The organism is Atopobium sp. (assembly GCF_034113385.1).
Classification (GTDB): Bacteria; Actinomycetota; Coriobacteriia; order Coriobacteriales; family Atopobiaceae; genus Atopobium.
The window spans coordinates 1-115,079 of record NZ_JAXEXL010000015.1; the positions used below are offsets into that span (position 1 = coordinate 1).

Here is a 115,079-nt window from a genome sequence, read left to right on the forward strand (position 1 = left end):
TGGCTCTAGCCGTATGCCAGCCGTCCAAAACTTGGTAAAGCAAATGACGGGCAAGCAGCCTAACATGTCTGTTAACCCAGATGAGGTAGTTGCAGATGGTGCAGCTGTTCAGGCTGGTGTTCTTACGGGTGATGTAGAGGGCATTCTGCTTCTGGATGTAACTCCGCTGTCTCTTGGTGTAGAGACCATGGGTGGTGTTATGACCAAGATGATTGATCGCAATACCACCATTCCTACGTCTAAGACTGAGGTATATTCCACTGCTGCAGATAATCAGACCTCTGTAGAGATTAACGTTTTGCAGGGTGAGCGTGAGCTTGCTCGTGACAACAAGAGCCTTGGTCGCTTCCAGCTTGAAGGGATTCCTGCTGCTCGTCGTGGTACGCCTCAGATTGAGGTCACTTTTGACATTGATGCAAACGGTATTGTTAAGGTAACTGCAAAAGATAAGGCTACTGGTAAGTCCCAGCAGATTACAATCTCTGGCTCTACGGCGCTTTCTGATGAGGAAGTTGACCGCATGGTTAAAGACGCAGAGGCTCACGCAGAGGAAGACAAGCGTCAAAAGGATGAGATTGAAATCCGCAACCAGACCGATTCTTTGGCATACAGCACCGAGCAGACCCTTAATGAGCTGGGCGATAAGGTAGAAGAGGGTCTTAAGAATGAGGTACAGGCTGCTGTTGATGAGGCAAAGAAGGCTCTTGAGGGCACCGATATTGAGGCAATCAAGGCTGCTTCCGAGAAGCTCCAAGAGGTTGGCCACAAACTTGCTGAGGTTGTATATTCTGCAGCCAATGAGCAGGCTACAGCGGATGCATCCACCACTTCTTCCGATGATGTAGTCGATGCAGACTACGAGGTAGTAGACGACAAAAAGAACGAGTAAGGTGACCGGATATGGCTGAGGACACTTTTAAGCCCGAGGATGCCGAGAACCCCAAAGAGCTCGAGCAAGATAGGGAAGTTCAAGATGAGGTGGCAGGCGCTGACGACTCGGCCAGCGCCGCCCCCGCTGAGCTGGATGAAGAAGCTTTAGTTGCAGAGGCAATCCGTCGCGGAGAAGAAGCAGCCGATGCCGATCTTAAAGCAGAGGCAGATACGGTTCGCCTTGAGCGTGATGAGTTGGCGGCCCAGCTTGAGAAAGCCTTAGAAGAAAAGGCAAGCGCACAAGAGCGTGCCGCCCGTATGCAGGCAGACTGGGAAAACTATCGCAAGCGTACGGCAGGTGAGCGCTTGGCAGAACGTGCACTCGCTACCGAGAAGCTCGTGTGCAATTTGCTGCCTGTTATCGATGATCTTGAACGTGCTTTAGCTCATGCCAATACGGTTTCTGAAGGCAATGAGGATTTGGTTTCTTTTGCCAGTGGCGTAGATGCAGTTCGTACAAAGTTTGTGGATGTGTTAGGACGCGAGGGTGTTGAGGTTATTAACCCCGCAGGTGAACCTTTTGATCCCTTAGCCCATCAGGCTGTTGGCCGTGTGGATGATGCGGATGATTACGCAGATACGGTTCGCGATGTCTATCAGCTTGGGTATCGCATGGGTACTAAGGTAATCCGTCCCGCTATGGTTACGGTAACCTTTAACGGGCCAACACGTCCTGATTCTGCTCAAGAAGAGCAGGTGGACGAGGCTTCTGCTCCTGATGAAGTGGCAGAAGAGACTGAGTAACAACAACTATGGCTCACGCCCGAGCAGCGCTCGGGCGTAGCTGTTTGAAAGGGGGCGAACTTCTCCATGGCAAAGCAAAAGACCTATTACGACGTTCTTGGCGTGAAGAAAAACGCCACCCAAGACGAGATTAAAAAAGCATTCCGCTCGCTCGCACGTACGTATCATCCTGATGCTGGTGGTGACGAGAAGAAATTTAAAGAGATTAGCGAAGCGTACGACATTCTTTCCGATGAGAATAAGCGACGTGAGTACGATCAAATGCTGGCTTTTGGTGGTATTGGTGGCGGTAAGTATCGTAGTTACACCCAGGGTGCGGGTACGAGCTTTAATTGGGCAGATGTGATTAACAATGCCGGCGGTATGGGCGGGTTTGATTTTTCGAGCATCTTTAATGGTGCTGCTGCCAGCCGTCCTCAAAAAGGCAGTGATTTATCTCTTGCCGTAGAGGTGAGTTTTGATGAGGCATTTGAGGGCACTACACGTAAAGTTACGTATCGCATTCCTTCTACCGGTGAGCAGCAAACGCTTACAGTAAAGGTTCCTGCGGGTGCCGTGCATGGAGGAAAACTGCGTTTTAAAGGACGTGGCGAGTATGGTCGCAATGGCGGCACGCGTGGTGATTTAGTAGTAACCACCAACATTGCCGAGCATCCTGTATTTAAGCGTGATGGTGCAGATGTACGCATAGAGCTTCCCATTAGCATGTATGAAGCTGCATTGGGTTGTGTATGTGAGGTGCCAACTCCAGAGCACTCTACGGTTTCTATTAAGATTCCTGCGGGCACGCAAGATGGCAAAAAAATGCGCCTGCGCGATTTAGGCGCGCCAAATGTTAAGCGTAAGGGCACCCGTGGTGCGCTCTATGTAGAAATTCGCGTAAAGATTCCAACGCATTTGAGCGAGAAAGAGCGCACTGAGCTCGAAGCACTTCTCAAAGACGATACGCGCGAGTATCGAAAGGATGTGAAGTAGTATGGCTCTGAGTGAAGATTCTTTTTCGGCTGGTAAAGATAAGCCCCTCTACATGATTAGTGTTGCTGCAGAACTTACAGGTATGCATCCCCAAACACTGCGCATTTATGAGCAAAAAGGCCTTGTAAATCCTGGTAGGTCTCGTGGTAATACACGCTTGTATTCTGTGCGTGATATTGAGCGTCTTAATCTTATTAATAAGCTTACGGATGAGGGCATTAATCTGGCTGGTGTTATTCGCATCTTGGATATGCGGGAGCGCTATCGCAAACAGGATGAGGAAATGACTGCGTTGCGCGCTCGTATTCGTGAGCTTGAGGATGAGGTGCATGAATTAAGGATGCGTGAGCGCATTACCTCTTTGGCGCGCTATGAGGGATCTAATCCAGAAATGGTCATGCGCGGCCTTCTTGGTGAATATCAATAAAGGCTGTATGAGGTGTATAGCTAACCTTGCAGGTACATAATCTGTTTTGGATGGTAATCGGTGGAGGTAAAATCCCACCGATTTTTCTTGCACGAAGAAACCAATGTGATATCATATCGATATATAGAGTCCGGCGCTTCCAAAGGGGAAGCTCGCAACTCGTTATAGAGAAAGAGACATCATGTCCCAGAAGAATACAAACGTAAGTGTTGAGAAAGAACTTCATGCAAAGAGTGGTTGGCTTATGCTGGTGGTAACCATTGTTCTATTCTTGGCAAGCGTCCTTCTTATCATAAGCTTTATTAGCGATATGATGCAGTTAGATGCTCTTGGTCTTGAGCCTGGTTTTATGGACTTTGGCAAAATCTTTGCAGCTGTTTTGCTTGTTATTGCTGGTGCAAACCTTGCCAATGGGTTTTTTAGTTTGCAGCCTGGTCAGGCTCGTGTATGCGTACTATTTGGTGATTATATTGGTACGGTTCGTGATACGGGCTTCCGTTGGGCCAATCCCTTCTATGCAAAAAGCTTAGGTGAGGTAGAGACGGTTGAAAACCTAGGTAGCATGGTTACTGGGATAGAGACGCCAACAACCAAGTCTCATAAGTCTATTATTTCTGTTCGTGAGCGTACGCTTAATGGTGAGCGCATCAAGGTAAATGACCGCATGGGTAACCCCATCGAGATTGCAACCGTTGTGGTATGGCATGTAGCAGACACCGCTAAAGCACTGTTTGATGTGGATGACTATGAGTCCTACGTAAGCATGCAGGCAGAGACTGCTTTGCGCCACGTTGCCAGCGTGTATGCCTATGACCACATGGAAGATGACGATAACACCGCTACGTCTATTACCTTGCGCACAAACATTGAGGAAGTTTCTGACGCATTGCAAGCAGAGTTGGAAAATAGGCTTGCTCCTGCAGGTGTTGCAGTAAGTGATGCTCGTTTGACTCACCTTGCTTATGCGTCTGAAATTGCTCAGGCAATGCTGCGTCGTCAGCAGGCAGAGGCAGTTATCGCTGCTCGTAAGAAGATTGTAGAAGGCGCAGTATCCATGGTAGATATGGCACTAAGGCAGCTTTCCCGCGACGGCATTGTAGAAATGGACGAGGAGCGTAAGGCTACCATGGCCTCCAACCTTATGGTTGTCTTGTGTGGTGAATCTGAAGCTCAGCCTGTGCTCAATACAGGTTCATTGTATTAAGCTGAAGTATTGTGGCAACGCGTAAACAATACCCGTTGAGGATTGACCCAGAAATCTGGGACGCCGTTCAACGCTGGGCAAATGATGAAATGCGCAGCTCAAATGGACAAATTGAGTGGATACTACGCGATGCGCTCAAACGCTATGGTCGGCTGCCAAAAGAAAAATCATCAAAAGATGGTGCTTAGATAATCTTATATAGATGGACTTAGATTTTTGAATAAACCTCCTCTCGCTGGGAATACTTCGTAGTGATAAAACACGCGGAGACTCCGCACAGCGAGAGGAGTAGTTGTATGAGAATTGATAAATGGGCAGTAACTGCCCAAGAAGCGCTACAGGCCTCAATTGGTATTGCCAGTGAGGCGCAGGCAGGTGCCGTGGAGCCAATTCACTTGCTTAAGGCACTTATGAGTACAGGGGAACACAATCTTAAGGCTATTGTGGAGCGCATTGGTGCAGATCCTCGCCTGATTGAGCAGCAAGTGGATGCTAAAATTGCTGGTATGCCTCAGGTGTCTGGTGGCATTGCTCAGATGGGATTATCTAACGAGTTTGGCCGCGTAGCAGATGCTGCAGAGAAGTTTGCAACAAACATGGATGATGCTTACGTTACCTCCGAGCATCTGTTGTGTGCTTTATGTCAGGTAAAAAGTGATGCCTCCACTATTTTATCGGCAGCAGGTGTTACCGATAAGCGCGTGCGTGAAGCATATGCTAACTTGCGCGGGGATGAGCGCGTGACTTCTCAAGAAAATAAGCAGCAATTTGATGCACTTGAGCAGTATGGTCGCAACGTTACAGACTTGGCGCGTCAGGGCAAGCTTGACCCGGTTATTGGTCGTGTAGAGGAAATCCGCCACACCATTCAGGTGCTGAGCCGTCGCACTAAAAATAACCCTGTTTTGATTGGTGAGCCAGGTGTTGGTAAAACTGCCATTGTGGAGGGCTTAGCTCAGCGCATTGCGTCTGGTGACGTGCCTTCAACGCTTAAGGATCACGATGTCATTGAGCTGGACATGAGTGCCTTGGTGGCAGGCGCCAAGTATCGTGGTGAGTTTGAGGATCGTCTTAAAAGTGTGCTTAAGGAAGTTAAGCAGGCAAACGGCCGCGTTGTGCTGTTTATTGATGAGCTTCATACCATCGTAGGTGCAGGCGCAACGGAAGGCACCATGGATGCGGGCAACATTCTTAAACCTGCCCTTGCTCGTGGAGAACTTCATGCCATTGGTGCTACCACATTGGATGAATATCGCAAATACATCGAGAAGGACGCGGCGCTGGCACGTCGTTTCCAAACCGTATTGGTGTCCGAGCCTTCTGTTGAAGATACCATTTCTATCTTGCGCGGCCTTAAAGAAAAGTATGAGCTGCATCATGGCGTACGTATTACCGATGCCGCTTTGGTAAGTGCGGCAGATTTGTCCAACCGCTACATTGCAGATCGTTTCTTGCCAGATAAAGCAATTGACCTGGTAGATGAAGCAGCTAGTCGCTTGCGTATGGAGCTGGACTCCATGCCGTCAGAGATTGATGCGGTGGATCGCCAGCTTACTCAGATGCAAATTGAAGAGCAAGCACTGCTTAAAGAAGAAGATGCTGCAAGTAAGGAGCGTCTGGACACCCTGCAGGCAGAGATGGCAAGTGTGCGTGAGAAACTCGACGCCATGAAGGCAAATTGGCAAAACGAAAAACGTGCCATTAATCGCGTGCAGGAACTTAAGCAGCAGTTGGATGATGCTCGAGGTGAGGAGGAGCGCGCAACGCGTTCTGGTGATTTAGCCCGTGCGTCTGAGCTTCGCTACTCTACGATTCCAACGCTTCAGCGCCAGTATGACGAGGCAGAGCAAACCTTGGCTTCTAAGCAAGAGAGCGGCGCTTTGCTCAAAGAGGAAGTTACCAATGAGGAAATTGCCACCGTGGTATCTGCATGGACGGGTGTGCCAGTTTCCAAGATGATGCAAGGAGAGATTGAGAAGCTCAAAAACCTTGAGGCACAGCTTCACGAGCGCGTCATTGGCCAAGATGAAGCAGTATCTGCGGTGGCTGCCGCGGTGCGTCGTAGTCGTGCCGGTTTGTCTGATCCCCATCGTCCCATTGGCAGTTTCTTCTTCCTTGGACCTACGGGCGTGGGCAAGACCGAGCTTGCAAAAGCGCTGGCAGAGTGCCTGTTTGATGATGAGCGTGCGCTCGTGCGTATTGATATGTCTGAGTACATGGAGAAGTTTAGCGTACAGCGTCTGATTGGTGCTCCTCCAGGATACGTAGGGTATGACGAGGGCGGCCAGTTAACAGAAGCAGTTCGTCGTCGGCCTTATGCCGTTATCCTTCTTGATGAGATGGAAAAAGCTCACCCTGACGTCTTTAATGTGCTGCTCCAGGTGTTGGATGATGGTCACCTTACCGATGGACAAGGTCGGGTGGTCAATTTCAAGAACACCATTATCATCATGACAAGCAACATTGGTTCACAGTTTATTGCTGGTGCTCATAGTGCAGGCAACCCTGAAGACGTGTCCAAGAAGATTGATGAAGCCATGCGTCAGGCCTTCCGCCCCGAATTTCTCAACCGCATTGATGACGTAGTAACCTTTACGCCGCTTGGCCTTTCTGATATCGAGAAAATCGTGGACATTCAACTGGCAGCTGTACGCAAACGTCTTGCTCACGAGCGCATTACGCTTGAACTTTCACCTGCAGCGTTGCAATCTTTGGCACTTGATGGCTTGGACCCCGTGTACGGAGCTCGCCCACTTAAGCGCTTGATTCAGCGACAGGTAGTAGACAATGTGGCTAACCTCATCATTGAGGGAGCACTTTGCGAAGGTGACACCGTTCGTATGGATGTTGGAGACGATGGCAAGTTAGTGGCAGCACGCGTGTAAGCGGGCTTCTCGGCAATGTGTATAGAGTAAGTTTTACCAGAAAAATTACGCTGTATGCCAAATTGGGATATGGCGTAATTTTGCGTTTGGATGATTTTCGGGTAAGGTTATTCGTTGATACATACCACCGGGGGTTGTTATGAAATGTCCTGACTGCGGTACAGAAATCCCCGAGGGGATGGCGTACTGCCCATCATGTAGCCAAAAGGTGATTAAGCACCTATCCGAAGAAGCTTCCCATGAGGTGCTTCCTCAATATGACGAAGATAGTGTGGTGGTTCGCCCAGTAGAAGAGCGTGAGCCAATCTTAGCTCCTTCTGATGCACGTCCCAAAACGCGTGAAGAAAAGCGTGCCATGCGTGCGCGTTTGCGTACCATGCGCATCGCCCTTGCGCGTGGCATCGAGCAGCGCGGCGACCCACATTTACACGTGCATGACAATGATTTGTCTGCTAAAGCAGCTCCAGTACAGCCCATTTCTAAGGTTAAAGAAGTACATTTGTTTCGTCGCCAAATTAGCATGGGAATCGTATTTGCCTTAATAATCTTGGCCATGTTAGGCGGTCTCTATGGTGCATGGAGTACGGGCCTTATAGGCGGTGTTACCGTGCCCGATGTACGTGGACGCAGCGCCGCGGACGCAACGGCCGTACTTACCGATGCAGGTTTTAACGTTAGCTTAAATACTACGTATGTGGATGGTTCTGCAGGTCTTGTTGTGGCTATGGATCCAGAACCTGGTGAGCGACAGCCGCGTGGCCAGCTCATTACAGTCCAGGTAAACGAGCCACGTGTTATTCCAAACGTGGTTGGTAAAACGTACCGTGAAGCTCTTGCGGAGTTGCGCGCGCGTGGCTACGCTGATGTAACCGTTTTAGGTGTGGATACCGTTCAAGATTCTGACATTGTGGACGCGCTTTCTCCCGAGCAAGGCACTGCCGCGCCTGTTTCTCAATCCATTACCCTTACCGTCCATCGTGCGGAGTAGCATATGCCTTGCGATAAACCCCTCAAGGATGTAGCTGATACCGTGCAAGCTGCGCAGTCCTCACATGCGCAAAACGCTTCTACCAAACAACAGATACGTCCCGTAAAAAAGAAAGCTGCGGTAGACCGCAGCTTTGCACGAGCAGCAAATGAAGATGACGACGGCTATGACCCTTGGTCAGATAGACCTGCCAAGCGTGAACCCTTGTTCCAAGCTGATCCCTGGAACTAACTATTTGGAACTAGCCATGCGTTAGACTGCTAGGCGTTTGTACCAGACATATGAGCAACCTCATCAGAGGAAGCATTGGGCAAAATAGATGTGCAGTGAGGGCAACGAGTTGCTTCTTGTGCAATCTCTGTCTTGCAATAGGGGCAGGTACGTGCGGGAGTCTCTTCTGCAGCGGCTTCTTCCTTCTTAAACATTTTTGCAGCTTCTTGAGCAGACTTAATGGCGCGTAGCAGCAAAAATACAACAAAAGCAGTAATAAGGAAGTTAATAACCGCACCAATAAAGGCGCCAAAATCAATGGCTTGCTCGCTGCCAGGAATGGTAATAGCAAGACCAGAAACATTGCCGGTACCGTGTGTTGCGGCAGTAATGAGGGGGTTAATGATGTAGTTGATAAGAGCGGTTACAATTGCAGTAAAACCGCCACCAATAATGACACCAACGGCCATATCCATCATATTGCCGCGGTTAATAAACTCGCCAAATTCCTTTAAAAACTTCTTCATGGGGTGACCTCTCCTTGGTGTTGCTCCATGTTGCATGACAAATGGTTACATGCTAGCTAAAAATATCTTATGCGCCAGCACGACTAATAAAATGCCAAAGAACCGCTACAAGTACTGCCAAAGCAGCTAGTATGAGCACTACTAGTATGGCAGAAGTAATTCTAGAACGTCGTTCACGTGCCGAGAAAATGGCACGCTGTCCTTTAGGGATAGATAAATACTGACCATATGGTAAATCATGGTGAAGCCGAGGCATTTCATTGCGAGACTTACGATATGCGCGACCAGAAACAGGATTGTTGGCATGAGCTGTGTAGTTGGAATCATGAGCAGCGTGCGCATATGCGTCGTCCACTGCTAAATCATCTACAGGGTCAACTGTTCTGTGAGGATTGGCGGGTCGTACGTAATTGCGGCGTCGAGTGGCACCATCATCGGCGTGGTCAACTCGCTCGGTATCAGAAGTATCCTGCGACATTGCGCTCCCTGCTACGCTCCTGCTATATAGATATATGGATACTATTTTATAGTAAGAGGGGCATCTTGTGCTGCGCAAACAATATGCAGTAATCCGTCGGATGTGCCTGCACGTGTGCCCATGTCATTTTGTGGGATTGCATCAACGGCACAAGAAAGCGCCTGAACAGCCAATCTGGGACGATTATTTTCTTGAGATAGGTGCATGCCTATTACCTGTTCAGTCTTTTGAGTCACCAAGGCAGCAAGTGCATCACAAGCCTGCTCATTAGATAAATGCCCGCGCTCACCACCAATACGCTCTCGTAAAAACAGCGGATAGTGGCTTTGTGCCAGGAGCTTGGGGTCATGGTTAGTCTCGAGGGCAAGTATACGCACATTGCTCAGAAGTTCTATGGCAGCTTGCGTAAGCATGCCAGAGTCAGTGCAATAGCCTATAGAGTCTCCGTGTGATTCAAACCTAAAGCCAATAGGGTCAACCACATCATGAGACGTGGAAAAACAGCCCACGCGAATATCTCCAATTTCAAAATCCGCGTCATGGTCAATATACTCAAAAGGCAATGCAGCTAGATGTTTGCGCGCAGTGGCAGTGCCCTTAGTTGCCAAAAGAGAGCCATCAAAGTGTTTGCACCACACGCTTAATCCGGCTGTGTGGTCAGAATGCTCATGGGTTACTACAGTGGCAGCAACATCAGATATATCGAGCTTAAGCGCAGCTGCTCGGCGCGTGAGTTCCCTATATGAAATACCGCAATCAAGCAATATTTTAGTGGAGACAGACTCCACAATACAGGCATTTCCCTTGGAGCCGCTTGCTAAAATATGTATCTTAAGCTGCGATTTTGCATCAGCAGAAGGTGCGTGTGTCATGTAAACCTCTCTTACTTTCTTAGGTGTAGCTTAGCAGCAAGCTTGGACATATACGGTATAAAGCTGCAAAACGGCGGTACAATCACGATTTAAGAAGAGAGTTTTTAGAGCATTTTAGATGGCTGGCTTGTGTATGGTGCGAGTTTTTCTGCTTGCCAGCGCATCATCCGTTTTAGTTGCCGTAGCTTCTCAAGGAGACTTATGACAAGCGTTGCTCGTCGATATGCCCAACATACCAGTACGTTTGCTCGTCCTTCAGGCCATGGTGCGGCAGAGGAGCATGCACCTGTGGTTCTTATGGTGTCAGGAGGTGCAGACTCAACAGCACTTCTTGTGTTGGCAGCAACTTCTACGCTCGATATTGCAGATGGCCGTGGGTTGGCACGTATTGCAAAAGAACGCCTTCATGTGCTCCACGTCAACCATGGGCTGCGCGGAAAAGAAGCAGATCAAGATGAGGCTTTTGTCAGCCAGCTTTGTGAACAGTTTGGCATCCCGTGTGAAATCGTGCGTGCTCATGTGGCTGATTTAGCAGCCCAGTATGGCGGCAATGTAGAAAACGCTGGTCGAGAAGTGCGTTACGCTGCAGCTCATAAGCTTGCCAATACGCTTGCTAGCCAGCTGGGTATCTCGCGCTCTGCTGCGCGGATTCTTACCGCCCATACTGCGAATGACCGAGCAGAAACATTCTTGGCTAACGTGCTTAAGGGTACGGGGACTGCCGGACTTTCTTCTATCCCATGCAGGCGTAATCGTATTGTGCGCCCCTTATTGGACTATACGCACGAAGATTTATGCAATTTGTTGCTTGTTCGGGGAATTGCGTGGCGTGAAGATGCTACTAATTCAGACACGCATTATCAACGAGCGTTTATCCGTCATAAGGTGCTGCCACAGCTTAAACAACGCAATGCGCATGTGGTGCAAAGTATTGGAACTACCTGCGAGATTTTATCGGATGAAGACATATATCTGTCTCAGCTTGCTGCCCAAGCATTACGTACGATACAAACACGCAGTCAAGATGGGCTGCTTGCTGTAAGTGCAGCAAAGCTAGCAGCTATGGATGTGGCTATTGCGCGTCGCGTGGTACGCAGAGCAGTGCAGGTGGTGGAGCCTGAGTGTCGTATAGAGGCGCAGCATGTCAATCGGGTGCTTGGCATTGTGGCGCAGGGAACGGGCTCAGTTACGCTTCCCATGGATATAGATTGCCGTGTGGAGTTTGGTATTTTGTTTGTACGGTCACATACCAACAGCCAACAATGCACACCTCAGTGGTTGGCTATTCCTCAAACAGTAGCCCTTACCAAGAAACTCTGTGTATCAGCGTGTCTTGTATCAGTACAGCCAGGTACAAACCCTGAACAAATTGCTCGCGCACATGGTAAAGAGTGGGAAAACAACTCCGTGCTACTTGATGCTCAGCTTGTAGGGGTTATTGGTGCGGGAGCTCAGTTGTGGCTCGAGAGTCCACAACCAGGAGATGTGATGTGTCCTTTGGGTATGCATGGGCAATCCAAAAAACTCTCTGATCTTCTTAATGAGGCAAAAATCCCCGTATCTGAGCGTAGTAATCTTGTGGTAGTTCGCACTCAGCCAGCAGGACCAATTGTGTGGGTTGCGGGCGTTCGCGCCGACGAGCGCTTCCGTTGTACAGACCAAACAAAAGTGCTGTTAGAATTAAAGGTTCATACTAACTAGGTGTACAGTGAGTTGTAGTGCGCTTGCAGCGTAGCACTAAGAAAGGGAAGGTCATGGAGCAAATTCATCCCGATATCAAAGATGTTCTTCTGAGTGAAGACGATATTAAGGAGATCGTTTCATGCATTGGTAATCAAATTACTGCTGATTATGAGGGTAAAAATCCCCTGGTTATTGCTGTGCTGCGTGGCGCTTTTCTTTTTACTGCAGACCTTATGCGCGCCATTAAAACAGACTGCGAAGTAGACTTTATGGCAGTTTCTAGTTATGGTGACGGCGTAAAAAGCTCTGGTGTTGTCCGTATTATTAAAGACTTGGACACCAAGATTGAGGGTCGAGATGTCATTATTGCGGAGGACATTTTAGACTCTGGTCTTACGCTTTCGTATCTTATTAAGGCTTTGGGTGCACGCCATCCTAAGTCCATAGAGATAGCTGCATTTCTCGAGAAGGACATTGAAGGCAAGAAGCCTGCGGTTACGCCTCGCTATGTTGGGGCACATGTACCTAATGCATTTGTTGTTGGCTATGGTCTGGATTATGCTGAGCGCTATCGTAACTTGCCTTACATTGGCGTGCTTAAGCCAGAAGTATATAGCTAAGGTATAGAGGAGTTTTATTCGTGAGTTTGAAGGACGAGAAGGGCACGCCACGCGATCCTCGTGATCCACGGGACCCCCTCAATGGGGAGCGTCAGATTCGCATCCCTCTTGCATACGTGCTTATTGGCGTTGCATGTATTGCATATTTAGTGTTTGCCTTACAAAACGGTCTGCCTTTTCAGAAGCAGCCAGATAAGCTTGCTACCAGCGAGCTTATTACCGCAATTACTGAGGATCGTGTATCCGAAGTAAGTTATCGTGATGCAGATGGCTATGTTAAAGGCAAATATTGGAAAACCTCTGACACTAAAGGCAATACTGATGCTTTAAGTGACTTTACCAGTACCTATGTTGGTGCTGATTCTTTAGCAGAGCAGATGGCTAAGCATCCCAAGGTCAAGTATGTAGTGGATACATCCAAACCAAATGCTTTAGGCGATATGCTACTGCAACTTATCCCAAGCATACTTATGGTTGGTGCGGTTCTGTACTTCCTTAACCAGATGATGGCACAAAATAGCCAAGCTATGCAGTTTGGTAAAGCTAAGGCTCGTGTCAGTGAGCGCACTCGTCCCAAGGTTAAGTTCAAGGATGTTGCTGGTATTGATGAGGCTGTCGAGGAACTTAAGGAAGTTCGCGATTTTCTCGCCGAGCCTCAGCGCTTCTTGGATATGGGTGCTCGCATTCCTCGCGGTGTGCTGTTGGTGGGCCCTCCAGGAACGGGCAAGACACTGTTGGCAAAGGCTGTTGCTGGCGAGGCAGGCGTTCCGTTCTTCTCTATTTCAGGTTCTGACTTTGTAGAGATGTATGTGGGCGTTGGTGCAAGCCGTGTGCGTGATTTGTTTAAGGAAGCCAAAGCAGCTGCTCCTTGCATCATTTTTATTGACGAGATTGATGCAGTAGGCCGTCAGCGTGGTGCCGGCTTAGGTGGCGGACATGATGAGCGCGAGCAGACGCTTAATCAGTTGCTAGTAGAAATGGACGGCTTTGAGAAAAACGAGGCTGTTATCTTAATTGCGGCTACAAACCGTCCCGACATTCTTGACCCAGCGCTGTTGCGTCCTGGTCGCTTTGATCGCCAAGTAACGGTTGACCGCCCTGACGTGCGGGGTCGCGAGCAGATCTTGAAGGTGCACTCGGAAGGTAAACCGCTGGAGGGCAGCATTGATTTTGCCAATATGGCAAAGCTGACTCCTGGGTTTACGGGAGCAGATTTGTCCAACCTTATGAACGAGTCTGCTTTATTGGCAGCTCGTCGCAACAAGAAGGCTATTAGCCAGGCCGAGGTTGAAGAGGCAATGGAGCGCATTATTGCTGGTCCTGAGCGTAAGAGTCGTGTTATTACGCAAAAGGAGCGCAAGACCATTGCCTATCACGAAAGTGGCCATGCGCTTATTGGGCACTTGCTGGATAACTCTGATCCAGTGCACAAGATTTCAATCATTAGCCGTGGTCAGGCATTAGGATATACCCTGCAACTTCCTGACGAGGATCGTTTCTTACAATCCCGTAGTGAGATGCTCGATGAAATTGTTGTATTGCTCGGTGGACGCACTGCAGAGGAGCTCTTCTGCGGCGATATTACTACTGGCGCAAGTAATGACCTTGAGCGCGCAACTAAGCTTGCACGCAATATGGTTACGCGCTACGGCATGAGTGACGCTTTGGGGACGCGCGTATTTGGCGAGCCTCAACATCAGGTATTTTTAGGCCGAGACTATGCAGATAAGCAAGATTATTCATCCGAGACGGCAAAGCGCATTGATGACGAGGTAGAGCGCATTATGCGTGAGGCACATGACCGCGCAGCTCAGATTTTAAGCAGCCGCCGTGAACAAATGGATACGATGGCTGCGGTCTTGCTTGAGCGTGAAACCGTAGAGGGCGATGCTATGATGGCGCTTCTCAATAACACATGGGACGAATATCAGACGGGGGATGCTCCACACGATGAGGATTAATCAGAAGTCGTACGACCTAGGTGCCGCAAAGTCTTCTATCCGTGAAATCGCAGCATATGCAGCAAAACGACGTGAAGAAATTGGCGCCCAGAACGTTTTTGACTTCTCGATTGGTAATCCTTCGGTACCAGCCCCTGATGCAGTATATGATTCCATCAAGCAAACCATTGCGTTGCCACCAACGCAGGTGCATGGCTATACACCTGCAGCAGGCTTGCCTGCAGTAAAAGAAGCACTGGCTGCGTCATTGCGTCGTCGTTTTGGTGAGCAGGCGGCTCGTGCGCAAGATTTGTATATAACCTGCGGCGCTGCAGCGTCAATTTCTATTACGCTGCACGCCGTTATTAATCCTGGCGATGAAGTAGTGGTTATTACACCCTATTTTCCTGAATATCGCGTGTGGATTGAGCATGCAGGCGCCACGTGCGTAGAGGTGCCATCTTGCAAAGATGACTTTCAAATTGATGCCGTGGCTTTGCGTAATGCTCTTACCGAGCGTACCAAGGTTGTTATTGTTAATTCGCCCAATAACCCTGTGGGCATTATTTACTCTCAAGAAAACCTTGCAAAGGCCGCTGCCGTTTTGCAAGAAGGCTCCAAGCATTTTGGTACAGACATTGTTTTGCTGGCAGATGAGCCATATCGTGAGATTAGCTATGGTACAGACGTGCCATGGATTCCTTCTTTGTATGCCAATACCGTGGTGTGCTACTCATACTCTAAGTCGTTGTCGTTACCGGGTGAGCGCGTGGGATGGGTGTTGGTTCCTCCCACTAATCCCTTTAATGAGCAGCTGGTTTTTGCTATAGCAGGCTCTGGGCGTGCACTGGGTTTTGTATGTGCACCTGCATTATTTCAGCGGGTTATTGCAGACTGCGTAGACGAGCCTTCCAATGTAGCAGCATATGATTGCAATAGGCATGCTCTTATGGATGGACTGCAAAGTTTGGGCTATACCTTTGTAGAACCGCAGGGCGCGTTTTACTTATGGCTTAAGGCTCTTGAACCAGATGCAGAGGCATTTTTTGAGCGGTGCCGTGCGCATGAAGTGCTGCCCGTGCCCTCCAATAGTTTTGGTTGTACGGGTTGGGTTCGCTTGGGATATTGCGTTTCGTATCAGACCATAGTTACTTCTATGGACGCCTGGGCTGCTATTATGCGGGAGTATCAACATGAACAACTATAGCCGCTGCGATATACACACGCATACGCTGTACTCCAGACATGCGTATTCCACACTTGCAGAAAATATAACCGAGGCTGCCGATAAAGGCCTGGAGCTGCTTGGCAGTGCTGACCATTTTAGTTCCATGCTGTATGGTGAGCCTTACGATGTAAGGGACTATCAGTACTTCCTTAACTGCAGTATTTGGCCGCGTGTCTGGAAGGGCGTTGTGCTGCTTCGTGGCGCAGAGGCAGATATTGTAGACCTTGAAGGCAACCTCTTTGGTCACAACATAGGTCTTGAATCGGGCATTACTGGTGCTTCTTATGATGACCCGCTTACGCTTAAAGATTTAGTTTTTGGTGAGTTGGATTATGTGGTGGCAAGTATCCATAATCGCAGCTTTGCACGGGATGCATCATTAGCTCAAACCACACAGATGTATATCAATGTGCTGCATGACCCTCGAGTGCATGTACTTGGGCATGTGGGGCGTGCCAATGTTCCTTTTGAGGTAGACGAGGTTCTTACCTGCGCAAAGGAACTTGGAAAGCTGGTAGAAATTAACGAGCATACCCTAGCTCATCAGCAGCGCTTTAGTAAATCTTGCCAGCACATTGCAGAGCGTGCGGCAGAGATTGGTACGCAGATTGCTGTTTCTAGTGATGCTCACTTCTGCGCAGCTATTGGTGGGTTTAACAACGTGCATACGTTGTTAAGTACGATTCATTTTCCAGAAGAATTGGTTGCAACACGCAGTGCTCGGGCATTTTTGGGCTCGCTTGAGCAAAGCGGTGTTATGCCAAAGGCGCTGCAGTTGCTATAACCAGCTGTTATAAGGTAAGCGTGAGTTCAACAGGGCAATGGTCGCTGCCAAATACCTCTGGCAAAATGGAGGCACTGGTAATCTTTTTAGCAAGCGGCTCAGAAACCAAAAAATAATCAATACGCCAGCCAACATTACGCTCACGAGCGCGCATGCGATAGCTCCACCAGCTATATGCATCACGGACATCGGGGTGGCGATAGCGGAAACTATCCACAAAGCCTGCGTCCAGCAGCTTAGTAAAACTTTCTCGTTCCTCGTCAGAAAAGCCAGGATTCATGCGGTTAGCAGCTGGGTTTTTAAGATCAATTTCTTGATGGGCAACATTGTAGTCACCGCAGGTTACTACGGGTTTATCTTGAGCTAAATCTGCTAAGAAGTTGCGGTATGACTCATCCCAAGCAAGGCGCACATCCAAACGTTTGAGTTCGCTTTGAGCATTGGGAGTGTACACGTCTACAAACCAAAATTGATCAAACTCTAGTGCACAAACACGGCCTTCATCATCTGCTTCTTTTGCGCCAATGGTGCGAATAACCTGCAGAGGCGCTTCTTTAGAAAAGACTGCGGTGCCAGAGTAGCCTTTGCGCTGCGCATAGCTCCACGTTTGCGTGTAGCCAGGTATATCTAAATCAATCTGACCTTCTTGTAATTTGGTTTCTTGAATGGCAAAAATGTCCGCCTGAAAGGTATCCAGGATGGCATCGAAGGCAGGGTCCTTTTTCATAACAGCACGTAGGCCATTTACATTCCAAGATACAAAACGGTATTCACGACTATTAGTTGTGGCATGTGTAGTAGCGGTAGTGATTGGGGTGCTCACAGTACAAATCCTTCCACGCAGTATGTGTTACATGCTGTGTTTTCTCATGTTAGGAGTTGTACCCCAAAAACTAAGGCGGGTACAATCGATATACAAGAACTAAAAAGGAGCATGTATGTTACGAGACAACACGATGGTGTGGCGCTGTGGTTCACATGAGCTTTCCTTATCGCGACCTCGCATTATGGGCGTGCTTAATGTGACACCTGATTCATTTTCTGATGGCGGAGCCTATATAGATACCGATGCTGCTATTGCCCGCGGTATGCAGATGCTAGATGAAGGTGCAGACATCATTGATGTAGGTGGCGAGTCCACGCGTCCCGGCTTTACGGCTGTTTCCCCCGAAGAGGAGGCCACGCGTATAGTCCCTGTAGTTCGCGCCCTCGTAGCAGCCGGCGCGATTGTCTCGGTAGATACACGTCACGCCGAGGTAGCGCGCATGTGTGTGCGCCTGGGAGCTTCTATCATTAATGATGTGACAGGCTTTACTGACCCTGCCATGGTACAAGTGGCCGCTAACAGCAATGCAGGCGTAATAGTTATGCACGCGGGTGAAGTTGCCGAGCACGCACCTCGTCAAACCGTCGTGCTTGACAGCGCCCCTGGTGCAAAGCCATCTTCTGCCTCCGCTTCTGTCGAGAAACCCATCGAGGCTGCTTCATCTGATGTGAGCGCATCTGATGGTGCTTCCGAAGGCACAACAGAGCAGCAATCCACCACAGCGGGTAATGAGCGCTCGCTTGACTTGCTTATGCAGCGTGCTACTGGCGCCAGCACCACAAGTGCTGCAACGGTACGCCTTTCGGGGACTCGCAGGTTTGCTACGCCTGACTCTGCTCCCATCATGAGAAACGTTATGGGCTTTTTGGGTGACCAAGCTCGCACGCTTGTTCGTGCTGGTGTGGATCGTAGTCGTATTGTGATTGATCCTGGCCCTGGCTTTGGTAAGTTTGCAGATGAAGACGTGGTCATCCAGCGCGCTACAGCAAAGATGGTTTCTATGGGGTACCCTGTGCTCTGTGCCGTTTCTCGCAAACGCTTTGTGGGTGCCGTTTCTGGTGTAACCAAAGCACCTGCTCGTGATGCTGCAACTGTTGGCGTGGTTATTGCGGCAGTAGAGGCAGGTGCGCGTATTGTACGCGTACACGATGTGGCGGCAGCATATGAGGCTTTAACCAGCTATTGGACGGTTGCTCATCCAGATGAGCGCCGCGCGTTTGTGGCGCTTGGCTCTAATGTGGGAGATCGAATTGGTTATCTTGCTAAGGCATGCGCTCTTATTAACGCTATTCCGCTTACTTGTGTAGTGACGGTCAGTCATGCCTATGAGACTGAGCCTGCCTATGGTATTGCAACACCTGTTGCAAATGCCGTTGCAGAAATTAAAACAGAGCTTGCTCCTCTGGTTCTTCTCGAGCAACTCCTTGAGGTAGAAAACCAACTCCATCGTCAGCGTCCTGCAGGACAGGAAGGGCATGGACCTCGTACCATCGACTGCGATCTTGTGTGGATGGAAGGGGAGACCCATGCAGGAAAACGCCTGACTTTGCCTCACTCTGGGTTAGGTGAGCGTGATTATGTGTTGGTTCCTATGGAAGATATTATGCGTGACCCCGATCGTTTCTTTGCGCATGCTGGGATAACCATCTTGCCTGAGGAGCAGCGTGTTGGCTTGGTTAAAGCTGATTTAGGCGCACTTGCATGGGACGAGTGTGAATAGGGCTTTATAACATATAGAGGAGTATCCATGCAGCCAGCACATAAGCAACAAGCGCCCTTTACACAGATGCCTTCCTGCCAAAATATTACTGATGCAGCCAAAGATCTTGCCCGAGAAGGTGTTATCTGTGCAACAACGCTTTATAGCACCGTTCAGACAGAAGGCCGAGCGCGCATGGGGCGCATATGGCATTCGGTGGATGGCTGTTTGCATCTAGCAATTATTCTGCGCCCGCAAGTTGGTATGGCCTATCTTAATGGTTTGGGTACGGTGTGTTCTTTAGCGGCGCTTGATGCCTTGCGCAAGCTTGGCGCTACGGATGTGTTGCCCAAATGGCCTAATGACATCATGTATAACGGCAACAAGCTCGCGAGCATTTTCGTTGAGGCAGGCTATGGTGAGGGCGTGTTTGCTATTTGCACCATTCATCTTAACGTTTGCCAAAATCCTCAGCTTGAGCAGCGTATTTCCAGCTCCTTTGATGGATCTCCTCGTCCTGCTGCACCAGCTTTTTTGGCAGATAATCTTGGTAAAAACTCCACTCAGGAACCTGTGGCAGCCCTTACCAACGAGCACATTGCAGCCACACTGCGTGATGCAGTGCTTGCCCGCGTGAGCGCTTGGGAGCATGACATTAACTCTGGCGTGGCGGTTGCGGGCCCCTTGGCTTCAGTGCTTAATGAGTATTATGACCAGATGGAGCTTCTTGCTCAGCAGGTAGATGCCGTATTGCCCGATGGCCGTGTGGTGGTAACGGGTATGCTCGCCGGCATGGATATTTGGGGGCGCATAACACTACTTGATGCAGATGGGCGCGAGCATGAGTTTGCTCCAGAGCAGGTATCGTTGCGCCCAGCACGTTAGTGTTGCTGGTGTTGCTTCCATATCTGGTATATACCATAAATGGTTAGGTCAGCGTCTACAAAATCAAATAGCGTTGTGGTCTGAGCTATAGTTTTTGCAAGTCCGCCCGTGGCTACAACAGTTGCGCGTGGTGCGCCAGGGTTGCGCTCAGAGAGTTCTGTTTGGATGCGTCCAACCAAGCCTTCTACCATAGCTGTGCAACCAAGTATCAAACCAGATTGTACAGCGGCTTCCGTATTTGAACCCAAAGCCTGCCGAGGTGCAATAAGAGGTACGCTGGACAGCTTGGCTGCTCGCGAGAAAAGCGCTTGAGCAGAAAGCATAAGACCAGGCATAATGGCGCCACCAACAAAAGTCCCCGTAGCGTCTACCACGTCAATATTGGTTGCCGTACCAAAATCCACCACAATAACGGGTGCACCATAGCGAGTTTTTGCTGCTACAGCATTAGCAATACGATCCGCCCCAAGCTCACGAGGATTATCTAAAGCAATAGTAAGTCCGCCGCACGCCTGGGTGTCTATGAGTAATGGTTCAGTGTCTAACACACTGCGCATAAGAGCTTGCCATTCTTGGGAGAGTACGGGCACTACACTGGCAATGGCTGCATGGGTAATCTCAGATAGATTCATGCCAAACATAGTAAAGTAGCTGTATAAACGACTATGCAGTTGGTCTTTTGTGTCCGTGGCATTGGTTGCCATGCGCCATTGGTGAATAATGGCACCTTGATCGCCCAACATTCCAACGGTTGTTTGAGTATTGCCGCAATCTACTGCTAATAGCATACGATGCTCCTGCACGTGTAACCGCATAGATAATGCGGAAGAGGTGTTACAAGTCTGCTGCAATTGTACGCATCTCAAGGACTTTTGCGCAATACATGCATAGCGCGTGCAATATCCATGAACTCGCTGCAAGAAGCGGGTAGATGTGTTACTATTCCAATCCTGTATGTTCCGGACGGAAACCGGAATACATCCGCTCTGGTCGGAAACCAGAGCCGTTAAAAGGAGTCCTGTATGAAGACTGGTATCCATCCAGAGTATGTAGAGTGCACCGTTCGCTGCACCTGCGGTAACACCTGGAAGACACGCGCTACTAAGAGTGAGATGACGGTGGATTTGTGTGACAAATGTCACCCATTCTACACGGGTCAGCAGAAGCTCGTAGACACCGGTGGTCGTGTTCAGCGCTTTGCTGATAAGTTTGGTGGCGCAGCTGCACAGCAGCTCAAGAAGGCTGAGGAGGCCAAGGCTGCCAAGGCTGCTAAGGCTGCAGAGGAAGCTGCTGCAAAGAAGGCCGCTGCAGAGGCTAAGGCTGCCGAGAAGGCCAAGCGTGCTGCTGAGTTTGAGAAGAAGGCTGCCGAGAAGGCAGTTGCAGAGCCTGTAGAGGACGCTCCTGCAGAGCAGGCAGCTGAAGAGAACGTAGCCGAGTAACGGTAGTTTTCACACATATAGAGTTTTAAAAGCCAAGAAGCATGTTCTTCTTGGCTTCTTTTTTGCCTGTTGCGTAGAGTGTTTTCAAAAAATACAAGTGCAAGCAAAAAATACATGTTTTTAGCTTATCTTAAGCTTATGTATTGGTATTATTGAGAGAATATGTATATCATTTGGTAAGTTGTCATTCAGGAACATATATGATTACTACAAAACGTTTTATCTCAGCAGTACTGACGGCGTTGCTCGTCTGGCAAGCAGCTTTTCCTGCAGGCATTGCGGTGGCAGAAGAGTTGCCAGCAACTACCGCGCCATCGTTAGAGCAGCCAACAGGGGGGGGCAATAGTTCCCCAGCAGCCTCTCCTTCCGGTGAGGCAACATCGAGCGCGCAAGAGGCGGCATCTGGCACACAAGAGGTAGCGTCTACTGCTCGCAGCTCTGCTGCCCCTACGGCAGAGAGTCGTGCTGCAGCTCCTGCGCGTCAGGCTGTTATTGAAGCAAGCCTGGTATCCGAAGATGATAAAACCACCTATGGGACACTTACTGACCCTAAAGCGAGTATGTCTTTTGCAAAAGGTCAGAAGTTCAATTTGCGCATCCATGCTGTCTTTCCATCTGCTTCCAATAAGTCTATTGAGGTAGCCCTTCCTTATGGTATGCAGTGGAATACAGATTTTAAATTTGATAAAACAGCTGGCTGGGTTGGTGAGCTTCAAAAAGACGGCATTATTACTCCTGATAAACAGACTGACGCTTCCAAAAAACCTGTTACGGTATACGGTTGGAACTCCGCAGGCACTCTTACCTTATCGTTCCAAGATACCACTCAAGAAGTTACGTTTAATTTGCCCATGGGCCTTGCCTTTTCCCGTGATACAGGTCTTGCAAACATTTCTGATGCAATTACCGTAACGCAACAGTACACCAAGGCAGGGGAGGCTCCCACTACTGCCAAACTCGGTACTGATATCGCAGTTACCAAGAGGCCTGGGCTGAGCGTTATTGGCTTTCATGAAGATTACTTCACGATGCTAAATAAAAACGGCAACATTGAAGTTGGCCTGGATTCTCCTATAGGCACCGGACACGATGTGGCTTGGCGTGCAACTTTAGAGGGCAACGATGAGGCCCGCATGCTGGAAGATTATTTCTATGCCATGCTTGTTCCCGAAAAAGCAGTATATCTTGGACGCTATTCTGCATCTGGTGGAAAAGGGGTAGAAGAAAAAGACCTCAAGATTCTTAATCCCGGCGAGAAGTTTACTTTGAGCACGGGCACAGAATACACTGTTCCCGCTGGCAAGAAGCTCTATGTTTGGCAGCGAACAAAAAACCAAACCATTCCTATTGCTGGCCAAAACGTAAGCTTTAATCCTATGTGGCGTTTTCCAAAAGAAGACTTCCCTGTGGGTAGTATTGCAGAAATAAGCCAGCTAGATGTAGGCGTAAAGTACTACAACCCTACGAGTTCTAGCTCATATATGTCTTACGACGCAAGCAAGCTCAAAACTATGCGGTATGAGATTGTTGCCCCTCAGGAAGACGTGTATGTTAACACCACCATGTACGGCAAAGGTAAGGATTGGCCTTTGTGGGAAGGCTATATTGCCGATAGTGAAGTGTACCTAGGAGCTCCCGGCTTTGAGCACACGCAAGAACGCGGTCTCGGTTACTTTACGGTGGGCAATCGCGGTACGGCAAATAGTCGCAACAAGACTATCAGTATTGATTACGATGTAAATAACACCAAAATTGCTGGTATAACAGCACAGGCGCTTCCTCTTATTTCTCGTCAGAAAGCAGATGGTACGCAGCCTACGCATGTGAGTGATTTTAAAGTTACGCTTTGGAATAGCAAGACTGGCGAGCTCTCAAATTACAACTTAGATGCCTCTAAGGTTAAGCAGCGCTTCCGCGTGGAAGATGTGTTGGGTAAACACGTGGAGGGTATGTACCTTAAGCATATTGAATATAAGATTGATACCATTCCTGCTAAAACCGAATTTACTACTTGGTATAATAATTCTCAGGACGGAAGTGAGAATGGATCTGAGACTGCCGTTTTTATATTCTTCGGCAATGTGCTGACCAATGACGTGCGTATAAAAGGTCAGTGGGGAAATGATTCTTCTCTCTTTAAAACCCGCATTCGCATAGAGAATACGGGTGCAGAAGAACCAAATTGGCATCACCGTAATCAAGACAAATGGGACTTTAATGATGGCAAGGGAGAAGTCCTTCTTAAATATCCTGGTCGCTCGGCTGATCATGTGACTATTGGCGATACGTTTACGGCATTTACTGGTAAAAGTTTCATACAAGGTCATGGCCCTGTTTGGGGCTGGCATAGCGGTAATCCGCTTAATTTTATAGTTGGTGACCAGCTACGTGATTCAAGATTTGATTACTTTACTCCCGTTTGGGATAGTGCAAAACAGGGCGCGGAAACTTATAAAGCAATTTATTACATCAGTCCTTTGGGAGATGATCTAAGCTTCCAAATGAGATATCGTTCCGTTTACGCTAAGGATGTCTGGAAACAACAGGGCGCGAGCAGCGATAATACTAGTCTTAAACAGCCCGATGTGTCGGTGGTACCAACATCTGATGCTTTGAAGCAGGTATATCCCCAGGCAAAAGTATATAAACTTGATTTTTCAAAGCTTACCTCTGATCAAGACATATATGATACGCGCACCTTTGGTCCCTCTGTGTACTGGAGGGAATCTGCGCAGGCAGTCCCCTATGCTGTTAACTCCGCATACTGGGCGTATACAGGTAATCCCATTTTGTGCGTGAGCTTTAACTCAGATCCTGAGAAGGACGTACCTGGAACCTACGAAGAACTGATGTGGGTTGAGTACGATACAGATACCAAAGAAGAGCTTGCATATGGCGAGGGCATGACCAAAGACGTATGGGATCTTAACGGCGATGGCAGCACTGAAGATATGATTGGCAAACCTGTGGGAAAGTGGGTCATTAAGGCTCCCACAGACCTTGTAGTGAAATCTGCCGCCAAGATGGCAACCCAACCAGATTCCTTATATATCACTTACGATGGTTTGGCTAAGACTTTGATTGGTGCCAACAGTACCGTTGATTATCGTCTTATTGCCAACAATCCTACACAGATGGATGCTAAGGGCGTTACTATCTATTGGCCGGTACCAAAGAAGGGCCAGGATTGGGGTAAAGCCATCCAGCCCAATGGGGCATTCCAGTTTGATACCTTCCTCAATGGTGGGCTTAAGAGCAAGCTTCCCGAGGGTTATACCATTTCTTACGCAAAACACGCCACGCCTACATCACAGGCGCTTGATTGGGATGGTTTTAATTGGACAAACGAGAGCGATACTACCGCTTGGAAGCAGGCGGATTGGGATGCTGTCAACTTCGTTCGTGTCTCTTCTCCCGAGAGCCACGCGTTTACTGCTGGCACTCGTGAGGAATTCAAGTTTAATTTGACGTTACGTGACATTTCTCAGGAAGACCTTGAGAAGAAGCTTGTTGATGTATATACACCAACATATCTGCGTGATCTTAATACAGGCAAGGGCTATCGTTATGGTCAACCAGTAGCCATAACCCCTACTCCCGGCGTGCTTAAAGGCGTTGCTTGGGTGGATGCGGACTTTGATGGCACGATGGATGACAGTGAGAAATCCAAGGTAATTCCTGGCATGAAGCTTGAGCTTTACGATGCCGCTGGCACGTTGGTAGATACCGCTACAACGGGTAAGAATGGTGTTTACGAGTTTAAGGGTCTTAAGAATTGGTCTTCTAATTCTTCAGGTAAACTTGATGCCTACACTGTTAAGGCATATAACCCAACAGATCCAACATCTTCGGCTGCAGGTACGTTTGTGCGTTTCTCTCCTTTAAAGGGTGACATGGTCATGGGTGCTTCTGCAGACCAAACCACTGCTTCCATACAGGGAGTAACTGTAGCGGATGATAATGCCTTGAGTTTAAATATTGGTTTAACGCAAGTTACTAAGGTTGAGGTCAATAAGGTTTGGGTTGAAGGCAAGAATGCGGACGGCTCTGAAGGCACAGCTATTGAGCATGAACCCTTGGCTGTAGAGTTGCTGGCAGATGGCGCAGCTGCTAAAGACATTGATAATGCAGCAGTTCCTGCAGCCAACCTGTCGAGCACAAGCGCAACTCCTTGGGCCGCTACCTTTACCAACCTACTTGCTCATAACGCTGCCACAAGCGCTGCTGCTCACTACACCGTTAGGGAAACGTCTGTTCCCGAGGGATACGTTGCATCGTATGCATACACAACAAAGCCTTATGAAGGTGCTCAGAACGGCGCGGGTGCTACCTATACCGTTGCAATCGTTACCAATACGCGCATTCATGGCAGCATTGAAGTTTCTAAGGTAGCCAAGGAAGACGGCAACAAACTTCTGCCTAATACAGGGTTTGAGCTAAGAAAAGATGGCGTTGCAGTACGTAAGGGCGTTACCAACGATAAAGGCATCCTTACCTTTACTGATGTCCCTTACGGCGAGTATGAGGTAGTAGAAACTGCCGCACCCAAAGGATACGTACTTGATCAAACACCGTATCCCGTAAAGATTGCTACGCAGGGGCAGGTTGTCTCTTTGACCGTTGGTGATGAGCAAATCAAGGGCTCTGTTGTGGTGGCTAAGGCCGACGCCGAGGATGAAGCCAAATTGCTCCCCGGTGCTGAGTTCTCGCTCATGAAGGACGATACGGTGGTAGCACAGGGCACCACCGATGATGAGGGTACGCTAAGCTTTACGGACGTCGCTTTTGGCGACTATACCTTGGTAGAGACCAAGGCACCCGAAGGATATGTTTTGGATGCGACGCCCATGCCTGTTCAAATTCGCGAGCATGGTGCAGAGGTAAAGATTACGGTCAAGGATCAGAAGATCAAGGGCACGGTCCTCATAACAAAGGTCGATGCACAACATCAGGGCAAAACGCTTTCTGGTGCTGAGTTTGAGCTTAAGCAGGGCGATAAGGTCGTGGCGCAGGGCAAAACCGGTGCTGATGGCACGTTGGTCTTTACCGATGTCGTTTACGGTAACTATGAGCTTGTGGAAACTAAGGCGCCAGAGGGCTATGAGCTTGATCAGAAACCAGTTGCCGTTAAGGTTGAGGAAAACGGCACTGTGATTAAGCTTGAGGTGAAAAACACGCCAAAACCAACTGTGGTAACGCCTCCGATTAGCATTCTTCCTAAGACGGGCGATACAGCTGGCAGTGTTGTTTCCATACTGTGCACATCTGCAGTGCTTACTGCTCTTGCTTGGGTGCTTCGTAAAAAGAGAGAACAGATGTAGTGATTGCTTGGTAGAGTAAGCCCGCTTAATCTCTGTGATTTACTAGGTTGTGATAAGCCGCTGGATTAACTCCAGCGGCTTGTTTTTTACCGTTACGCTTTTATCCCGTGGGGGGTGGAAGCTTATTTTTTTGTCCTTACCTACCGTGAGCAGCAAGCAGCGTTTGCATGGCTTCGCACCAGCCATCGGTGGATGGATACCGCGATACGTAAGCATTTGGATGCTTGGCAAGTTCAACGGCGGCATCATTGTGTTCAAAGCCATTTTTCATAAAGAGGAATGTGCCAACATAGTCTGCCATTTCGCAGTCTGCAGGCGAATCACCTGCTGCAAGCATCTGGTCCTTCTCGATATGCATGAGTTTGGCAAATTGCGCAATGCCCGAGCCTTTGGTAAGGCCGCGAGGCATGATGTGGTAGGTGTGGATGCCCTGGGGGTGTATCATGTCTACGTTTTGTAGTGTAGTGGTGCCGTTCATGCGTTTGACCAGCCCATTGTCGGCAAGATAGAGAGGAAGTGGACAGGTATCAAGCAATGCTTGGACCGTAGCCGCCTCCACGCTTCCGCGCAAAGCAACACTGACTTCGCGGTATTCAAAGCCCACGTAGTTGTCGTGGTAGGTTTCGAGCTGGCCGGGATAGCGAGCAATAAGTTCATCTACAATGCCCGTCTCACAAATAAAATCATGCGGCGTCTTGAGGGACTCATGGTTGTAGGGCATGTCTCCGGTAAAGTAAGCCCATTCAGGTTGGCTGCCGCTTTTGGTGCAGATAAGACCACCCATCTCGGCAATCCAGGCATTAAAACTTAGCAGCCGTGCATCCTCAAAGGTCATGGCACGATTGCGACCAGAAACGGGAACCACTTCAATATCAGCATTGCGCAGGTCAATCAGGGTTTGAATGAGCTGTGCGCTGGGAAGCTTGGAGCTGTTTTGTACAGCCGAGGCACCCGTAAGCATAGTGCCGTCGAGGTCTGTCATAACGTAGCGAATCTTAGCCAACCGAGCCTTGTCCTGTGCGCTCAAAGGCAGGGTGGGGAAAGTCGCTGCGGACGCTGCGGACGTCGCGTCCGCAGCGGCAGCCATGGGCGCCGCGTGCACCGCGGGAATCAATGGAGCGCTCAATTAAACCTCCGGATGCAAGCCGCCATAGTGTAGGCCACCATATTGCAGTCCGTCATACGCGGCCATGGCCTGCGCAAACACATCACCGTCGGGGGTCATGGGAACAAACTCATTGCCCAGGTGCATCTCTACTTCATCGCCCTTGGCAAGCAGGCAGACAATGCTGTCTTGCTCAAAGGACTGCGCCACTTCAACAGCGCGACAAATGGCCGCCGTGCGATCGGTAATAACTTCGTAGGCAGCGCCAGCCGGTGTATGAGCCGCCATTTCTGCACAGATTTTCTCGGTAGGTTCATTCCAAGGGTCTTCGGAGGTGTAAATCATAAGGTCGCACCATTTGGCGGCTTCCTTTGGTAACTCCTGACGACGCTCATAGGCCTTACCACCAGCACAGCCAAAGACGGCAATAATTTTGCGGCCAGCAAACTCTTTCTTAACGGACGAGAAAAACTTCTGGAATGAGAGGCGGTTGTGAGCGTAGTCAACCAAACCCACAACATGGCTGGTAGAAGCGGGAGAAATCTCCATGCGGCCGGGCACATGACAGTTGGCTAAGCCATCGCAAATCTCTTGTTTGTTGTAGCCCATTTGCTGTGCCATACCAATGGCGCATAAGGCGTTGTCTACGTTAAACAGACCTGCCATGCTAAGCAGCACCGTGTCGGTCCATTGGGGGGTGTGGCACACAAACCTCAATGAGCCAAAGCCAGGTTCTATCTTTTCTGCCCACAGGTTAGGCACTATGGTGCGCGTGGTTCCATCAGATGTTTGATACGTATGCGCAGCGCAACCAGCGGCGCTATAGGTGGTTTGTGTCTTTACACTGGATGCGGCTGCAAGCACTCGATCAAGCTGGTCTGTTTCTAGATTAATAACAGCCTTGTTGGTAAGCGAGAAAAGCTTGAGCTTGCTAAGAAAATAGTCCTCAAAGTTGACATGCTCATTAGGAGAGATGTGATCACGGCCAATATTAAGCCAACCAGCTACGCCTATATGCAAGCCGAGCACACGGTCGTACTTAAGGGCCTGGCTAGAAACTTCCATAATCATGGGACTATGGTCAGAGGCTTGAGCATGGGCAAGATGACGCCATAAATCAGGAGCTTCGGGGGTTGTATTGTGGCTTTCTTCACGCTCAATACCATCGTAGGTTTCAATAGAGCCTATAACAGAGGCGTGTGCGTAAGCAGTGCCCTTATCGCAAATGCTGCGTAGCATATACGCCACAGTGGATTTGCCTTTGGTGCCCGTAATGCCCGCAATGGTGATGTTTTGGTCGGGGAATCCCCATGCTGCAGCAGAGAGATATGCCATGGCACGGCGTATGTCACTTACCACCAAAGCGGGGGTGTGGGGGGCAAGCGCTGCAAGCTCAGGGTACTTCTCGGCAGTACATGCGTAGGCAACGGCACCAGCAGTAAGGGCCGCTTGCAAAAACTGTTGTTTAAAAGCAGCGCCTTTGCAAATAAATAGATTGCCTTTGCGGACGGCGCGGGAGTCGCACGCAGTACCAAAAATGGGCAGTGGTGTGGTGGGGGAGCTTGGCGTGGCTTGTACGAGCAGCTTGTGCTGCGCAAGGAGGTTGGCCAGCTCTGTAAACGTTGTTGTATTCATAGCTGTAAGTATACGAATTGTTTGCCTGGGCTGGATGAGCGCATGAAGAGTTTAACGGGACTTCAACAAAATTGTGGAGGAATGTAAAATCATTTTGCATACGGGTTAGAGTTTATGGTAAGATTCTCTCCGCATTCGGGCGATTGGCGCAGCGGCTAGCGCAGGTGCCTTACACGCACAAGGTCGGGGGTTCAAATCCCTCATCGCCCACCATGTATATCTTCGAGCCCGGTAGCTATGCTATTGGGCTCGTTTGCTATTGGGGGTGCTGGTATGTTACAGCCTAGTTTGCCCATTGGTGTGTTTGATTCAGGCCTTGGCGGCTTGACGGTTGCTCGTGCTTTGTCGGATCATTTGCCTAACGAGTCTATTTGGTATGTGGGAGACACCAAGCGCTGTCCTTATGGTCCGCGTAAGCAAGTAGAGGTTCGCAGCTTTGCTCGGCAAGTAGGCAAATGGCTTGCTAAGCATGATATTAAGCTCATGGTTATTGCCTGTAACACTGCTACGGCAGCGGCATTTTATACCTTGCAAAAAGAGCTTCCCGTTCCCGTTATTGGTGTGATTGAGCCTGGTGCACGTGCAGCTTGTATGGCTTCTCGCTCACGCAAAATTGGTGTGTTGGCTACGCAAGGCACGGTTGCGTCCAACTCATACGCGCAGGCACTGCATTTTTTGGATGCCAGCGTAGAGGTCACCCAGTGTGCGGCTCCGCGGTTTGTCCAGACCGTAGAGGAAGAACTTGCTCACGGTGGACATATGCATCAAGACTGGAAGCACAACCCAGAGATTTTTGATACGCCTGAGGTCTACGCTATGGTACGTGAGGATTGCGCGCCCCTACTCAATAAAGGTATTGATACCGTTGTATTAGGGTGTACGCATTTTCCGCTGTTGTCGGCCCAGATTAAGGCGGTGCTGGGGGATGACGTGTGCATTGTAGACCCTGCAGAAGAAACCGCACGTGAGGTAAAGGAAACCCTTAAGCGTCGCGGTATCTTGGCAGCTTCTTCAGATGCAGTTCGTGGGGTGCATGCAGAGCCAACATATCGTTTTGCTACCACATCGGATGACATCACGTCTTTTGCGGTGGCTGGCAAGTTTGTTTTTGGCCACGATTTAGATTCCATTGAACATATTGAGCTTTCCGAGCTCGAAACCTTATAGGAGGACGTTTTGGCAGATGTTCCTGCGGCTAAGAACAGCGCTCATGACAAGGTAACCACAAGGGCGCTTGAACGCTCTTTTGGACGTGCGGCACATCAAATGCGCCCTGTTACCCTTACGCGTGACGTTATGAAACATGCTTTGGGTTCCTGCATGGTTGAGTTTGGCGATACGCGCGTGCTATGCAGCGCCACCATTGAGGAGTCGGTTCCCAAATGGCGCCTGTCTTCTCGAGCTGGATGGGTAACGGCTGAATACGCTATGTTGCCTGCCTCCACTAATAGGCGTACTGCTCGCGAGTATAAGGGCCGTAAAGGTCGCTCTATGGAAATAGAGCGTCTTATTGGGCGTAGCTTACGCACCGTGGTAGACCTGCGAGCTATGGGAGAGATTACGGTCACGGTTGACTGTGATGTTATTCAGGCAGATGGTGGTACTCGGACTGCTTCTATCACAGGCGCTTGGGTTGCCTTGCACGATGCGCTTATGGCGTGGGTCGAGAAAGGCGCTCTAGCCCGCTTACCTCTTACAAGTCAGGTAGCTGCAATCTCTATGGGCAAGGTTAATGGCCAGCTTTTGTTGGACCTTGACTATGCTGAGGACTCCCACGCTCAGGTAGATATGAATCTTGTTGGTACCAGCACGGGCGGCATTATTGAACTCCAAGGTACGGGAGAGCAGATGTCGTTTAATCGTGAGGAGCTTAACAAGCTCTTGGATATGGGGCAGAACGGCATTGCTCAGCTGCTGGAACTGCAAAATAGCGTGACTAACTTTAAGGAGTAAGGAACTGGTATGGCAGTAGATGGCTCAACACTCGATCCCAATAAAACTGTTGTGGTAGCAACGGGCAATGCGCATAAAGTGGTGGAAATCGAGGCTATTTTACGTGAAGTTTTGCCTGATGTGCGCTTTATTGCCTTGGGTGAGCTTGGCGAGTTTCCCGATCCAGTAGAGGATGGAGACAGTTTTGTGGCTAACGCACTTATTAAGGCTCGTGCCGCTTTTGAGCAAACGGGTTTTATGGCCATTGCAGATGACTCCGGTTTGGTAGTAGATGCCCTGGATGGTGCACCAGGCATCTATAGTGCTCGCTATGCAGGTGAGCATGGTAATGATGAAGCAAACAATAATAAGCTGCTGAGTGAGCTTACATTTGTAGATGACGATAAACGCAACGCTCATTTCCATTCCAGCGTAGTGTTTATAAAGAAAGACGGCACGGTTGTAGTAGGCGAAGGCATTTGCCCTGGCAAGATTGGATACGCGCCTCAGGGTACTAACGGCTTTGGCTATGACCCCTTGTTTTTGCCAGATGCTGTGGAGGGGCTGACCATGGCACAGCTCACGCCCGAGCAAAAGAACAGCATTTCTCATCGTTTTTACGCACTGAAGGATCTGGCTTCTCAACTTTAGGTGTTGTATGTACGCGCGTTATGTCATGATGTGAGCATATGGTTTTTGAAAAGGAGTGTGCAATGAAGATTATTCCTGCTAAGGACTACCAGGATTTGAGCCGTAAGGCAGCCAATATTATTTCCGCTCAGGTAATCCTTAAACCTGAGTCAGTTATCGGTCTTGCTACGGGGACTACGCCAATTGGCGCCTATAGCCAGCTCATTGAATGGTACAAAAAGGGTGATGTAGATTTTTCCCAGATGCGTACCTATAACTTGGATGAGTATCGCGGTCTTGAGCATGATGATCCTCAGAGCTATCACTACTTTATGAATGATAAGTTCTTCAATCACATCAATATTGATCCCAACAACGTTCATGTTCCCGATGGTGCTAACCCCAACATCGAAGAGGCATGCACTACCTACGATGATATGATTGAAGAGGCAGGTTTTTGCGACTTGCAACTGTTGGGCATTGGCAACAATGGACACATTGGCTTTAATGAGCCTGATACAGCCTTTTCTAAGGGCACGCATTGTGTAGATCTTACCGAGTCCACTATTCAGGCTAACGCTCGTCTGTTTGAGAAGGCTGAGGATGTACCTCGCCAGGCATACACGATGGGTGTTCAAACCATTATGATGGCTCGCTCTATTTTGGTTGTTGCCAGTGGCGCTGCTAAGGCAGATGCTGTGTATGACATGTGTTTTGGCCCAGTTACACCCCAAGTGCCTGCTTCCATTTTGCAACTCCATACCAACTGTGTTGTTGTTGCAGATGGGGAAGCTTTGGCACGTTGCTCTTACTAAAGCTTGCGCAAAGAAGCAGAGGAAGCAGCCGTGACTAAAAAAGTAGCCACCCAAGAAGCAGACATACAAGACGTGTCCGTCCCAACGATACCTGTACAAGAGTTGTCTCAGGTAGATAACACGTCGCTGGGGGTTGTCCTCACTCGTATTGCCTTTGTTTTTCTTATTGGTGGGTTTGCTGGGTGGCTGTATGAAGTATGTATCTGTGCGCCACTTAATGGGGTGCCCATAGATTTTGGTCATGGAGGCTTGGGCATACCCTTTTTGATGATATATGCTATTGGCTCCGTTGCCATTGAACTTGCTTTTGGTTTGGGCCGCCAGCAATTCCATCCTGCTATACAACTGATAGAGTCAGCTGTGTTGGCAACGGCTTTGGAATATGCTTCAGGTCTTACTATGCTTCATGTGTTACAGGTGCAAACATGGGACTATAGAATCCCTGGCTGGGATTTCTTGGTTACTCCTGATGGTCTTATTTGCTTGCGAGCTTCTTTAACGTTTGGTCTGATGGGATTATTGCAGTTGCGCGGTGTGGGCAAACTCTATGAGTGGCTTGTTGCTAAACACTATCGAGTGCTTGTGGTAATCATTTGGGTGCTTGTTGGCGTGGTAGTTTTAGCTATGCTTAATGCGTTCTTATTCCACGCAATAGATACGGGCGGTACCTGGCATTAAGGCTCATGATGTCTTGCGCAAAATAGTCTTATGCCAAGCAGCTCATACAAAATAGTGTTGTGTTAAACCGTCTAGTGCAAAACAGTAAACTCCTTAGGGTATGAGTTGAGGACCTCACAGCCATCTTCGGTAACAATCAGCAGGTCTTCAATGCGTACGCCCACTTTACCGGGAATGTATATGCCAGGCTCTATCGAGAAAACCTGGCCAACTTGCACAGGTTCAGTATGTGTAGAAGAGACATCGCCCGGCTCGTGGTCTTCCAGACCAATCTGGTGACCTAATCGGTGAGTAAAGTACTCACCCCAGCCTTCAGCAGCAATAATGTCACGAGCTGTTTTGTCAATTTCAGCAAAGGTAACACCAGGGCGAACTATAGCCTCAGCAGCTTCATTTGCCTTGCGGACCGTCTCATACACGCGGTATGACAAGCTATCAGGCTCAATGTTTTTTTCGCCAGCAAACCAAAAGGTGCGGGTCATGTCAGAGCAGTAGTCATCCTGCTTGCACCCTACGTCAAACAATACAATCTGTCCGTCTTCCAAAATGGTATTGTCGGGCTCGTGGTGGGGGTCGGCGGCATTGGCGCCAAAACTTACAATGGGATCAAACGAGTGGTCTTGGGCACCCAAACGACGATACTCAGCCAGAAGGCGCTCAGCAATGCTTAGCTCCGTTACACCAGCCCTGACCTGCGAACGAAGCCATTCCATGGCCTTATCGTTGGTGACAGAAGCCGTGCGCATGGCCTGCTGTTCTGCCTCATCTTTAATGGAGCGCGCATCGTCCACTGCCTCAGAAGCCAGCAGGTAGCTGTGCGCTGCCCCTGATTCCATAAGCGGAAGAAGCCACTTGGCAGCCAGTACTTTATCTATACCGAGCGCCTGGTCATGCAGACAGTGCTTTGCAACGAGCGGAATGGGATTGTCCGTGTCATCAAACAGAACAATACGGTCGCATGAGCCAGAAGCATCCGGGAAGAGGCGATTGCAAAACATGACGGGTTTCTCGCCAGCTACCAAGAGCAAGCCAAAAAAGCGTTCAAACGGCATGGTGTAGTATCCCGTAAGCCATTTGATGGACAGAGGGTCACAAATAAAAAGCTGCTTGAGGCCACGTGCTTCTAAATTAGTCATAACGCGCGCTACGCGAGTATTGTTCATAGGAGTCCTTTCGCCATGGTAATTATGGCAATCTTACCCGTTTATCCAAAATGCGTGCCGTTAGAAGGTCTGTTTAATTAGTGGGCGGGTTGAGGTCTGGTATCCAGCCTAGTATCATTCATCTTTGGCTCATTATGATTATTCTCACAAATCCGCAGTTAGGCGGACTGGAGGTTCCTATGGAAAACGAGATGCCCCCCGCAAACAGGGTAGACCTGATTCGCGAGAAGCTCGAGGAGCTGCAGGGTCAACGCTTGCGCGTGCGTGCAAATATGGGTCGCAGCCGCATTGTCGAGCGTGCGGGTGTGCTTGTGGGCGCTCACCCCTCTTTGTTTATCGTTGAGGTTGAGGAGCGCCGTGGTCGTACGGCACGTCAGTCGTATCAGTATGTAGATGTCCTTACTGGCACGGTCGAGCTTTATAATAGTGACACGGGCGAGAAAATCTTTGATTTTGTAATCGAAGAATAGAGCAGGTTTACGAGCATACAATCTATCGAACATACCTCGCATGACAGACGACACACAGCTAATGCAGCTGTCCTACAGGGCACCTGCAAAAATCAATCTCTATTTGGGCGTCCACGAAGGACGCGATGCGCGCGGCTACCACAAGGTAGATTCCGTTATGGCAGCCATAGACTTTTGGGATACGGTAACCGTTGCTCCTGCGCGTGAGCTTTCTGTTACCTGCATGCCCGACGTGGGTTGTGCAGACTCGTCCAATACCTGCTGGCGTGCCGCCGTTGCCATAGGCAAAGCGTTTGGATTTGAGCCAGCCTACTCCATTTACGTGCACAAACACATCCCTTCACAAGCTGGCTTGGGTGGTTCGTCCTCTGATGCTGTTGCCACTATTTTGGCTCTCTGCGAGTTTAACCACCTTGATCCAACTGCAAAGAAGGTCGTGGAGGTTGCACGTAGTATTGGCGCAGACGTACCCTTCTTTTTGCGAGGCATACCCTGCTATCTTGATGGCGCGGGCGACACCCTGCGCGAAGAATTTGCCGCTCTAGATGGCATGCCTGTGGCGTTAGTGCGTCCTGCGGGCTCGGTGGGGGTCTCGACCCCTGAAGCGTATGCGGCTTTTGACGACGCTCCGGTTCCCACGGGGGATTTGCAAGCGGTTCTTGCGGCTTTGCGTGCCAACAAACGTGATGCTTTGTGTGCAAGCATGGCAAACAATCTTGGCCCCATTGCGTGTCAGTTGTCTTCTGAGGTGGCACACAGCGCACAGTGGCTTAAGGAGCAAAAAGGAGTGCTTGCAACGCTGGTAACGGGTTCGGGAAGTAGTTCTTTTGCGCTCTGTGAATCCCATGAGGCGGCACATCGCATTGCGCAAGACGCGCAAGCTTGTGGCCTCGATGGGCTTGCTACGCGCATTATCAATCATGGTCCGCAAAGGATATAATTTTCTGTTAGGATAACTTCGCTATACATCGGGTTGTGGCTCAGCTTGGTAGAGCGCTCGGTTCGGGACCGAGAGGTCGTGCGTTCAAATCGCATCAACCCGACCATGACCGGTTCAAGCCATCGCATACGCGGTGGCTTTTTGTTGTCTCTGTGTTCCGTCGTGTCATTATTAAAATTAATAATGACACGACGGATTAAGAACTAGAGAAGACCTCTAAAGCATGCCTAATGCTTTATATAGTTGGAGGCAGTATGAAAATCGCTGTTGTTGGAACCGGGCTTATTGCAACGTATGCGCTGCCCAACCTTGCACATTGGGGCTGGGATGTGGTTGCCATTGTGGGGACTGAGCGGTCTGCCCAGAAAACTCGTGAGCTGGCAGCAAGCTACCACGCACAAGCGTTTACGAGCTACGATGATTTTCTCGCTACTGTTACCGCTGCATCTACCGCTGCGGACGCTCCAGTAGCAGCCGCCACCTCCGCCTCCGCCACCGCTGCAACCTTGTCTTGCGACGCCGTCTATATTGCGGTGCCAAACCACCTGCATTACCAGCTTACGCTGCAGGCAATACGCGCGGGCCTTAACGTTATTTTGGAGAAGCCCTTTGCAAGCAACGCGACTGAGGCATTTGAGCTTGCTTGTGCTGCGCGCAATGCGGGCGTGTTTTTGCTAGAGGCTATTACAACGTTGTATCAGCCTAACTATCGTAAGCTGCAAGAATGGCTGGGACGCATTGGCCAGGTGCATATTGCATCAACAAATTACAGCCAATACAGCAGCCGCTATGATGCGTTTTGTGCGGGCACTATTTTGCCAGCGTTTGACCCTGCCAAAGCTGGTGGTGCGCTTATGGATTTGGGCACGTACTGCATCTCGTGGCTGGTGGGTCTTTTTGGTAAACCCGCATCTGTGCACTATGAAGCCAACATTGAGCGCGCTATTGACACCTCAGGTATTACTACGTTGGACTATGGAGATTTCAAAGCGGTTGCCATTGCTGCCAAAGACTGTGGTGCGCCAACCAGTAACCTTATTCAAGGCACTAAGGGATATCTTATTCAAGAGCTGTCTCCTAGCGTAGGAGGTGCCGTTACGCTGCATCTTAATGATGGTACGGAAGAGCACTTTGATGCTGCCTTGTCTAATCGTATGGAAGCGGAGTTTTGTGAGTTTGCTCGGATTATACGTCAGAATGACTACGCTGCGTGTGAGCATCGTCTGGAGCAAAGCTTGGTTATTGCTCAGGTTCTTACTGAGGCGCGTGCGAGTGCTGGAATTGTGTTTCCTGCGGATGAGCGTAGCAACTAGTATCTGAGGTTTGTATCGTAGAGGGTATGAGTTCACTTAAAGCAGCGTTTGACAAAAAGGCGCATCAAACAACTGAAGAGAAGTTTCATGAGATGATTGAGCGCCCCATTGCACCACTCATTACTTCTCTTGCAATTCCATCCATTATGGCCAATTTAGTTACTGCTCTCTATAACCTAGTAGACATGTATTTTGTAGGCCATATTAGTACGGCTGCTTCTGGTGCTATTGGCATTTCTTTTGTTGCTATGACAGCAATTCAAGCAACGGGGTTTTATTTTGGGCAAGGTACTGGCAACGCTATTTCACGCTATTTGGGAGCGCAGCAGCAAGAAAAAGCCAACGTTATGGCATCCACAGGTCTTGTCTGCACGCTAATTTTTGGCCTGCTCATTGCTGTGGTGGGCAACCTATTCATTGAGCCGCTCTGTATGGTAGCTGGTGCAACGCCCACTATTTTGCCGTATGCCAAAACGTTTATTAGCATCATTTTGTGTGGAGCTCCTTGGATGGCAAGCTCCATTTTGCTTAATATGCAGTTACGTTTTGAGGGAGAATCGCTCTTCTCCATGCTGGCTATCACTACGGGTGCGGTACTCAATGCACTTCTTACACCGGTGCTTATTTTTGGTTTTCATCTAGGTATTGCTGGCAGTGCTATTTCTACCATTGTGTGTGAGTTTATTGGCTTTATCTTACTTCTTTTTGAAGCTCAAAAGATTGGACTTACGCCCCTATCTCTTTCGTGGGTTCGTCCGAGTAAAGAGCTGTTTTATGAGATAAACAATGGCGGTGCACCCTCCTTTGTTCGTCAAGTCATGTTAGGTATTGCAACAACGCTGCTTAATAATGCAGCTGCACCTTTTGGAGATGCCGCTGTTGCCGCTATGGCTATTGTTCAGCGCATTACGGGCTTTGCCAACTATATTCAAATTGGCATTGGCCAAGGGTATCAGCCTGTATTGGGCTATAACATTGGCGCTCGTCATCATGAGCGAGTGTTAGCAGGTTATACCTTTGCGTTGCGCGCATCAACTGTTTTAGTACTTGCTATTGGAGTAATTACCTGCGTTTTTGCACCTCAACTTATTTGGATTTTTAGGCAAGATCCACAGGTGGTCACTATTGGCACGCTTACGCTGCGCGTGGCAAGTTTTTCTGCGGCGCTGACGGGTGTTGCTATGATTACGAACTTTATGTTGCAGACTTCAGGCCATGTGTGGGGCGCATCCATTCTTGGGGCGTGTCGCTTAGGCTTGGTGCTTGGGCCAACAGTGCTGGTGCTATCTCACTTTTTTGGTTTGCTAGGCGTGCAACTTGCACAACCAGTTGCAGATCTGATCACATTTTTTGTGGCAATCCCCTATGCCAGAATTACGCTTTCGCAATTTACTACGACGGCTCAGGTGGAAGAGAGCATCAGGGCAATTCAAATGTGGATTTGGGAATAACGCATACAACGTAGCCGCATAAGAAGCATGCGGAGTAAGAAAAGCTAATCCTTATAAAAAGCAAAGCGTCCACTTAATCTGTTGCTAAAAATATAATACCAGTAGCTGTAAATAATCTTAAAAATAATGATACAAATAGCTTGTAGCATCACACAATGACATCGCATTAGCTCCCGCATAAATTGTGTAAAAGAGAGCAATATTCAGAAGTGGTATGTATTAGAAAATACCAGTAACTGCACGTAATCGATGTGAATGGTAGGTTTCTCTCGGTAAGCGTTAGCTTAAGAGAAAACTTCACAAGAATGATAGGGATACCTAAAAGAATCGGTAAAATAAATGGCAAGTGGTATGTGGTAGTAACCACTTATATGAAAAGTAATGCCGTACGTGGTATGAGCGTTTATCAAGTGGCTTGCATTCGAGTGGATTACATAACAGCGCGTTAACCTACCTACGCGCTTTGAGTGGCATAACGTATCTGGGAGGCTTGCATGATTGGTTTTATCATTACGGGGCATGGTGATTTTGCAACAGGACTGTATAGCGCATTTACTATGATTGCTGGTCCACAAGATGGTGTTGTTGCAGTTACCTTCCAAGAGGATGAGGCCGCAAGCTTTGGTAATAAACTTGCTGATGCCATTAAGGATTTGCGTACCGCAACCGATGGTGTTGCCGTATTTTGTGATCTTATCGGTGGCACACCCTTTAATCAGGCTATGATGGCTGCTCAGTCTATGGATAACGTAGAGGTCGTGGCGGGCGTTAATCTTCCCATGCTGCTTGAGTGTGGTATGGAGCGCGCATTGAGCACAAGCGCCCATGAGATTTGTGTTAATGCCGTAGCAGCTGATGCGCTTGGTATTGCGCACATGTCAATCGATGTCGTTGAGCAAGACAATAATTCAGATACTGAGCTTGATGAGGAAGAGGGCATCTAATGACAACAGAATCATTTATACAGTCTGTTTTAGGTGCTTCAGTTGCTCTTCTTATTTTGTTTGCGCTCATTGGCGTAGTGCTGTTTATCGTGACGTTTACACGCACGCGCAACAAGAAAAATACCTATGCCAATGTGCATAAAAACATGGCAGTTGGCCAGCGCGTGTTATTTGCAGGAGGCATATACGGCACGCTTATGCGCGTGGGCAAAGAGACTTGTGACGTAAAGATTAAATCAGGCGAAGTTATGGAAGTGTCTCGCTACGCTATCCAAGAATTGGACGAGCGCGCCTAGCAGGCATGGGCAGCACACGTTCAGTATGGACGAGCACCACGTTACGCAACTAAACAAGCTACGTGACTAAAGGTAATTACACGGCTGTAAGGTCGTTAGAGGAAAGGAGCAACGCATGGCGGAGCCAAATATCGTTCTTGTGAGGATTGATAACCGTTTGCTACATGGTCAGGTTGCCACTCAGTGGGCAAAAAGCGTTGACTGCAATCTGATTTTGGTTGCCAATGATGATATTGCAACCAATACAATGCGTCAGAACCTGTGCAATATGGCAGCTCCTCAAGGCATGGCTACCAGGTATTTCTCTATTCAAAAGACCATCGATATTATTCATAAAGCAGCACCTCGTCAGCACATCTTTATTGTTATCGAGACCCCTCAGGATGCACTCAAGCTTGTTGAGGGCGGTGTGCCCATCAAAAAGATTAACATCGGCAACATGCACATGTCTGGCGATAAGCGCCAGGTAGCCACCTCTGTTGCCGTTGATGATGACGATGTTGCCACCTTTAAAAAGCTCCAAGAGCTAGGCGTTGAGCTGTCTATCCAGCGTGTTCCCACAACGCCCGTTGAGCCTACCGAGAAGCTCTTTAAGTAGCTGCTCAGTAGATATGCAGCTATGAGCTGCACTAAGCCCCCTTTGTGGGCGTCATACCAGGGCGCCCACCCCCCCAAGGTCATGAACGTACGTCGTAAGTGAAGGCGACGCGCGTTTGACAAAAGCACTTCACTAGTCAGAAGCATGTATATCTATGAAAGGAGGTTCAAGGATGGACTATTCGATTCTTCAAGTTATTCTGGTATTTCTCGTAACGTTTGTTGCTGCAATCGACCAGTTTAGCTTCCTCGAGTCCTTGTATCAGCCACTTGTCACCGGTATGGTGATTGGCCTCATCCTTGGCGACCTACCCACTGGCCTTATCGTTGGTGGTACCTATCAGCTTATGACGATTGGCAATATGCCTATCGGCGGAGCTCAGCCACCTAACGCTGTTGTTGGTGGCATTATGGCAACCGTTTTGGCGATTTCGCTTAAGCTTGAGCCTAACGCAGCCGTTGCCCTCGCAATTCCTTTCTCTTTGCTTGGTCAGTATGGCGTAACCCTTATCTTTACTTTGATGTCTCCTCTTATGAGCAAGGCAGATCAATTTGCAGCTGATGCTAATCCTAAGGGCATTGAGCGCATTAACTATCTGTCCATGTGCATGCTTGGTGGCATTTTTGGCATCGTTGTAACCCTGTTCTTCATCGGTGGTTCCACCATGGGCCAGGCTGTTGTGGATTCTCTTCCCAAATGGCTCACCGATGGACTTTCTGCTGCTGGTGGCATGATGCGCTTTGTTGGCTTTGCTGTTCTTCTTAAGTTCATGATGAACAAGGACATGTGGGGCTTCTACTTCATGGGCTTTGGTCTTGCACTAATCGTTTCGGGCATTAGCTCTCTTGCTACGCCAGCCCTTCTCATCCTCGCCCTTATCGGCTTTGGCATTGCATACTGGGATTATCAGCAAAACACCCAGCTTAAGGGCGCTGTTTCCGGTTCTACTTTTGACGGAGGTGAAGAGGATGGCATCTAAGGAGGAACTCACGCACTACAGCAATCTGGAGCCCACCGCCGACCTTGACCAAAAGACTCTTAACAAGATGGCATGGCGCTCCTGCTTCTTGCAGGCATCGTTTAACTACGAGCGTATGCAGGCTTCTGGCTGGTTGTACTCCATCCTTCCTGGTCTTGAGAAGATTCACACTGACAAGGAAGACCTTGCTACTTCCATGACCCATAACATGGAGTTCTTTAATATTCATCCCTTCTTGGTAACCTTTGCTATGGGTCTTATCTTGTCCATGGAGCAAAAGAAGGTTGATATTCCCACCATTCGCGCCGTCCGCGTTTCTTTGATGGGCCCCCTTGGTGGTATTGGCGATGCTCTGTTTTGGATGACGCTGGTTCCCATTACTGCAGGCATTTGCTCTAACATGGCCATTAGTGGCAACATTTTTGGACCCATTCTGTTTTTGCTCATCTTTAACGCAGTTCAATTTGCTTTGCGTTTTGGCTTGATGAACTGGTCCTACAAGCTTGGTATGAATGCTCTTGATTCTCTTATGGAGCACATGCAGGCCTTTACACGCGCCGCTTCTATCTTGGGCGTTTTCATTGTAGGTTGCTTGACGGTAACCATGGGTGGCACGCAAATTAAGGCAGTCATTCCTAATGGCACCACGCAAGCATACGTTGCTCATGTCGCAACAGTTCCTACCGATAAGGTAGACAGCTTCAAGGTTATTTCCAAGGGCGATAAGGACGTTACGCTTTCTGGTATGGTTGATGCAAACGGTGAGCCACTTGTTGGTACCGATGCTAGTGGTCAGCCTGCTACTGCTGGTGTTAAGGATCTGGGTAATGGCACCAGTGAGGTTACCTACATGGAGATGGTTGAGTCTCCTGTAAACATTGATATTGCCAACATTTTGGACAGCATTTGCCCTAAGTTGGTACCCCTGTCAATCGTAATGCTTCTGTACTTCCTCTTTGCTAAAAAGAACTTCACTCCTATCAAGGCTATTTGTCTTATCCTGCTTATTGGTATCTTGGGCGCTGGTCCCTTTGGCCTCTGGCCTAGTATCTGGGGTTAAGCTCTAACCTTTAGATGTATGGGTAAGTTTGGAGGCGTATGGGCAATGCCGTCCATGCGCCTCCATTTACATATATGAGGAAGGCACTACTTATGGCTATGGCATCACGAAAACAACCGCTGTACGACCAACTCGTGGATGTACTTCGTGAAAAGATAGAAAATGACATGGTTGCTCATGACCCTCTACCATCTGAGCGTGAGCTCTCTGAGCAGTATGGCCTTTCTCGGACCACGGTACGCCTTGCTTTGCAAGAGCTAGAATCTCTAGGATTGGTAACCCGACAGCATGGGCGAGGCACCTTTGTGGCCGATAGCACCAATCGAGTTACCGATCTTTCTCAGGCGTATAGCTTTACTGAAGAAATGCATCGTCTTGGTCGAAATCCACAAACCAAAGTGCTCGAGTTTGGGCTTGTCCCCGCAGCAAAGCATGCCAGTAGTATGCTCCGTCTGCACCTGGGCACTAAGGTGTTTAAACTCAGGCGCTTACGTCTTGCTGACGGCATTCCCATGATGATTGAACGAAGCTATCTTCCGGCGAGTGAGTTTGTCTCATTGTCAGAACATGAGGTGGCAACAAAGCCTTTGTATGACATTGTCGAGAAGGACTATCACCAGAAGATACGCTTCGCCGATGAAGAGTTTCGTGCAAGTACTGCCCGCCGCGAAGAGGCTGAGCTTTTAGGCATTCCTGAGGGCTCGCCCGTGCTCAAGCTTTCCCGTATTACCTTTAACGATAAAAACGTGGCAATTGAGTATACGCATAGCGTCGCCAGAGCCGACCAATTTAAATACAAAATCGTACATCGCAGGGGATAGTCCTGCAGCATAAGATAGGAGTGTATCCATGTTTAGTAAAGACACAGTTGAACTCAAGGCTTTGGGTGCAGACATTACAACACGGGAAATTGCACAACAGCCTGATTTATGGTTGGATACGCTTGAGATTTACTTGACTCATAAAGAAAAGATTCAGGCCTTTCTCGCACGTGCTCAAAATCTAGGGGGAGAAGGCATAACTGACGTTGTCTTTACCGGTGCTGGTACCTCAGCCTATGTGGGCGATACGCTTGTGCCTTATTTGCGTCGCACGGGCAATGCCAGCGCGTTTGATTTTAAGGCTATTCCTACCACCGATATTGTTTCGGCTCCGTACAATTTCTTGCGTCCCGAGCGTCCTTGCGTCCTTGTGTCATTTGCACGCAGTGGTAACAGCCCCGAGAGTCTTGCAGCTGTTGCTCGTGCACGAAGCGTTGTGGACAATATCCTGTTTCTCAATATTACCTGTGCTCCAGACGGTAAACTGGCTGTTCAGTCTGAGGGCGCTGACGATGCGCTTACCCTGCTTATTCCAGGAGCAAATGATCAGGGCTTTGCTATGACTGGCAGCTATAGTTGTATGGAACTGCTGAGTGCTTTAATTTTTGATACCGCTGATGATGCTCAAAAGACTGCATGGGTTACCCAGGCAGCACGTATGGGCCGTTTGGTTGTGGCGCGTGAGGACGAAATTACCTCGTGGCTTACGGATGATTTTGAGCGCATTACCTATTTGGGTTCGAGCTCATTGGGAGCTATGGCGCGTGAGGCTCAACTCAAGATTTTGGAGCTTACTGCAGGTAAAATTGCTACTTCCTTTGATACGCCCATGGGATATCGCCATGGGCCCAAGTCCTTTGTTAACAATCGGACGCTGGTGTTTGTGTTTGTAGGCAATGACCCCTATACCCGTCAGTATGATTTGGATATTTTGCACGAGATTGCAGCTGACAATATTGCCCTGCATACGGTTGCTATTCAGCAGCAGGCAGAGACAATCTTTGAGGGTGATGCCATAACGTTTGCAGAAGAAGCGCTGCTGCCCGAGGCATATGTGGCCTTGCCCTTTATTATGGTTGCTCAAACTATTTCACTGTTTACCTCGCTTAAGGTGGGCAATACTCCCGATACACCATCGCCTACTGGTACGGTAAATCGTGTTGTTAAAGGCGTTACCATTCACGAGCTTGAGGCGTAATGATTACAACAGTCACACTTAACGCGTCTATTGATAAGGCCTACCACATGGATCAGCCAGTTGTTGGTGGGACAGTTATGCGCGTTCATGCAGTAAAAAATAGCGCGGGTGGCAAGGGGCTTAATGTTGCCCGTGTTGCAAAAATCTGCGGGTCAACCGTACAGGCAACAGGCCTTGTTGGTGGCTTTAATGGCAGCTACCTTGAGTATCTTACCCAGCAAGATGGTATTGTGAGCAATTTTGGCCACATTGCTGGTGAGACTCGCAGCTGCATTAACATTTTAGATGAGCGTTTCTCATCAACAGAGTTTTTGGAGCCGGGCTGTGAGGTAAGCGCGCAGGAGCTCGAGGAGTATCTGGCAGATTTTCCACGTATCATTGCACAATCAGATGTGGTAACTATTTCAGGTAGCTTGCCTAAGGGTGTTCCTACGCATACGTATCAAACACTTGTTGATCTCTGTAAACAGGCTAACAAACCAGTTATTTTAGATACATCGGGCGAGGCGTTGCGCCTAGGTATTGCAGCGCAGCCTACCATGATAAAACCAAACCAAGATGAGATTGAGGCGCTGTTTAACATTTCAGTGCAGTCGCGCGCTGACGTTATAGCTGCCGCGCAACGTTTACACCAAGAAGGTATTGCTCAGGTAGTTATTTCATTGGGTGGTGACGGCGCACTGCTCGTATGCGAGCAAGGAACGTATCAGGCAATTCCTCCTGCAATTGAAGTTGCCAATACGGTTGGTTGCGGCGACTCGATGGTTGCTGCGTTTGCAGTTGGTTTTGAACGCGCTATGAGTGCTCCCGATGCGTTGGTCTATGCCGTTGCAGTTGCCAGTGCTGCTGCCCTGTCTTCTTGCACGGGACAATATGATCCAGCTCATCGTGATGAGATTTTGCCCAAGGTTGAGCTGCGCAAAATAGCCTAAGGCCGAAAAGACGCAAAGGCTGCATGGAGTGTAGGGCAGATAAGGGCGTGAGACCCAAGAGCAAATGCTTTGTTTTTAGACCTCACGTCCATGAGCAAAGATGCTTATGTCTAACGCTATGTCGCAAGCAATCATGACATTGTTGGCGCGGCGTTTTGGTTCATGTGCATCTTCGGGCAGAAGGTATACGTGCGCAAACTCCTGCTTAAAGGTTTCAAGCGTGCGGTACAGATGGTTGGATTTTTTTCCTTCAAGTGGTGCAATCACATTTGCAAGGTACAGCCCTTTTGTGCTGAGGTGCTCGTGAATAATGCGGGCACCTTCGGCAGTCCCCATCGGACCCAGTGGTTTAGCGCCAGAAAAAGCATCGTTTACCACTATGTTGAAGTGGCGCTCGCTTTTTTGCAGCCACTGCCAGCCGTCATCGCACACCAATTCCAGTCGGTTGGTTTTCTTGGTAGCAAAATCGCGGATAAGGTCGTCCAAAAAGAAATGTTCACGTGCAAGTGTGGTGATAAGAGGGTCAATCTCTATAGCGGTTACTTGCATAGTGGGGTAGTGGGCAATGAGGTATTTGGGGAAAGAATATCCGCCACCGCCAATAACAACGCATGAATCTTGCGGCGTGCTTTTCTCGGTAAGAATGAGGGCGCGGGCAAAGCTTCGATGATACTCACAGACCAACTCATTGCGCAGTTCGGGGTCGGTGTAGCTAATAGACTGGAAGGTGTTGCGGACGTTTAAAAGGCGAATGGGGGTGCCATCTTGATCTTCGGAGTCAAAAATAAGCGCACGACCAAACATGGTTTTAGGAATGAAGGTAATTCCCCGCTTTTTAAGACCCCAAATAAGTACGCGTTTGAATATGAGTGCCATGACAATCCAAAGGACCAGATTGACGCCCCAAAATACCAATGTGGATGTGTTTAAACCCATAAGTTTCCACTCTTACGTTAATAGTGAGCAAATTTTAAAACGCTACGTGGTAGGATAACCGAATACGTAAGTAAAGTTTGTGTACTTACGCATCTACCTTTTATACTGAAGGGTGCGAAATTACGCGCAACGGATCGTTAGGTCCATTTATACGGAGGTAATTATGATTCTTGGAATGGGTCCTTTGGAGCTTGTCATCGTTTTGGGAATTGTTCTGCTCATCTTTGGGCCTAAGAATCTTCCCAAGCTTGGTAGCACCGTTGGTAAGACCGTCAAGAACATTCGCGAGGGCATGGAAGAGGATACCAAATCCACCAAGGACGAGGTAACAGATGCCGAGGTTGTTAATAAAGACGCTGAGTAGTCTTGTCGTCTTGTTGCCTGTGCCGTGTACATATCTAAGGCATATGCTACAAAGGCGTCCAGGCACACCAGAGCCACTATCGTAAGGCACCCATTAGTTATTTTCGATTAGAGAGCAGAGCATGGATAAAGAAATCATCCTTACTCCCGAAGGCCGCCAGAAGCTTGTAGACGAGCTTGAGTGGCGTGAGGGCGAGAAGCACACCGAGATTATCGCTGCCATTAAGGAAGCACGTGAGCAGGGCGACCTCTCAGAAAACGCTGAGTATGATGCCGCCAAGGAAGAAGAAGCTCAAAATGCAGCTCGCGTTGCCGAGATTCGCAAGATTTTGTCTACTGCTAAGCTTGCTGAGGCAAGTACTGGTCGCAAGGCCATTGTATCCATTGGCTCTACCGTTGAGGTTTCTAACGAGAAGGGCAAGAAGTTCTCGTACACCATTGTAGGTACCACAGAGACTGACTCGCTGTCCAACCGCATTTCTAATGAGTCTCCCGTTGGCGCTGCTCTTATCGGTGCCAAGATTGGTGAGACCGTAGAGTATGTAACCCCATCTGGTAAGACTCGCAGCCTTAAGGTCGAGAAAATCTCGAGGTAATGAGCCGCTTACTGTAAGCTTTGCGCGTTTTGGGTAGACGGCTTGTGTCGCTCCCAAGGCGCGCTTTTTTTGACGCGCTACCATTTCATTGTATGCATGACCATAGCAACCACTGCCTAATCACTGCCGAGCGAAAGGAATCTCATGGCAGCAACAGATCAAGAGACCACGGTAAATATTAACGACGAGCGTGCGATTCGTCGTTCCAAGCGCCAGGCTCTTATCGATGCCGGTATTGACCCCTATCCTCCTCGCTCTAAGGTAACTGCTCATGCAGCAGATATCATTGCCCAGTATGCACATCTTGCAGATGGTGAGGATACGGATGATGTTCAGTCTTTGACGGGCCGCATTCGTGCATTTCGTCGTCAGGGCAAACTGGCTTTTATTGTGTTGCAGGATGTAAGCGACTCCATTCAGTTGTTTTGTCGTCGCGACTTGCTGGGTGATGCTGCATGGGAGTTGCTTAAGCAGTTTGATGTAGGAGACATCATTGGGGTTACCGGTCCTGTGGTGCGCACGCAGCGCGGCGAGCTTTCCATCTTGGCGCAAGAGATTCAGATGTTGGCCAAGTCGTGTCGTCCGTTGCCCAATAAATGGAGCGGCCTGACCGACAAAGAGACTCGGTATCGTCAGCGTTACGCGGATCTTATCGTTAATCCTGACGTTATGACTACGTTCCGCAATCGTTCACGCATTATTTCTGCCATCCGTCGTTATATGGAGGAAAGTCAAGGTTACCTCGAGGTCGAGACCCCCATTTTGCAAGAGACCTTGGGTGGCGCTAATGCACGTCCGTTTATGACGCACTTTAACGCGCTCGATCAAGAGTGCTACCTGCGCATTGCCACTGAGCTTCACCTTAAGCGCTGTATTGTTGGTGGCATGGAGCGCGTATTTGAGATTGGCCGTCAATTCCGCAATGAAGGCATGGATCAAACGCATAACCCCGAGTTTACCTCTATGGAAGCGTACTGCGCATACTCCGACCTTGAAGGCATGAAGCGCCTCACCGAAGGCCTGTTCCAGGCGGTGGCTGCTGCTGTGGGCAAGGGCGATGTCATTACGTATCAAGGTAAAGAGATTAGCCTTAAGGCACCGTTCCGTTCTGCTCCCATGAGCGAGCTTGTTAGTGAAGTTGTGGGCGAACAGGTCTCTATGGAAACCTCCGTTGAGCACCTCCGCGAGCTTCTCGATGCGCGTAATGTGCCTTACGAGAAGGAATGGGGTGTTGGTAGGCTTATCTTTACGCTCTATGACGAGTTGGTAGAGCAGACTTTAATCAACCCTACCTTTGTTTGTGATTATCCCGTTGAGGTTTCTCCCTTGGCTAAGCGCAAGCCCGAGGACCCCCGTCTGACCGAGCGCTTTGAGATGGTAATTGCTGGCCATGAATACGCCAATGCCTTTACCGAGCTTAATGACCCCGTTGATCAGGAGTCTCGTTTCCAGGATCAGGTGGATGCCAAGGCTGCTGGCGATGATGAGGCCATGGAGTATGACTATGACTACGTCCGCGCCCTTGAGTATGGCATGCCTCCAACAGGCGGTATTGGTTACGGTATTGACCGTATGGTTATGCTGTTTTGCGATGAGCCTTCCATTCGTGATGTGTTGCTCTTCCCTCATATGCGTCCTGAAGATTTTGGTGGCGCTCACAAGAAGCAAGAGAAGAGCACAACAAAGAGCACGGCAGAAGTTTTGGACGCGGGCATTTCTCGCGAGAAGGCCCTGGAGCTGCTTAAACAGCACAATAAGGATGAATATCACATCTTGCATGGCTTGCAGGTAGAGGCTCTTATGCGTTACTTTGCAAAGCAGTATGACCCTGCAAATGAAGAGTTTTGGGGACTTGTTGGCCTTTTGCATGATCTTGACTGGGAAACATGCGATGATGACCCATCGCATACCATTAAAGCTGCAGAACTGCTGGCAGAAGCTGGCGCCAACCCTGCATTAGCCCATTCCATTCAGACGCATAATTACGACGTCAATCCAGAATTGCCCACACCTACTCACAAGATGGAATGCGTCTTGTTTGCTGTGGATGAACTTTCTGGACTTATTAACGCATGTGTGCTTATGCGCCCCAGCCACTCAGTCATGGACTTTGAGCTTAAGAGCCTCAAAAAGAAGTTCAAGACTAAGAGTTTTGCGGCTGGTTGTGACCGTGCTGTTATACGTCATGGTGCCGAGCTTGTGGGCATGGAGCTTGATGAACTCTTTACCGCAGTTATCGAAGCCGAGAAGTCACTGGTGCCTACGACGGAGTGCTTTGAGTAACGCTAAAGCATAAGAGTCCCTGCATACGTGTGGGTATGACAAAGCAACATACGGGGTACACAACAAAGCAGAAAATCAGGTCATTGCATGCAATGGCAGGAAGGGGTTATCCCATATGTTCGAGAAGTTTACTGATAAAGCCAAGAAAGTCATGTCGCTGGCACAAGATGAGGCGCGTGGTCTGGGGCAGATGTATGTAGGTACCGAGCATTTGCTCTTGGCTCTTATCAAAGAGGGTGACGGAATTGCTGCTCAGGCTCTGGATAAGCTTGAGATTACGTATGAGGAAGCGTTAGCAACCATCAAGGAACTATCTAAGTCGGAAGAAAAAGAAGTTCCAGGTGGCCACATTCCCTTTACGCCGCGCACAAAGCGTGTGTTAGAAAACGCCTACCGCGAGACCATGCTGCATGGTCAAACGTATATTTCTACCGAGCACTTGCTGCTTGGTATTGTGCGCGAGGGCAACGGGAGCGCTATGACTGCGCTGGCTCGATTGGGTGTCTCGGCAGATGCTGTTCGCAATGCCGTTAATGACCTCATCGATAAAAGCCCGGAGTCAACTCGTCCTACGGCGCAAGTGCGCATGGGCAGTGATTCCATGATGATGGGCTCTCAGCCTGGTGAGGGTTCCATGCTGGAAGAGTATGGCCGCAACCTTACGCAGTATGCGCGTGACGGTAAGCTTGACCCTGTGGTTGGTCGCGATCGCGAGATTGAGCGCGTTATGCAAATCTTGGCACGTCGTCAGAAAAACAACCCGCTTATCCTGGGGGACCCCGGCGTGGGCAAGACGGCTATTGCAGAGGGCTTAGCACAGCTTATTGCTAACAATGAGGTACCTGATGTGTTGCGCGATAAGCAAATTTGGACCTTAGATGTAGCTGCGCTTGTAGCTGGCTCTAAGTATCGCGGCGAGTTTGAAGAGCGCCTCAAAAAGGTTGTTTCTGAGGTCAGCGAGTCTGGCAATGATATTTTGTTTATAGATGAGATGCATACCATTATTGGTGCTGGTTCTGCCGAGGGTTCCATCGACGCGGCATCCATCCTTAAGCCCCCGCTGTCTCGCGGTGAAATCCAAGTTATTGGTGCAACAACAGCAGAAGAGTATCGCAAGCATATCGAGAAAGACTCTGCGCTTGAACGTCGTTTCCAGCCCGTTATGGTGGGTGAGCCTTCTATTGAGGATGCCATTGAGATTATCCGTGGTCTGCAAGACCGGTATGAGAAGCACCATCATGTGCGCTTCTCGGACGGCGCTATTGCCGCTGCAGTTACGTTAGCAGATCGCTATATTCAAGACCGCTTCTTGCCAGATAAAGCCATCGATGTTATTGATGAGGCGGGCGCTCGCACGCGCATCCATACCATCAAGACACCAGATTCTATTGTAGAAGCGCAAAACCAGCTCAAAGAGGTTACTGCCAAAAAATCTGAGGCTGCCTCTGCTCAGGAGTTTGAGGAGGCGGCTCGCTTGCGCGATCAAGAGCGTGAACTTACGGCTCATCTTGAGGACTTAGAAAAAGCGTGGCGAGAAGAGCTCGATGCAACGATTGTAGATATTACCGAGGATGATATTGCCGATGTTGTAAGCAGCATTTCTCATGTGCCCGTTTCTACACTTACCGAGACTGAAGCTTCTAAGCTGCTCCGCTCTGAAGAGGTACTCCATCAGCGCGTTATTGGTCAAGATGAGGCGGTAACTGCGGTATCTAAGGCAATTCGTCGCAGTCGTTCGCCGCTTAAAGACCCACGCAGACCTGGTGGTTCATTTATCTTCTTGGGCCCTTCAGGTGTGGGCAAGACCGAGCTTGCAAAGTCGCTTGCAGAGTTTTTGTTTGGCAGCCAAGATGCGCTTATCAGCTTTGATATGTCTGAGTTTATGGAAAAGCACAGTGTGTCTAAGTTGGTTGGTGCTCCTCCAGGATATGTTGGGTATGACGAGGCGGGCGAGCTTACTAAGGCAGTGCGTCGTCGTCCGTATTCTGTCATCCTTTTTGATGAGATTGAGAAGGCCCATCCCGACGTGTTCAACGTCTTGTTACAGATTTTGGATGAAGGACGTCTGACTGATGGACAGGGTCGTAAGGTAGATTTTTCCAACACGGTAGTTATTATGACGTCCAACATTGGTGCCCGTGAGATTGCCACCACCACAACTATGGGCTTTAGCGCCGCTGGTTCCAATGGTCTGTCCGACAAGGAAATCAATTCCCGCGTGATGAGCGAGCTTAAAAAGCTCTTCCGTCCCGAGTTCCTTAATCGTGTGGATGAGATTGTGGTGTTTAAATCTCTTACGACCGAGCAGCTGCGTGGCATCGTGGATCTTATGGTCATTGACTTGCGCGACCGCATGATTAAAAACGGTATGTCTATTGAGCTGACCGATGCCGCTCGTGATCTTATTGCTAAGGAAGGAACGGACCCCATTTATGGCGCACGTCCTTTGCGCCGTGCTATTCAAACCATGATTGAGGACCAACTGGCAGAAGAATTGCTCCAAGCTAAGTGGAAACCAGGTGATGTTATCTTAGTAGACTCTGATGGCGAGAAGCTCACGTTTACCCGCACGGAAGGTACTATTCCACAGCTTTCTAAGCGTGTGCATATGGAGCTTCCGAGTGCGCGTAACAGCTGGTCTGCTAGTGCACCTGCGGCCTCTAAGCCAGCAGGCTCTGGCACAAGTGGTTCGGGTTTATCGGCAGCCAGCGAGTAGTATAGGTGCAACTATCTGTCACAATTGACAGTTGTATACAGTTTGATAGCGGTAAAGTGAAGGAGCGATTATGGATACACCTTTGGATTCTGCAGCTGAAGTTTCCCTAGATGAGGCAATTCGCCTTACTGCTCCTGGAACAGCACTGCGGCATTCATTAGACATGATAATTGCAGCTAACTTAGGTGCTCTTATCTGTGTGGGTGATTCTGATCGCGTATTGGCTGCGGGCAATGATGGCTTTCCGCTTAATATTTCTTTTACAGCTAACCGTCTGTTTGAGCTATCTAAAATGGACGGTGCCATTGTTATTGACCGTGACCTTACGCAAATCATGCGCGCTAACTTTCACTTGAACCCAGATTCCTCGTTGCCTACAACAGAGACGGGTATGCGCCACCGTACGGCTGCCCGCATGAGCTTGCTTACCGATGCCATGGTTATCTCGGTGTCTGAACGCCGTCAGGTGGTTAATATTTACGTTAACGGTCAGTCGTATCAAATTCGTACCGTAGCTGAGCTTATGACGCGCGTCAGCCAACTTTTGGCCACGCTGCAAACCACGCGCCAAACACTTGATCGCAGTCTTTTGCGCTTGACCTCACTTGAGCTGGATAACTATGTAACATTGGGCGATATTGCCAGCATTTATAGCCAGTTTGAGCTTTTAAGTGCTACAGATCAAAATCTGCAAGACATTATTGCGCAGCTTGGTGTGGAAGGACGTACGGTAGAAATGCAGCGCATGCAGCTTGTGGGTGACATGGACCATGAATACAGCCTCATGATTCGTGATTATGCCAGTCGCTCCACCGTGGAAGAGGCGCAAAACATTCGTGCGCAATTCCAAGCTCTGGCAGCCAAAAACGAGCTGGATATCAAAAACATTGCATCTGTGTTGGGGTATGAGGACCGCAAGGAAGATAGCGTTATGGTTCCGCTGGGCTTGCGTACTCTGTCTCGTATTTCCGTGGTGCGTGAAGGCATGGCCGATAAAATCGTGGATGAGTATGGTTCACTTCAGGAGTTGTTGGATGACATTCAACAAAATCCTGAGCGTTTGGATGAGATTGGCATTCGTAACTCGGTTATCTTGGCAGATAGCCTTCTTAAAATGCATGGAAGGCGATAAGGGTGAAGTGCACTTTGGAAAAGCAAGCGACAGACTTGCTGTTTGCCTCCACCACGCAAGTACAACCTGAGTTTCTTGATGAGCTTCATACTGCTCCAGACACCTGTGCCATTATTGCTGCCGGTGGTTCTGGGGTTCGTTTTGGGGATCCGCGCGGAAAACAGTTTGTAAATCTTTGTGGCTTGCCTCTTATTAGCTGGTCTATTCTTGCTTTTGATGAGGCGCCTTCTATCTCTTCCATTGTTATCGTATGTGCAACAGACCGTATGGATGAGATGCGCTCACAGACGGTGGATATTCTCACCTTGCATAAGCCTGTATACTTTGCCGCCGCGGGTGCAACGCGCCAAGAATCATGCTATGCAGGTTTGCTGCGTGCTCCACAAACAGCACGCTATGTAGCCATTCATGATTCTGCGCGTCCTCTTATTACGCCTGAGGGCATAGAGGATACGATTGCTCGTGTGAGGGCTGGTGCAGATGGAGCATTGCTGGCACATCCTGCAACAGACACGCTTAAAATTGTTGCAAAGGGTATGGTTGAGCAAACACCTGATCGCTCTTGCTATTGGTATGCGCAAACACCGCAGGTATTTGGTCGTGAGGCAATTCTTGCGGCACACAAGCACGCGCGTATGCATGCTGTTGTGGCTACGGACGATGCTTCGCTCATGGAGCAGCTTGGAGCACGGGTGGAAGTAGTGTCTACGCCAGCTGCTAACATAAAAGTCACGGTTCCCGAGGATCTTATTCTTGCAGAAGCCGTACTCCTTGATCGTTTTGCTCAAGCTGCAACAGGTGGTGAAGTATAGTGCTGCGTATCGGCCACGGTTATGATGTGCACCAACTTGTTTCCGACCGCGCCCTTGTTTTGGGTGGGGTAACTGTTCCACACTCCATGGGGCTTCTCGGCCATTCAGATGCAGATGTGCTTACCCATGCGTTGGCAGATGCCATTTTGGGTGCGTTGCGTGAGGGAGATATTGGTAAGCTGTTTCCAGACACTAATCCTGCCTACAAAGGAGTCAGTTCGTTGGAGTTGTTGCGCAAAGTGGTAACGCTCATGCGTTCGCATGGATTTGAGCTGGTAGATTGTGACTGTACGATTGTGGCTCAGGCACCAAAATTGGCACCGCATAGGGAGGAAATGCGATGTAACTTGGCCAGCGCAATGGATGTTCCTGTGGATTGTGTAGGCATTAAGGCAACCACTACCGAGAAGCTCGGATTTGTTGGACAGGAGCAGGGCATTGCAGCATGGGCCGTTGCACTTTTGCAAAAGCAGTAAAAGCAGTAGCTCACAATCAGGTCAGCCAGCAACAAACAACGTGTCCAACGTAGTAAGCACAGCATAACCAAGGAGAAGGCATGCTTGTATATAACAGTCAGCATCATAAAAAAGAAGAGCTTATCCCCATTGAGCCTGGAAAAATCCGTATGTATGTGTGCGGCCCAACCGTGTATGACCACATACATATTGGCAATGCACGCACGTTTTTGTCGTTTGATGTTATTCGTCGTTACCTACAGTACAAAGGCTTTGACGTAACCATGGCTCAAAACCTTACGGATGTGGACGATAAAATCATCAATCGTGCTCATGAGGAAGGTCGCAGTTCCGCAGAGGTAGCAGAAGAATATTCCAATGCCTTTATTGACATCATGCATAGGTTTGGTGTAGAAGACCCCGATATTCGTCCTCGCGCAACGCAAGAAATTGAAGCTATGCAAGACATGATTCTTACGCTTATACAGAAGGGTCATGCATATGTGGCTGCTAACGGTGATGTGTATTTCTCTGTGCGCTCTGACAAAAACTATGGTGTTCTTTCCGGTCGTGAATTAGACCAGCTTCGTGCAGGCGAGCGTGTGGAGGTTAACGAGGATAAACGCGATCCCTTTGACTTTGCGCTGTGGAAATCTGCAAAGCCTGGTGAGCCGAGCTGGCCAAGCCCTTGGGGAGAAGGTCGTCCTGGTTGGCATACTGAGTGCTGCGCTATGATTCATCGCTATTTAGGCACGCCTATTGATATTCACGGTGGCGGGCAAGACTTGGTATTTCCTCACCACGAGAATGAAACCGCTCAGGCCATGTGTGCGTGGGATGCGCCGCTGGCACATGCGTGGATGCATACGGGTATGTTGCGTGTGGATGGCGAGAAGATGTCTAAGTCTTTGGGTAACTTTTACACGCTTAAGGAAGTGTTAGACAAGTATCCTGCAGATGCTGTGCGTCTGCTTATGTTGCAAACTCACTATCGTGCTCCTTTGGATTTCTCGTTTAGCCGCCTTGATGGAACGCTGGGCACGCTTGAGCGTTTACGTGGCTGCGTGCGCAACCTTATGTGGGCAGCTCAAAACTCTGCCCAACCCACGCGTGAGCTTACAAACTCGGATACTAGTTTGGCAGCGGCTGTGGCACAGGCTCGGACAGACTTTGTAGCTCAGATGGATGATGACTTCAACACCGCTGGTGGCTTAGCTGCAATCTTTACGCTTACTACTGCGGCAAATACGTATCTAGATCAACATATGGGCAGCGTTGTGGCTTCTGTGGCTACCGATGCAGCAAATACGCTGGTAGAGCTGCTTGATGTACTGGGCATTAACCTATCTGAGTCCATACACAATGAGCTACCAGCAGAACTTATTACACTGTCCGCTTCGCTTGCTAACTATGCTGGCACATCTACGGACGAGGCAGCGCAAGCTCTTCTTAACGCCCGCCAGCAGGCTCGTGCCGAGAAAAACTGGGCGCTTGCAGACTCCATCCGCGATGCCATTGCCGAGCTTGGACTCACCATCGAGGATACCGCTGCAGGTCCTCGCCTTACGGTAAAAGGACGTGCTGCTCGTGGCTAAACCAAATTCGTCCAAGCGCACCAGCGCCTCTCGCGCTGGCGCTAGCGCTCGTCCCAGCTCGCGCTTAGGCAATCCTGCGCGCGGCAAGGGTCGTAGCAGTAAGTTCTTGCAAGACCAAGCTCACCACCAGCAACAATCCCAGCGTGCTAGGCGCTCCAACACCACGGGGCGTGCTCAGCGTTCTGCTCGTGGCGTAGCACATGATACATCTCAACTTTACGACCTTATCGAGGGTCGACGCGCCTGTGTAGAAGCATTGGATACGGGCTTGCCCATTGCAAAGGCTTTGGTTGTATCTGGGGCCAGCTCTCGCAATGCTACACAAGATGCTTCCCTTAAAGAGCTGGTAGACCGCTTATCTGCTGCTGGTATTCCCATAGAAGAGGTGCCTCGTGCAGTTTTGGATAGCATGTCTTCCCACGGCGCTCACCAAGGAATTATGCTGCGTACGCGTCCGTTTCAGTATGCGGAGCTTGGCGCCCTTATTGAGCGAGCAAGTAGCAGCAATGAGCTTATTGTGGTACTCGATCACGTAACCGATGAAGGTAACTTTGGTGCCATTGTCCGGAGTGCAGAAGTTGTTGGCGCTGCAGGTGTGGTTATTGCAAAGGCACGCGCTGCTCGCGTAAGTACTGCTGCTTATAAAACGTCTGCTGGTGCGGTGCTTCATGTACCTATTGCACAAGTTTCCAATTTGGCTTCTGCGCTTGATGAGCTTAAAAAGGCTGGTTTTTGGGTTGTTGGTTCTACGGAGCATGCTCAACAAAGTGTCTGGGAGTCTCCTATGAGCGGTCGCTTGGCTCTTGTTATGGGTTCAGAAGGCAAAGGCATTTCCCAGCTAGTGCTCAAAAAGTGTGATTTTATGTGCAAGTTACCTCAACGTGGTCTCGTTGAGTCTCTTAACGTTGCTCAGGCAACAACAGTTATGTGCTACGAGTGGCTGCGCCAAACTACTGCAACTGAGCCTCAAATAACCAAGACTCATGGTGGGGCACATGAGTAACAAGCGCCTTGAACTTTTGGTGGTAGATGGCTATAACGTCATCTTTAAAACACCGCGCTACACTGACCTTATAGACACGCCACCTACAAAATCGCTCTCGGCAGATCCCTTTGACCGCGCGCGTGAGCTGCTCATTTCTGATGTTGCTGCGTACGCTCAACGCCGTTTTACGCCGGTCATTGTATTTGATGGCTCTGGTAATGTGAACCCGGATCGTCCCAACCTTGTGCGTGCGGGAGTGCAGCTCATTTTTTCCAAGACAGGGGAGAGTGCAGATACCGTTATTGAGCGCTTGGTGGTGCAGTGCCGCCTTGAGCAACGTGATGTAACCGTGGTAACTTCCGATAGCACCATTAGGGCTACGGTTGGTGGTATTCCCGTTACCCGCATTTCCAGCACCGCTCTTATTAGTGATGTACATACAAATGAGGCAGACTCACGCCAAGCCATGGCTGACCAAGGACATACGCGCTTGACCGTTGCGGATCGTCTTGACCAAGCAACTATCGAGAAGCTCAATAAGCTGCTGGGGAAATAAAGGCCACGCAAGCAGCTCAAAAACAGTTCTTTAAAACTTCCTATAAAGATTCCGCGGCATACAAAGGAAGGTTTTTCATCCATCCTTGGTCTTTGTAATGAGCAAGAGAAAAGCGTATGCAGTGAGTAAGACCATACTTTTTTGCAAAGTATGCAAGGCTCTTGCTGGTAACATTAGCTGCAGACTTTACTTCAAGAGGAACAACCTCTCCGTTACACTCACAAATAAAATCAACTTCAGCTTTGTTTTGCTTTCCGTCCGCCGACCAATAGGCAGGCCGTTTTTTTGAGGCTGTGAGTTGCTGGCAGACAAATTGTTCACTGTATACACCCTTAGCATGGGTGAAAAGTGCGTCTCCATCAAAAAGAGTTTTTTCATTAAGGTGTAATGCTGCACCCAAAAGACCAATATCAAGAAGATAGAGCTTAAAATTGCTGGAGTCTTCATAGGCGGATAAGGGAATCCCTGGCTTTGTAATTTTATTAACCTTTGTTACAAGGCCAGCATCCGTAAGCCAGCTAATGGCATCTTTATAATCACGCCCGCGACCACCAGGACGCACTTGAGAATACATAAACTTGTTACTGCCATTCTCTCGAGCAATTTGTAGAGGAACCGAGCGCCAAGTTTCTCGTATGTGCTCTGTCTCAAGCGGCGAAGATACATGCTTTGAAAAGTCATGCTCATAGTCAATAAGCAGGGCATCTTGGATTTGACGTGCTTCGCTCAATAACCCTGTGGAGATATAGGCTTGTACTGCTGCCGGCATGCCTCCCACATATAAATAGCTACGAAGCGCATCTTCAAAAGATTCGCTCATGGCATGCATAAGTTCATAATCCTTCTGAATAATCAAATCTGCCAAGCTATCCTTACCTAAGGCTCGAAGAAACTCCGAGAAAGTCATAGGGAAAAGGTCAAGATAGTTTACTTTTCCAACAGGCCATGAAATACGAGTAGCGCTGTCTGCATTGTTTTCTCTGTTAAGAGCTACTCCTAACAATGATCCTGCGGCAATAACAGGTATCTGAGGCGTTTGCTCACAAAGCATCTTGAGTGATGTGATGGCGCGTGGGCATTCTTGTATTTCATCAAGAAAAAGAAGAGTTTCTCCGTCAAAGAGGTTTGTGTTGGTATAGGCGCCTAAGGCAGTAAGAATACGCTTTGGCTCTAACGATCCCGAGAAAAGCTGTTGGATTGTCTGGTTATCAAGAAAGTTAATGGAAGCAAAATGCTTAAAATCCTGCCGAGCAAACTCCTCTACAAGCCATGTTTTTCCAACCTGGCGCGCGCCTCTAATGATTAGTGGCTTGCGATGTGCCGAAGCACGCCAGGTTTTAAGCTTTTTAAGTGCGTATCTTTGCACGAGAGAGCTCCATCCATAAGTGATTTCTTGCCTATCTAGTATAGCAAAACCTTCGGAATCAGCCAAAATTGGTTACTTCCGACATCGGAATCAGCCAAAAATGGCTATTTCCGACATCGGAAATAGCCAATACAGGAACGAAAAAAGCCATTGTCTACACCGTAGGCGAACTTGAGGCGCCGCAAGACTCTGTTCAGATGACGTTAGTAAGAACTTGGCAAACAACCTAGTAAGCAATCACATAGAGCTGTTTTTAAAGGCAAACGTGGAAATATAGAAGTTCTTCTCGCCAGACGAATAAAGATACGCTATTATTACTCACGCACAGTTTGTGCAAGCAGTTTGCTGGTGTAGCTCAATGGTAGAGCCCTGGTTTTGTAAACCAGTTGTTGTAGGTTCGATCCCTATCACCAGCTCCAGGCAAAACACAGAGCCTTTAGCATAGTTCTAAAGGCTCTGTTTTTATGTCTGCCACGCACGCATTTTATCTGCAATTGTGCAGGAAACGTGACAAGGTAACGCCCGGCTGGGTGGTATGTATTGACAACCCCTCTATTCGGTCGTAATATTGCCTCCGCTTGCAAGGTTTATTTTTAAGCAAGTAGCTTGAAAATATATGGGGATATGGCACAGCGGCAACTGCGGCGGACTGTAAATCCGCTCCCTCTGGGTTCCTTGGTTCGAGTCCAAGTATCCCCACCATGCCCGTGTAGCTCAGTAGGTAGAGCACTTCGTTGGTAACGAAGAGGTCACCGGTTCAAATCCGGTCGCGGGCTCCATCTTTTCAAGCAACCGCCATGCCGGCGTAGCTCAGCTGGTTAGAGCACACGGCTCATACCCGTGATGTCACTGGTTCGAATCCAGTCGCCGGTACCATGAATTCTTGCGGCCCTCCTGGGCCGTTTGGAATATATAAGCAAGTTATTCGCTGGATAGCCCATAAAGCTAGTTCCAAGAGGAGGATGGCAATGGCCAAGGAGAAGTTTGATCGTTCCAAGCCACACGTAAACATTGGTACCATTGGTCACGTAGACCACGGTAAGACCACTCTTACCGCAGCAATCACCAAGGTTCTCTCCGAGACCGAGGGTTGCCATGCAGACTACACTGCTTTCGAGAACATCGATAAGGCTCCCGAAGAGCGTCAGCGTGGTATTACCATTTCTGTAGCTCACGTAGAGTATGAAACCTGGGAGCGCCATTACGCTCACGTAGACTGCCCTGGTCACGCTGACTACGTAAAGAACATGATTTCCGGTGCTGCACAGATGGACGGTGCTATTCTGGTAATCGCTGCTACCGATGGTCCTATGGCTCAGACCCGCGAGCACATTCTTCTTGCTCGTCAGGTAGGCGTACCTTACATCATCGTCTTCCTTAACAAGTGCGACATGGTAGACGACGAGGAGCTTATTGACCTCGTAGAGATGGAGACTCGTGACCTTCTCTCTGAGTATGACTTCCCCGGTGATGATCTTCCTATCGTTCGTGGTTCCGCTCTTGGCGCCCTCAACGGTGAGGAGAAGTGGGTTGAGTCTGTCGTAGAGCTTATGCGTCAGGTAGATTCTTACATCCCCACCCCAGCTCGTGATAACGAGAAGCCCTTCTTGATGGCTATTGAGGATGTTATGACCATTTCTGGTCGTGGTACCGTTGCTACTGGTCGTGTAGAGCGCGGTCAGCTTAAGCTGAACGAGCCCGTCGAGATTGTTGGCATCAAGGATACCCAGAGCTCCGTCTGCACTGGCATCGAGATGTTCCGTAAGACTATGGACTTCTGCGAGGCTGGCGACAACGTAGGTCTGTTGCTCCGCGGCATTAAGCGCGAGGATGTTGAGCGCGGTCAGGTACTCTGCAAGCCCGGTTCTGTAACTCCTCACAAGAAGTTCACCGGTGAGATTTACGTACTGACCAAGGAAGAGGGCGGCCGTCACACCCCATTCTTCAATGGCTATCGTCCTCAGTTCTACTTCCGCACCACTGACGTAACCGGCTCCATCGAGCTCCCCGAGGGCGTAGAGATGGCTATGCCTGGTGACCACGTTACCATTAACGCTGAGCTTCTTTACCCCATCGCTATGGAGGAGGGCCTGCGCTTCGCTATCCGCGAGGGTGGCCACACCGTAGGTGATGGTCGTGTAGCTACCATCGTTGAGTAAACGACTGAGCTGACGTAATCTGACCCGGCGTCTTCGCAAGAGGGCGTCGGGTTTCTTTTCTCTATTGGCTTTACCACTTGTTTTGATTGTTTTGTCAAGGATACGTACAAGATGTCTTATGGCTTGACAAGATGGGAAGCAAGATGGTAACGTATCCCACCGCGTATAACTGAGAAACACTCTCAGTTATTTGGGTAACTGGGAGGTTTCATGCGTACTATGGTCACCCTCGCATGCACCGAGTGCAAGCGTAGGAATTACACCACAGATAAGAACAAGAGCAACAACCCCGAGCGTATGGAGTTGAAGAAGTATTGCCCTTGGTGCCACAAGCACACTGTTCATAAGGAAACCCGCTAGGTTTTTCTAATACGCCAGTAGTTCAATTGGTAGAGCATCGGTCTCCAAAACCGAGTGTTGAGGGTTCGAGTCCTTCCTGGCGTGCCAGCTAATACACCGGCCCGTCCCTTACCGGGCGGGCTGGTTTTATGAGATAGGGTCATATACCCGAAGGGATGAGTTCATGGCGAACAAGGAGCGCAATAAGAGGAGTGCCCGTAAGGCTCGTGCACAAGAGCGTGCCGAGCGTGAGGCTATCCAGGCTGATGCCGCTTCCGATTCCCAAACCAAGGTAGCTGCTAAGGCTGAGGTAACGAAGGCAGAATCAAAGGCCAAGGCAAACAAGCGCCCTGGCTTTATCAGGCGTTCGCTTGGTTGGTTTGGTGATGTCCGTACGGAGATGCACAGGGTTACATGGCCTACTAAGCCAGAGCTTAAGAATTACACCGTTGGTGTATTTGCAATGCTGATTGTATTTGGTATCGCAATTTGGGCAGTTGACTTAGGCATTGTTGCACTTCTCTCCGCATACGCAGGTTTGGGGGCATAGTAATGGCTAAGCGTTGGTATGTTATTCATACCTATTCTGGTTACGAGAATAAGGTTAAGGCAGATCTTGAGCATCGTATTGAGACCTTTGGTTTGGAAAATGTTGTTGTAGACATTCAAATTCCTACCGAGGAAGTAACCGAGCTCAAAGAGGGCGGCAAGCGTGAAACCAAGGAAACCAAGGTATTCCCTGGCTATGTGCTTGTTCGCATGGAGATTGATGATAACTCCTGGGCTGTTGTCCGTAACACGCCTGGCGTAACGGGTTTTGTAGGCATAGATGGTAAGCCTACGCCTCTTTCTCGTGATGAGTTTAACAAGATTATGCGTCGCTCCAATAAGAGTGCAGATGCTCCTCGTCCTACCTCTACCGATCTTGAGGTTGGGCAGTCCATCCGCGTTGTTTCTGGCGCACTTGCAGACTTTGATGGCACCATTTCTGAGATTATGCTCGCATCGGGTAAAGTCAAGGTTATGCTTGCAATCTTTGGTCGTGAGACACCAGTTGAGCTTGATATAGATAAGGTAGCGGCAATTAACTAGCTATTCCACCTCTTGCTTCTTTCGGTGAGGAATGCTTCTGAAGCAAGGGCGTATATAGAATTATGTACAGGTAACTAAGGTAACTAACGGTATACAGGAGAACACTATGGCTGAGAAGAACGTAGTTAAGTTCATTAAGCTTCAGATTCCTGCTGGTCAAGCAAACCCTGCTCCTCCAGTAGGTCCTGCTCTGGGTGCTGCACAAGTAAACATTATGCAGTTCTGCCAGGCATTTAACGCAGAGACTAAAGATCAGGCTGGCGACATTATCCCCGTTGAGATTTCCGTATACGAGGATCGTAGCTTCAGCTTTGTTTGCAAGACTCCTCCCGCAGCTAAGCTCATCATTAAGGAGCTTGGCATTAAGGGTGGTTCTGGTGTTCCTCAGCGTGATAAGGTTGGTCAGCTTTCTCAGGACCAGCTTCGCAAGATTGCTGAGATTAAGATGCCTGACCTCAATGCTAACGATATTGATGCCGCAATGAAGATTGTTGCCGGCACCGCTCGTTCCATGGGTGTCACCATCGCTGAGTAACTCACGCAATTCATTGTTTTTATGCTTGCCTCACAAGGAGTGTGAGCTTTACGTGGGAGGGCATGCCGCCCGTATGCACCACACAAGGAGGATTTATGGCAAAGCACGGTAAGAACTATCGTAACGCTTCCGAGAAGGTCTCTGCAGACCTCTACAGCCCTAAGGCTGCTCTTGAGCTTGTAAAGGAGCTCGCAAGCGCTAAGTTTGACGAGACCATTGATGTTTCTATCCGCTTAGGCGTAGATACCCGTAAGGCAGATCAGAACGTTCGTGGTTCCATTTCCCTTCCTCATGGCACTGGCAAGACTGTTCGCGTTGCAGTATTTGCAGAGGGCGAGAAGGCCCGTGAGGCAGAGGCTGCTGGCGCAGACATTGTAGGCGCAGATGACTTGGTTGCTTCCATTCAGGCTGGCAACTTTGACTTTGATGCCGCTATTGCAACTCCTAACATGATGGCTAAGGTTGGCCGCATTGGTAAGCTTCTTGGACCTCGTGGTTTGATGCCTAACCCCAAGCTTGGCACCGTAACCATGGATGTTGCAAAGATGGTTGGTGAGCTCAAGGCTGGTCGTGTAGAGTATCGCGCTGATCGTTACGGCATCTGCCACGTACCTCTGGGCAAGGCTTCCTTTGAGCTTGTTGCATTGGTAGAGAACTACCAGGCACTTATCACCGAGATTTTGCGTGTTAAGCCTGCAGCTGCCAAGGGTCGTTACATTAAGTCTGTTGTAGTTTCTTCCACTATGGGACCTGGTGTTAAGGTAGACGGCACCAAGGTTCGTGCCCTTATGGAGGACTAGTACCACTTAGGCATACCTGTTTATTCCTAAAGCACCTCATCTCGCCGATGGGGTGCTTTTTTGTATGAGAAGCTGCATCCTATAAAAGCAATACTTAGTTATGATTGACAGTAAATCGGGGGGTATATTCAACAAGCTTTTATTTATTAAACGATAAGAGGTAAAAATGGCTGAGACAAGATTCGCGCTTCTCATTGATGCAGAAAACATTCCTGCAAAGTATGCTCAAAACATACTTGCAGAAATAGAAAAGCATGGCACATGCCTGTATAAGAGGGTGTATGGAAATATTAATGATATTACCAAGAATAAATGGCAAGACGCAGTTAAAGAGTATTCGCTTACGCCAAGGATTCAAATAAATAATACTCGTGGTAAAAACGCATCTGATTCAGCACTCATCATAGACGCAATGGATATTTTGCACACAGGTAATGTTACTGGCTTTTGTATCGTCTCGTCTGATAGCGATTATACGTATTTGGCAAGAAGGATTAGCGAGTCTGGTTGCAAAGTATGGGGTATGGGCGAATCAAAGAAGACACCCGACGCATTAAAAAATGCCTACAATAAGTATATTCCCATACAAGGTTCGACTTCAAAGCAGGCTAAGGAAGATAAACATACTGCTAAAGCTACAAAGAACACAAAAGCCGAAAATAATCAGCAGAAACAAAAGACTGCAAACCAAGATGAAAAAACGACAAATAATAACCTCAGGAAGGAGAACATTCAAAAATATATTCGAAAGTTTGTTGAGAAATGTGTTAGTGAAGGGAAGCCAGCAAGCCTATCATTTATCGGTAAAGAGCTTAAGAAAAAATATGGAGATTCTATAGTAAAATCTTATAAAAAAGGAAATGGAACTTCCTACAAGTCCCTTAAAGAGTTTATTAACGACTGCAGTTATCTTAAAGTGGATAAAAACAATAATGACGTATCTATCGCATAGATATTTATAAACAAGTCTGCTGTGGATACATACGGAGACGAGGCTGTAGCTAACTACCTTTACAGTTTAATAGCCGAGCCAAGCGCCTAAACTCCGTGGCAATCCTGTGAATCGTAGCTTACGCTTGACGAGAAACCCTTCTCGTTGCACAATAATCAATTGCTAGAGCACAAGCTTTAGCAGACGTTTAGCACGTCCACTGCCAGAGACAGCTGGTGCCCGTTTGGGCCTAAAGGGAGCAGATGCGCCCGCCCGCCGAGGTGGTCTAAAGAGTTTTGTATCTTCTGACCCCGTCTGGCATAAGCTGGCGGGGTCTTTGCATGCAAGGGCCCACCGTGCAGGTGGTTCGTGCCTGAAGACATGCATAAAGGAGGTGTCATATGCCAGCACAGTCTAAGTTCGATATGCTCGAGAAGGTATCTGCCTCGCTCGAGAATGCCGCAGGCCTTTTTGTAATCGACTACCGTGGTCTTTCCGTAAAGGAGGCACAGCAGCTTCGTCGTGATTTGCGTGAATCTCACGCAGAGATGAAGGTCTACAAGAACAATATCGTAAAGATTGCTCTCGAGAAGGCCGGTTTGCCCGCTATCGATGATGTCCTCATCGGTACATGTGCATACGTTTTTTACGAGAACGATCCTGTAGATGCAGCTAAGGTAATCAAGGCAGCAAGCAAATCTCTTAAGAAGATTGAGTTCCTTGGCGGCATTGCAGATGGTAAGGCAGTTAACGCAGCAGAGGCAAACGCTATTGCAGATCTTCCTTCTCGCGAGGAGCTCATTGCCAAGTTCGTTGGTTGCATTTCCAATCCTCTTTCTGGGGTTGTCCGTGTACTCAATGGTCCTGCACAGGGCCTTCATACGGTTCTTTCCGCAGTGGAGGAGCAGAAGAACGCTGCATAACGCAGTGGGATTCACCCAAACTTTTACATGTAGCTAAGGACATCAAAAACGATGTCCCTCACAAAGGAGAATTGACATGGCTGTCACCAAGGATGAAATTATTGAGGCTCTTAAAGAGATGCCAGCACTCGAGCTTTCTGAGCTTGTGCACGAGCTTGAGGACGTATTCGGCGTATCCGCTGCTGCTCCTGTAGCAGTTGCTGCTGCTCCTGCTGCTGCTGAGGCTGCTGAGGAGAAGACCAACTTTGACGTAGTTCTCGAGGGTTTTGGCGAGAACAAGATTGCTGTTATTAAGGTAGTTCGTGAGCTCACCTCTGCTGGCCTGAAGGAGGCCAAGGAGATGGTTGAGGGTGCTCCTAAGGCAATCCTCGAGGGCGCAAAGAAGGATGACGCTGAGGCTGCTAAGGCTAAGCTTGAAGAGGCTGGTGCTGCTGTAACCCTTAAGTAAATCCTCTTTTGCGGGAATTACTTACGCGTTTCTCACCCCTGTTTAAAACAGCAAGGACCCTTGGTTATAGGCCGAGGGTCCTTTAGTTTTCACTGCAATTTTGCTCACAAACCCTTTTGTTAGACAGTACATTTGTTGTACACTAATAGGTCCACATGTTCCCCACATATTTTCTTTTTTGTTTGAGCAGGTAAATAGGGCTTGTGGCTTTCTTTACTGTAAAAAACAGCTAAAGTCAAGCATTTTAATTGACCAAACCTCCTTCCTTAGGTAGATTATTAGATTGCGATATTTGTCGCATTATGTCGTTCCGAAGGAGGAAACACCTGGTGCCTACCACAAAGATTTCCACTACTACCTCCGCAAATGCACGTGAGCGCGTGAGCTTTAGCAAGATTCGCTCTAACGTCGAGCCACCCAACCTCATTGAAGTTCAGAAGGAGTCTTTCCATCGTTTTATGACGACTGGTTTGGACGAAGCCTTCGCAGAGGCATCTCCTATCGAGAATGCCGCTGGAACCATGGAGGTTTCGTTTGGCGAGCATCAGTTTGGAGATCCTGCACACACCATTGCTGAGTGCCGTGCTAAGGACATTTCTTATCAGGCTCCTATGCTCGTAGAGGTCCGCTTTGTCAATAAAGAGACGGGCGAGATTAAGGAGCAGCTCGTATTCATGGGTGACTTCCCACTTATGACCGAGCGCGGTACGTTTATCATCAACGGCTCTGAGCGCGTTGTTGTTTCCCAGCTTGTTCGTTCTCCAGGCGTCTACTTCTCTGAAGAGACGGATAGTGGCGTGTTAGTACACCGCGTCCAGTTCATTCCCGCTCGTGGTGCATGGTTGGAGTTTGAGGTCGATAAGCGCGGTCAGCTTGTTGTATCTATTGATCGCAAGCGCCGTCAATCTGCTACCCTGCTGCTTCGTGCATTGGGCATTGCGGAGTCTGATGACGAGATTCTTAACCTGTTGGGCGATTCTGACGTTGTCCGCTCCACCATTGAGCGTGACTCCGTACAGACCCGTCAAGCTGCTTTGGAAGAGATTTACCGTCGTCAGCGCCCCGGCGAGCCTGTTACTGCAGACTCAGCTCGTTCTTTGCTCGATGGTTTGTTCTTCAATCCAGTACGCTATGACCTTGCTAAGGTTGGTCGCTACAAGATTAACAAGAAGCTCGAGCTCGATACTGAGGCAGATATCGTTACCCTTACCGAGGAAGATATTGTTGTTGCCCTCCGTTACTTGCTTGCACTTCACGCTGGCGATACAACCAAGAAGGTTGATGACATTGACCACTTTGGTAATCGCCGCGTCCGCACGGTAGGCGAGCTGGTACAAAATCAATTCCGCATTGGTATGAGCCGCATGGAGCGTGTCATCCGTGAGCGCATGGCGTCCCAGGATGCTGATGACATCACTCCACAGTCTCTTATTAACATTCGTCCTATTGTGGCAGCAATCAAGGAGTTTTACGGTTCTTCTCAGCTGTCTCAATTCATGGATCAGTCCAACCCACTTGCTGGTCTTACTAACAAGCGTCGTCTTTCTGCTTTGGGACCTGGCGGTCTTGCTGGCCATAAGTCTGGTTCCAGCCGTCGTACCAATGTACCTACGGCAGTTCGTGACGTTCACAACTCTCACTATGCACGTATGTGCCCTATCGAGACTCCAGAAGGACCAAATATTGGTCTTATCGGCTCTTTGGCACTGTATGCGCACGTAAATGAGTATGGCTTTATTGAGTCTCCGTATCGTCGTGTTAAGGACGGTACGCTGACGGATGAGATTGTATGGATGACAGCAGATGAGGAGGAGCAGCACAATATTGCTCCCGCCAACACACCTGTTGATTCCAAGACTGGTGAGTTTATTGAGCTCGATCCTGCAACTGGCAAGCTTGTCAAGCCTACTCGTGTAGTAGCTCGTACGCGTGACTTTGACGGTTCCTTTGGTGCGCCTGCACAGGTTCCCGTAGAGGACATTGACCTCATGGATGTTTCTGCTCGTCAGCTTTTGTCGGTAGCAGCAACGCTCATTCCATTCCTCGAGCATGATGACGCTAAGCGTACGCTCATGGGTGCAAACATGCAGCGTCAGGCAGTGCCTCTGATTAAGGCTTGTGCACCTTTGGTAGGCACTGGTATGGAAGCTCGTGCAGCTTTGGACTCTGGTGAGATGGTATGTGCTACTGAGGACGGCCGTGTTGTAGAGGTAGATGCTCTTCACGCAGTTGTTAAGGGCGCAAGTGGCGAGATTACCTACGAGTTCCCCAAGTTTGAGCGCTCCAATCAGTCTACTTGCATCAACCATCGTCCCGTTATTAAGGTTGGTGACGATGTAGTAGCTGGTCAGCCTTTGGCAGACGGTACTTCTATCGATAAGGGCGAGCTTGCTTTAGGCAAGAACTTGCTCGTAGCCTACATGCCATGGGAGGGCTTCAACTACGAGGACGGTATCGTTGTTTCTGAGCGTGTGGTAGAGGAAGACCTGCTTACCTCCATCAATATTTCTCGCCATGAGATTGATGCTCGTGATACCAAGCTCGGCGCAGAGGAAATTACGCGCGAGATTCCTAACATGTCTGAGGACATGATTGCCAACCTCGATGAAGACGGCATTATTCGTGTAGGTGCAGAAGTTGGCCCTGGTGACATCTTGGTTGGTAAGGTCACTCCTAAGGGTGAGACTGCCCTTACCGCAGAGGAGCGTTTGCTGCGTGCCATCTTTGGTGCTAAGGCTCATGATGTTCGTGACACGTCCCTTAAGATGCCTCACGGTTCCTATGGTCGTGTTGTAGAGGTAGTTCGCTTTAGTCGCGAAGCAGGCGATGATCTGCCTCCAGGAGTAAATGACCTAGTACGCGTCTTTGTTGCACAGCGCCGTAAGATTCAGCAGGGCGATAAGATTTCTGGTCGTCACGGCAACAAGGGTGTTGTCTGTCGTGTACTTCCTGTTGAGGATATGCCTTATATGGCGGATGGTACGCCAATTGACGTACTTCTCGATCCCTTGGGCGTACCTTCTCGTATGAACGTTGGTCAGCTGCTTGAGTGTCATCTTGGCTGGGCTGCAAGCCACGGTTGGGATACCACAACGGACAAGTCCGACACCTATGTACCAGGCCCCATGTTTGTCTCGACGCCCGTTTTTGATGGCGCCAATGACGAGGAAGTAGCAGACGTATTACGTCGTGCTAACGTAAACCTCGTTAACAAGGCAAAGCAGGAGTACGGCGAGCATATACATGAGGCATTCATTCCTCAGCTCAACGATATGGGCAAGACCACGTTGTATGACGGACGTACGGGCGAGCCTTTCCGTGATCAGATTACCGTTGGTACCAGCTATATCCTGAAGCTTGGTCACATGGTTGACGATAAGATTCACGCTCGTTCTACTGGTCCTTACAGTCTGGTAACCCAGCAGCCTTTGGGCGGTAAGGCTCAGTTTGGTGGTCAGCGCTTTGGTGAGATGGAAGTTTGGGCACTGTACGCTTATGGTGCTGCTAACGTCCTCCAGGAGATTTTGACTGTTAAGTCTGATGACACCATTGGTCGCGTTAAGACCTACGAGTCCATTGTTAAGGATGAGAACGTACCTGCTGCAGGCACGCCTGAGTCCTTTAAGGTTCTCGTTAAGGAAATGCGCTCCCTTGCTCTTTCCATTGAACCTATCAACTACAAGAAGGTTTCTAGGAACACGGCAGCTCCCGCTGCATCTAACCATTCCGTCGACGACGTATTTTCTGCAGTAGATGAGGCAACCAACTTGGTGGATGACCTGTCTGATGTTGCAGACGTCGAAGTTCTTGTCGGCGACGTCCAGGACGATAAGGAGTAACGAACGTGGCAGATTTCGATAGCACCGACTTCGACGCCATTAAGATCTCGCTTGCTTCTGCCGATCAGATCCGTAGCTGGTCTTTTGGCGAGGTAAAGAAGCCCGAGACGATTAACTACCGTACGCTCAAGCCAGAAAAGGACGGCTTGTTCTGCGAGAAGATTTTTGGACCTGTAAAGGACTGGGAGTGCTCTTGCGGTAAGTACAAGGGAATTCGTTTCAAGGGTATTGTCTGCGAGCGCTGTGGCGTAGAGGTAACCAGTGCCAAGGTTCGTCGTGACCGCATGGGTCATATCGAGCTTGCTGCTCCTGTGAGTCATATCTGGTACTTCAAATCCCCCAACAGCTTCCCTCTGGCTCGCTTGCTTGATGTTAAGGGCAAGGACCTCGAGAAAATCTTGTACTTTGCAAGCTATGTCATTACTGAGGTAGATACTGAGGCTCGTGAGGCTGACAAGGATGACCTGCGCGAGGAGCTTGCAGCAGATATTGAGGAGCTCGATGCAGAGCGCGATGAGCAGATTGCTCGTGTACGTGAGCAGGGTGAGGACTCTGGCAACAGCTTTGATGATGTAGAGCCTCTTACCGCTGATGAGGTTCGTGCAGAGGTTGCAGACATCGAGGAAGAGTACGAGGAAGAGAAGACGCTTCGCCGTGAGGCTTACGAGCGTTTTATGCAGCTCAGCAAGCGTGATCTTATCTCTGATGAGTCTTTGTTCCGCGAGATGAAGCGCTATTACTCCATCTACTTCAAGGGTGGCATGGGTGCCGAGGCCGTACGTGAGCTTCTTCGTTCCGTTGACTTGGAGAAGGAATCCAAGGAACTGCGCGAGATTGTAGCAGACGTAGACGGTCAAAAGGCTAAGCGTGAGAAGGCAGTTAAGCGCCTTGAGATTGTGGATGCCTTCCTTGAGGGTCATAACGATCCTGCGGACATGATTTTGGATGTAATCCCTGTTATTCCACCAGATCTTCGTCCTATGGTTCAGCTTGATGGTGGTCGCTTTGCCGCATCTGACCTCAACGATTTGTATCGTCGTGTTATCAACCGTAACAACCGTCTTAAGCGCTTGCTTGACCTTGATGCTCCCGCAATCATTGTTAATAACGAGAAGCGCATGCTGCAGGAAGCCGTAGACGCACTGTTTGATAACGGTCGTCGTGGCCGTCCTGTCACCGGTCGTGGTGGTCGTCCTTTGAAGTCTCTTGCAGAGGCACTCAAGGGCAAGCAGGGTCGTTTCCGTCAAAACCTTCTTGGTAAGCGTGTAGACTACTCTGGCCGTTCGGTAATTGTAGTAGACCCCCAGCTTAAACTGCATCAGTGTGGCCTTCCTAAGGCAATGGCATTGGAGCTGTTTAAGCCATTCGTCATGCGTCGTCTTGTTGAGCTTAACAAGGTCGAGAACATCAAGGGCGCCAAGCGCGCCATCGATCGCGCTATCCCTGCGGTATGGGATGTTTTGGAGGAGGTCATTCAAGATCGCCTCGTACTTCTCAACCGCGCTCCAACGCTGCATCGTTTGTCTATCCAGGCATTTGAGCCCGTTTTAGTAGAGGGTAAGGCTATCCACCTGCATCCTTTGGTTTGCGCACCCTTCAACGCAGACTTTGACGGCGACCAAATGTCGGTACACGTACCTCTTTCTACGCAGGCTCAGACTGAAGCTCGCGTTCTTATGCTTTCGTCCAACAACGTTCGAAGCCCAGCCTCTGGTAAGGTTCTTACCGTTCCTTCTCAGGACATGGTCTTTGGCGTGTATTTCCTTACCACCTCTAAGGATGACGTAGCTGGTCAGGGTCGTGTATTCTCCAACTTTGACGATGCTATGAGTGCCTATGACTCTCGTAGTGATTTGGACATCCAGGCAAAGATTACCGTTCGCGTCTCTGCCACCGACGCTAATGTCGAGAAGGACGGCAAGAAGTTCTTCCGCGTTCGCAATGGTCGCGATGACATCGTCGATTACGACGTAACCGAAGGCGCCGCTCGCTTTGAGACTACGGTTGGTCGCATTATCTTTAACCGTCAGTGCTTGCCAGCAGATTATCCCTTTATCAACTACAAGATGGTAAAGAGCGATATGGGCAAGCTCGTTAATGATTGCTGTGACCGCTACTCGCTTACGCAGGTAGAGGATATTCTCGATAGCATCAAGTACGCTGGTTTCCACTTTGCTACCCGCGCCGGTCTGACCGTTTCTGTATGGGACGCTGTCATCCCCGATGACAAGGAGCAGATGCTTGAAGAGGCACAGGCTGCCGTTAACGAGATTAACGAGAACTATGAGGACGGTCTTCTGTCCGAGCGCGAGCGTCACGCCGAGGTAATTCAGGCTTGGACCTCTTGCACCGAAGAGCTGGGCTCCAAGATGCTTGATGGCTTTGCTGAGGATAATCCCATTTACATGATGGCTGACTCCGGTGCTCGTGGTTCTAAGACGCAGTTGCGCCAGCTCGCTGGTATGCGTGGTCTGATGGCAGACATGTCTGGTGATACCATCGACCTTCCCATTAAGGCAAACTTCCGCGAGGGTCTTGAGCCTCTGGAGTACTTCATCTCTACCTATGGCGCTCGTAAGGGTCTGGTAGATACCGCATCCCACACCTCTGACTCTGGTTACTTGACTCGTCGTTTGGTAGACGTAGCTCAGGACGTTATTGTTCGCGAGGAGGACTGTGGAACTGATGAGGGAGTAACGTATAACCTCATCAAACCTGGTACCACTGAACTCAACACTGATCTTATCGGTCGTTGTGCACTCAATGACATCATGGATGAGAAGGGCAGTGTTCTTCTTGCCAAGGATGAGTATATTGAGTCCGCAGATGATATCCAGAAGCTTGTGGATGCTGGCCTGAAGAAGGTTGAGCTTCGTGCACTGCTTACCTGCCGCTCTAAGTACGGCGTATGCCAGAAGTGCTACGGCTGGGATCTTTCCACACGTCGCCCCGTCAACATTGGTACGGCAGTTGGTATTATTGCAGCTCAGTCCATTGGTGAGCCCGGTACCCAGCTTACGATGCGTACCATTCACTCCGGTGGTGTAGCAGGTGCAGACGATATTACGCAGGGTCTTCCTACCGTTGCTCGTATGTTTGACGTTGTAGGCAACGTTAACGAGAAGATCTTGGGTCGTGAAGCAGACCTGGCCGAGAACTCCGGTGTTCTTAAGATTATTCCTGAGACCACTGACTACATCCTACAGATTGTGGATCCTGAGGATACGACGCGCGTTATTGTCGAGAAGAAGGTTCCCGTATCCGTTCGCTTTATGCCTGGCATTGAAGATGGTTGTACGGTTCGTGCTGGTGATCAGATTACCAAGGGCTTTGTAAACTTCCGTCGTTTGCGTACGCTTACGGATATTGAATCTACCATGCACATCTTTGTAGAGTCCGTTAAGGACGTCTACACCAGCCAAGGTGTAGATTTGGACGATAAGCACATCGAGGTAATTGCTCGTCAGATGTTGCGTCGCGTTCAGATTACTAACCCCGGCTCTTCTCGTTACTTGCTTAACCAGTACGTTGATCGTTATGAGTTTGCTGATACCGTCAAGGAGATTCAGCTTGCTGGCGGTACGCCTCCTGAGGCAACTCCCGTTATCTTGGGTACCTTGCGTGTTGCAAGCTCTATTGATTCTTGGCTGTCCAGTGCATCGTTTATCCGTACTGCTGGCGTACTTACCGACGGTGCCATTAGGGGCGAGGTTGACAACCTGCTTGACCTTAAGTCTAACGTTATTGTTGGTAAGCAGATTCCTGCAGGTACTGGTCTTTCTGCTTACAGTGATGTTGAGCTTACGTATCATGGCACACCTATTACCAAGGTGGCTAACGAGAAGACCTTGCCTGAGTGGGCACCCGATATGCTCAAGGACATTGAGGAGAAGCTTCCTCAACAGCTTGATTGGGTTGGCGATGAGTACCCCATGGGCGGCGTCTACTCCAAGAATGGCCGTACGCTTTCCAGTGAGGAAGCCAAGCTGTACTTGTTTGATGACCTGGGAGTATCTCAGCGTTGGACCAACAAGTTTAGTGAGGTTGGTATCGAGACCGTTGGTGACCTTATCGGTAAAACTGAGGATGACCTGCTGCGCATTGATGGTATTGGTGCAAAGGCCATTGAGGAGCTCCGCGATGGTCTTGAGGCTCGTAACCTGTTGTATATTCTTGAGCCAGATGATGACGTTGCCGATGACGAGGACTTAGCTCAGCTTCTTAATATGGTGTTTAGCCCCGATGATGACGGCGACATCATGCTGGGTACTGCAGCCCCCGCAACTCACCGATATACTGATGAGTTGATTGGTGCTCCTTCTACAGGCGCTTCTTCTGGTCTTGAGGCAATTAACGAGGATCTTGATTCTCTTGATGATCTTCTCAGCCAGGTGGTTCGTCAGGAGGATGCAGCTGCCGCAGCTGACGATGACGAAGAGTAATTGTTGTAACGCTTGTAGCTGTTGTTGGTTATAAAACGTTCATGGCCTGTCCGATTTATTTCGGGCAGGCCATTTTTTGTGCGCTTAGGAAGTAGTAGACAAGTGCTTGCTGTTACATAGTTCGTGACTCGTCGTGCCATTATTAATATTAATAATGGCACGACGCAAAAGAAACGATGCCAAAGATACGACGCCAAAATATGGTAAGCCTGTGAAATAAGGATACGCCCGGTGCCGTGGTGTGTTGACGCTCAAGCTTGAGCGTTGTATCGTTCCACATTGCGACAATTCTAGGTGATGGTGCTGCGTCGCCTTTGAGGGTTAGCATATTTGTTTATCAATAGGTAAGAAGGAGAAAGCTTTGCCTACAATTAATCAGCTCGTTCGCCAGGGCCGTGTGAGCGTTAAGGCCAAGTCCAAGAACGCTGCTCTCCAGCACAACCCACAAAAGCGTGGCGTGTGCACTCGTGTATTTACTACCACCCCTAAGAAGCCTAACTCGGCTCTTCGTAAGGTTGCTCGTGTACGCCTGGTAAATGGCATCGAGGTAACCGCCTACATTCCTGGTGAGGGCCACAACCTTCAGGAGCACTCCATCGTTCTTATCCGCGGTGGCCGTGTTCGTGACCTTCCTGGTGTTCGTTACAAGATTGTCCGTGGTGCTTTCGACTGCGCAGCAGTTCAGAACCGTAAGCAGGGTCGTTCCCGCTACGGTGCTAAGCGTGGCTAATTAACCAAGGATTAAACGTTCGTTCCCTAAAGTTCTGAGGAGAAAATAATGCCGCGTCGTGCAGCAGCAGTTCGTCGTGAGGTTCAGCCTGACGCCGTTTACAACAACAGGCTCGTAACCCAGCTTATTAACAAGATTTTGCTTGACGGTAAGAAGTCTACCGCTGAGCGTATTGTATACACCGCTTTTGACCTCGTAGCTTCCAAAACCGGCGAGGATGCACTTGCCGTATTCAAGAAGGCTATGGACAACGTACGTCCTACCCTTGAGGTTAAGCCCAAGCGTGTTGGTGGCGCTACCTATCAGGTACCTATGGAGGTTAACTCCCGTCGTGCTACCACCCTTGCAATCCGTTGGCTCGTTGGTTTTTCTCGCACTCGTAAAGAGAAGAGCATGGCAGAGCGTCTTGCAAACGAGATTGTAGATGCTTCCAATGGCGTTGGCGCCTCTATCAAGAAGCGCGAAGATGTATTCAAGATGGCAGAGGCTAACCGCGCCTTCTCCCACTACCGCTTCTAATTGGAAGGTCTGGAGTAATTTATGGCAAAGGTTAAGTATAAACTCGAAGATCTTCGTAACATCGGCATCATGGCTCACATTGATGCAGGTAAAACGACGACTACCGAGCGCATTCTTTACTACACGGGTAAGACCCACAAAATTGGTGAGGTTCATGATGGCGCAGCTACCATGGACTGGATGGTTCAGGAGCAGGAGCGCGGTGTAACCATTACCTCCGCTGCAACTACGTGCTTTTGGAAAGATCACGTCATTCAGATTATTGACACCCCTGGTCACGTAGACTTTACCGCTGAGGTAGAGCGCTGCTTGCGTGTTCTTGATGGTGCTGTAGCAGTATTTGACGCTGTTGCAGGTGTACAGCCTCAGTCCGAGACCGCTTGGCGTCAGGCTTCTAACTACAACGTTCCTCGTATTGCGTTTATCAATAAGTTTGACCGTATTGGTGCAGACTTCTTCCACGCTATCGAGACCATGAAAGAGCGCCTATCTGCTAACGCAGTTGCCATCCAGGTTCCTATGGGCGCTGAGGATCAATTCTGGGGTCTTATTGACCTTGTCACCTTGGAAGCATGGGACTTCAAAGAGGATGCCAAGGGCATGATTTTCCCCGAGAAGATGGATTCCATTCCTGAGGAGTTTGCAGACATCGTAGCCGAGAAGCGCGAGGAGCTTCTTGAGGCAGCTGCCGCCTATGATGACGAGCTCATGGAAATGATCCTTGAGGATCAGGAAATTCCTGCCGAGAAGCTCAAGGATGCTATCCGTGCTGGTGTTCTTGCCAACGATTTGAACCCTGTATGTGTTGGTTCTGCTTATAAGAACAAGGGTGTTCAAGAGTTGCTTGACGCAGTTATTGATTACCTGCCCAGCCCTCTGGATATTCCTGATGTTGAAGGCACCGATCCTAAGACTGGCAATACGCTTACTCGTAAGGCAGACACCAAGGAGCCTTTCTCGGCTCTTGCCTTTAAGGTTATGACCGACCCCTTCGTAGGTAAGCTTACTTACTTCCGTGTTTATTCGGGTCAGGCAGAGGCTGGTAGCTACGTCTACAACTCCGTTAAGGATGGTCGCGAGCGCCTTGGTCGCATTCTCGAGATGAACGCTAATGATCGAGTAGACCGTGAAGAGTGCTCTGCAGGTGACATCGTTGCTGCTGTTGGTCTGAAGAACACCACCACTGGTGACACGCTGTGTGATGAGCATAACAAGATTATTCTTGAGTCCATTGAGTTCTCTGATCCTGTAATTGACGTTGCAGTAGAGCCTAAGACCAAGGCAGAGCAGGACAAGATGAGCGTTGGTCTTGCCAAGCTTGCTGAGGAGGATCCAACCTTCCAGGTTCACACTGATCATGAGACCGGCCAGACCATCATTGCTGGTATGGGCGAGCTCCATCTGGAGATTATTGTTGACCGTCTGCGTCGTGAGTTTAAGGTAGACGCAAACGTTGGTAAGCCCCAGGTTGCATACCGTGAGACCGCTGGTCATGCAGTTCAGCATGCAGAAGGTAAGTTTGTACGTCAGTCTGGTGGTCGTGGTCAGTATGGCCATGCCATTATCGACATGGAGCCAGCAGAGCCCGGTACCGGCTATGAGTTTGTTAACGCAATCGTTGGTGGCGTTATTCCTAAGGAGTACATTCCTTCTATCGATAAGGGCATTCAGGAAGCTCTGGATAGCGGCGTAGTAGCTGGATATCCTGTAGTAGACATTAAGGTAACCCTGGTCGATGGTTCTTACCACGAGGTAGACTCCTCTGAAGCCGCATTCAAGATTGCTGGTTCTATGGCAATTAAGGATGCTCTTAAGAAGTCCGATCCTGTCCTGCTTGAGCCTATCGAGGACGTAGTTGTCGAGACCCCCGAGCAGTACATGGGCGACGTAATGGGCAATCTGTCCAGCCGCCGTGGCAAGATTGAGGGCATGGAAGATCGTAAGGATACCAAGATTATCCGCGCCAAGGTTCCTCTGGGCGAGATGTTTGGCTATGCAACTGATCTTCGCTCCCAGACGCAGGGCCGCGCGAGCTACACCATGCAGTTCGGCTCTTATGAGGCAGTCCCCAAAGCTGTTGCCGAGGAGATTGTAAGCAAAGCCGGCGGTAACGCCTAAGAGACAAACCCTTACGAGCTCATAGCTCAATGATGGAGGTACTTAAAGTGTCAAGCCAGAAGATTAGGATTCGCCTCAAGGGCTACGATCACGAGGTAGTCGATCAGTCCTCGAAGCTTATCGTTGATACCGCACAGAAGACTGGCGCTCGTGTTTCCGGGCCCATTCCTCTGCCTACCGAGCGCAATCTCTATACGGTGATTCGCTCGCCTCACAAGGATAAGGATAGTCGCGAGCAGTTTGAGATGCGTACGCACAAGCGTCTTATCGACATCCTTGAGCCTACATCCTCTACAGTTGATTCGCTCATGCGTCTTGACTTGCCTGCAGGTGTAGATATTCAGATTAAGCTTTAATCAATCTGTTTAGCACGTGGTAATCGTTCAGAAGCCCTTGGGAAACCGGGGGCTTCTGTTGTATAAACAGCGCTATAAGGAGTGCGTATGTTTTGTTCTCAATGTGGTGTCAAGAATTCTGATGAAGCAAAATTCTGTACCAGCTGCGGAGCATCGCTTCACTCAGCTACAGTACATACCTCAGCAGCCGAACCAAGCGATTCGACGGTAGAAACTAATCCGGTAGCAGAAAACAAGCAAGATACAAAGACTTCTGTAGATCGGATTTTAGATTCTGCCGAAAATGGCGCTCGTCAGATTACGGAAAGTCTTGCAAAGAAGCACTATCGTTCACTTCAGGAGCGTACTTCAAAGGAAAATATCTGCGTTCTTGCGGGTTTTCTCGGGAGCATTCTTGGGTGCATAACTCCGTTTTGCACATTTAGCATACCAGGTGCTTCACATAGCGTAAATCTTATTAAAAACGAAAATGGAATACTGATTGTTGGCGGAGCAGTTGCCGCTCTTGTTTTTTATAATATGTACGCAGATAAGCGCGCGGCGATTTTTAGTGGTATTACGGCATTTTTGGGGTTTAATGCTGTCTTTACTGCGGGCGATGCCATCTATAGGTCAAGAGTGGGTGTTTTCTTTACGTATGAGATTGGCTACTATCTGTTATTTGCTGCATCAGTGGCATTTGCAGTTGCAGCGTACCTTATCTATAAAGATCTCAAAAAGAGTAAATAAATCTTATGGATACGCCCGAATACGTGGATGCTTAAGTCCCAGCTAGACGGCAAACTTTTTATGCGTAGACATTGTGAAGCAGAGAAAATCCGTCTACAATAGATGGGCTGCATCACTGGGACACGTGTGTCTCGAAGGTGCAATCACACAAGTTGTGGTCCGCTGGGGAAGAGCGTAGGGTGCGCTCTATAGGTCCTATGACCACCGAAGGTAAGGATTAGTATGGTCAGCACGATTCTCGGCCGCAAGCTTGGGATGACGCAGGTATTTGACGAGAATGATAACGTCGTACCTGTAACCGTAATCCAGGCAGGCCCCTGCGTAATTTCGCAGGTAAAGACGAAGGCAACTGACGGCTATGATGCCGTACAGATTGGCTTTGGTGACATCAGGTCCAAGCTCGTAAACAAGCCTATGGCAGGTCATTTTGCCAAGGCCGGCGTTGAGCCTATGCGCACGCTGCGCGAGGTTCGCGTTGAGGACGGCTCTCAGTTCAATACAGGTGACGTAGTTTCTGTTGCCGATTTTGCTGAGGTTGCTTCTGTAGACGTTACCGGCACTTCTAAGGGTAAGGGCTTCCAGGGCACCATCAAGCGTTGGAACTTCCACCGTGGACCTATGACTCACGGTTCTCGTAACCAGCGCAAGCCAGGTTCTATTGGCCAGTGTGCATATCCTGCACGCGTCCGTAAGGGCCTCCACATGGCAGGTCACATGGGCGACGAGCGCGTAACCGTTAAGAACCTCAAGCTGGTTCAGGTTGACGCCGAGCAGAACATCATGCTCGTAAAGGGTGCTGTCCCTGGCGGTAAGAACGCTATCGTCTCTATCCGCATGGCCTAAGGCCACACAGTACCAAGTCTTTAGGCTAACAAGGAGAACATGATGTCCAAGATTGAAATCAAAAACGCTGAGGGGAAGGCTGTAGATACAGTCGAGCTCTCCTCTGACGTTTACGGCATTGAGCCAAACATCTCTGTAGTACACCAGGTTGTTGTATGCCAGGCCGCTTCCATGCGCCAGGGCACTCACGCAACCAAGAATCGTTCTGCTGTTTCTGGCGGCGGCGTTAAGCCTTGGCGTCAGAAGGGCACCGGTCGTGCTCGTCAGGGTACCATCCGTGCTCCACAGTGGGCAGGCGGTGGCGTAGTCTTCGGACCTACCCCTCGCTCTCATGCACGTCGCACTAACGCTAAGGAAGTAAAGCTTGCACTTCGTTCGGTACTTTCTGGCAAGCTTGCAGATGCTGAGCTGGTAGTAGTAGACAGCCTCAATTTTGATGCTCCTTCTACCAAGCAGGCAGTCGCTCTTCTCAAGAACCTTGAGCTTACGGGCAAGCGTGTTACCGTTGTTGTTTCTGACGAGGACGTAAACACCTTCTTGTCCTTCCGCAATGTAGAGAAGGTCACGGTAATTGGCGCTTCTGAGGCAACGGCTGCATCCCTCATCGACAACAAGGCACTTATCATGAGTGCTGATGTTGCTAAGCACTTCGAGGAGGTGCTCGCATAATGAACTCTGTTTATAACGTAATCATTCGCCCGGTAGTTTCTGAGCGTTCTTTTGATCTTATGAGCCAGCGTAAGTACACCTTTGAGGTGGCACAAAATGCTGCTAAGGAAGAGATTGCTGCTGCAGTGGAGAAGCTTTTCAACGTTCATGTTGTAAAGGTAAACACCATGTCGGTAAAGCCTAAGAACAAGCGTGTTCGCTACGTTACTGGCAAGACTCGCAGCTGGAAAAAGGCAATCGTTACCCTCGCTGAGGGCGATTCCATCGAGATTTTCGGCAACCAGCAGGTAGCCGAAGCTTAAACGTGGTACTAAAGCCCCCACATTCGTGGGGGCGTACAAAATGTGTCGTGCGTTATATGGATACGCTCGGCACCGTGGTAGTCCGGTGTTACTTCGCTCGAGGCATATGCCTCAATCCCTTAAACGAAGTGGCTAACGGATAAAGAAAGGGAAAGATTTATGGGAGTTAAGCACCTTAAGCCCACGAGCGCGGGCCGTCGCTTCCAGACGATTTCGGACTTTGCCGAGATTACGACGGACAAGCCAGAGAAGTCTCTTCTCGCCCCGCTTTCTAAGCATGCAGGTCGCAACAACAACGGTCGCATTACTACCCGTCACCAGGGCGGCGGCCACAAGCGTCAGTACCGTATCATTGATTTTAAGCGCAAGAAGGATGGCATTCCCGCTAAGGTTGCCACCATCGAGTATGATCCTAACCGTTCTGCTCGCATTGCACTTCTCCACTATGTGGATGGTGCTAAGGCATACATTCTTGCACCTAAGGGCCTTAATGTAGGCGATACCGTAGTTTCTGGTACCGATGCAGACATTAAGCCTGGCAACTGCCTTCCTTTGGCTGACATTCCAGTAGGTACCTTGGTACACGCTGTAGAGTTCCAGCCTGGTAAGGGCGCTGCAATTGCACGTTCTGCTGGTACCTCCATTCAGCTCATGGGCAAGGATAACGGCTATGCAGTTCTCCGTATGCCATCTTCCGAGCTTCGTCGTGTTCTTCTCACTTGCCGTGCAACCATCGGTGAGGTTGGCAATGCTGATCACTCCAACATTACGGGCGGCAAGGCTGGCCGTAGTCGTTGGCGCGGCATTCGTCCCACCGTTCGTGGTACGGTCATGAACCCTGTTGACCACCCCCACGGCGGCGGCGAGGGCAAGAATCATACTTCTGGTCGTCCTTCTGTATCTCCTTGGGGTAAGCCATCCAAGGGTGCTAAGACGCGTGACCCGAAGAAGGCTTCTAACCGTCTGATTATTCGTCGTCGTAAGACGAAGTAAACACGAGTAGTAGGAGATATTACATGAGCAGAAGTCTCAAGAAGGGCCCGTTTGTGGAGACTCGCCTCCTTGCGCGTGTTGCTGCACAAAACGAGGCTGGCACCAAGGACGTAATCAAGACTTGGTCGCGTTCCTCCACCATCTTCCCCGAGATGGTTGGTCATACCATTGCTGTTCACGATGGTCGTAAGCATGTACCCGTATACGTGACTGAATCTATGGTTGGTCACAAGTTGGGTGAGTTTGCACCAAGCCGCACATTCCGCGGCCACAAGGTTAAGTAGGGGAGGTAACGACAAATGGCAAACAACACCGCCTCTCAGGAGGTTCGCGCAACCGCCAAGTACGTCCGCGTCGCCCCTCGCAAGGCTCGTCTCGTAGTAGGCACCATTCGTAACCTGTCTGTTGATCAGGCTCTCGAGAAGCTTGCTTTTACCGAGCGTGCTGTTTCTGTCGATGTAGAGAAGGTACTGCGCTCTGCTATCGCTAACGCCGAGAATAACAGCGGTCTTCGTCGCGAGAACCTTGTTATTAAGGCAGCATTTGTAGACGAGGGTCCAACGCTTAAGCGTATTCGTCCTCGCGCTAAGGGCTCCGCTTCGCGCATTAACAAGCGCACGAGCCACATTACTGTAGTTGTTGCTCCACGAAAGGAGGCATAAGAGCATGGGTCAGAAAGTTCAACCTACTGGCTTCCGTCTTGGTATTACCGAGAACTGGCGTTCCCGCTGGTTTGCAGGGAACAAGAACTATGCCCAGAACCTTGGTAACGACCTCGAGATTCGTCGTTTTCTCGAGAAGCGCCTCGCTCGTGCTGCTCTCTCCCGCGTGGAGGTCGAGCGTGCCGGCGATAAGGTAAAGGTAATCATCTTTACCGCACGTCCTGGTATTGTTATCGGCAAAAAGGGCTCCGAGATTGACGTTCTTCGCGCTGATCTTGAGAAGCTTTGCAAAGCCGAGAAGGGCCAGGTTACCGTTGACGTTGTAGAGGTAAAGCGTCCTGAGCTTGACGCAAACCTCGTTGCTCAGTCCATTGCCGAGCAGCTTGAGCAGCGTATTGCTTTCCGTCGCGCTATGCGCAAGGCTGTTCAGTCTGCACGTAAGGCCGGCGCAAAGGGCATTCGTATTCAGTGCTCTGGTCGTCTTGGTGGCGCCGAGATGGGTCGTCGTGAGTGGTACCGCGAGGGTCGCGTACCTCTGCACACCCTTCGCGCAAAGATTGACTATGGCACCAGCACTGCTCGCACCACCATGGGTGCTTGTGGTGTAAAGGTTTGGATTTATCTTGGCGAGAAGCTCCCTGGTCAGCCTGCACCTAACCCTGCACTTGAAGGCACCAGCCGTCCTCGCCGCCGTGGCGAAAGGAGGAGCAAATAATGCTAGCTCCTAAGCGCGTACTGCACCGTAAGGTTCAGCGTGGCTCCATGAAGGGTGCTGCCAAGGGGCACACCAAGCTCAACTTCGGTACCTATGGTATCCGTGCTGAGGAAGCCCACTGGATCACTAACCGTCAGATTGAGGCTGCCCGTATTGCTATCACCCGTCGCATGCGCCGTGGTGGTAAGGTATGGATTACCATCTTCCCTGACAAGCCTATTTCTAAGAAGCCTGCCGAGACCCGCATGGGTAAGGGTAAGGGTAATCCCGAGGAGTGGGTAGCCGTAGTAAAGCCCGGTCGTATCATGTTTGAGATTACCGGCGTTGCTGACGACGTTGCTCGTGAGGCTCTTCGCCTTGCGCAGCACAAACTTCCTATTAAGACCAAGATTGTTACCCGCGCCGATCAGGACGGGGAGGATAAGTAACCATGAAGTCGACTGAACTCCGCGAGCTCTCTGATGAGGAGCTTGCTCAAAAGCTTGAGGACGGCCGTGCCGAGCTGTTTAACCTCCGCTTCCAGATGGCTACAAGCCAGTTGGATAACACAGCGCGTGTAACTACCGTCAAGCGTGACATTGCCCGCGTCCAAACAGAGATGCGTGCTCGTCAAATCGCAGCACAGTCTAAGTAGATCGCAGGAGATAAAACATGAGCGATATCGAATCCAGGAATTCGCGCAAGCTCCGCACTGGCGTTGTTACGTCTATCTCTGGCGAGAAGACCGTGACCATCCAGATTGTGGATCGCAAGCGTCATCCTAAGTACGGCAAGATGATGACCATCACCAAGAAGCTTCACTGCCATGACGAGAACGGCGTTGCCGGTTTAGGCGATACCATTCGCGTAATGGAGACCCGCCCTCTGTCTAAGACCAAGAGGTGGCGTGTCGTTGAGGTCGTTGAGAAGGCCAAGTAAGCACGATCTTTAAGTATTCCACTCCATGCCATGTGTGCCGCTCGATGGGCACACCTCTGGCAGGATATGTTCGGAGGATCTGATGATTCAAATGGAGACCATGCTCGCAGTTGCCGATAACTCCGGCGCGCGACGCGTGAAATGCATCAAGATTCTGGGTGGTTCCAAGCGCCGTTATGCCGGTATTGGCGACGTCGTCATTGGTGCTGTCCAGGAGGCCACCCCTGGTGGTAACGTAAAGAAGGGCGATATCGTACGTTGCGTTATCGTTCGTACCGTTAAGGAGACCCGTCGTAAAGACGGTAGCTACATCCGCTTTGATCAAAACGCTTGCGTTGTAATCAACAAGGATGGCAATCCTATCGGTACCCGCATCTTCGGACCAGTAGCCCGTGAGTTGCGTGACCGCAAGTACATGAAGATCGTCTCTCTCGCACCTGAGACGCTGTAGGCAAGGGAGCGAACATGAAAATTAAGAAGGACGACCTCGTAGTAGTTCTCTCTGGTAAGGACAAGGGTAAGCAGGGCAAGGTTCTGCGCGCACTTCCTTCCAAGAACAAGGTTGTTGTAGAGGGCGTTGCCATCGTCAAGAAGGCTATGCGTCCTACCCAAGCTAACCAACAGGGCGGCATTGTATCTATGGAGGCTCCTATTGATGCTTCCAACGTTGCTCTTATCGATCCTAAGGATGGCAAGCCCACGCGCGTAGGCTATCGCGTATCCGAGGATGGCACTAAGGTTCGCTATGCAAAGCGTTCCGGTGAAGAGATCTAAGCAAACGCGTAGACTTCTTTATAATGCGCACAAGACCTCATCGTTTGATGGGGTCTTTTTTGTATCTGCAGGTCCTTGTATGGTTCGCAAATGTGCAGGCAACGTGTGAAAATATCAAGATAATCCACGAAATAGTGGCATTGTGCCAATCAAATCACTAAACTGTATCGATGCATGTCTATGCGTAATGGGCGTGCTATGGCCCTTTGCATGCCAAACAAAGGGGCGCGAGGTGGTCCCCGCGCATAAGCCACCATGAGTTAAGGAGACAACATGGCAGATCAGAAGGACAAGGTAGTCCCTCGCCTTAAGGAGCAGTATTTCGCCACCGTGCGTGACGAGCTCCAAAAGCAGTTTGGCTACACCAATGTACACATGATTCCCAAGTTCGAGAAAATCGTGGTTAACATGGGTGTTGGTGAAGCTGCAACCGATGCTAAGGCAATTGATGGTGCTGTAGCAGACCTTCGTGTTATTACTGGTCAGCAGCCTATTATTACCCGTGCTCGTAAGTCTATTGCAACCTTCCACCTGCGTGCTGGCATGCCTATTGGCGCCAAGGTTACGCTTCGCGGTGACCGCATGTGGGAGTTTCTCGATCGTTTGATTTCCGTTGCAATTCCTCGTATCCGTGACTTCCGCGGTATTTCCGATAAGAGCTTTGATGGCCGTGGTAACTTCTCCATGGGCGTAACCGAGCAGCTTATCTTCCCCGAGATTGACTTTGACAAGATGGATCATACGCGTGGTATGGATATTACTATCGTTACCACCGCTCACACTAACGAGGAGGGCAAGGCACTTCTCACCGCCTTTAACTTCCCCTTTAAGAAGAACTAAGGCATTTATTATTTTGGTAAGTCGCGGCTTGGTAGACACCAAGACGACTTTATGAAGGAGGATTTGTGGCTAAGACATCGATGATCGTCAAGGCTTTGCGTGAGCCGAAGTACTCTACGCGCACTCAGAACCGTTGCCAGCGTTGTGGGCGCCCCCACTCCGTATATCGCAAGTTTGGTCTGTGCCGCGTGTGCTTCCGTGAGCTTGCAAGCAAGGGCGAGCTTCCTGGCGTAAAGAAGGCAAGCTGGTAAGCAGCATCCGCTTGGGAAGCAGCCATGTAAAGGCGCTTTTACCACGGGTTTAAGCGAACCAGACATGGAAATTCATCTCTAACAAAGGAGAAAACTACATGAACGTTACCGATCCTATTGCTGATATGCTTACGCGCATCCGCAATGCGAACTCTGCTGGTAAGGCAACTGTATCCATGCCTTCCACTAAGGTTCTCGTTGAGGTCGCTCGCGTTATTAGCGAAGAGGGCTACGTAGAGGGCTATGTTGTAGAGGATACCAAGCCCCAGAAGACCTTGACCCTTACGCTTAAGTATGGTCAGCGTCGCGCAAAGGCCATTAAGGGCATTCGCCGTATCTCTAAGCCTGGCCTGCGCATTTACTCTGCAGCAGAGGACCTGCCTCGTGTACTTGGCGGTCTTGGTACTGCAGTTATTTCCACTTCTAAGGGCATGATGTGTGACCGCGATGCACGTAAGAAGGGCGTCGGCGGCGAGGTCATCGCTTATATTTGGTAAGACTCTAAGGGATTAGGAAAGGAGACACCGTGTCTCGTATCGGTAAGAAGCCTGTCCAGATTCCTTCTGGAGTCACCGTGACAGTAGATGGTTCTAAGGTAAGCGTAAAGGGCTCCAAGGGTGAGCTTTCACGCACCTTCTCTGAGCTGGTTAGCATTGCTCAGGAAGGTGAAGAAATCCTGGTTTCTCGCGTAGATGACTCCACCGAGTCTAACGCGCAGCAGGGCCTTGTACGCACGCTCATTAACAATATGGTTATTGGCGTTTCTGCTGGTTTTGAGAAGCAGCTTGAGCTTACGGGCGTTGGTTACCGTGCAGCTCTTAAGGGCAAGGACCTTGAGCTTTCTCTTGGTTATTCTCATCCAGTACCTTATGCAGCACCCGAAGGCATTACCTTCGAGGTACCCGATAACACTCACATTAACGTAAAGGGCATCTCCAAGGAGCAAGTTGGCCAAGTTGCAGCTGAGATTCGTGCCAAGCGTGCTCCAGAGCCTTATAAGGGCAAGGGTATCCACTACGTTGGTGAGCACATCCGTCGTAAGCTTGGTAAGGCTGCTAAGTAACCTCGCCTTGCGAATATACAAGACCGTCACCCCGTTAGGTGTCGGCATAAAAAGGAGTGTTAATGAACAAGTTTAAGGCAAAGTTGCTCGGACTTAAGCGCCGTCAGCGCCGTGTCCGTGCCAAGATTTCGGGTACCCCTGAGCGTCCTCGCTTGAGTGTACACCGCACCAACGCCAACATTTATGCACAGGTAATCGACGATGTCGCTGCCAAGACCATTTGCGCCGCCTCCACGCTCGACCCTGAGTTCAAGGCAACTGGCAAGGTAGCTTCCAATAAGGACGCTGCCGCGTTCGTAGGCGAGCTCGTTGCAAAGCGCGCTGTCGAGAAGGGCGTAACTGAGGTTACGTTCGATCGTGGTGGCCGTGTTTACCATGGCCGTATCCAGGCACTCGCAGATGGCGCCCGCAACGCGGGCCTGAAGTTCTAGGAGGAATTTAGATGGCACGTGATCGTAAGCGCCAGCAAGAGACTGATCTTCAGGAGCGCGTAGTATTCATCCGCCGCGTTTCCAAGACCGTTAAGGGCGGCCGTCGTATGTCTCTTGTCGCACTCGTAGTAGTTGGTGACGGCAAAGGTAACGTAGGTCTTGGTTCTGGTCGTTCTGCTGAGGTGCCTCTGGCAATTCAGAAGGCAGTTGACGACGCCAAGAAGAACATGTTTAAGGTGCCTATTACTGAGTCTGGTTCCGTACCTCACTCAGTAGAGGGTCATTATGGTGCAGGCCGCGTTCTTATCCAGCCTGCAGTAGAGGGTACCGGTGTTATTGCTGGTGGTCCAGTACGTCCTCTCTTTGAGCTTGCTGGTATTACTAACGTACTTGCAAACTCTCTTGGTACCGATAATGCACTTAACATGATTAAGGCAGCTGCAGAGGGTCTTAAGGAGCTTGAGAGCCCTGAGCAGACTGCTGAGCGCCGTGGCCTGACCGTCGGTGAGATGTTCGTCGGTAAGGAGAACTAATAATGGCAGACAAGACCCTTAAGGTTACGCTCGTACGCAGCGCTGTAGCTTCTGTAAAGAAGGATCAGACGGCAACCTGCCGTGCAATGGGCCTTCGTAAGATTAACGACGTAGCCGTACTTCCCGATAATCCCAGTGTCCGAGGCATGATCTTTAAGGTCAAGCACCTCGTGACGGTAGAAGAGAACTAGGAGTTAGCCACTATGCAACTCAACGATCTTCGTCCTGCAGAGGGTGCAAAGAAGGCCCGCAAGCGTGTGGGTCGCGGTAACTCCTCTGGTCATGGCACAACCGCTGGCCGCGGACAAAACGGTCAGCTTTCCCGCGCCGGTGGTGGCAAGGGTTCAGGTTTCGAGGGTGGTCAGCAGCCTTTGGCTATGCGCCTTCCTAAGCTTCCTGGCTTCCGCAACATCAATCGTGTCGAGTACGCTCCCGTAAACGTTGCTCGTCTCGATGGTCTTTTCGCTGATGGTGACATCGTAGACGGTGCCGCATTGGTAGAGAAGGGCGTTATTAAGTCCGAGCTTGTTCCTGTTAAGGTCCTCGGCGACGGTGAACTTACTAAGAAGCTCACTGTCAAGGTGGATAAGGTTTCCGCTTCTGCTAAGGCTAAGATTGAGGCGGCCGGAGGAAAGGTTGATCTCCCGTGCTAAAGGGAATCGCCAACGCATTTCGCATTAAAGAGCTCCGTAACAAGATTTTGCTTACGCTGGGTATTTTGCTCCTGTACAGGATTGGTTCACACATTCCTGTACCGGGCATCCCATTTGCTGGCATGCTTGCTGCTTATAAGAGCGCATCTTCTAATGCAAGCTTCATCTCGGTGCTCGACCTGTTCTCAGGCGGTGCACTTTCTCGTGTTTCGTTGTTCAGCTTAGGCATTATGCCCTACATTACTGCAGAAATTATCATGCAGATGATGCAAACAGTAGTTCCGTCTTTGAGTGAACTTGCTAAAGAGGGCGAGGCTGGTCAGCGCAAGATTACACAGTACAACCGCTACATCACGATTGTTCTTGCGTTTATCAGCGCTGTTGGTTATCTCTTCTTGTTTAAGAGTCCAGCTTTTGGCATTAGCTTTGCAAATAGCGGAGCACCCGAGCTCCTTATGGATGCTGTAGTTGTTGTAACTATGGTTACAGGCGCCATTATGATTATGTGGCTCGGTGAGGTTATCACTCAACGTGGTGTTGGTAATGGTATGTCGCTCATTATCTTTACCAATATCATGAGTGGTCTTCCTTCGGCAATTCAGGGCACCATTCAGTCGTCCGATAAGGGCGTCTTGTACGCAGCCCTTACTGTTTTGGTTATTGCGATTGTCATTCCGTTCATTGTGTACATTGAGCGTGGACAGCGTCGTATTCCAATTCAGTACGCAAAGCGTGTTGTAGGCCGCAGGATTATGGGTGGTCAATCCACATATTTGCCTATTAAGGTAAATACTGCTGGTGTAGTGCCCATCATTTTTGCTTCTGCAATTCTGTACTTCCCTGCACAAATTGCAGTTTTCTTCCCTGGCGTAGCTTGGATTAACAACGTAGCCAATGCGGTATCCGCCGGATGGGTAAACTGGACGCTTTCTGTTTTGCTAATTGTCTTCTTTGCATACTTCTATACCTCTATGGTATTTAACCCAGAGGAGACAGCAGATAACCTCAAGAAGCAGGGTGGCTTTATTCCTGGTGTACGTCCAGGCTCTGCAACCGCTGCGTATATCAAGAGTACGCTCGATCATATTACGCTGCCCGGCGCCATTTTTATGGCACTTATCGCAGTAGTTCCTTCTATTGCATTTACCTTTACGTCCAATGCGCTTATTAGGACGTTTGGTGGCACCTCTATTCTGATTATGGTTGGTGTTGCAATGGATACTATCTCTCAGCTTGAGGCACAGTTGAAGATGCACAACTACGAGGGTTTCTTTAAGTAGGAGAAGAGTGACGCACATGAACATTGTATTGCTCGGCGCTCCTGGCGCAGGAAAGGGAACTCAAGCACAGAAGCTTGTAGCTGAATTTGGAGTAGCACACATCTCTACCGGTGACATGCTTCGTGCAGCTGTTAAAGCTCAAAGTCCTTTGGGTGTAAAGGCTAAGTCTTTTATGGATGCGGGTACCTTAGTGCCTGACGAGCTCATTATTGATTTGGTTAAAGAGCGCCTTAGTGCCCAAGATGCACAAAAGGGTTTTATTTTGGATGGTTTCCCCCGCAATACAGCTCAAGCAATTGCTCTTGATACAGCGTTAGAAACTATGGGCAAGGCCATTGATTCTGCCTTATTGGTAGATGTGGCATCCGATGTTATTGTTGCACGCTTAAGTGGACGTCGCACCTGCAAAGCATGCGGTTATACCGGCACTGCTGCAGATGAGGCTTGTCCAAGGTGTGACGGAGAAATGTATCAGCGTGATGACGATAAGCCAGAGACCATTAAGCATCGTCTTGATGTCTATGAGCAGCAAACCGCGCCGCTTATTGGTTACTACCAAGAGCGTGGTCTTCTCAACAAGGTTGATGGTGATCGTCCTGTTGACGTTGTGTACTCAGATGTAAAGGGTCAGCTCGGTCTATGATTATTATCAAAACACCGCAGCAGATCGAAGAAATGAAAGTCTCTGGAGCGCTGTCTAAGATGGCGCTCCGCCGCGTTGGTGCTGCGATTAAGCCCGGGGTAAGCACCCTTGAGCTTGATCAGATTGCCGAAAGTGTCATTCGTATGCACGGCGGAACCCCCACGTTTAAGGGATACGGCGGCTTTCCGGGGTCTATTTGCGCAAGCATCAACGAGCAAGTAGTTCATGGTATTCCTTCTGCTGACGTTCGCCTTTCAGAAGGTGACATCATTTCTATTGATACGGGGGCTACAGTCAATGGTTGGGCAGGCGACAACGCTTGGACCTTCTTTGTTGGCGAGCCATCCCGTGAGGCAAAGGCATTGTGCGAGGTAACGCGCGATTGCCTTAAGGCAGCAATTGCTCAAGCTCTTCCCGGCAATCATCTGGGTGATATTGGCAATGCTTGCCAAGAGCTTGCCGAGAAGAACGGCTTTGGTGTACTTCGCGAGTATGTAGGTCATGGCGTTGGTCATGATTTGCATGAAGAGCCAAATGTTCCTAATTATGGTAAGCGTGGTCGTGGTGTTCGTTTGCAAGTTGGTATGGTCATTGCAATTGAACCCATGATTACGTTTGGTAGTCCTACGGTTGACGTAGCTCCCAATGGCTGGACAGTTTCTACGATTGACCACTCATTAGCAGCGCACTATGAGAACACCGTGGCGATTACAGAAGATGGTCCCGTTATTGTTTCCGCCGATGACAAGGGCGCATGGTGCTCCTTGTATGGTGGGCAACTTTAAAATCTATGTTCAATTGATGACGTTTAGACAAAATGCTTGTAGTTTAGGTATGATGTCTAATCGCCGATATTGTGCGAGGAGAGGTATACACCAGTGAGCAAACAGGACGCAATTGAGCTTGAGGGTAAAGTACTCGAGCCCCTGCCAAATGCGATGTTCAAGGTTGAGCTCGAAAATGGTAGCACCATTCTGTGCACCATCTCGGGCAAGATTCGAATGAACTACATTCGTATTCTTCCTGGTGACAAGGTTGTAGTGGAGATTTCTCCCTACGATTTGACTCGTGGACGCATTACGTACCGTTACAAGTAAGTAATCGTCTTGTTCTTCTTAAGGACGGCAAACGGTTATTCACGCCTGCGGCTGGGCGAGTAGATAGCGCATGATCAGCTCCACCTGATCGGCCACCATAGCACGAGGGTTCGTAATAGAACTATCGAGAGGAATTAAAATGAAGGTACGTCCTTCCGTTAAAAAGATGTGCGATAAGTGCAAAGTCATTCGCCGTCACGGTAAGGTATACGTGATTTGCGAGAACCCGCGCCATAAGCAGCGCCAGGGCTAAGAGAGGAGCACGAAGTTGGCCCGTATTAACGGTGTCGACCTCCCACGCGAAAAGCGTGTCGAGATCGGTCTAACTTATATCTACGGCATTGGCCGCACCAGCGCTTCCAAGGTCTGTGAAGCAGCTGGAGTAAATCCAGACACTCATGTACGTGACCTCACTGAGGACGAAGTAACTAGGCTTCGTGATGCTATCGACGCTAACTATACCGTCGAGGGCGATTTGCGTCGTGAAGTTCGTCAAAACGTAGCCCGTTTGATGGAGATTGGTTGCTACCGCGGCCTTCGTCATCGTAAGGGTCTTCCTGTCCGTGGTCAGCGCACCCACACGAACGCTCGTACCCGTAAGGGTAAGCGTCGTCAGGTCGGCGGCAAGAAGAAGTAGGGAGACTAGACAATGGCTACACAGAAGAAGAACGCTCGCGCACGCGTAAAGCGCTCTGAGCGTAAAAACATTGCTGTTGGACAGGCTCACATTAAGAGCACCTTTAACAACACAATTATTTCGATTACTGATCCCCAAGGCAACGTAATCGCATGGCAGTCTGCCGGTACCGTTGGTTTCAAGGGTTCTCGTAAGTCCACTCCTTTTGCTGCACAAATGGCAGCAGAGGCATGCGCCAAGGCAGCTATGGAGCACGGCCTGCATAAGGTTTCCGTGTTCGTAAAGGGCCCCGGCTCTGGTCGTGAGACCGCTATTCGTTCCCTCCAGGCTGCTGGCCTTGAGGTTTCGAGCATTCAGGACAAGACCCCCATTCCGCACAACGGTTGCCGTCCGTGCAAGCGTCGTCGCGTGTAGTAAGGAAGGATCACTAACATGGCAGTGGATAGGACGCCTGTTCTGAAGAGGTGCAGGTCTCTTGACATTGATCCCATCGTTATGGGCATCAATAAGAAGTCCAATCGTACGCCTAAGCGTACGCGCCGCAACGAGTCCGAGTACGGTCGTCAGCTGCGCGAGAAGCAAAAGGCTAAGTTTATTTACGGTGTTCTCGAGAAGCAATTCCGTGGCTACTATGCCAAGGCAATTAAGATTGAGGGCATTACTGGTGACAACCTGATGACGATTCTTGAGACTCGTCTTGATAACGTTGTCTTCCGTCTTGGTTTTGCACGTACCCGTAAAGAGGCACGTCAGACGGTACGTCATGGTCATATTACCGTGAACGGTCACCGTGTTGATATTCCTTCTTATCGTGTAAAGGCTGGCGACGTTGTTGCCGTAGCTGCTAAGGCTAAGGATTTGCTTCCCATTAAGGAAGCCTTGATTTCCACCGAGCACATGGCTGTACCCGCCTGGCTTGAGGTTGATATTGAGAAGCTCCAGGGCTCTGTCTTGCAGCTTCCCACTCGTGATCAGATTGATCTCGACATCGACGCTCAGCTCATCGTCGAGCTCTACTCCAAGTAGTCCAGCTCTGGTTGGAGGTATACATGTCCGAATTCATCCGCCCTACCGTCTCTGTTGAGGAGATTAGCGACACCCTTTCTCGCGTCATTGTTGAGCCTTTAGAGCGTGGCTATGGCGATACCTTGGGTAATTCCCTACGTCGCGTCCTTCTTTCCTCACTGGAAGGTGCGGCTGTTGAGGCAATCAGGATTGATGGTGTCCAGCATGAGTTCACTTCGGTAGAGGGCGTCTATGAAGACGTTACCGATATCGTTTTGAACGTTAAGGAGCTTGTATTCCAGGCAATGGGTACAGGTGACGAGGCTGAGGCAACCATCAACATCGATGGTCCTGCAACGGTTACCGGTGGCGATTTCTCTGTACCAGCAGAGTTCAATCTTATTAACCCCGAGCACGTAATTTGCCACCTTGGCGAGGGTGCTCACCTGTCAATGTCTTTGCGCATTGGCACTGGCCGTGGTTACGTGAGCGGCGAGGACAACAAGCGTGATTCTGATCCTATCGGAATCATTCACATTGATTCTCGTTTCTCTCCTGTGCGCCGCTGCGCTAAGGTCGTAGAGCCTTGCCGTGTTGGTCAGCACACTGACTACGATCGTTTAATCCTCGAGGTAGAGACTGATGGCTCCATCGCACCTCGCGATGCTGTTGTTGAGGCCTCTAACATCATCAATCAGCACATGGGTGCATTTATGACTCTTGCTGAGCAGACCGAGGAGCCCGAAGAGCAGTCCATCTTTGCAGCTGAAGAGACGGACGATAACAGCGATCTTGATAAGCAGATTGAGGACTTGGATCTTTCCGTACGTTCTTACAACTGCCTCAAGCGTGCAGCAATTCACTCTGTACGTCAGCTGGTTGAGTTCTCCGAGAACGATCTTCTCAACATCCGTAACTTCGGCGTCAAGTCCATCGAAGAGGTTAAGGATAAGCTCGAATCGATGGGTCTTGGCCTTAAAGCTTAAACCCCGCCACTTACACGCTTAGAGGAGTAGTAAGAATGAGGCACAACAAAAAGCGCGGCATGAAGCTTGGTACCGACGCAAGCCACACCAAGGCCATTAAGAAGAGCCTGGTTTGCGCTTTGCTGGCTAATGACCGCATTAAGACTACACAGGAGCGCGCCAAGGCTATTCGCCCTGATGTTGATCGTGTAATTACTTGGGCTAAGAGGGGCGACCTTGCTGCTCGCCGCAATGCTATTGCCAAGCTTGGCGATGCAGCTCTTGTTGCTGAGGTCTTTGACAAGGCAGCCCAGGGTCTGTGGGCAGACCGCAACGGTGGTTATACCCGCATTATGAAGTTGGGTGCTCGTAAGGGTGATAACGCTGAGGTTGTTATCATCGAGCTTGTAAACGAGCCCGTAGCTTCCAAGAAGGCAGCTAAGTCTACCGCAACGGTAAAGAAGGTTGCCGATCCTGCGAAGAAGGTAGAGGAGCCTGCAGCAGAGGCTGAGGCTACCGAGCCTGAGTCTGCTGAGGTTGCTGAGGCAACTGAGGCTACTGAGACCACCGAGGCTTCTAAGGCTGAGTAGTTTTTACTCCATAATGTATGGTAAGAGGTTCGCTGAGGCGGACCTCTTTTCTTGTATAGAGACGTTATGTTTGTTGTAGTAGCATGGAGCGGTGCAGTTTTCCAACTATACGAAGGGAGGGGCGAGTGCTTGAGTTTAAGTCAGTAGCATATGCATACAGCAAGAGTGATGCACGTTCTGTTGCTTTGCATGAACTATCAATATGTTTTGCTGCAGGTAAGCATGTTTGTATTGTGGGAGCAAACGGTTCTGGTAAATCCACCTTATTGCGCCTTGCAAACACAACGTTGCTGCCATCGTCGGGCAAGATTTTGCTTGATGGTCAGGCGATGGCAGAACTAACCTCTCATGAAGTACACAGACGTGTTGGCATAGTTAAACAAGACCCTTGTGTGCAAATCGTCTCTTCCCTTGTGCTTGATGAAGTCTCATTTGGCCCTCAAAATCTGGGACTTACTGCGGATGAAATTGAGCAACGCAGCAAACAAGCATTGGACTGTGTTGGTCTTGCTGGTTTTGAGCAAAGAAGCACGCACAGCCTTTCTGGAGGCGAGCAACAGCGGCTTGCACTGGCCGGTGTGCTTGCAATGAAGCCAGATTACGTGCTTCTTGATGAAATTACTTCTCACCTTGATGTGGCTTCTCGGCAGCGCATACGAAGCATTGTAGATGGCCTGGCAGATGCTGGTGTAGGTGTGATTGAAGTATCTCATTATGCGCAGGATGTACAAGAAGCAGATGCGGTTATTCTTCTGGAACAGGGGCGCATTACCTGGCAAGGTTTACCGGGGGAGCTTTTAGAATCTCCAGAGCTGCTCAAGCGCTCCTGTTTGGTGGGAGCGTCTGGCTGTCATGCAGGTCACTTTGTTGATGCAAACAGGGCTGTTAAGCGTACAAAAGGTGAGGCGACGGCGTTGTGTGCCTCGCAAGTTGGTGTGGATGATATTTTGCATGAGGTTTCGCTTGAAATTAGTGCGGGCGATCTGCATATTATTGCTGGCAAATCAGGGGCAGGAAAATCGACGTTTGCGCAGGTACTTGCAGGACTGATTGTTCCTGATGCTGGAAAAGTTACATGTGCAGACCTTCAAGTGCAGCCTGGAGCTGTGGGTCTTGCTTTTCAACGAGTGGCTGAACAGCTGTTTTGCGATACCGTATTAGACGATGTTATGTTTGGGCCACAACAAGGTGGTATGTCAGAGGCGCAAGCGCGCGTGCAGGCCACGCAAGCACTGCAGCTACTGGGCATAGGGGAAGAACTATATGAGCGCAATCCTCTTGACTTATCTGGTGGGCAAGCGCGTCGTGTTGCGCTTGCGGGAATTATTGCGCTTAAGACAGGTGTGTGCATCTTTGATGAGCCAACAGCGGGACTTGATGCAGTCGGTCGAGAAGAACTACATGCTGTGGTGGCTACGCTGTGCAAGGAAGGTCGTGCTGTGATCGTGGTAACGCATGACATCGAAGAGTGGTTGGCGCAGGCACAAACGCTAACAGTGTTGGATACAGGTCGTGTTGTATGGTCGGGTGCTGCAAAAAAAGCAAAGCCCGTACTGGTGCGTACCGGGCTTATCAATAGTAGTAAGAGTAGTGAGGAGCAAGGGTTTCTGGCGGAGGACTACCAATGAGGCCTGCCGTGATTTTAGGGGCATACAGCTCCAAACAAACCTGGCTACATAGTGTTGATGCTCGGGTAAAGCTGTTTGCCTTGGGCATATTGTTGGTGGCAACGTTTACGGTTCATTCCATACAAGGCCTGGGTCTTATTGTGGGATTATTAGTTGTTGCCTTGGTGGTTTCTCGTACAAATCCACGTGCTTTAAAGCAGATAGTTAAACCATTGGCTGGTATCACCATTGCAAGCTTGATTGTAAATGGTCTTGTATTGGACGGAACAGGTACGCTTGCATTGATAGGGCCGGTTGGTCTTGCGGCCTCAGGTCTGGTACGAAGTGCTCAGGCTTTGGCACGCGTGTATGTACTGCTTGGCTTTTTCTTGGTGGTATCTTCTACCACAACTGCTCCGCAACTTGCGGAAGCCTGTGGGAGATATTTACAGCCGCTCGTGCGGTTTGGTGTACCCGTAGGAGATATTTCTATGGTGCTTTCACTAGCGTTGCGTTTTGTGCCGCTTTGCGGTGAAGCATTTGATCGAATTGTAATGGCACAAAAAGTGCGTGGTGTAAGATTTGATGTGGGCAGCATACGGCAACGTCTCAAAAAATGGCTTTCCGTATTAGTGCCTGTGGTGACTGGCCTCTTTAGTCAGGCGGATGAGCTTGCCATTTCTATGCAAGATCGCTGCTATTCAAGTGAAGGCAGAAGGTACAATCCAAGGCCCTTAGATAGGCGCGATGGCGTACTGTTTGTGATGGTTGCATTGGTAAGCATACTTGCTTGTATGATGTAGTAAATGCAAAAAAGGATGCACAATGCAAACTACTCAGGACATACAAGCTATTGATACACCCATTCATACGCCCACTGAGGCAGCAACTATGGTGCTTAAACTGGGGTATCGCGGTGCAGACTTTTCTGGTTTTGCGGCACAGCCAGGTGGCGTGCGTACCGTTGCCGGAGAGTTATACCATGCGCTATCCGTATTTTTGCACAGGCCTGTAGAGATTACCTGTGCTGGTCGTACAGATGCAGGTGTGCATGCGTTGGCGCAACATGTGAGCTTACCTGTATACAAAAACGAATTAGGGCTGAGCGGCTCTACCGTTAAGCGAGCACTTAATGCGCTGGTAGGCGATGATATTTCTGTTTCAGAAGTGTATAGGGCTCCTGCGGGTTTCTCGGCACGGTTTGACGCAGAGGCACGCAGCTATCGATATCGTATTGTGGAGGGGTGGACTCGTCCTATTATGGCGTGGAACCATGCCTGGTGGCTGCGTGCTCAGCTAGACGTTGAGGCCATGGATCGAGCGGCTCAGGCGCTGGTAGGCGAGCATGATTTTAAGAGCTTTTGCAAGGCAGCCTCTGCGATAGACAAGCCAACGCATCGTAATGTGATGTCGGTGCAGGTTGCGCGTATCGAGGAGGCGGGCGAGCAACTTATTGCAGTAGATATTACAGGCAACGCTTTTTTGCATTCTATGGTACGCACCATTGTTGGCAGCCTTGTTGAGGTGGGCACAGGTCGCCGAGAAGAGCAGTGGATTTCCCAGGTGTTGGCGGCATGTAATCGTCGGGCTGCTGGTCAGTGTGCTCCGGCAAAAGGTTTGGTGTTTGCCGCTGTACAGTACCCAGAAGGCTCATTTGAACCGTGGCTTTAGGCTTTAGCATGGTAGCACGCGGTAGTGCTCTGTAGTGGCACGTGGTAGTGTAATGTGGCGGTGCCATTTGGGCACACAGCAACACGCATCGTGCAGGTAACAAGAGGATGATTTGGCATGAAGCAGCGTAAACGATATGAGCGGAGTGACGTTTTGGCACTTGGTGCGCATAAGACACGCAATGCGTTGCTTGCTTTGGCAGTGGTGGTGACCGTAGTGGTTACGGGCGTTTCTGTGCTTTGGAATCTTGCACAGGCCAATTCAAACTTGGGCGACACGGGTTTATCGGCATCTATTAAAAAGGATGGCGGCAAAAACACCGCTACGGTAAATACGCAGCTTTCAGACCATGTGGTTACTACAGTGCTCGTGTTTATTCATGCGGACAAAAACGAGTCAGTGCTCAGTTCAGCCAAACTGTTGAGCCTTGATCAAAGTGCAGGTAAAGGCTGCATTGTAAATCTTCCCGCCGATATGACGGTTACCTTGGACAATACACAAACCACGCTCTCTGAGGTATTTGGCAAGCAGCAATCTAAGGGCAGTATTGGTGTGGTATCCACCGCTACAGGCGTCAAGATTTCTCATGTTATGGTGGTGGATTCGTATGGCTGGAAAAAGGTGCTGGAGCTTTCCAACGTTGGTGCCACACAGCTGGCACGTCAAGCAACAGAGCTTCTTGGTTTGCTGCATACGGATATGTCGGCACCAGATTTGCTTAACCTTGCAGAGACTGCGCATGGCATTGGTAAAAAGAACGTGGCTGTGATAGATGCTCCTTGTACAAGTGTTGCGGGTACCGATGGTGCTACACAAACGCTTATTGATTCTGAACAGTTGGGATTAGCCATTGGAACGCTGGTGGCAAAGTAGCAACTCATGCTTTTCTCATTGTGCATCTGTTGGGTTCTCGTGATATGCCGTGGTCTGGGTAAAATAGTGCAATAGTGTTGTGGTAACGCGCTTGTAAAAGATGTCACAGAAACCGGGGGGTTTATGGCGCGCAACAATCCAAAAGTCTCGGTAATTATGCCGGTATATAACGTTGCTGCTTACGTGGGTCGCGCAATTGAGAGCTTGCAAGCGCAGACCATGGGTGACTTTGAGCTGCTGGTTGTTGACGATGGATCTAAAGACCGCTCCGGCGATATATGCGATCGTATGGCCGAGAAGGACATTCGTATTGACGTATTTCATACGCCTAACGGCGGAGCTCCCGCTGCACGCAATTTAGCGCTTGACCACGCGTGCGGTCAGTACGTGTACTTTATGGATGCGGATGACTGGGCAGAGCCGCACATGCTTGAGGACATGGTAGCTTTGGCGGACCAGAATAACGCAGAGCTCATAGTTGCTGGTTTTTATATTGATACGTTTTATGCTAAAAACAGCAATGAACATCTTAGTGAGCTTAAGTCTCGGCCTTCTCGGGTGTATGAAACTCAGGCAGATTTTAGAGCAGACGCCTATAAGCTCTTTGACGAGAATCTGCTGTATACGCCGTGGAACAAACTTTTTTTGCGTGCGCGCATTGAGGAGCTTAACCTGCGTTTTCGCCCTACTTTTTGGGATGACTTCCCCTATGTGTTGGACTTTATTCGTGACGTAAACAAGGTAGTTGTAACAGAAGAAGCCTACTATCACTTTATTCGCTCACGTGCAGAGTCAGAGACCGCTCGTTGGCGTCCTCAAATGTACGAGAAGCGCGAAGAGGAGCACGGCTGGATGCTTGATTTGCTTGAGCACTGGGGCTTGTCACAGGATGCTTCCAGCAAAGAGATGGTCATGCGTCGTTACGTTGAGCGGCTTATTGGCTGCATAGAAAACGTATGCAATCCTGCGGCACAGCTAACGCGCGCACAAAAGATAGCAGCCATTCGTCAGATGATTAGCACACCACAGGCGCAGGAGGCAGTACGTATAGCACGTCCGCGCTCACGGGTTATGCGCACACTCGTCAAGCCCATTGCGAAAAAAAATGCCGTGCAGGCATATCTTGAAGGTTCGTTCATTTCGTTTGTAAAGCGGCGCAATACGCGTATCTTTGCAACGCTTAAGGCTCGTAGGTAGCTATGGCTCGCGTTTTTGTTGTTGAGGATGATGCATCCGTCCGTGAGCAACTTTGTGTGTTGCTCAAAAATGCAGGACACCAGGTTGTGCTGCCAAATAGTTTTGAAAGTATCGTTACTGAAGTGCGTGCTGCTTCGCCCGATATTGTCTTGCTCGATTTAAGTCTTCCAGGCACCGATGGGCAATACGTGTTACGTGAGTTGCGTCAAAAATCTAACGTGCCTGCTATGGTGCTTACCAGCAGAACATCGGAGCTTGATGAGCTTATGAGCATGAGCTTGGGAGCAGATGATTTTCTCGCTAAGCCCTATAACGGGCAAATTTTGTTGGCACATATAGACGCCATCATGCGCCGTACGCAATCTGCAGCTCATAATTCTCGTACGCTCAATTTTGGTGCTATGACATTGGATCTTTCGCGGTCGTTTGTGTCCGTGGGCGAGAAAAGCGTGGAGCTCACAAAGAATGAGTTGCGCATTTTAGAAACATTACTGCAGGGTAAGGGTGCTATTGTATCGCGAGAAAGCATTATGGAAGCACTTTGGAACTCCGATGAGTTTGTGGATGATAATACCTTGACAGTCAATATGAATCGCCTGCGCCGCACGCTTGGCAGAATTGATGCGGGAGATTTGATTGTTACTCACCGTGGCCAAGGCTACTCTATAGCAATGCATTCGTAGGCTATAGAGGTAGTGCCATGTTTTTCTCGTATTGCAAATCCCACATAGTATCGATGGTTTGCTGTTTGTTAGCGGCTGCTATACCTGCAACTTTATCGCGTATTGCGGGCATGAGTTTGGATTTTTGTCTCTTGTGCTTCTTGCTCGTGCTCATGCCGTTGGTAATTGCTGGAACAATACAGTATCTACGTGCCTCACGGTTTTTACGTTCGCTTGAGGGTATTGCCCACAACAAAGATGGCGTTTTAGCAGCACATGCCGTAGTTGATTTGCTGGAAAGACCCGTGTTTTATGAGGGAGAACTTTCTTATGCGGCGCTTCGTAAGATTGCCCTAGAATCGCAGCGCCAAACCGTAGATGCTCAAGCACAAATGAATCAATATCGTGATTACATAGAGACCTGGGTGCATGAGATTAAAACGCCGCTTGCCGCTGCACGACTTATGCTACAAAATGAGCCAACAACCAATGCACACCGCTTGCAAGCAGAACTTTCGCGTACTGAGGAGCTTGCCGAGCAGGCGTTGTATCTGGCGCGTAGCACTTCTGTCGAGAAGGACTATGTTATTCGCCGGACTTCATTAACCAATCTGATAAACACCGCCATTAAATCACGTGCTCACATACTGATTGCCGTAGGTATGCACGTGGATACCTCTGATGTGGTGGAGCAAGACTTGCGGGTAGCTTGTGATTCTAAGTGGCTTGTATTTATTCTCGGTCAGCTCATTGATAATGCCATTCGGTACCGCGTCAATTCGCAGCAGCGTGAAGATCATCAAGCTCCAACCGTGCGTTTCTCGGCACGTGTTCAAAATGCTCATACGGCACATGAGCGTGTAGATTTGCACGTATGGGATAATGGCTGCGGCATTGCGCCAGAGGACCTGAACCGCGTGTTTGATCGGGGCTTTACGGGTCAAAATGGTCGAACACATGCGCGTAGCACAGGTATTGGTTTGTATTTGGTGGCTCAGCTGTGTCATAAAATGGGTCAGACCGTAACCGCTGCCAGCCTGCAGGGCGAGTGGACCGATATATGCATCGGTTTGCCAAACTTACAAAAGTGAAAGCAAAGCGTAAGCTAATTCGATGGCATCATGCGCGGCAACATCCGATGATAGTAGTGTCAGTCAAGCCATGTGGCGCAATCTATTGTTGGAGGACGCTTTATGAATATGAATGTGAGCACTGCCCCAAAAAGTTACACCACTACCCAGCCTGCATTGGTGGTTTCTCAGGTAGAAAAGATCTATGGTGGGTCTGATACTACTACCCGTGCTTTAGCTGGTGTAAATCTTACCGTGCAGCCAGGTGAGATGGTTGCCATCATGGGCCCTTCTGGCTCTGGTAAATCCACACTGCTCAATTGCGTTGCTACTATTGATGCGCCAACGGCAGGCTCCGTTGTTATTGGTGGGCAGGATACCTCATCGCTCTCTCAAAAGCAGTTGGCAGCATTTCGTCGTGAAAGCTTGGGCTTTGTGTTCCAAGATTCAAACCTGTTGGATACGCTTACCGCTCGAGAAAATATTGCCTTGCCACTTTCTATTGGTCGTGTAAATGTAAACCAGATTCAAGAGCGTGTTACTCGCGTTGCTACGATGCTTGGCGTAACGGAAGTATTGGATAAATATCCTCATCAGATGAGTGGCGGCCAGCGCCAGCGAGTTGCCGCTGCGCGCGCTATTGTAACCAATCCCACACTTATCCTGGCAGACGAGCCAACTGGTGCGTTAGACTCCAAAAATGCCCGCATTCTGCTTGAGTGCTTTGAGCGGCTTAATACCACTCAGCAAGCAACGGTACTCATGGTTACCCACGATGAGTATGCAGCTAGCTGGTGCCAGCGCGTCATCTTTATTCGCGATGGCAAACTGTTTACCGAGCTTGTTCGTGGCGATAAATCCCGTCGTGAGTTCTTTGATCGCATCATTGAGGTTGTGGCTGCGATTGGCGGTGACGTAGATGCTCGCTAAGCTTGCGCTTCGTAATGTGCGCCGCTCTGCTCGCGACTATTTGGTGTACTTCTTTACGCTTACCATTGGTGTTGCTGTATTTTATGCCTTTAACACCATTGCAGTACAGGCGGATTTTCTTAAATCTGACGTGCGCGAAATGGTAAAGGCAATCTATGGAATCATCACTGGATTAACGATATTTTTGGCAGCTATTACGGGCTTTTTGATGGTGTATGCGAATAACTTCTTGATGCGTCACCGCAAGAAGGAAATGGGCCTATACCAGGTGCTGGGTATGCCTCGTTCCATGGTTGCTCGTACTATTACCTTGGAAACTCTGTTTGTTGCAATTGCAGCGCTGGCGATAGGGTTTGCTATTGGCGCACTTCTCTCTCAGGTTTTACTGTTTGTAACGGCTGCACTTTTTGCCTCTAAAGTTGAGGAGTTTAAATTTTTCTTCTCGATTCCTGCGTTCCTTACCACATTTATCTGCTTTGCCGTTATCTTTTTTATCATGATGCTTTTTAACTTGCGCTCTTTGCGTAAAGTTCAGCTTGTAGAGCTTATGAGCGCTCAAAAGAAGTCCGAGAAAACCCACGTAAAGAGCTTGTTTTTTTCTAGCGTACTGTTTGTTATTGGCGCGGTGTGCGTGGGTGTTGCCTACTGGCGTCTTATTAAACTCGGTTTTCCTGGATTTGGTGGTTCCGGAACTCAAGTGGACTTTCTTATTACTACAGTGCTTGTGTCGCTTGGCACACTCGTTTTGTTTTATGGTTTAGCAGGTGCTTTAACTGCGCTTGCAAGGCGTTCTAAGAAGTACTATTTTTCCGGATTGCATAGTTTTAGCGTGCGTGAAGTATCCAGTCAAATCAATACCAATGCCATCTCTATGGGATTTGTATCGTTGATTTTGTTTTTGGCTATCACCTCGGTTACCACTGGTATGAGTATTACCAATGCTCTGCAAGCTGCCCAGCGTATAGCATTGCCTTACAGTGCAAGCATTCTTGCCTATGGTGGTCCAAAAGATCGTGCAGCAGACCTTGCTGCCGCTCCTGAGCGTCTTAAGGCAGCTGGCTATGATTTATCAAAGCTGGGCAAGGTATCTACCATGGTGTTGCGCCTGCCTCAAAATTGGGATGCGCAAGGCTTCCAAGCTCCTTCTTTGACCCTTGGTGATTTTTGTAAGACAGCCAATATGAAGTTGCCTCTTGGCTATGAAAATGCAGATGTAACCAGGGCTTCTCTTGAGGTTATAAGCCTCAATGAGTATAACGAGCAACGTAACATGATGAATATGCAGCCTGTTGCTCTGGCGCCTGACGAGTATCTTGTTACGTCCAACATGGAAGTTGTTAACCCAATCTATGCAGCAGCTGTAAAAAATGGACATACCATTGATGTTGCTGGTACTAAACTTAAACCTTCTAGTCTGGGTGCCATTTCTGATAACTCTGCCAACCTCATGAATTTCTCGGTGGCAAGCAATGCTGGCACATTGGTTGTTCCCAACGAGCTGATTGATAACTTTATTCCTCGTAGGTTGGTTATTAATGTGGCATACGCTTCTACCGCTGCTGCAGACATCGCCAAGAATGATGCTGTTCTTAAGCAAATTTCCAACCTCGATGGGCAGGCATTGTCACAGGCTATCTATAACACGCCAGAGTACAGCTCAAACGGTGTTTTGGTACTGTCTCGTACCGAGATGATTGCACAGGGTTTTGGTTTGCGCGGCGTGGTAACCTACCTTGCACTTTACATAGGCTTTGTTTTGATTGTTATTTGTGCTGCAATTTTAGCTATTCAACGCTTGAGCGCAACGTCTGAGTCTGCAGCACGTTTCCGCATTCTGAATGATTTAGGTGCTTCCGAGAAGGACATGCTCAATTCGCTTAAGTTCCAAACAAGCTTGTCTTTTATTGCTCCGTTGCTGGTGGGTTTGGCTCACTCAGTCTGCGCCATGAGCGTGCTTATGGAGATTATCCGTGTCTTGGGCGGAGTTAATATTGCTACTAACTCGTTCCTTATTGTGGGTATTTTTATAGTGGTCTATGGCAGTTACCTTGCTCTTACCTATGGCATGTCTCGCCACATGATTCTGAATGCAACACATGCCAAGCGTCATAGTTTGTAAGAGAGTTGCTACGTGAGTGCTTGTTGCGGTGGTGTTTGTCGTTATGGTATGCGCAAGCGCGTGTGACTAAGGGCTATGTTTCTTAAACGTTCCCCCAACAAAGCAGCTTCTGCCTCATATGGGGTAGAAGCTGCTTGTTTTGTTGTTTATTGAGCAATAATGCAGCTACGGTTATCTGCATGTAGGCAGGTATGAGTAAGAATGGTGCCTCCGAGGTACTTCTCGATAAGCTCGGCGAGCTCAGAGAGCGCTTCTGCCAGTTCTTGAGTGCGTTGAGGGTCTATGCATTCGGTGACGATAAAGGCATTACGGGTTGTATCGGTAATGGCGGTGCGTTGACCATCGCGCCAATTAAAGCAGCGACACACCGCGCCTGCGTCGTCTAAGTACGCCAACTCACCAGGAAGCGTGGGATCTGAGCCTTCTCCCAAAGGATCAAACTCATCCCCGCCATCGGTTACTTTGAGCACAAGATTGCCAACAAAGCAATCCACATCCTCAGCTCCAAATGGCAGAGCATAGCGTAAAGAGAGGGCGTTGTAGATATCTACCAGCGGTGCAATATCGCCTACGGGATTACCTTTGGATGCACGCTTAAGAAGGTTCTCTATAGAGACGCGCGCACCTTTCTTGGTTTTAAACTTCTGATAGGCATCGCGCCAAACAGCAATAACGGCATTCTTGGAAAGCTGAGGTTCTTCTAGCCATTTGTCAGCCGCAAGATTGGCATGAGCAAGCAAGTTGTGTATGGCCTTCTTGTCTTCATTGGTTACTTCATGAGGAGTTTTAAGCCCTGTTGCCACAATAACGCCAAGCTGAGCATGGGGGAAGAGTTGCCAAAATGATTCATCCGCAATGAACTTTTGCATGGTTTTCTCCTTAATGAGATAAAGCTTGCGTGTACTGTGGTGATATGCCATAGCGTGCAGCCGTTTAGGTACATTGCTACCCCTATGCCCGAATAAGAAACACAAGTTGGTCTTTTGTGCACAAACTCATAGTACTATTGGTATACATGTGAGAAAAGATAGGTTTATACAGGAGCAGCTATGTCCATCCCACGTCGTTGCAATGAGCGTGATCGCGCTAAAGTTTTGGAATATATTGCCAAAGACCCCGAGGTGACTACCTTTATTACGGGTGATATTGAGCAGTTTGGCATGAGTGATCCCGTCAGTGTGTTTGCCTGCGTTAATGATGACGGCAGCTGGGATAGTATCGTGCTTAAGTTCTACGCTAATTTTGTATGCTATAGCCAAAATCAGCTGTTTGATGCGTTGAGCATGGCTCAGCTCATTAAAGAAGAAGCAAACGAGATGTTTTACGGCAGCATCAATGGGCCCTATGAAGTAATTTCTGCGCTTGCTCCCTTCTTCGATGACCTTTCAATAACATCTTCCAATCTTGCCCGTCTAACTGCGCTTGCTACCGATAAAATCGCGCCAGCTCCAGATGGCACTATCATCCGTCCGCTTACGGCAGAGGATTATGATGATTTGTTTGCGCTTCTGGGCAGTACCGATGAGTATCATGAGTTGTATCGCGATGCCCGTTCGGTTGCAATGGCAAAGCAACAAAAAGCAGCAGATGCAGCCCATGGATGCCTTACCTATGGAGCATTCTACGAGGGCAAGCTTGTCTCGACAGCTTCTACCAGCGCCAATAATTCTCAATCATCCATGATTGTTGGCGTGTGCACTCGTAAAGATATGCGTAATTACGGCTTAGCGACGGCCGTAGTAGCACAGGTGTGTGCAGATGAATTGGCGGCAGGTAAGAAGTTTTTGACGTTGTTTTATGATAATCCCACGGCAGGCCACATTTACAAGCGCATGGGCTTTGAAGAGGTGGCACAATACGCTATGTTGCGTTAAGTGAAGCTCTCTATAGGTGAGGCCCGCCTGACGCGCATAAAAGTATTGGCTTAACGTATCACAAGTATATGAGTGGGCAATGGCAAAGATTAAAGCTGCATTTTTTGACGTAGATGGTACGCTGTTTTCCTTTAAAGAACATGCAGAGCCTGAGTCTACGCGTGAAGCTGTGCGTAAGTTACGCGCAGCAGGTATTATGCCTATTTTGGCAACGGGTCGTCCGACCTATCAATTTGATGGTCTGGATCTTAATCCCTTTGAGACGTTTATTACGCTTAATGGTCAACTCTGTTTTTCGCCTGCTGGTGTATATCGCAATGTAACGATAAGCTCTGAAGATGTGCGCATTATTGTGGAGCGTTCTTGCGCTGGCTTACATCCCACGCTGTTCATGGAGCGTGAGAGATTTTATACCTCTGAGCACACCGACCGTGTCGGTGCGGTGGAAGAGCTGGTGGGAATTAAGTTTCCTACTGGTGAGGCTAGCTGGGCGTTAGGCAACGATATTTATCAGTTCAATATTTACCAAGATCCATCGCGTGATCAGGAGATTTTGGATTGTACTTCCAGTGTTACTATCACGCGGTGGACAGACTTATTTGCCGACGTGTTTCCTAAAGGAGGCGGCAAAGCATCGGCTGTGTCTGAGACACTGGAGCATTTGGGCATTACGCCTGAAGAGGCTATTGCGTTTGGTGACGGCGGTAATGATATATCCATGTTTGATCTGGTAGGAACTGCTGTGGCAATGGGCAACGCGTCTGATGAGGTAAAGGCTGCTGCAAATGTGGTAACTGATGACGTTGACCATGATGGCATCTATAATGCCTGCGTTCAACTTGGTCTTATCGACGTATAGCGGGGTTTCATGGTTATCTTGGGAGCACTCGTTAATGGCATTGCTGCTATTGTAGGCGGTATGCTGGGCATGCTGTTGGGTACAAAGCTCAGGCAGGATATGGGCGATTTTCTCATGGTGGGCATGGGACTATGTGTTGTTCTGGCTGGCGTGCAAGGCATGGCTTCCGGCGGCTCTGTGTTGCTGGTGACGCTTGCTATTATGCTGGGTGGTGGTATGGGCCATCTCATTAACTTAGATGGCATCATTCATCATTTTGGTGACCGCATTCAAGACCGCTTGCACGCTTTTACCGAGGGTAACCCTGCGTTTGCTAATATCTCTGCTGGTTTTGTTAACGCAACATTGGTTGTTTGCATTGGCTCAATGGCTATTGTGGGTTCACTGCAAAGCGGGTTAACGCTCAATCACTCCACGCTGTTTGCTAAGTCACTCATGGATTTGGTTATTAACATGCTATTGGCCACTACCATGGGCGCTGGCGTCATGCTTTCTGGCATTGTGGTCTTTGTTTATGAGGCGTTACTGAGTTTGGGAGCAAGTGGTATTGCTCCCTATTTAACGCAAGCAGTTATTACGCACATGTTGGCTACGGGCTCCTTGCTTTTGTTTGCTGTAGGTCTTAACCTGGCGAAGATTACCAATATTAAAGTGGCTAATTTCCTTCCGGCCTGCTTTTTGCCTATTGTATTGGTGCCGTTGCTCACTGCATGTGGATTGATGTAGTGTCCATAAGAGGAATAACAGTCAAATCAAGTTTAGAGGCATTAAGTAAAGCCTTGCTGCCAAAAACACAGATGCCACGCCGCGTTTGCAAGTTGGCAAGCGCGCTACCGCGCTTACGAATCTGGTCAACCGTGGCATGAAGTGCCTCCTCACGACGGAGTAAGCGTGTCTGAGGGTCTTGCCCGTTCAAGCGCATAAGGTCTTGTCTGCGGGCCAGAGCGCGAGGTTTAGTAGGAGCATCAAAACTAGAGACTGTGCTTACTACATAGCCGGTAAACTCATCATCACTAGGGTTCCAGTTGTTGAGCCATTCAGCAGTCTGTTCAAAGCGCTGGATTGTGGCGTCCACATTAGGGTCACGATACGAGTAGAAGCGTGCAATGCCTGTATCAGTAGTGCCAAAACCACAGCCATAAGCACCACCACGTACCCGTACCTCATTCCACAGGTAATCGAGTGAAATTGCGCGGCTGGCAACGTTCCAGATGCCATCAGAGGCACAGTTATCCGCCTGGCCGTCCATACCTTCAACTACAAATACCACGTTACCAGGAACAATAAAGGCTTCGTTCTTGATGGTTGGTTCGGGAATACATAGCTTAGGCGTAGTATTAACACTCGCGTTTGAGCCGGGGTTATCGTTGCTGCAGGCAGAGCTGAGAGCAAGGTCGCCAGCAGTCTTCCACCAAAGATCTAGTTCCTCGTCGGAGCCAGTAAAACTTAGCTCCATGTTGCCAGCAGAAAACACTTCGCAAGAAACGCGTTCAAGAATGGTAATGAGTTCGTCTGCGCGCTCATCAAAATGGTCGATAAGATCACAGAGGAAGAGATAAAAATCAACACCACTGAGTTTCTCGGCAACCAATGCGGTTTTACGGAAATAGGACAGCATTCGATTGATGGCACAAGAATGGCCTGCGCCAATAAAGGCTTGTTCCATGCTAATGCGACGCTGCTGAAGGGCGTTGAGGATACGTGGTTTGTCGTTAAATTGGGTGGAAGACCAGATTTCTATGGGAATGCATGCGGCGTAGGGGAGTTGTTGGCTCAGAGAAGCCGTGCTTACAACAAGCTTGGGATGGGCAGCGTTTGCGTCATTTACCATGCCGGTAGTTTCTACGAAGAATGAAAGCCTGCCTAAGTTGGTTTCTATGAGGGTGTCGAGTTCGGCGGCACTGTGCTCAGTGGTATCTAGCTTGCCCAATAGGTCTGTAAGGATGGTTACATAGGGAAGGTCATCCCATGCAATATTGTGCAGGTCAAAATAGCTGTAGATGTAGTTAATGTGCTTGGTGGGTACCTCATGTACATAGCTGGGGGCACCATAGTTGTCCACACGATGCATGCCAGGGTCTGGTATAGCAGCACCAATATCATCCACGCCAAGCATAGGTAGGCTCGCTAACGCTTCAGGACTGTCTGGCGCATCTTGCTCTGCACGCAACGCGTCTGCTTCGTAAGAGATGTGGGCAAGCTGCTCATTGGTGAGTGTAGCTGCGTAGTCTGCTAATTCTTTGGCTTCTGCATCTGCATCGCCCTTCTCGGTAGGAATGAGTTCAACCTGGGCAGAATGGACAGAAGAACAAATGAGCTCGTCCAGCAGGGTCTCGTACCACGTGGTTTCCAGTGCCTTATGAAGGAAGGCAAGCGCATCTTCGTAATGCAGATAGCTGGTGGGATCATTAGCATCATAAAGCCAACTGTTGAGGGACTGCATTGCTAAAGCAACTCCGTCAGGATAGTAGCCCCATTCACTTTCTCGTAGGTTAAACTCTGTCTGCGCCAAGGAGGCACGCATAAGCTGCCTGCCAATGCCCGTGTTGACAAGATTGCGGCAGGTGGAGCATACCAGTTCACGGAAGGTGTCTGCCACACCTGGCTTGGCGCCTTTGAGCTCAATGAGGATAAAGGGCTGGGCTACACTGTCCATAAGATAGCTCACCACGTCATTACCAAGATGCGCATCAAGGATTGCGCGCTTGAGTGGCGCTTCATTGGAGCCCATGAGTGCATCCATGAGGATGTCTGCACCGAGCACACGCGTGCGATCTTTTGCGCCACCAATAACAAATCCTAGTGCGACGCTGGCGTTGTCTGGTGTGGTTGCCATAGATATGCGTGCGGGAGCTGCTACGATGGGTTGCTGCAGGGGCAATTCGTTAGGCGCGCCAGCAGTACGTGTGGGTGCCGCACAGTAACGTTTATCCAAAAATGCAAGCGTACGCTTGATGTCTAAGTTACCGTAAAGCACTGTGTAGCTGTTGGGGAGTGAATAATGGCGTGCATGAGTATCGATAAACTCGTCGTAAGACAGCTGGGGAATAGCCCGAGGATTGCCGCCAGACTCAAAACGATAAGGTGTGTTGGGGAAAAGCTGACGATTGAGCTCGCCCAAGATGATTTCTTCAGGGTCAGAAAGAGCGCCCTTCATCTCGTTAAAGACGACGCCATTATATATAAGGGTCTTGCCGTCTTCTGCAAGTTCGTAGTGCCAGCCCTCCTGCTCTAAAATGCGTGGACGCTGGTAGATAGCAGGATGCAAGACAGCGTCAATATATACATCCATGAGATTAAAGAGGTCTTGCTCATTAGTGGATGCTACGGGGTACATGGTTTTATCGGGAAAGGTCATGGCGTTAAGAAATGTCTGCATAGAGGTCTTAAGCAGATTGGTAAATGGTTCCTTTACGGGGAACTTGTCTGAACCACACAGTACTGAGTGCTCCAAAATATGGAAGACACCCGTGTCATTTGCTGGTGGAGTTTTGAATGCAATACTAAACGCTTTGTTGTTGTCTGCGGTTGCCAGCCACAGGGTGCGGGCGCCCGTAGGATTATGGCGCATAATATAGGCACCACCTGCGATTTCTTCAATTTTCTCAAAGCGTTCAACGGTAAAGTTGGCAATGGTTGTGCCGTTTGCAAGTTCAGGGAATTGGGTTGTATAGTCTTGATTTGCGGCTGCATCAACTGACGTATGTAAAAGTGTGTTGGTATCCATGCGGTCCTTTCATACGTGGCAAAGATATGCCACGTGCGTGTTTGAGCACGTTGACGCTTATTTTTGTCTGGCTAGATGGTACCCTCTTTTGGGTATTAAAATCATTCCATTGGACTGGTGATAGTGTGACCAACAAGCTACCACAAGATTATATAGATGCACACGCTGCTCATACACCCAATGAGACGGGCGTGCAGCACAGAGCTTCTGAGGCCTCTGCCGCGCCTGAGGCTCTTGAGACTGCTCAGGCTGTCGAGAAAAGCCTTGATGACAGTGAAGTAAAACTCGAATCTGGCAAGACGGTAGAAAAGCGTCTGTTACGAGGCGTTCTTATTTCACTTGCGGGTGGTGCTTGTTGGGGAATTAACGGTACCTTTGTAAAGATTTTGCTTGAGACATACAACATCCCTGAGCTGTGGCTTGTGTGCGTGCGTGAGCTGTTTGCCAGCGTGTTGTTTTTGGTCACTGCTTATTGTATTAACCGTAGTGGCTTGACGGGCATTCTTAAAAATAAGAAAGACATGCTTAATCTTGCATGGATTTCTGTTGTGTCCATTTTGATGTCTAACATTTCGTATGTCATGACTATTAGTTACACCAACTCAGCTACTGCTACCGTGTTGCAGATTTTAAGCGTTGTGCTGGTGCTTTTTTATGTGTGCGTGCATAATAGGCGTCGTCCACGTGGTCGTGAGCTTGTGGGCATTATGCTGGCAATTGGTGGTACCTACTTATTGGCAACAGGAGGCAACCCCTCCGAGCTTAATGTGCCTGTTTTAGGACTAGTATGGGGTGGCATCTGTGCACTTTCCGCTGCTGCCCTTGCAATTCTTCCCAATGATCTTCTTAATAAGTGGGGAAGCTTTGTGGTCAACGGGTATGCCATGCTTATTTCTGGTCTGATGCTTGCGGTGTACGTGCAACCATGGAACTACATTCCCGCTATTGATGCAGTTGGCTGGACCTTAATTGTTTTTGCAGTTGTTGTGGGCACCTATGGTGCGTATGCCTTGTTCTTGCAGGGGCTACATGAAGTGGGAGCGGTGCGTGCCAGTATGCTTACTACTTCCGAGCCTTTAGTTGCTATGCTTTCGTCCGTCTTATTGATGGGCACAACCTTCTCTATTACTGATCTTATAGCCTTTGCCATGATTATTGTGATGGTGTATTTGACGGCGTAGGTTGTGTCTTGTGAGCTGCGCTTGTTGCTTGTGTGAACATTGTCCATAAGCCGTCTATGGGCCCACGTGACTGCATAACGCTCAAATTAGGCAGTTATGGGGGTGTTTATGCTCAAATCTGCAATGAATACCCCCATAACTCAAAGATTTTGCTATAATTTCCTTATGTAAGAAGTAGATAAGGAGCCTGAGCATGAAACTTTTTAAGCGCGAAGATTACCTTAAAAGGATTCGTGGCTTTTATCATGATGATGGCATGATTAAGGTTCTTACGGGAGTCCGTCGTTGCGGCAAATCATGTCTTATGCAAACCATTGTTCAGGAGTTGCGTGCATCGGGCATACAAGATGACCATATTGCGTATTTTGATCTTGATGCATACGGATTTCGCAAGGTAACAAGCCCAGATAATCTAGAGAAGCTCATTGAGCCGTATTTGCAACTTGATGGCATGAAGTATCTCTTTATTGACGAGATTCAAAATGTCAATAATTTTGAGGAGGTCATAAATGAGTTTCGTAACGAAGGTGGGTTTTCCATTTTTATTACGGGCTCTAATTCTTATCTTTTATCCGGTGAACTTGCAACAAAATTGACGGGCCGCTATATAGACTTTGAAATCCAAACCCTGAGCTTCAAAGAGTTTTGTGACATGAAACGCTTTTTGGGCCAGAGTGTAAACACGAATGTTGCGTTTGAGCTCGATGATTACATTATGTGTGGTGGGTTTCCTAAAGCTTTGGATTATCTCACTATGGAGGATAAGCGAGTCTATACTCGCGCGCTTATACAAGAGATTTTTGAGAAGGATATTCGCAGCAGGGTTAAGGTGAAGAACTTCCTAACTTTTACGCAAGTTCGTGATTACTTGATAAACAATTTTGGCGCTACTACGTCAATTAATAACATAGTGCGTGCTTTGAAGACTCAACAAAACATTGTGGTGAAGCGAGAGACCGTTGCCCGCTATATACAAATTCTTGAGGACGCAAAAATTATTACCAAATGCTCGCGTTTTGATGTCAAATCAAAGAAGGTTTTGCGTGGTGAGCAAAAGTATTACCTATCTGATTTAAGTTTTTACTTTGCTCTTAATACAGATAATCGCATTAACTACGGTCCTGTGCTGGAAAACATTGTGTATAGCTATGCAAAAAGCAAGGGGTATAGCATCAGTGTAGGCAAGATTGGTACGTTTGAATGTGATTTTATCCTGCGTGATAGTCAGATGGCGTATGCATACGTTCAGGTGGCAATGACCATTATGAATGACCTTGCAACAGAAGATAGAGAATATCGTCCGTTTGAGATTAGTAGGGACAATTACCCTAAGTACCTGCTCACACGTAACGACCCTATTCAAAAGCGCAACGGGGTTATACATGCAAACATTCCAGAGTTTATGCTTGAGGATGGGTTGTTTAACTAGGTGCATCTATTGAGCTGGCTTGGGTTTAAGCTCTTATATACTGTTAAAAATTAGGTAGTTATGGGGGTATATATGCTCAAATCTGCAATGAATACCCCCATAACTCAAGCATTTATTTAACAACCAAAATGTCGCAGGGGGCAGCGCGTAGCAAGAAGGTAGAGATGGATCCCAACAGCGCATATTTAATGGGAGACAAACCACGCGCACCACAAATAACTATGTCAGGCTCAATGTGGTCAAGCAGCTCTTCCTTAAGTGTTTCACGTACGCGACCATACTTTACAACAACTTCAACGCCGTTCACATCAGGGTCTTGTTGTGCTGCCTCGACGGTTTTCTCTATAGACTTGCGGAAGAGGGCTTCAAGCTTAGGAATGAGGTCAACAGGATAGGTACCTGCGGTTTCTAGCGCGGTAGAATCCATAACGTGGCCAATGTATAGCTTGGCATGATTGTTTTTTGCTACAGCAATGGCACGGTCCAGTACGGCATCCTGTTCCTCGGTACCATCCAGTGCAACAAAAACTTTTTTATAGCCTAGATTCTCATAGCGTGCCATAATGCCTCCTCCATCCGTGGAGTTGTTGTTATAGATATCCTACCCCTGTTGCGCTGTTGGTATTTAGGATTTTT

The 115,079-nt window shown here is 49.3% G+C and carries 118 protein-coding genes and 7 tRNA genes; 112 read left to right on the plus strand and 13 right to left on the minus strand.

Features of this window, described 5'->3' with window-relative positions; all coding sequences use genetic code 11:
- The 9 genes from SPD80_RS04995 to SPD80_RS05035 form a co-directional block, all read left to right on the plus strand.
- The coding region (locus tag SPD80_RS04995; protein WP_320828772.1) for an Hsp70 family protein at nt 1-889 on the plus strand (889 nt) is incomplete at its 5' end.
- A gap of 11 nt (nt 890-900) precedes the next feature.
- Complete coding sequence (gene grpE, locus SPD80_RS05000) at nt 901-1,674, plus strand: nucleotide exchange factor GrpE (protein WP_320604396.1); 774 nt, start codon at nt 901-903, stop codon at nt 1,672-1,674.
- A 66-nt stretch (nt 1,675-1,740) separates the two neighbouring features.
- Complete coding sequence (locus SPD80_RS05005) at nt 1,741-2,649, plus strand: DnaJ C-terminal domain-containing protein (RefSeq protein ID WP_320604398.1); 909 nt, start codon at nt 1,741-1,743, stop codon at nt 2,647-2,649.
- Between the two features lies 1 nt (nt 2,650).
- On the plus strand, nt 2,651-3,076 hold the full coding sequence (locus tag SPD80_RS05010) for a heat shock protein transcriptional repressor HspR (protein ID WP_320604401.1): 426 nt from the start codon (nt 2,651-2,653) through the stop codon (nt 3,074-3,076).
- A gap of 181 nt (nt 3,077-3,257) precedes the next feature.
- A complete protein-coding gene (locus SPD80_RS05015; RefSeq protein ID WP_320828773.1) occupies nt 3,258-4,280 on the plus strand; it encodes an SPFH domain-containing protein in 1,023 nt (340 codons plus the stop codon).
- Nucleotides 4,281-4,291: 11 nt separating this feature from the next.
- Complete coding sequence (locus tag SPD80_RS05020) at nt 4,292-4,468, plus strand: Arc family DNA binding domain-containing protein (protein WP_320828774.1); 177 nt, start codon at nt 4,292-4,294, stop codon at nt 4,466-4,468.
- Nucleotides 4,469-4,576: 108 nt separating this feature from the next.
- Entirely contained in the window at nt 4,577-7,165 is a 2,589-nt protein-coding gene (gene clpB / locus SPD80_RS05025; RefSeq protein WP_320828775.1) for an ATP-dependent chaperone ClpB, read from the plus strand.
- A 139-nt stretch (nt 7,166-7,304) separates the two neighbouring features.
- Nucleotides 7,305-8,153, plus strand: coding sequence for a PASTA domain-containing protein (locus tag SPD80_RS05030; RefSeq protein WP_320828777.1), 849 nt, complete (start codon nt 7,305-7,307; stop codon nt 8,151-8,153).
- A gap of 3 nt (nt 8,154-8,156) precedes the next feature.
- On the plus strand, nt 8,157-8,384 hold the full coding sequence (locus SPD80_RS05035) for a hypothetical protein (RefSeq protein ID WP_320828778.1): 228 nt from the start codon (nt 8,157-8,159) through the stop codon (nt 8,382-8,384).
- A gap of 29 nt (nt 8,385-8,413) precedes the next feature.
- Here SPD80_RS05035 and mscL read toward each other — a convergent pair whose 3' ends face one another.
- The 3 genes from mscL to SPD80_RS05050 form a co-directional block, all read right to left on the minus strand.
- A complete protein-coding gene (gene mscL, locus SPD80_RS05040; protein ID WP_320604949.1) occupies nt 8,414-8,890 on the minus strand; it encodes a large conductance mechanosensitive channel protein MscL in 477 nt (158 codons plus the stop codon).
- A 67-nt stretch (nt 8,891-8,957) separates the two neighbouring features.
- Nucleotides 8,958-9,368, minus strand: coding sequence for a hypothetical protein (locus tag SPD80_RS05045; RefSeq protein ID WP_320828780.1), 411 nt, complete (start codon nt 9,366-9,368; stop codon nt 8,958-8,960).
- Between the two features lie 41 nt (nt 9,369-9,409).
- Nucleotides 9,410-10,240, minus strand: coding sequence for an MBL fold metallo-hydrolase (locus SPD80_RS05050; protein ID WP_320828781.1), 831 nt, complete (start codon nt 10,238-10,240; stop codon nt 9,410-9,412).
- A gap of 201 nt (nt 10,241-10,441) precedes the next feature.
- On the opposite strand from SPD80_RS05050, the gene tilS reads away from it, so the two are divergent.
- Genes tilS through SPD80_RS05075 form a run of 5 tightly spaced genes read left to right on the plus strand, consistent with a single transcriptional unit; the run spans nt 10,442 to nt 16,495 of the window.
- The gene (gene tilS, locus SPD80_RS05055) at nt 10,442-11,941 is read left to right on the plus strand and encodes a tRNA lysidine(34) synthetase TilS (protein WP_320828782.1); all 1,500 of its coding nucleotides are present in this window, start codon (nt 10,442-10,444) and stop codon (nt 11,939-11,941) included.
- A gap of 53 nt (nt 11,942-11,994) precedes the next feature.
- Nucleotides 11,995-12,543: a hypoxanthine phosphoribosyltransferase gene (gene hpt / locus SPD80_RS05060; RefSeq protein WP_320828784.1), complete on the plus strand. Its 549-nt coding sequence runs from the start codon at nt 11,995-11,997 to the stop codon at nt 12,541-12,543.
- Between the two features lie 20 nt (nt 12,544-12,563).
- Complete coding sequence (gene ftsH / locus SPD80_RS05065) at nt 12,564-14,504, plus strand: ATP-dependent zinc metalloprotease FtsH (RefSeq protein WP_320828785.1); 1,941 nt, start codon at nt 12,564-12,566, stop codon at nt 14,502-14,504.
- Nucleotides 14,494-15,690, plus strand: coding sequence for a pyridoxal phosphate-dependent aminotransferase (locus SPD80_RS05070; RefSeq protein ID WP_320828787.1), 1,197 nt, complete (start codon nt 14,494-14,496; stop codon nt 15,688-15,690). The genes ftsH and SPD80_RS05070 overlap by 11 nt, the downstream gene beginning before the upstream one ends.
- Entirely contained in the window at nt 15,677-16,495 is an 819-nt protein-coding gene (locus SPD80_RS05075; RefSeq protein WP_320828788.1) for a phosphatase, read from the plus strand. Before SPD80_RS05070 ends, SPD80_RS05075 begins: the two co-directional genes overlap by 14 nt.
- Before the next feature lie 7 nt (nt 16,496-16,502).
- On the opposite strand, the gene SPD80_RS05080 is transcribed toward SPD80_RS05075, so the two are convergent.
- Nucleotides 16,503-17,222 carry an exodeoxyribonuclease III gene (locus tag SPD80_RS05080; protein WP_407061958.1) on the minus strand — a complete coding sequence of 240 codons (720 nt, stop codon included), beginning with the start codon at nt 17,220-17,222 and terminating at the stop codon, nt 16,503-16,505.
- A gap of 211 nt (nt 17,223-17,433) precedes the next feature.
- On the opposite strand from SPD80_RS05080, the gene folP reads away from it, so the two are divergent.
- Together folP and SPD80_RS05090 are read left to right on the plus strand one after the other, a co-directional pair.
- A complete protein-coding gene (gene folP / locus SPD80_RS05085) occupies nt 17,434-19,041 on the plus strand; it encodes a dihydropteroate synthase (RefSeq protein ID WP_320828789.1) in 1,608 nt (535 codons plus the stop codon).
- A 27-nt stretch (nt 19,042-19,068) separates the two neighbouring features.
- The gene (locus SPD80_RS05090; RefSeq protein ID WP_320828791.1) at nt 19,069-19,905 is read left to right on the plus strand and encodes a hypothetical protein; all 837 of its coding nucleotides are present in this window, start codon (nt 19,069-19,071) and stop codon (nt 19,903-19,905) included.
- Here SPD80_RS05090 and SPD80_RS05095 read toward each other — a convergent pair.
- Nucleotides 19,902-20,693 carry a type III pantothenate kinase gene (locus SPD80_RS05095; RefSeq protein WP_320828792.1) on the minus strand — a complete coding sequence of 264 codons (792 nt, stop codon included), beginning with the start codon at nt 20,691-20,693 and terminating at the stop codon, nt 19,902-19,904. The two genes, SPD80_RS05090 and SPD80_RS05095, sit on opposite strands and share 4 nt — an antisense overlap.
- Before the next feature lie 234 nt (nt 20,694-20,927).
- Between SPD80_RS05095 and rpmE the strand changes: the two genes are divergently transcribed.
- Nucleotides 20,928-21,344, plus strand: a complete 417-nt coding sequence (gene rpmE, locus SPD80_RS05100; protein ID WP_320828793.1) for a 50S ribosomal protein L31 — start codon at nt 20,928-20,930, stop codon at nt 21,342-21,344.
- A 200-nt stretch (nt 21,345-21,544) separates the two neighbouring features.
- The gene (locus SPD80_RS05105) at nt 21,545-26,665 is read left to right on the plus strand and encodes a SpaA isopeptide-forming pilin-related protein (protein ID WP_320828795.1); all 5,121 of its coding nucleotides are present in this window, start codon (nt 21,545-21,547) and stop codon (nt 26,663-26,665) included.
- A gap of 136 nt (nt 26,666-26,801) precedes the next feature.
- On the opposite strand, the gene SPD80_RS05110 is transcribed toward SPD80_RS05105, so the two are convergent.
- Complete coding sequence (locus SPD80_RS05110) at nt 26,802-27,791, minus strand: HAD-IIB family hydrolase (RefSeq protein ID WP_320828797.1); 990 nt, start codon at nt 27,789-27,791, stop codon at nt 26,802-26,804.
- Nucleotides 27,792-29,405 carry a UDP-N-acetylmuramyl-tripeptide synthetase gene (locus tag SPD80_RS05115; protein ID WP_320828798.1) on the minus strand — a complete coding sequence of 538 codons (1,614 nt, stop codon included), beginning with the start codon at nt 29,403-29,405 and terminating at the stop codon, nt 27,792-27,794.
- 137 nt (nt 29,406-29,542) lie between these two features.
- On the opposite strand from SPD80_RS05115, the gene SPD80_RS05120 reads away from it, so the two are divergent.
- From SPD80_RS05120 to SPD80_RS05145, 6 genes are all read left to right on the plus strand, one after another.
- Nucleotides 29,543-29,618: transfer RNA gene (locus SPD80_RS05120), tRNA-Val, on the plus strand.
- A 60-nt stretch (nt 29,619-29,678) separates the two neighbouring features.
- Nucleotides 29,679-30,572 (plus strand): glutamate racemase, encoded by an 894-nt coding sequence (murI, locus tag SPD80_RS05125; protein WP_320605272.1) that lies wholly within the window; start codon nt 29,679-29,681, stop codon nt 30,570-30,572.
- 9 nt (nt 30,573-30,581) lie between these two features.
- Nucleotides 30,582-31,358 carry a ribonuclease PH gene (rph, locus tag SPD80_RS05130; protein WP_320828800.1) on the plus strand — a complete coding sequence of 259 codons (777 nt, stop codon included), beginning with the start codon at nt 30,582-30,584 and terminating at the stop codon, nt 31,356-31,358.
- A 9-nt stretch (nt 31,359-31,367) separates the two neighbouring features.
- Complete coding sequence (gene rdgB / locus SPD80_RS05135) at nt 31,368-31,988, plus strand: RdgB/HAM1 family non-canonical purine NTP pyrophosphatase (protein WP_320605268.1); 621 nt, start codon at nt 31,368-31,370, stop codon at nt 31,986-31,988.
- 62 nt (nt 31,989-32,050) lie between these two features.
- Nucleotides 32,051-32,782, plus strand: a complete 732-nt coding sequence (gene nagB, locus SPD80_RS05140; RefSeq protein ID WP_320605266.1) for a glucosamine-6-phosphate deaminase — start codon at nt 32,051-32,053, stop codon at nt 32,780-32,782.
- A gap of 30 nt (nt 32,783-32,812) precedes the next feature.
- Entirely contained in the window at nt 32,813-33,460 is a 648-nt protein-coding gene (locus SPD80_RS05145; RefSeq protein WP_320828801.1) for a putative ABC transporter permease, read from the plus strand.
- Between the two features lie 71 nt (nt 33,461-33,531).
- On the opposite strand, the gene SPD80_RS05150 is transcribed toward SPD80_RS05145, so the two are convergent.
- Nucleotides 33,532-34,623, minus strand: coding sequence for an aminopeptidase P family protein (locus tag SPD80_RS05150; RefSeq protein ID WP_320828802.1), 1,092 nt, complete (start codon nt 34,621-34,623; stop codon nt 33,532-33,534).
- Between the two features lie 179 nt (nt 34,624-34,802).
- Between SPD80_RS05150 and SPD80_RS05155 the strand changes: the two genes are divergently transcribed.
- The 13 genes from SPD80_RS05155 to pfkB all read left to right on the plus strand — a co-directional run bounded on the left by SPD80_RS05155 (nt 34,803) and on the right by pfkB (nt 45,625).
- Nucleotides 34,803-35,093: a Veg family protein gene (locus tag SPD80_RS05155; RefSeq protein ID WP_320605353.1), complete on the plus strand. Its 291-nt coding sequence runs from the start codon at nt 34,803-34,805 to the stop codon at nt 35,091-35,093.
- A gap of 40 nt (nt 35,094-35,133) precedes the next feature.
- Nucleotides 35,134-36,033: a 4-(cytidine 5'-diphospho)-2-C-methyl-D-erythritol kinase gene (gene ispE / locus SPD80_RS05160; protein ID WP_320828803.1), complete on the plus strand. Its 900-nt coding sequence runs from the start codon at nt 35,134-35,136 to the stop codon at nt 36,031-36,033.
- A 29-nt stretch (nt 36,034-36,062) separates the two neighbouring features.
- Nucleotides 36,063-36,139: transfer RNA gene (locus SPD80_RS05165), tRNA-Pro, on the plus strand.
- Between the two features lie 148 nt (nt 36,140-36,287).
- Nucleotides 36,288-37,346 (plus strand): Gfo/Idh/MocA family oxidoreductase, encoded by a 1,059-nt coding sequence (locus SPD80_RS05170; protein WP_320605358.1) that lies wholly within the window; start codon nt 36,288-36,290, stop codon nt 37,344-37,346.
- A 26-nt stretch (nt 37,347-37,372) separates the two neighbouring features.
- Complete coding sequence (locus SPD80_RS05175) at nt 37,373-38,797, plus strand: MATE family efflux transporter (RefSeq protein WP_320828804.1); 1,425 nt, start codon at nt 37,373-37,375, stop codon at nt 38,795-38,797.
- A 494-nt stretch (nt 38,798-39,291) separates the two neighbouring features.
- Entirely contained in the window at nt 39,292-39,741 is a 450-nt protein-coding gene (locus SPD80_RS05180) for a PTS sugar transporter subunit IIA (RefSeq protein ID WP_320828805.1), read from the plus strand.
- Nucleotides 39,741-40,037, plus strand: a complete 297-nt coding sequence (locus tag SPD80_RS05185) for a preprotein translocase subunit YajC (protein WP_320828806.1) — start codon at nt 39,741-39,743, stop codon at nt 40,035-40,037. Before SPD80_RS05180 ends, SPD80_RS05185 begins: the two co-directional genes overlap by 1 nt.
- Nucleotides 40,038-40,152: 115 nt before the next feature.
- Nucleotides 40,153-40,635: a PTS N-acetylgalactosamine transporter subunit IIB gene (gene agaV / locus SPD80_RS05190; RefSeq protein ID WP_320605366.1), complete on the plus strand. Its 483-nt coding sequence runs from the start codon at nt 40,153-40,155 to the stop codon at nt 40,633-40,635.
- Between the two features lie 172 nt (nt 40,636-40,807).
- Nucleotides 40,808-41,614: a PTS sugar transporter subunit IIC gene (locus tag SPD80_RS05195; RefSeq protein ID WP_320605368.1), complete on the plus strand. Its 807-nt coding sequence runs from the start codon at nt 40,808-40,810 to the stop codon at nt 41,612-41,614.
- Entirely contained in the window at nt 41,604-42,674 is a 1,071-nt protein-coding gene (locus SPD80_RS05200; RefSeq protein WP_320605370.1) for a PTS system mannose/fructose/sorbose family transporter subunit IID, read from the plus strand. Before SPD80_RS05195 ends, SPD80_RS05200 begins: the two co-directional genes overlap by 11 nt.
- Before the next feature lie 92 nt (nt 42,675-42,766).
- The gene (locus SPD80_RS05205) at nt 42,767-43,495 is read left to right on the plus strand and encodes a GntR family transcriptional regulator (RefSeq protein ID WP_320828808.1); all 729 of its coding nucleotides are present in this window, start codon (nt 42,767-42,769) and stop codon (nt 43,493-43,495) included.
- A 28-nt stretch (nt 43,496-43,523) separates the two neighbouring features.
- On the plus strand, nt 43,524-44,693 hold the full coding sequence (locus SPD80_RS05210; protein WP_320828810.1) for an SIS domain-containing protein: 1,170 nt from the start codon (nt 43,524-43,526) through the stop codon (nt 44,691-44,693).
- A complete protein-coding gene (gene pfkB / locus SPD80_RS05215; RefSeq protein WP_320828812.1) occupies nt 44,693-45,625 on the plus strand; it encodes a 1-phosphofructokinase in 933 nt (310 codons plus the stop codon). The genes SPD80_RS05210 and pfkB overlap by 1 nt, the downstream gene beginning before the upstream one ends.
- Nucleotides 45,626-45,700: 75 nt before the next feature.
- Here the strand turns inward: pfkB and SPD80_RS05220 are convergent, their stop codons facing one another.
- Nucleotides 45,701-46,561, minus strand: coding sequence for a fused MFS/spermidine synthase (locus SPD80_RS05220; RefSeq protein WP_320828814.1), 861 nt, complete (start codon nt 46,559-46,561; stop codon nt 45,701-45,703).
- A 163-nt stretch (nt 46,562-46,724) separates the two neighbouring features.
- Between SPD80_RS05220 and SPD80_RS05225 the strand changes: the two genes are divergently transcribed.
- The 10 genes from SPD80_RS05225 (at nt 46,725) to SPD80_RS05270 (ending at nt 58,054) form a co-directional block, all read left to right on the plus strand.
- A complete protein-coding gene (locus SPD80_RS05225; protein ID WP_320605428.1) occupies nt 46,725-46,925 on the plus strand; it encodes a twin-arginine translocase TatA/TatE family subunit in 201 nt (66 codons plus the stop codon).
- A 121-nt stretch (nt 46,926-47,046) separates the two neighbouring features.
- On the plus strand, nt 47,047-47,520 hold the full coding sequence (greA, locus tag SPD80_RS05230; protein ID WP_320605426.1) for a transcription elongation factor GreA: 474 nt from the start codon (nt 47,047-47,049) through the stop codon (nt 47,518-47,520).
- 144 nt (nt 47,521-47,664) lie between these two features.
- Nucleotides 47,665-49,803 carry a lysine--tRNA ligase gene (gene lysS / locus SPD80_RS05235; protein ID WP_320605424.1) on the plus strand — a complete coding sequence of 713 codons (2,139 nt, stop codon included), beginning with the start codon at nt 47,665-47,667 and terminating at the stop codon, nt 49,801-49,803.
- 115 nt (nt 49,804-49,918) lie between these two features.
- Nucleotides 49,919-52,519, plus strand: a complete 2,601-nt coding sequence (locus SPD80_RS05240; RefSeq protein ID WP_320828815.1) for an ATP-dependent Clp protease ATP-binding subunit — start codon at nt 49,919-49,921, stop codon at nt 52,517-52,519.
- A gap of 70 nt (nt 52,520-52,589) precedes the next feature.
- Entirely contained in the window at nt 52,590-53,651 is a 1,062-nt protein-coding gene (gene disA, locus SPD80_RS05245) for a DNA integrity scanning diadenylate cyclase DisA (protein WP_320605420.1), read from the plus strand.
- 2 nt (nt 53,652-53,653) lie between these two features.
- Complete coding sequence (gene ispD, locus SPD80_RS05250; protein ID WP_320828816.1) at nt 53,654-54,463, plus strand: 2-C-methyl-D-erythritol 4-phosphate cytidylyltransferase; 810 nt, start codon at nt 53,654-53,656, stop codon at nt 54,461-54,463.
- Nucleotides 54,463-54,939 carry a 2-C-methyl-D-erythritol 2,4-cyclodiphosphate synthase gene (gene ispF / locus SPD80_RS05255; protein WP_320605416.1) on the plus strand — a complete coding sequence of 159 codons (477 nt, stop codon included), beginning with the start codon at nt 54,463-54,465 and terminating at the stop codon, nt 54,937-54,939. The genes ispD and ispF overlap by 1 nt, the downstream gene beginning before the upstream one ends.
- 80 nt (nt 54,940-55,019) lie before the next feature.
- A complete protein-coding gene (gene cysS, locus SPD80_RS05260) occupies nt 55,020-56,513 on the plus strand; it encodes a cysteine--tRNA ligase (protein ID WP_320828818.1) in 1,494 nt (497 codons plus the stop codon).
- The gene (rlmB, locus tag SPD80_RS05265; RefSeq protein ID WP_320828819.1) at nt 56,506-57,516 is read left to right on the plus strand and encodes a 23S rRNA (guanosine(2251)-2'-O)-methyltransferase RlmB; all 1,011 of its coding nucleotides are present in this window, start codon (nt 56,506-56,508) and stop codon (nt 57,514-57,516) included. The genes cysS and rlmB overlap by 8 nt, the downstream gene beginning before the upstream one ends.
- Nucleotides 57,509-58,054 carry an NYN domain-containing protein gene (locus tag SPD80_RS05270; RefSeq protein ID WP_320828820.1) on the plus strand — a complete coding sequence of 182 codons (546 nt, stop codon included), beginning with the start codon at nt 57,509-57,511 and terminating at the stop codon, nt 58,052-58,054. Before rlmB ends, SPD80_RS05270 begins: the two co-directional genes overlap by 8 nt.
- Nucleotides 58,055-58,094: 40 nt before the next feature.
- On the opposite strand, the gene SPD80_RS05275 is transcribed toward SPD80_RS05270, so the two are convergent.
- Complete coding sequence (locus SPD80_RS05275) at nt 58,095-59,420, minus strand: ATP-binding protein (RefSeq protein WP_320828821.1); 1,326 nt, start codon at nt 59,418-59,420, stop codon at nt 58,095-58,097.
- Nucleotides 59,421-59,764: 344 nt separating this feature from the next.
- Here SPD80_RS05275 and SPD80_RS05280 point away from each other — a divergent pair.
- The 60 genes from SPD80_RS05280 (at nt 59,765) to SPD80_RS05575 (ending at nt 105,373) form a co-directional block, all read left to right on the plus strand.
- Nucleotides 59,765-59,839 (plus strand) — tRNA-Thr (locus tag SPD80_RS05280).
- Between the two features lie 199 nt (nt 59,840-60,038).
- Nucleotides 60,039-60,122, plus strand: a tRNA-Tyr gene (locus SPD80_RS05285).
- Between the two features lies 1 nt (nt 60,123).
- Nucleotides 60,124-60,199 (plus strand) — tRNA-Thr (locus SPD80_RS05290).
- 20 nt (nt 60,200-60,219) lie between these two features.
- Nucleotides 60,220-60,296: transfer RNA gene (locus tag SPD80_RS05295), tRNA-Met, on the plus strand.
- A gap of 92 nt (nt 60,297-60,388) precedes the next feature.
- Nucleotides 60,389-61,579, plus strand: coding sequence for an elongation factor Tu (tuf, locus tag SPD80_RS05300; RefSeq protein ID WP_320604080.1), 1,191 nt, complete (start codon nt 60,389-60,391; stop codon nt 61,577-61,579).
- 210 nt (nt 61,580-61,789) lie between these two features.
- Nucleotides 61,790-61,939, plus strand: coding sequence for a 50S ribosomal protein L33 (gene rpmG / locus SPD80_RS05305; RefSeq protein ID WP_084522258.1), 150 nt, complete (start codon nt 61,790-61,792; stop codon nt 61,937-61,939).
- Between the two features lie 11 nt (nt 61,940-61,950).
- Nucleotides 61,951-62,026 (plus strand) — tRNA-Trp (locus SPD80_RS05310).
- Nucleotides 62,027-62,102: 76 nt separating this feature from the next.
- Nucleotides 62,103-62,468 (plus strand): preprotein translocase subunit SecE, encoded by a 366-nt coding sequence (secE, locus tag SPD80_RS05315; RefSeq protein WP_320604078.1) that lies wholly within the window; start codon nt 62,103-62,105, stop codon nt 62,466-62,468.
- Nucleotides 62,469-62,470: 2 nt separating this feature from the next.
- Nucleotides 62,471-63,010, plus strand: a complete 540-nt coding sequence (gene nusG / locus SPD80_RS05320; protein ID WP_320604077.1) for a transcription termination/antitermination protein NusG — start codon at nt 62,471-62,473, stop codon at nt 63,008-63,010.
- Between the two features lie 106 nt (nt 63,011-63,116).
- Nucleotides 63,117-63,545 carry a 50S ribosomal protein L11 gene (gene rplK / locus SPD80_RS05325; protein WP_320604076.1) on the plus strand — a complete coding sequence of 143 codons (429 nt, stop codon included), beginning with the start codon at nt 63,117-63,119 and terminating at the stop codon, nt 63,543-63,545.
- Between the two features lie 95 nt (nt 63,546-63,640).
- Nucleotides 63,641-64,345, plus strand: coding sequence for a 50S ribosomal protein L1 (gene rplA / locus SPD80_RS05330; protein WP_320604074.1), 705 nt, complete (start codon nt 63,641-63,643; stop codon nt 64,343-64,345).
- A gap of 166 nt (nt 64,346-64,511) precedes the next feature.
- Nucleotides 64,512-65,297 (plus strand): NYN domain-containing protein, encoded by a 786-nt coding sequence (locus tag SPD80_RS05335; RefSeq protein WP_320828824.1) that lies wholly within the window; start codon nt 64,512-64,514, stop codon nt 65,295-65,297.
- Nucleotides 65,298-65,677: 380 nt separating this feature from the next.
- Nucleotides 65,678-66,199 (plus strand): 50S ribosomal protein L10, encoded by a 522-nt coding sequence (gene rplJ / locus SPD80_RS05340; RefSeq protein WP_320604071.1) that lies wholly within the window; start codon nt 65,678-65,680, stop codon nt 66,197-66,199.
- 76 nt (nt 66,200-66,275) lie between these two features.
- Nucleotides 66,276-66,647, plus strand: coding sequence for a 50S ribosomal protein L7/L12 (gene rplL / locus SPD80_RS05345; protein WP_028263497.1), 372 nt, complete (start codon nt 66,276-66,278; stop codon nt 66,645-66,647).
- A 329-nt stretch (nt 66,648-66,976) separates the two neighbouring features.
- Nucleotides 66,977-70,486 carry a DNA-directed RNA polymerase subunit beta gene (locus SPD80_RS05350; protein WP_320604068.1) on the plus strand — a complete coding sequence of 1,170 codons (3,510 nt, stop codon included), beginning with the start codon at nt 66,977-66,979 and terminating at the stop codon, nt 70,484-70,486.
- A gap of 5 nt (nt 70,487-70,491) precedes the next feature.
- A complete protein-coding gene (locus tag SPD80_RS05355; protein WP_320828826.1) occupies nt 70,492-74,928 on the plus strand; it encodes a DNA-directed RNA polymerase subunit beta' in 4,437 nt (1,478 codons plus the stop codon).
- A 361-nt stretch (nt 74,929-75,289) separates the two neighbouring features.
- Nucleotides 75,290-75,658 carry a 30S ribosomal protein S12 gene (gene rpsL / locus SPD80_RS05360; protein WP_028263493.1) on the plus strand — a complete coding sequence of 123 codons (369 nt, stop codon included), beginning with the start codon at nt 75,290-75,292 and terminating at the stop codon, nt 75,656-75,658.
- A gap of 48 nt (nt 75,659-75,706) precedes the next feature.
- A complete protein-coding gene (gene rpsG, locus SPD80_RS05365; protein WP_320604063.1) occupies nt 75,707-76,177 on the plus strand; it encodes a 30S ribosomal protein S7 in 471 nt (156 codons plus the stop codon).
- 21 nt (nt 76,178-76,198) lie between these two features.
- The gene (gene fusA, locus SPD80_RS05370; RefSeq protein WP_320828828.1) at nt 76,199-78,295 is read left to right on the plus strand and encodes an elongation factor G; all 2,097 of its coding nucleotides are present in this window, start codon (nt 76,199-76,201) and stop codon (nt 78,293-78,295) included.
- 47 nt (nt 78,296-78,342) lie between these two features.
- Nucleotides 78,343-78,651 carry a 30S ribosomal protein S10 gene (gene rpsJ, locus SPD80_RS05375; RefSeq protein ID WP_002563157.1) on the plus strand — a complete coding sequence of 103 codons (309 nt, stop codon included), beginning with the start codon at nt 78,343-78,345 and terminating at the stop codon, nt 78,649-78,651.
- A gap of 87 nt (nt 78,652-78,738) precedes the next feature.
- Nucleotides 78,739-79,380: a zinc ribbon domain-containing protein gene (locus tag SPD80_RS05380; RefSeq protein WP_320828829.1), complete on the plus strand. Its 642-nt coding sequence runs from the start codon at nt 78,739-78,741 to the stop codon at nt 79,378-79,380.
- A gap of 222 nt (nt 79,381-79,602) precedes the next feature.
- Nucleotides 79,603-80,223, plus strand: coding sequence for a 50S ribosomal protein L3 (rplC, locus tag SPD80_RS05385; RefSeq protein WP_320604060.1), 621 nt, complete (start codon nt 79,603-79,605; stop codon nt 80,221-80,223).
- Nucleotides 80,224-80,265: 42 nt separating this feature from the next.
- A complete protein-coding gene (gene rplD, locus SPD80_RS05390) occupies nt 80,266-80,892 on the plus strand; it encodes a 50S ribosomal protein L4 (RefSeq protein ID WP_320604059.1) in 627 nt (208 codons plus the stop codon).
- A complete protein-coding gene (rplW, locus tag SPD80_RS05395; protein ID WP_320604057.1) occupies nt 80,892-81,194 on the plus strand; it encodes a 50S ribosomal protein L23 in 303 nt (100 codons plus the stop codon). The genes rplD and rplW overlap by 1 nt, the downstream gene beginning before the upstream one ends.
- A 159-nt stretch (nt 81,195-81,353) precedes the next feature.
- Nucleotides 81,354-82,187: a 50S ribosomal protein L2 gene (gene rplB / locus SPD80_RS05400; RefSeq protein ID WP_320604055.1), complete on the plus strand. Its 834-nt coding sequence runs from the start codon at nt 81,354-81,356 to the stop codon at nt 82,185-82,187.
- Nucleotides 82,188-82,210: 23 nt separating this feature from the next.
- A complete protein-coding gene (rpsS, locus tag SPD80_RS05405; RefSeq protein WP_002563163.1) occupies nt 82,211-82,471 on the plus strand; it encodes a 30S ribosomal protein S19 in 261 nt (86 codons plus the stop codon).
- 15 nt (nt 82,472-82,486) lie between these two features.
- Nucleotides 82,487-82,849: a 50S ribosomal protein L22 gene (gene rplV, locus SPD80_RS05410; RefSeq protein ID WP_320604052.1), complete on the plus strand. Its 363-nt coding sequence runs from the start codon at nt 82,487-82,489 to the stop codon at nt 82,847-82,849.
- 4 nt (nt 82,850-82,853) lie between these two features.
- Nucleotides 82,854-83,564 carry a 30S ribosomal protein S3 gene (gene rpsC / locus SPD80_RS05415; RefSeq protein ID WP_320604050.1) on the plus strand — a complete coding sequence of 237 codons (711 nt, stop codon included), beginning with the start codon at nt 82,854-82,856 and terminating at the stop codon, nt 83,562-83,564.
- Nucleotides 83,564-83,992, plus strand: coding sequence for a 50S ribosomal protein L16 (gene rplP / locus SPD80_RS05420; RefSeq protein WP_028263483.1), 429 nt, complete (start codon nt 83,564-83,566; stop codon nt 83,990-83,992). Before rpsC ends, rplP begins: the two co-directional genes overlap by 1 nt.
- Before the next feature lie 2 nt (nt 83,993-83,994).
- Nucleotides 83,995-84,198, plus strand: a complete 204-nt coding sequence (gene rpmC / locus SPD80_RS05425; protein ID WP_320604047.1) for a 50S ribosomal protein L29 — start codon at nt 83,995-83,997, stop codon at nt 84,196-84,198.
- 17 nt (nt 84,199-84,215) lie between these two features.
- Entirely contained in the window at nt 84,216-84,482 is a 267-nt protein-coding gene (rpsQ, locus tag SPD80_RS05430; RefSeq protein ID WP_320604045.1) for a 30S ribosomal protein S17, read from the plus strand.
- An 82-nt stretch (nt 84,483-84,564) separates the two neighbouring features.
- On the plus strand, nt 84,565-84,933 hold the full coding sequence (gene rplN, locus SPD80_RS05435; RefSeq protein WP_002563169.1) for a 50S ribosomal protein L14: 369 nt from the start codon (nt 84,565-84,567) through the stop codon (nt 84,931-84,933).
- A 14-nt stretch (nt 84,934-84,947) separates the two neighbouring features.
- Nucleotides 84,948-85,256: a 50S ribosomal protein L24 gene (rplX, locus tag SPD80_RS05440; RefSeq protein WP_320604042.1), complete on the plus strand. Its 309-nt coding sequence runs from the start codon at nt 84,948-84,950 to the stop codon at nt 85,254-85,256.
- A gap of 273 nt (nt 85,257-85,529) precedes the next feature.
- Nucleotides 85,530-86,096: a 50S ribosomal protein L5 gene (rplE, locus tag SPD80_RS05445; RefSeq protein ID WP_320604040.1), complete on the plus strand. Its 567-nt coding sequence runs from the start codon at nt 85,530-85,532 to the stop codon at nt 86,094-86,096.
- 65 nt (nt 86,097-86,161) lie between these two features.
- Nucleotides 86,162-86,347, plus strand: a complete 186-nt coding sequence (locus tag SPD80_RS05450; protein WP_002563172.1) for a type Z 30S ribosomal protein S14 — start codon at nt 86,162-86,164, stop codon at nt 86,345-86,347.
- Between the two features lie 98 nt (nt 86,348-86,445).
- Nucleotides 86,446-86,844 (plus strand): 30S ribosomal protein S8, encoded by a 399-nt coding sequence (rpsH, locus tag SPD80_RS05455; RefSeq protein ID WP_320604037.1) that lies wholly within the window; start codon nt 86,446-86,448, stop codon nt 86,842-86,844.
- A gap of 29 nt (nt 86,845-86,873) precedes the next feature.
- Nucleotides 86,874-87,410, plus strand: coding sequence for a 50S ribosomal protein L6 (gene rplF / locus SPD80_RS05460; RefSeq protein ID WP_320604035.1), 537 nt, complete (start codon nt 86,874-86,876; stop codon nt 87,408-87,410).
- A 62-nt stretch (nt 87,411-87,472) separates the two neighbouring features.
- Nucleotides 87,473-87,841, plus strand: a complete 369-nt coding sequence (rplR, locus tag SPD80_RS05465; protein ID WP_320604033.1) for a 50S ribosomal protein L18 — start codon at nt 87,473-87,475, stop codon at nt 87,839-87,841.
- Between the two features lie 11 nt (nt 87,842-87,852).
- The gene (rpsE, locus tag SPD80_RS05470; RefSeq protein ID WP_320604031.1) at nt 87,853-88,374 is read left to right on the plus strand and encodes a 30S ribosomal protein S5; all 522 of its coding nucleotides are present in this window, start codon (nt 87,853-87,855) and stop codon (nt 88,372-88,374) included.
- Between the two features lie 2 nt (nt 88,375-88,376).
- The gene (gene rpmD / locus SPD80_RS05475; RefSeq protein WP_002563177.1) at nt 88,377-88,565 is read left to right on the plus strand and encodes a 50S ribosomal protein L30; all 189 of its coding nucleotides are present in this window, start codon (nt 88,377-88,379) and stop codon (nt 88,563-88,565) included.
- 12 nt (nt 88,566-88,577) lie between these two features.
- Entirely contained in the window at nt 88,578-89,027 is a 450-nt protein-coding gene (rplO, locus tag SPD80_RS05480) for a 50S ribosomal protein L15 (RefSeq protein WP_320604028.1), read from the plus strand.
- Entirely contained in the window at nt 89,021-90,307 is a 1,287-nt protein-coding gene (secY, locus tag SPD80_RS05485; protein WP_320604026.1) for a preprotein translocase subunit SecY, read from the plus strand. The genes rplO and secY overlap by 7 nt, the downstream gene beginning before the upstream one ends.
- A 16-nt stretch (nt 90,308-90,323) precedes the next feature.
- Nucleotides 90,324-90,950, plus strand: a complete 627-nt coding sequence (locus tag SPD80_RS05490; RefSeq protein ID WP_320828836.1) for an adenylate kinase — start codon at nt 90,324-90,326, stop codon at nt 90,948-90,950.
- On the plus strand, nt 90,947-91,735 hold the full coding sequence (gene map / locus SPD80_RS05495; RefSeq protein WP_320604022.1) for a type I methionyl aminopeptidase: 789 nt from the start codon (nt 90,947-90,949) through the stop codon (nt 91,733-91,735). The genes SPD80_RS05490 and map overlap by 4 nt, the downstream gene beginning before the upstream one ends.
- A 93-nt stretch (nt 91,736-91,828) precedes the next feature.
- Nucleotides 91,829-92,047 carry a translation initiation factor IF-1 gene (infA, locus tag SPD80_RS05500; protein ID WP_002563182.1) on the plus strand — a complete coding sequence of 73 codons (219 nt, stop codon included), beginning with the start codon at nt 91,829-91,831 and terminating at the stop codon, nt 92,045-92,047.
- A 139-nt stretch (nt 92,048-92,186) separates the two neighbouring features.
- Nucleotides 92,187-92,300, plus strand: a complete 114-nt coding sequence (rpmJ, locus tag SPD80_RS05505; RefSeq protein WP_002563183.1) for a 50S ribosomal protein L36 — start codon at nt 92,187-92,189, stop codon at nt 92,298-92,300.
- A gap of 15 nt (nt 92,301-92,315) precedes the next feature.
- Complete coding sequence (gene rpsM, locus SPD80_RS05510) at nt 92,316-92,684, plus strand: 30S ribosomal protein S13 (protein ID WP_320604015.1); 369 nt, start codon at nt 92,316-92,318, stop codon at nt 92,682-92,684.
- A 12-nt stretch (nt 92,685-92,696) separates the two neighbouring features.
- Entirely contained in the window at nt 92,697-93,098 is a 402-nt protein-coding gene (rpsK, locus tag SPD80_RS05515) for a 30S ribosomal protein S11 (RefSeq protein ID WP_028263467.1), read from the plus strand.
- An 18-nt stretch (nt 93,099-93,116) separates the two neighbouring features.
- The gene (gene rpsD / locus SPD80_RS05520) at nt 93,117-93,710 is read left to right on the plus strand and encodes a 30S ribosomal protein S4 (protein WP_320604011.1); all 594 of its coding nucleotides are present in this window, start codon (nt 93,117-93,119) and stop codon (nt 93,708-93,710) included.
- 23 nt (nt 93,711-93,733) lie between these two features.
- A complete protein-coding gene (locus tag SPD80_RS05525; RefSeq protein WP_320604009.1) occupies nt 93,734-94,675 on the plus strand; it encodes a DNA-directed RNA polymerase subunit alpha in 942 nt (313 codons plus the stop codon).
- Nucleotides 94,676-94,710: 35 nt separating this feature from the next.
- Nucleotides 94,711-95,244: a 50S ribosomal protein L17 gene (gene rplQ / locus SPD80_RS05530; RefSeq protein ID WP_320828839.1), complete on the plus strand. Its 534-nt coding sequence runs from the start codon at nt 94,711-94,713 to the stop codon at nt 95,242-95,244.
- Nucleotides 95,245-95,369: 125 nt separating this feature from the next.
- Nucleotides 95,370-96,872, plus strand: a complete 1,503-nt coding sequence (locus SPD80_RS05535) for an ABC transporter ATP-binding protein (RefSeq protein ID WP_320828841.1) — start codon at nt 95,370-95,372, stop codon at nt 96,870-96,872.
- On the plus strand, nt 96,869-97,654 hold the full coding sequence (locus SPD80_RS05540; RefSeq protein WP_320828843.1) for an energy-coupling factor transporter transmembrane component T: 786 nt from the start codon (nt 96,869-96,871) through the stop codon (nt 97,652-97,654). The genes SPD80_RS05535 and SPD80_RS05540 overlap by 4 nt, the downstream gene beginning before the upstream one ends.
- Before the next feature lie 22 nt (nt 97,655-97,676).
- A complete protein-coding gene (gene truA / locus SPD80_RS05545) occupies nt 97,677-98,522 on the plus strand; it encodes a tRNA pseudouridine(38-40) synthase TruA (protein ID WP_320828845.1) in 846 nt (281 codons plus the stop codon).
- A 117-nt stretch (nt 98,523-98,639) separates the two neighbouring features.
- Nucleotides 98,640-99,395, plus strand: coding sequence for a hypothetical protein (locus SPD80_RS05550; RefSeq protein WP_320605949.1), 756 nt, complete (start codon nt 98,640-98,642; stop codon nt 99,393-99,395).
- A gap of 123 nt (nt 99,396-99,518) precedes the next feature.
- Nucleotides 99,519-100,592 (plus strand): glycosyltransferase family 2 protein, encoded by a 1,074-nt coding sequence (locus SPD80_RS05555; protein WP_320828846.1) that lies wholly within the window; start codon nt 99,519-99,521, stop codon nt 100,590-100,592.
- A gap of 2 nt (nt 100,593-100,594) precedes the next feature.
- Nucleotides 100,595-101,275, plus strand: coding sequence for a response regulator transcription factor (locus SPD80_RS05560; protein ID WP_320828847.1), 681 nt, complete (start codon nt 100,595-100,597; stop codon nt 101,273-101,275).
- 17 nt (nt 101,276-101,292) lie between these two features.
- Entirely contained in the window at nt 101,293-102,345 is a 1,053-nt protein-coding gene (locus SPD80_RS05565) for a sensor histidine kinase (RefSeq protein ID WP_320828848.1), read from the plus strand.
- 102 nt (nt 102,346-102,447) lie between these two features.
- Entirely contained in the window at nt 102,448-103,254 is an 807-nt protein-coding gene (locus tag SPD80_RS05570) for an ABC transporter ATP-binding protein (RefSeq protein WP_320828850.1), read from the plus strand.
- Entirely contained in the window at nt 103,244-105,373 is a 2,130-nt protein-coding gene (locus tag SPD80_RS05575) for an FtsX-like permease family protein (protein ID WP_320828851.1), read from the plus strand. The genes SPD80_RS05570 and SPD80_RS05575 overlap by 11 nt, the downstream gene beginning before the upstream one ends.
- A 146-nt stretch (nt 105,374-105,519) precedes the next feature.
- Here the strand turns inward: SPD80_RS05575 and SPD80_RS05580 are convergent, their stop codons facing one another.
- On the minus strand, nt 105,520-106,242 hold the full coding sequence (locus SPD80_RS05580; protein ID WP_320828852.1) for a B3/4 domain-containing protein: 723 nt from the start codon (nt 106,240-106,242) through the stop codon (nt 105,520-105,522).
- 180 nt (nt 106,243-106,422) lie between these two features.
- On the opposite strand from SPD80_RS05580, the gene SPD80_RS05585 reads away from it, so the two are divergent.
- From SPD80_RS05585 to SPD80_RS05595, 3 genes are all read left to right on the plus strand, one after another.
- Nucleotides 106,423-107,247 carry a GNAT family N-acetyltransferase gene (locus SPD80_RS05585; RefSeq protein ID WP_320605943.1) on the plus strand — a complete coding sequence of 275 codons (825 nt, stop codon included), beginning with the start codon at nt 106,423-106,425 and terminating at the stop codon, nt 107,245-107,247.
- A 79-nt stretch (nt 107,248-107,326) separates the two neighbouring features.
- Nucleotides 107,327-108,106 carry a Cof-type HAD-IIB family hydrolase gene (locus tag SPD80_RS05590; RefSeq protein WP_320605944.1) on the plus strand — a complete coding sequence of 260 codons (780 nt, stop codon included), beginning with the start codon at nt 107,327-107,329 and terminating at the stop codon, nt 108,104-108,106.
- Between the two features lie 9 nt (nt 108,107-108,115).
- Nucleotides 108,116-108,832, plus strand: a complete 717-nt coding sequence (locus tag SPD80_RS05595) for a DUF554 domain-containing protein (RefSeq protein ID WP_320605945.1) — start codon at nt 108,116-108,118, stop codon at nt 108,830-108,832.
- On the opposite strand, the gene SPD80_RS05600 is transcribed toward SPD80_RS05595, so the two are convergent.
- Nucleotides 108,810-111,833 carry an insulinase family protein gene (locus tag SPD80_RS05600; RefSeq protein ID WP_320828853.1) on the minus strand — a complete coding sequence of 1,008 codons (3,024 nt, stop codon included), beginning with the start codon at nt 111,831-111,833 and terminating at the stop codon, nt 108,810-108,812. The two genes, SPD80_RS05595 and SPD80_RS05600, sit on opposite strands and share 23 nt — an antisense overlap.
- Nucleotides 111,834-111,958: 125 nt before the next feature.
- On the opposite strand from SPD80_RS05600, the gene SPD80_RS05605 reads away from it, so the two are divergent.
- Together SPD80_RS05605 and SPD80_RS05610 are read left to right on the plus strand one after the other, a co-directional pair.
- Nucleotides 111,959-113,014 carry a DMT family transporter gene (locus SPD80_RS05605; RefSeq protein ID WP_320828854.1) on the plus strand — a complete coding sequence of 352 codons (1,056 nt, stop codon included), beginning with the start codon at nt 111,959-111,961 and terminating at the stop codon, nt 113,012-113,014.
- Nucleotides 113,015-113,207: 193 nt separating this feature from the next.
- On the plus strand, nt 113,208-114,443 hold the full coding sequence (locus SPD80_RS05610) for an ATP-binding protein (RefSeq protein ID WP_320828855.1): 1,236 nt from the start codon (nt 113,208-113,210) through the stop codon (nt 114,441-114,443).
- A gap of 112 nt (nt 114,444-114,555) precedes the next feature.
- Here SPD80_RS05610 and SPD80_RS05615 read toward each other — a convergent pair whose 3' ends face one another.
- Entirely contained in the window at nt 114,556-115,005 is a 450-nt protein-coding gene (locus SPD80_RS05615) for a universal stress protein (RefSeq protein WP_320828857.1), read from the minus strand.
- Nucleotides 115,006-115,079 lie beyond the last annotated feature (74 nt).

Coding starts and splice junctions, on each gene's coding strand:
- rpsS (WP_002563163.1), top strand. CDS start 82,211: ATGAGCAGAAGTCTCAAGAAGGGCCCGTTTGTGGAGACTCGCCTCCTT.
- rpsD (WP_320604011.1), top strand. CDS start 93,117: ATGGCAGTGGATAGGACGCCTGTTCTGAAGAGGTGCAGGTCTCTTGAC.
- rplA (WP_320604074.1), top strand. CDS start 63,641: ATGGCAAAGCACGGTAAGAACTATCGTAACGCTTCCGAGAAGGTCTCT.
- SPD80_RS05610 (WP_320828855.1), top strand. CDS start 113,208: ATGAAACTTTTTAAGCGCGAAGATTACCTTAAAAGGATTCGTGGCTTT.
- rpsH (WP_320604037.1), top strand. CDS start 86,446: ATGAACGTTACCGATCCTATTGCTGATATGCTTACGCGCATCCGCAAT.
- SPD80_RS05075 (WP_320828788.1), top strand. CDS start 15,677: ATGAACAACTATAGCCGCTGCGATATACACACGCATACGCTGTACTCC.
- rplQ (WP_320828839.1), top strand. CDS start 94,711: ATGAGGCACAACAAAAAGCGCGGCATGAAGCTTGGTACCGACGCAAGC.
- SPD80_RS05540 (WP_320828843.1), top strand. CDS start 96,869: ATGAGGCCTGCCGTGATTTTAGGGGCATACAGCTCCAAACAAACCTGG.
- rpmE (WP_320828793.1), top strand. CDS start 20,928: ATGAAGACTGGTATCCATCCAGAGTATGTAGAGTGCACCGTTCGCTGC.
- lysS (WP_320605424.1), top strand. CDS start 47,665: ATGGCAGCAACAGATCAAGAGACCACGGTAAATATTAACGACGAGCGT.
- rplX (WP_320604042.1), top strand. CDS start 84,948: ATGAAAATTAAGAAGGACGACCTCGTAGTAGTTCTCTCTGGTAAGGAC.
- rpsQ (WP_320604045.1), top strand. CDS start 84,216: ATGAGCGATATCGAATCCAGGAATTCGCGCAAGCTCCGCACTGGCGTT.
- SPD80_RS05095 (WP_320828792.1), bottom strand. CDS start 20,693: ATGCTATTAGCAGTAGATTGCGGCAATACTCAAACAACCGTTGGAATG.
- SPD80_RS05550 (WP_320605949.1), top strand. CDS start 98,640: ATGAAGCAGCGTAAACGATATGAGCGGAGTGACGTTTTGGCACTTGGT.
- rpmG (WP_084522258.1), top strand. CDS start 61,790: ATGCGTACTATGGTCACCCTCGCATGCACCGAGTGCAAGCGTAGGAAT.
- SPD80_RS05180 (WP_320828805.1), top strand. CDS start 39,292: ATGATTGGTTTTATCATTACGGGGCATGGTGATTTTGCAACAGGACTG.
- SPD80_RS05335 (WP_320828824.1), top strand. CDS start 64,512: ATGGCTGAGACAAGATTCGCGCTTCTCATTGATGCAGAAAACATTCCT.
- SPD80_RS05585 (WP_320605943.1), top strand. CDS start 106,423: ATGTCCATCCCACGTCGTTGCAATGAGCGTGATCGCGCTAAAGTTTTG.
- SPD80_RS05175 (WP_320828804.1), top strand. CDS start 37,373: ATGAGTTCACTTAAAGCAGCGTTTGACAAAAAGGCGCATCAAACAACT.
- SPD80_RS05525 (WP_320604009.1), top strand. CDS start 93,734: ATGTCCGAATTCATCCGCCCTACCGTCTCTGTTGAGGAGATTAGCGAC.
- SPD80_RS05200 (WP_320605370.1), top strand. CDS start 41,604: ATGGCATCTAAGGAGGAACTCACGCACTACAGCAATCTGGAGCCCACC.
- SPD80_RS05210 (WP_320828810.1), top strand. CDS start 43,524: ATGTTTAGTAAAGACACAGTTGAACTCAAGGCTTTGGGTGCAGACATT.
- SPD80_RS05045 (WP_320828780.1), bottom strand. CDS start 9,368: ATGTCGCAGGATACTTCTGATACCGAGCGAGTTGACCACGCCGATGAT.
- rpsG (WP_320604063.1), top strand. CDS start 75,707: ATGCCGCGTCGTGCAGCAGCAGTTCGTCGTGAGGTTCAGCCTGACGCC.
- greA (WP_320605426.1), top strand. CDS start 47,047: ATGGATAAAGAAATCATCCTTACTCCCGAAGGCCGCCAGAAGCTTGTA.
- SPD80_RS05615 (WP_320828857.1), bottom strand. CDS start 115,005: ATGGCACGCTATGAGAATCTAGGCTATAAAAAAGTTTTTGTTGCACTG.
- SPD80_RS05240 (WP_320828815.1), top strand. CDS start 49,919: ATGTTCGAGAAGTTTACTGATAAAGCCAAGAAAGTCATGTCGCTGGCA.
- rplC (WP_320604060.1), top strand. CDS start 79,603: ATGGTCAGCACGATTCTCGGCCGCAAGCTTGGGATGACGCAGGTATTT.
- SPD80_RS05070 (WP_320828787.1), top strand. CDS start 14,494: ATGAGGATTAATCAGAAGTCGTACGACCTAGGTGCCGCAAAGTCTTCT.
- SPD80_RS05195 (WP_320605368.1), top strand. CDS start 40,808: ATGGACTATTCGATTCTTCAAGTTATTCTGGTATTTCTCGTAACGTTT.
- SPD80_RS05575 (WP_320828851.1), top strand. CDS start 103,244: ATGCTCGCTAAGCTTGCGCTTCGTAATGTGCGCCGCTCTGCTCGCGAC.
- rplV (WP_320604052.1), top strand. CDS start 82,487: ATGGCAAACAACACCGCCTCTCAGGAGGTTCGCGCAACCGCCAAGTAC.
- nusG (WP_320604077.1), top strand. CDS start 62,471: ATGGCTAAGCGTTGGTATGTTATTCATACCTATTCTGGTTACGAGAAT.
- rpmC (WP_320604047.1), top strand. CDS start 83,995: ATGAAGTCGACTGAACTCCGCGAGCTCTCTGATGAGGAGCTTGCTCAA.
- SPD80_RS05010 (WP_320604401.1), top strand. CDS start 2,651: ATGGCTCTGAGTGAAGATTCTTTTTCGGCTGGTAAAGATAAGCCCCTC.
- SPD80_RS05490 (WP_320828836.1), top strand. CDS start 90,324: ATGAACATTGTATTGCTCGGCGCTCCTGGCGCAGGAAAGGGAACTCAA.
- ispE (WP_320828803.1), top strand. CDS start 35,134: ATGACAGACGACACACAGCTAATGCAGCTGTCCTACAGGGCACCTGCA.
- rpmD (WP_002563177.1), top strand. CDS start 88,377: ATGGCAGACAAGACCCTTAAGGTTACGCTCGTACGCAGCGCTGTAGCT.
- SPD80_RS05595 (WP_320605945.1), top strand. CDS start 108,116: ATGGTTATCTTGGGAGCACTCGTTAATGGCATTGCTGCTATTGTAGGC.
- hpt (WP_320828784.1), top strand. CDS start 11,995: ATGGAGCAAATTCATCCCGATATCAAAGATGTTCTTCTGAGTGAAGAC.
- rplJ (WP_320604071.1), top strand. CDS start 65,678: ATGCCAGCACAGTCTAAGTTCGATATGCTCGAGAAGGTATCTGCCTCG.
- secE (WP_320604078.1), top strand. CDS start 62,103: ATGGCGAACAAGGAGCGCAATAAGAGGAGTGCCCGTAAGGCTCGTGCA.
- rpsE (WP_320604031.1), top strand. CDS start 87,853: ATGGCACGTGATCGTAAGCGCCAGCAAGAGACTGATCTTCAGGAGCGC.
- SPD80_RS05080 (WP_407061958.1), bottom strand. CDS start 17,222: ATGAAAAAGGACCCTGCCTTCGATGCCATCCTGGATACCTTTCAGGCG.
- SPD80_RS05600 (WP_320828853.1), bottom strand. CDS start 111,833: ATGGATACCAACACACTTTTACATACGTCAGTTGATGCAGCCGCAAAT.
- nagB (WP_320605266.1), top strand. CDS start 32,051: ATGAAGATTATTCCTGCTAAGGACTACCAGGATTTGAGCCGTAAGGCA.
- SPD80_RS05150 (WP_320828802.1), bottom strand. CDS start 34,623: ATGAACAATACTCGCGTAGCGCGCGTTATGACTAATTTAGAAGCACGT.
- SPD80_RS05050 (WP_320828781.1), bottom strand. CDS start 10,240: ATGACACACGCACCTTCTGCTGATGCAAAATCGCAGCTTAAGATACAT.
- rdgB (WP_320605268.1), top strand. CDS start 31,368: ATGGCAGTAGATGGCTCAACACTCGATCCCAATAAAACTGTTGTGGTA.
- truA (WP_320828845.1), top strand. CDS start 97,677: ATGCAAACTACTCAGGACATACAAGCTATTGATACACCCATTCATACG.
- rplN (WP_002563169.1), top strand. CDS start 84,565: ATGATTCAAATGGAGACCATGCTCGCAGTTGCCGATAACTCCGGCGCG.
- SPD80_RS05580 (WP_320828852.1), bottom strand. CDS start 106,242: ATGCAAAAGTTCATTGCGGATGAATCATTTTGGCAACTCTTCCCCCAT.
- fusA (WP_320828828.1), top strand. CDS start 76,199: ATGGCAAAGGTTAAGTATAAACTCGAAGATCTTCGTAACATCGGCATC.
- SPD80_RS05115 (WP_320828798.1), bottom strand. CDS start 29,405: ATGAATACAACAACGTTTACAGAGCTGGCCAACCTCCTTGCGCAGCAC.
- rplO (WP_320604028.1), top strand. CDS start 88,578: ATGCAACTCAACGATCTTCGTCCTGCAGAGGGTGCAAAGAAGGCCCGC.
- SPD80_RS05105 (WP_320828795.1), top strand. CDS start 21,545: ATGATTACTACAAAACGTTTTATCTCAGCAGTACTGACGGCGTTGCTC.
- rplW (WP_320604057.1), top strand. CDS start 80,892: ATGAACTCTGTTTATAACGTAATCATTCGCCCGGTAGTTTCTGAGCGT.
- SPD80_RS05205 (WP_320828808.1), top strand. CDS start 42,767: ATGGCTATGGCATCACGAAAACAACCGCTGTACGACCAACTCGTGGAT.
- rplP (WP_028263483.1), top strand. CDS start 83,564: ATGCTAGCTCCTAAGCGCGTACTGCACCGTAAGGTTCAGCGTGGCTCC.
- pfkB (WP_320828812.1), top strand. CDS start 44,693: ATGATTACAACAGTCACACTTAACGCGTCTATTGATAAGGCCTACCAC.
- grpE (WP_320604396.1), top strand. CDS start 901: ATGGCTGAGGACACTTTTAAGCCCGAGGATGCCGAGAACCCCAAAGAG.
- SPD80_RS05015 (WP_320828773.1), top strand. CDS start 3,258: ATGTCCCAGAAGAATACAAACGTAAGTGTTGAGAAAGAACTTCATGCA.
- SPD80_RS05185 (WP_320828806.1), top strand. CDS start 39,741: ATGACAACAGAATCATTTATACAGTCTGTTTTAGGTGCTTCAGTTGCT.
- rpmJ (WP_002563183.1), top strand. CDS start 92,187: ATGAAGGTACGTCCTTCCGTTAAAAAGATGTGCGATAAGTGCAAAGTC.
- rpsK (WP_028263467.1), top strand. CDS start 92,697: ATGGCTACACAGAAGAAGAACGCTCGCGCACGCGTAAAGCGCTCTGAG.
- rplE (WP_320604040.1), top strand. CDS start 85,530: ATGGCAGATCAGAAGGACAAGGTAGTCCCTCGCCTTAAGGAGCAGTAT.
- SPD80_RS05035 (WP_320828778.1), top strand. CDS start 8,157: ATGCCTTGCGATAAACCCCTCAAGGATGTAGCTGATACCGTGCAAGCT.
- SPD80_RS05560 (WP_320828847.1), top strand. CDS start 100,595: ATGGCTCGCGTTTTTGTTGTTGAGGATGATGCATCCGTCCGTGAGCAA.
- map (WP_320604022.1), top strand. CDS start 90,947: ATGATTATTATCAAAACACCGCAGCAGATCGAAGAAATGAAAGTCTCT.
- SPD80_RS05005 (WP_320604398.1), top strand. CDS start 1,741: ATGGCAAAGCAAAAGACCTATTACGACGTTCTTGGCGTGAAGAAAAAC.
- rplD (WP_320604059.1), top strand. CDS start 80,266: ATGTCCAAGATTGAAATCAAAAACGCTGAGGGGAAGGCTGTAGATACA.
- disA (WP_320605420.1), top strand. CDS start 52,590: ATGGATACACCTTTGGATTCTGCAGCTGAAGTTTCCCTAGATGAGGCA.
- rplB (WP_320604055.1), top strand. CDS start 81,354: ATGGGAGTTAAGCACCTTAAGCCCACGAGCGCGGGCCGTCGCTTCCAG.
- SPD80_RS05570 (WP_320828850.1), top strand. CDS start 102,448: ATGAATATGAATGTGAGCACTGCCCCAAAAAGTTACACCACTACCCAG.
- rplK (WP_320604076.1), top strand. CDS start 63,117: ATGGCTGAGAAGAACGTAGTTAAGTTCATTAAGCTTCAGATTCCTGCT.
- SPD80_RS05270 (WP_320828820.1), top strand. CDS start 57,509: ATGAGTAACAAGCGCCTTGAACTTTTGGTGGTAGATGGCTATAACGTC.
- rpsC (WP_320604050.1), top strand. CDS start 82,854: ATGGGTCAGAAAGTTCAACCTACTGGCTTCCGTCTTGGTATTACCGAG.
- rplL (WP_028263497.1), top strand. CDS start 66,276: ATGGCTGTCACCAAGGATGAAATTATTGAGGCTCTTAAAGAGATGCCA.
- SPD80_RS05090 (WP_320828791.1), top strand. CDS start 19,069: ATGCAGCCAGCACATAAGCAACAAGCGCCCTTTACACAGATGCCTTCC.
- SPD80_RS05565 (WP_320828848.1), top strand. CDS start 101,293: ATGTTTTTCTCGTATTGCAAATCCCACATAGTATCGATGGTTTGCTGT.
- tilS (WP_320828782.1), top strand. CDS start 10,442: ATGACAAGCGTTGCTCGTCGATATGCCCAACATACCAGTACGTTTGCT.
- SPD80_RS05225 (WP_320605428.1), top strand. CDS start 46,725: ATGATTCTTGGAATGGGTCCTTTGGAGCTTGTCATCGTTTTGGGAATT.
- mscL (WP_320604949.1), bottom strand. CDS start 8,890: ATGAAGAAGTTTTTAAAGGAATTTGGCGAGTTTATTAACCGCGGCAAT.
- rplR (WP_320604033.1), top strand. CDS start 87,473: ATGAACAAGTTTAAGGCAAAGTTGCTCGGACTTAAGCGCCGTCAGCGC.
- SPD80_RS05220 (WP_320828814.1), bottom strand. CDS start 46,561: ATGGGTTTAAACACATCCACATTGGTATTTTGGGGCGTCAATCTGGTC.
- SPD80_RS05170 (WP_320605358.1), top strand. CDS start 36,288: ATGAAAATCGCTGTTGTTGGAACCGGGCTTATTGCAACGTATGCGCTG.
- cysS (WP_320828818.1), top strand. CDS start 55,020: ATGCTTGTATATAACAGTCAGCATCATAAAAAAGAAGAGCTTATCCCC.
- clpB (WP_320828775.1), top strand. CDS start 4,577: ATGAGAATTGATAAATGGGCAGTAACTGCCCAAGAAGCGCTACAGGCC.
- SPD80_RS05590 (WP_320605944.1), top strand. CDS start 107,327: ATGGCAAAGATTAAAGCTGCATTTTTTGACGTAGATGGTACGCTGTTT.
- agaV (WP_320605366.1), top strand. CDS start 40,153: ATGGCGGAGCCAAATATCGTTCTTGTGAGGATTGATAACCGTTTGCTA.
- tuf (WP_320604080.1), top strand. CDS start 60,389: ATGGCCAAGGAGAAGTTTGATCGTTCCAAGCCACACGTAAACATTGGT.
- SPD80_RS05555 (WP_320828846.1), top strand. CDS start 99,519: ATGGCGCGCAACAATCCAAAAGTCTCGGTAATTATGCCGGTATATAAC.
- SPD80_RS05380 (WP_320828829.1), top strand. CDS start 78,739: ATGTTTTGTTCTCAATGTGGTGTCAAGAATTCTGATGAAGCAAAATTC.
- SPD80_RS05030 (WP_320828777.1), top strand. CDS start 7,305: ATGAAATGTCCTGACTGCGGTACAGAAATCCCCGAGGGGATGGCGTAC.
- folP (WP_320828789.1), top strand. CDS start 17,434: ATGTTACGAGACAACACGATGGTGTGGCGCTGTGGTTCACATGAGCTT.
- SPD80_RS05155 (WP_320605353.1), top strand. CDS start 34,803: ATGGAAAACGAGATGCCCCCCGCAAACAGGGTAGACCTGATTCGCGAG.
- murI (WP_320605272.1), top strand. CDS start 29,679: ATGTTACAGCCTAGTTTGCCCATTGGTGTGTTTGATTCAGGCCTTGGC.